A 115,343-nucleotide genomic window follows, 5' to 3' on the forward strand; every position below is an offset into this window, starting at 1 on the left:
ACTTCCTTTGCCTTTTTGTGCATGGTCGGGTAATCCAGCAGAGTACCCTTTTTAATCCACTTGTTGATGAAAATGTTGTCAGTAATGCTCAGCAGCTTCTCAATGTTAAGCTCCTGATATACGCACGCGATGCCAGCCGCTGCCGAATCGTTCGGGTCCTTAAAATGCTGCTCAACGCCGTCTACATAAATCTGACCCTCGTCTGCCTGATGTACACCAGTCAGCACCTTGATCAGCGTAGATTTGCCTGCGCCGTTCTCACCGATCAGGCCGAGGATCTCGCCCGGCTTGACGGAAAGCTGCATGTTTTTCAGAGCCACTACGCCCGGAAAACGCTTGGTCGCGTTTTTCAGTTCTACTACGTATTCACTCATTTGCATATCACCTTTTCTTCTCCGAGATGAAGTGCGGGACAAAGTAAACTGTTCTCGGTTCAGTTCCCTAAGGAAAAGCCTGCCCAGTGCAAGCTCTTTACCATTTCTTGTCCGCGGGAGCATGTTTGAAAAGAGAACCCCTGCAGAGATTAAAATCGAGCAGGGGTTTCTTCTCGTTCACTTAAATGCTGGAACTAATGGAAAACCACAAGCGTGTGGGATGGGATTGCTTAGCCGATGTAGCCCTTCAGGGTATCCAGGCGCTCCTGAGCGTTATCCTTGTTGACAACGGAGCAACCGGAGTCGATGAACTTCTCCAGCTTCTCACCGTTAACAGCCTTTACAGCAGCCTCAACTGCCTTGTAGCCCATGTCGTATGCTTCCTGAGCAACGGACATGGTCTCCTCGCCAGACAGGATAGCGTTGCAAGCGGACTGGATGCCGTCGAAGCCAACGAAGATGGTCTTCTCGTAAGCAGCGTTGCCCTTTGCAGCACGAGCAGCAGCCATAGCCATATCGTCGTTGTTGCAGACGATGATAGCGACGCCTTTCGGATGGTTCTGCATGATTGCTTCCATCGAGGTAGCAGCCTTATCAGCAACAGCGTCAGCGTACTGGATCTCGTCCTTCAGGAACTCGCCGCCAGCCTCGGTAACGCCCTTCTCATAACCGGTCAGACGAGCGGTAGCAGTGCCGTCGCCCTGTACACCGGAAATTGCGATTGCCTGAACCTTATCCCAGCCAGCAGCCTTAGCAGCCTCAACAGCAGCCTTGCCGCCCATTGCAGCAGCATCCTCGTTGCCGGTGCCTACGAAGGACAGAACCTCAGGTGCGTCGATGTTGGTATCAACAGCAACGATCGGTGCGGTCTGGCCAGCGATCAGGGTCTTAACGAGGTCAGCCTGCAGCGGAGCGATAACGAATGCATCGTATGCACCGGAGTTCAGGTCGGTCTCGATCATATTCTGCTGCTCGTCGTAAGCGGTCTCGGAGGTAGCGCCCTTAACCTCAACCTTTACGTCCGGGTTGTCCTTGGAGTAAGCCTCAGCGCCAGCCTTAACGTAGCTCCAGTACTCGGAAGCAGTCGTCTTCAGGATAACGTCAACAGAGCAGCCGGAAGTGCTGCCAGCCTTATCGCCGCCATCCTTCTGGGTGTCGTTAGCCGGGGTAGAAGAACCGCCGCCGCAAGCTGCAAGGCTTGCAACCATAGCGCCAGTCATCAGCATAGCAAGTAATCTCTTCTTCATGATAAAAACCTCTCTCCTTTTTCATACGGAGCAAACAGTCTCTCAGATTGTCTGCTCTGCGGTCGGTTCCCACTGCTGTGGGACTTAGGAACGCTCCAACGTTCTGGTAATATTTTAATGCAATCTTACTGGTTTGACAAGCCTTTCTTGTCATTTTTGTTGGAAGTGGTTAGTTCGACACTATCTTCCTTGTGCAGATTGACAGCTTTCCGCTTTGCCGTTCGAAAAACCCGTTATGTGCATTGTGCATTTTTGCAGTTTTTACGGCAATTTTCCCATAAATTCACGGTAAAATGCAGGCGGATTTGGGCATATTTTGGATAGATGTCTTGCACGAAAAGGTTACAATGTGGTAAAATTACAGTACACCGAATAAAAAGTCACCGCACCATACAAGAGAGAAGGAATGTGAAAATGAAGCTTGCTATCAAAACCTGCACGCTGGATATACCCTATGAGCAGATGCTCGACTTCTGCGTGGAGCAGAAAATTGCCGCTATTGAAATCGGCACCGGCAACTGGTCGGGTGCGCCGCACTGTGACCTCGACCTTCTGGTAAGCGACAAGACCGCCCGCGAAAAATGGTATGACGCCATGCGTAAAAAGGGACTGGAGCTGTGCGCGCTCAACTGCTCGGGCAACCCGCTCGCGTATGAAAAGGACATGGATGTAACCAAGAAAACCTTCGAGCTGGCGCATCAGCTCGGAGTAAAGAAGATCGTTATGATGAGCGGTCTGCCGGTCGGCTGCGAGGGTGATAAAACGCCGGTGTGGATCACGACCTCGTGGCCGCCCGAGACGCAGGACATTCTGGATTACCAGTGGAATCAGGTTGCGATTCCCGCATGGAAAAACCTTGTTAAGCTGGCGGAGGATTGCGGAATCGAGCGAATTGCGCTCGAAAACCACGGTATGCAGCTGGTTTACAACCCGGAAACGCTGCTCCGTCTGCGTGAGGCTGTCGGTCCGATGATCGGCATGAACCTCGATCCGTCCCACCTGTTCTGGATGGGCGGCGATCCGATCGAAGCGGCCCGCGTGCTCGGTGAGCACGGCGCGATTTACCATATTCACGGCAAGGATTCGCGGCCGGAGCGCCGCTACTGGCAGCCGAACGGCATGCTGGATACCAAGCCGATCGACGCATTTGCCCGCCGCTCGTGGAACTATGTTGCCGTCGGCGCGGGACACGATGCCAAGTGGTGGAAGGAGTTTTTCTCGGTTGTCCGCATGTCTGGCTACAACGATGAGATTTCCCTTGAAATGGAAGATTTGACGCTCTCCATGCTCGACGGTCATCTCGCCAGCCTGCAGGTGCTGCGCGAAGCGCTCAATATTGGTTAAGGCAACACCGCACCATTAAAGCCGCGGTGCTTTGCGAAAATTTTGTGTCCTGACTTTGGCTTCGGTTCCTTGCGAGAGTTCCGTCCGCGCTGCCGAAGTTTCACGGTAATACATCAAGTATTACCGCAAAACTGTGCCTCGTCAGTACGCAAAATTCACTCGCAAATCACTCTTGTTCAATTATGCGGTATTGCCTCAAATCTTATATCTATAATAACAGGTGCTGTAATTTACGCTTACAGCACCTGCTTTCTTTATTATATTAAGTCTTAGCGTTCCTTAAGAGAAATATAAGGCTCCGCAGGCTGCACGCAGCGGTACGCCGGACGGATGATCTTATCCGTGTTGATCAGCTCCTCCAGGCGATGCGCGCTCCAGCCGACGATACGCGCCATCGCGAACACCGGCGTGTACAATTCCGGCGGCAAACCCAGCATGGAATACACAAAACCTGAGTAAAAATCAACATTTGCGGACACACCCTTATAGATGTGGCGTTCCTGCGCGATAACCCGAGGCGCCACCTCCTCGACCATGGTGTACAGCGCGAAATCCGCATCTCTGCCCTTCTCGTGCGCCAGCTGACCGACGAAGGATTGGAATACCTGCGCACGCGGGTCCGAGATCGAGTACACAGCGTGGCCCATGCCGTAGATGAGTCCCTTCTGGTCAAATGCCTCACGGCGCAGCAGCTTGACAAGATAGTCCGCGACTGCCTGCTCATCCGTGGTGTCCGACACGTTTTTCTTCATATCCTCGAACATCTGCACGACCTTGTAGTTCGCTCCGCCGTGCTTCGGGCCTTTCAGTGAACCGAGCGCCGCAGAAATAGCCGAATAGGTATCCGTGCCGGAGGACGTGACAACGTGTGTTGTGAACGACGAGTTGTTGCCGCCGCCGTGCTCCATGTGCAGCACAAGCGCCAGATCGAGCACGCTGGCCTCGAGCGGCGTGTACTGCATATCCGGGCGCAGCATGCGCAGGAAGTTGGACGCAGTAGACAGACTGTCCGACGGGTAGTGAATGTACATGCTGCCGCCGCACTCGTAGTGATTGTAGGCGTGATAGGAATACACAGCCAGCATCGGAAAGACCGAAATCAGCATCAGGCACTGCCGCAGCACGTTCGGCAGGCTGATATCATCCGCGTTGCTGTCGTAGGATGCCAGCGTGAGCACACTGCGCGACAGGCTGTTCATCATATCATGCGTCGGCGCCTTCATGATAACATCGCGCGTGAAATTGGTCGGCAGCGTGCGTCCCTGTGCCAGCAGAGCCTTGAAATCGCCCAGACTCTTGGCATCCGGCAGCTCACCGAACAGCAGCAGATAGGCAACCTCCTCATAACCCTTGCGGCCGTCACGGATGAAGCCCTGCACCAGATCCTGAATGCGAATGCCGCGATAGTACAGCTCGCCCTCACAGGGCACGATTTCGCCGCCTGCCTCCTTGCGGGAGATAATGTCCGAAATGTTGGTCAGACCGGCCAGTACGCCCTGTCCATTGACGTCGCGCAGACCGCGCTTGACATCGTACTTGAGGTACAGTTCCGGATCAATGCGGCTGTTCGAGCGGCAGAGCGCCGCCAGCGCTTCCACACGCGGCGTGACCTGTAAAATATCGTGTTCCGGTGTCATGATGATTCCTCCCTTTTACTGCATTGTGTGATATATTTATTATATCAGAATCCACTCGCGTTTACATGACATTTTTTGCACAGTTCCGTTAATAATTCGTAAATTTTTTCGCATATCTCAGCAGTTACACAGGATATGCCCACCAATTTGATAAATTTATGCACAAAAAGGCACAATGAGTTTCTCATTGTGCCTCAGCTTGTCGAAAAAGCAATATTCGATTTTTATGCTTCGTGCGGCAGCACGCATTCAATCGAATTTGCTTTGCAAATTCATAAATTCCGGGAGCATGTATCTCGGAATTTATACAAGGGAAGAAAAAATGTGTCCGTAGGACGCGGTTTTTCTTCGAGATTCGCTCGAAAGCGTGGTTTCGAGCGAGAGGCTGTTCGGAAAACGAAGTTTTTCGACAGCCTCAGGCACAATGAGTTTCTCATTGTGCCTTTTCGGCCTCTGCAATTTTTGTTTAGCGGATAACCATACGGATCAGCGGATAAAGTTCATCATCGTGCGCGGACGGCTTTCCGGCGGCTCGATGCCGGCCTTGTCGATCACCTTGAGCATCCATGCGATATTGCGGCCCAGCTTCTCGATGACTTCAACGCCCTCGATATCCTGCACAGCCTCGCCCTTGTCTGCGCCGTGTACGGCGTTCCAGTAGTCCGAGGTGACGAGAACCATTTCCATGGTGTTGATCGTACCGAGCAGCTGCTGGTAGGTTTCCATGCCGCCCGAACGGCGCAGCGTACACAGTGCCGCACCGACCTTGTGCTTCAGCTGATTATCGCCGCAGCCGGCCGCCAGAATCAGGCGGTCGAGCACACACTTCATGCCGCCCGCAATGCCGCCGTGGTACACCGGAGATGCGAGCACGATGCCGTCCGCCTCAATGCACTTGGCGATGATTTCATTTACACCGTCGTCGTCCTGCACGCAGCGCAGCGTGCCGTTGTCCAGGCAGTGATAGCACGCCATGCACGGATGCACCTTCGCCCCCGGCTGACATACCTCAAACTCGATGCCCTCCTGCTCGAGCACCTTGCCGAGCACCTCGAGCATCTGCGCACAGTTGCCGCCCTTGCGCGGCGAGCCGTTGATTGCTACAACTTTCATATCCTTTTCCTCCGTGTTTTCTCTATTTTCAGTGCGCGTCCGCACCTTTTTGACTTACAAATGCTTCTGATTTTCCAATCGATACAGGCGCATGACCACCAGCGTATGATTCAGCTGCGGCCCCATCAGCAGGATCATGCTGACGATATACAGCCACAGCATCAGTACGATAATCGCCGCCAGAGAGCCGTACAGCACAGAATACCGCGCCATATTGTCCACATAAAACGAAAATCCAAGCGAGACCAGAATCCACGCTACCAGCGAGAACAGCGCCCCCGGCCACACCTCGCGGAACCTAAGGTGCAGATTGGGCACGACCTTATTGAACAGCATGAGGAACACGAAAATAAACGCGATCATCACCCAGAAGCTGGCATCGTGCAGTCCGTCCATCACAGCCGGCGGCACCGACAGATATTTCGGTACAACGCGGATGATGGTTCGTCCGGCGACGACAAGCACAAAGCTGCACACAACCGAAACAAGAAAGCCCGCCGTAATACCGAACGAAATGAGCACGTCCTTGACCATGCCGCGCGAGATTTCAACGTGGTAAATATCGTTGACCGTGCGCATCATTGAGCGCACCGCACGGGACAGGAAATACAGCGTCAGACCCAGACCGACGATCATCGGGCTGAACGACGGCGTGCTGGTCAGCTGCTGAATATAGCCGCCTATGAGCTGCTGCAGACTTTTCGGCAGCATTTCCAGCACCGGCTGCATCCCCTCGATTGACAGGTCAAGCTGTGCGAGCATGGAGTTGACGAACATCAGCAGCGGGAACATGGAAAACAGCAGAAAATACGAAAGCTCTGCCGCAGACTGCGGAATGCCGTCATCAAAAAAGCGGTAAACCATGCGCTTGATCAGATATAGCCATCGGTTTTGACCGTTCATTGCGTCCCTCCCCTGTGTCGGTAGATTTTGCTGTACTTATCATATCAGCTTTTTATCAAATTTACAACTTGCGTTTTGGCTTCATCTATTGTATACTGATAAAAATAGAACATTTGTTCTGATCGGAGGGTGTGTCATGGCGGATCTGCGTCCGGTGACCTGCTGCTTTTCCGGCTACCGAATTGAAAAAATGCCGTTCCGGAACGAGGACTGTCCCGCTGCGCGCGAGTTGTTCGCCGCACTCGATGCTGCGGTCGCAGAGGCCGCCGCTGACGGCTATACACGGTTTCTCTCCGGCATGTCCACCGGCTTTGATCTGTGGGCCGCCGAAGCTGTTCTGCGCGCGCGCGCCGCACTCCCGGTGCAGCTGCTGTGTGCTGTGCCGTTCGACGGACAGGCCGATCGGTTTCCGCTCGAGTGGAAGCGCCGGTTCAACCGCTGCCTGCTCGCCGCAGATAAGGTATACGCGCTCTCGCGGAGCTATCACGCCGGGTGCTTTGCCGCGCGCAACCGGTTTATGGTGGATGCATCGTCAAGGCTCATCTGTTACTATGATGGACGGTCAGGCGGTACCGCGCAGACCGTGCATATGGCTGAGCAGAGCGGACTGAAAATTGTAAATCTCGCAGATGGACAGCTGTCGCTGCTGTAAAAAGGACTGACCGAGACGGGCAGTCCTTTTGTTTTGCATTTGTTTGCGTATGTGTTCTCTGTAGAACGGCGGGATGGGGTCATCCCGCCGTTTCTCTCTAAATTGCACCGATTTTACTCAGCTATACACAGCATCGTAGGGGCGCACCAATGTGTGCGCCCTAAGCGAACCGCCACCTATGAAAAAGGGCGGACACATTGGTCTGCCCCTACGGTAATCTGTTCAGGTAGATTGCATCACAGCGTTGTTGTTACGAATTGCAAATTTCATCCAGCTGAGTAAGAATCTCACTGCCGTTTTTCAAATCATGCACCCAGCCGTTGCCGTTGTACACAAAATTAAGTTCACCGATATTAAGGAAGGTCGGCGTATCATTATACACCGCGATGATTTCGTAGCTGACCTTATCCATCGAGAAGCTATGCTGCGAACGCGGAACACGTTTGGCCTGCACCTGTGTCAGCGCTTCGCGCAGAGCCGTTTGATTGACCTGCTCGGTCAGTTCGGTCATATCCGCGCCATTGACGCGCCAGATACGCACGTTCCAGAAGCCGTCCATGTCCGGCATAGGCGTGTACGGCACAAGCCAAACCGCTGCTCCGACGCACACCAGTATGCCCACCAATACAAATGCGATTCGTTTTTTCATGTCGGTTCCTCCCTTTTATTGTTTATCAAGCAGCGCAAGAAGCTTCTCGCTGCCGGACAGCTTATGCACCCACGGTGACATACTTTCTGTGACCTCATACGCATAACTCGGTTCACCGAGGCTGAAACATACTGTTTTACCGCCGTATACCACCTGAATCTGATAGCAGTCTTCGCTGATGCCACGATGATAACTCGGCAGACGGCGCGCTCTGATTTGCGGCAGCAGTTCGCATACGGCGTTCGTATCGACCTGCCCGGTGATGTCCTCAGCCGTATCTCCCGCATGAACATGGAGTACCAGCACGTCCACAATCTCTGCTGTATCCGGCATAGGCGTGTACGGTACAAGCCAAACCGCTGCTCCCACACAAATCAGCACACTTATCAATGCAAATACTATCCTTCGTTTCATCGCTATCCCTCCCCTTTGTTGTAGTAGCTGTCCGCCAGCAACGTGAGCAGTTCCTCACCGCCGGACACCTTGTGCATCCACAGCGTATGACGCAATATACCGTCATACACATAATCCGGTCCACCCGGTTCGCCGAGATTGATACACATAGTTTTATCCCAGTATTTCACCTCAACGACAAAACTGCCTTCCTGTATCCCCTCAAGCCGCAGACTCGGTATACGGCGTGCCCGAATATGCGTAAGCAGTTCGCGTACGGTATCTGTATCAACCCGCTCGGTGAAATCATCAGCGTATTCTCCCCTGTCAAGCTGATACACCCGCATTTCCGTGATATTCACCGTATCCGGTATCGGCGAATACGGCACAAGCCAATATGCCCATCCAAAAATCAGAATACCTGCAATAACAGCTATAATCTTCCGTTTCATACGCTTTCCCTCCCCACTGAAAAAGCAAAATCCGCCGACATGATTGAATTTTCACGTCGGCGGATTCCTTACTTATGCAATTATGTGTGTGCTGAAATTACTTCAGGCCAGCGGTGATGATCGCCATCTGGTAAACCTCGTCAGCGTTGCAGCCGCGGGACAGATCGTTGATCGGCGCATTCAGACCCTGCAGAATCGGGCCGTAAGCAGCGTAGCCGCCCAGGCGCTGAGCGATCTTGTAGCCGATGTTGCCAGCCTCGATGGACGGGAAGATGAAGGTGTTAGCCTGGCCTGCAACCGGAGAGCCCTTGCACTTGGTAGCAGCAACAACCGGGGATACAGCAGCGTCAAACTGCAGCTCGCCGTCGATCGCCAGCTCCGGGTTCATCTCCTTAGCGTACTCGGTAGCCTCGCGGGACAGAGCAACCGTGCCGCCCTTGCCGGAGCCCTTGGTGGAGAAGGACAGAACAGCAACCTTCGGGTCGATGCCGAAAGCCTTAGCGGTGTTAGCGGTCTCGATTGCAACCTCAGCCAGCTTCTGGCTGCCCTTCAGGGTTACGTTGCCTTCCTTATCAACAGAATCCGGATAGTCGATGTTGATCGCGCAGTCGCCCATAGCCAGCTTCTCTTCTACGCCGTCCTTCTCGCGGACCAGAATAAAGCAGGAGCTTACGAGGTGTGCGCCCGGCTTGGTCTTGATCAGCTGCAGAGCCGGACGAACGGTGTCAGCGGTGGAGTAGGTAGCGCCGCCGAGCAGAGCGTCAGCCTTGCCCATCTTAACGAGCATGGTGCCGAAGTAGTTGCCCTTGGACAGTGCAGCGCGGCAGTCCTCCTCGCTCATCTTGCCCTTGCGAAGCTCTACCATCTTAGCTACCATAGCGTCCATCTCCGGGTAGGTAGCCGGATCGATGATCTCCATGCCCTCGATATCGAAGCCGCCCTTTGCAGCAGCAGCCTTTACTTCGTCAACATTGCCGACCAGGATGGAATCCATCAGGCCGTCCTTCTTCAGGCGTGCAGCCGCTTCGAGGATACGAGCGTCCGGGCCTTCGGTGAATACGATCTTGCGCTTGTCAGCCTTGAGTGCTGCAATCAGATTTTCAAACATATTGCATTCTCCTTCGTTTTCAATCGCCTGTGTGCAGTGTGACGCCACAAACAGGCATTCTCTTGAATTTATTATACACCCTTTCCCCCTATTCCCACAAGAGGGAATTTCTGATGGACGCAAAACGCTTTCTCGGTTCCATATCACAAGGCGAACGTGAAATTTGTCGAATCTCCGGCCCATGCAAAATATTTCGTCGGTATATTTGAACGGGACCGCGGGGAAAATCCAGATAGTATCCTCATAGTGACGACCAACAGGAGGGAATTTTATGCAGACAAAAGTTGAGATCTGCGGTGTGAATACATCGGGACTGCCGGTGCTCTCCGCAAAAAAGACGGACGAGCTTTTGAAAAAATCCGCTGCCGGAAACAAGCAGGCACGCGATGAACTGATCCGCGGCAATCTGCGGCTGGTGCTCAGCGTTGTTCAGCGGTTTCAGGGCCGCGGTGAATCGCCGGACGACCTGTTTCAGGTCGGATGCATCGGCCTGATGAAAGCCATCGACAATTTTAATACCGAACTCGGCGTACGCTTCTCCACCTACGCCGTACCGATGATCATCGGCGAAATCCGCCGCTACCTGCGCGACAACAGTGCCATGCGAGTCTCGCGCAGCCTGCGCGACACGGCGTACCGCGCTCTGCAGGCCAAGGAGGCGTTCATCCGCGAGCACCAGCGTGAGCCGGACATCGTGGAACTGGCCAAGCTGATGGACGTGCCGAAAGAGGAGGTCGTGTTCGCGCTCGACGCGATACTCGACCCGGTGTCGCTGTTCGAGCCGGTGTTCCACGACGGCACGGACACGGTCTGCGTGATGGATCAGGTCGGTGACACCAAAAACACGGATGACAACTGGCTGGCCGGTATTGCTCTGCGGGACGCTATGCGCAGCCTGAACGACCGCGAGCGCCGCATCATCCGGCTGCGGTTTTTCGAGGGACGCACCCAGATGGAGGTGGCACGCGAAATACACCTTTCGCCAAACAAAAGGAAGGAAGATTCCGGTCCTTTTCTTACTATATAATAAGAGCGGCAGAAAACACGAGGATAGCATATCAAAATGGTATGAGGATTTTCCTTTTACCTATACTGCATACGCTGAATGCACTCAATTGATTGTGCCAGCTGACGGAATCGCTCTGAGAAGAATTTTTTGTATGCCGTACAGTAAATATTCTGCCCGATTACGCCGTTCGGCAGGATATCTCGGTCACGGCGGCAGCCGTTGCGGCATAAACCGAACCACTGACAGGTCTTGCACTCCTCCGGTACGGCAAGCGACTGCCGAACGAATCTTTTTGCAGTCTCGCTGTTCTGCATATCAGCCAGACCAGTTTCTCCGATGTTTCCCAGCCGCCATTCATCCAACACATAAAAATCACAAGGATACACACCGCCGTCGCCCTCCACAACGAACTGCACCGAGCAGCAGCCTGCCATATTACAGGCTTCCGGCCGCTCCCCCAGAAGGATGGACAACCAGTTGTCTAGATGGCGGATGCTGATATACTCGCCGTGCCGAAGATCGTCGAACCACAGGTCGAACAGCCGCACAAGGAAATCACCATAACCGTCTGCGGTCAGCGTATAGCATGGCTCACCATCTGCCCGGTCAAACGGATCGATGCACGGAATAAACTGCAGCCATCTGAAATTCTGTTTACGGTAAAACCGATACAGCTTTTCGACCGAACGTGCATTCTGTCCGGTTACGACACACAGAATATTAAACTCAACATTGTGTTTTTTCAGCAGCCGCACGGATTGCATAACTCGATTGAACGTATCCTTTCCCTGCACATCTGTGCGATTGCGGTTATGCAGCTCTGCCGGTCCGTCCAGCGATAATCCCACCAGAAAATGGTTTTCTTTGAAGAACGCGGCCCATTCCTCATCAATCGTGTAGCCGTTGGTCTGTATGGCATTACGAATTTCCACACCCGGTTTGGCATACTGCTTTTGCAGTACCACCACCTGACGGTAAAAATCCAGGCCTGAAAGCGTTGGCTCACCGCCTTGGAACGCAAAGGAGCAGATATGCTCGGCATATTCCATGCCCGCCTGTATCACCTTTTCGATTGATTCGATTGAAAGCATTCCCTCGAACTCCTGCTCCCGGTGTGCCGCAACGTCCTTGTAAAAGCAATACTGGCACGCCATGTTGCATGCAGACGATGCAGGCTTGATCAGAATATTGATCGGCGGCATAATCACCCCTCCTCCGCTTTTATTTTAACAGAAAACGATAAATATTGCACGCGCTGAGCACCATCACCAGCAGCATGGAGCCTTCAAACAGCAGGGTTGCCTGCCGGTCGCTCAGACGTTTATTGATGCGTCCTCCGGCTTCACTGCCCAGTACGCCGCACAGCACCATACCGCACAGCAGAATAATAGATAATGTCGGAATACTGCCTGTCACCGCCGTGGTAATGATGCCAACGCTCTGGCTGATCAGAATGATGTACAGGCTGTTCTGTGCCGCCACCTTGGTCGGCATAGAGAAAAAGAAGAACAACACCGCCATATTAAACGGTCCGCCGCCAATACCGAGAAAGGTTCCCAGCATGCCCAATCCCAGTCCAATCAACACGCAGACCGCCGGATTACGCACTTGAAGCATGGTTAATCGGTCCTTGCGGATGGTATAGAGCAGCGTGGCAAACGTCGCGGTACACAACAGCGCCGCCTGTATACCGCCTGCGGTATCCGCATTTGCAAACAGACCGGCCACAGCAGAAAACAGCTGTTTTCCTGCCATACCGCCAACAGCCGCACCGATTGCCAACGGTGTTGAAATCGACAGATCAATCTGCGACTCGTGCTGCACCATCGATTTACCAACCGACCAGCACGTCATACCAAGAACCGTACACCCAGACAGAAAATTGATTTCTGTCACCTGCATAATACCGAGCGCATCCAGTGCAGGCTTGATGATCACGCCTCCGCCCATACCGCATATTTTACCGATGATACAAGCGCCGAACGCTACCAGAAAACAAATACTCTGCACCTGATCACACCCTTAGTCCTTCGCCGTCTGACGATTTGCCGCACAGGCAGTTGTCCACGTTTTCTGCGCCGGCGGATAATGATCCACCATGTACGACAGCCTACGGCGCGCCTGTTCGATCTGCTCTCGATAGGTTTCATCTGCAATGCGGTTTTCACGCTCCTGCGGATCGCGTTTCAGGTCGTAGAATTCCTCATACGGCATCTCATCCAGCTTATAGCCGAGATATTTGATGTACTTGCTGTTCTCCGTGATGATAGTCTGCCACGCATTGCTTCGACAGCCGTCTGCGCCGCGCCAATATGGTGTTGAAGTGATGGAAACGCCGTCGATACGCTCCTCGGTAAAGTCGCTTTCGCTAAAGCAAAAATCACGGACGCGCTCTTGTTCCCCACGCAGCACCGGCAGCAGTGAACGGCTCGGAATAATATCGTTATACGCCGGCCAGCTTCTGCTGAGCACCCGCTGTGCATTCAATCCTGCATAATCGAGTACAGTTGCTGCAATATCGGAAATTTCAACCGGTGCGGTGTTTTCACCAACAGGCGCTGCACCCGGCAGACGCACCGCCAGCGGAATACCAACCGACTGCTTCCACGGCACACCTTTCTGAATCATGAAGTGATCGCCCAGCATATCACCATGATCCGAGGTAAATACGATCAGCGTATCGTCCAGCATGCCTCGCTCTCGCAGCACATCCAGCGTTTCACCTATCTGATCGTCGATCAACCGAATCATCGCCTTTGCAGAACGGCGCTGACGATACAGACTCTCCTTGTCCTCATCCGAAATAATCTGTCCTTCCGGCAGGATAAAATCATCCTCCCGCTCAAGTGGAAACATATCCAGATACCGCTGCGGTGCGTCATACGGCTTGTGCGGTCCGCTGAAGGACACCATCATGTAGAACGGCAGCTCCGCCGGATGCGCGCGAAGCTGCTCGCGTGCCACACGGCCGGTAACCACGTCAATATAATCCTCCTCATCGAACGGCCACGGCAGCGCCTTATCATAGTTGTGGTTCGCTACATCGCCGTTTTTGCCGCCGCTCTGCGAGAAAAAGTCTCGTACCTGCTCGAGCATGCCCTTCTTCGCCAGATAATCACCGTAGAAGCAGTAGTTGGAAACCACCTGCTGCTTGCCTGCGGTCTCCCAGATGAAATCATAACCGTAGGACTTCTCGTCCTGTTCTCCTGCCACCGGATCCATGCCGCAGCCTCTCGGCGTAGACCACGGATAGGTCTGATTATAATGGAACTTGCCGATGCCGTAGGTCTTGTAGCCTGCACCCTGCAGGGCCTGCATAAATGTCGGTATCTGCGGGAACAGATCACCTGCCATGGTCAGCGTGCCAATCTGGCGCGGATATCGTCCCGTGATAAGCGAGGTACGCGCCGGAGAACAGATAGGATTGGTTGTATTGCAGCAAGTAAAATGGGCATGCTGTGCAATCCAGTCGATATTCGGCGTGGAAACGCAGCTGTCCGCGGCATAGCCCACATAATCTGTGCGCTGCTGATCAGTCATAAACAACAGAATATTACGCGGCATATTTTACACTCCTTTTCAGAAATATCCCCTCATACTGTTTTCCCCTTGATACCAAAACGATATCAAGGGGAAAGAAGAGAGATTGAGTGAATCGGTTTTTATTATAACATTACCACCATTTGATCAAGTCGGTGACCTTGTTGCGAAGCTCGACAAATTCCGGTGAAACGACGTCACGCGGAAGCGGCAGCGGATTGTCCAGCACGGTTTTCACCGAGGTTGGCTTGTTGGTCAGCACCATAATCTTCTGGCTGAGGTATACAGCTTCCTCAATGTTGTGAGTGATAAACAGTACGGTCGTACCCGTCTTTTTCCACAGCTTGATCAGCTCGTCCTCCAGCTTGAAGCGCAGGTCTATATCCAACTGACCATACGGCTCATCCATCAGAAGCAGCTCCGGTTTGGTTGCAAATGCACGCGCGATAGCAACGCGCTGCAGCATACTGATGGAAAGCTGACTGGGATAGTAATTTCGGAATTTGGTCAAACCGACAATATTCAGCATTTCCTCTACATTGGCATCCGCCTCCGCCTTGGGCGTTTTCTTGATTTCCAGACCGAAGCGGATATTCTGCTCCACAGTCAGCCACGGGAAGGAGGAATACTCCTGAAAAATATAGGATATATTTTGCTTTTTCGGATCGACCGGAATACCGTTTACCAGAATGTCGCCTGCCGTCGGCTCATACAGGCGAGTCAGACTGTTCAGAAAAGTAGTTTTGCCGCAGCCGGTCGGACCAACGATGCACAGGAACTCGCCTTCCTCTACTTCAAAGTTCAAATTATCCAGCACCAGAAGGTCACCGAACCTTTTGGTCAGGTTCTGCACTTTTACCTTAGGCTCTTTGTTTGCCATTGTCCGGCACCTCCTTTACAGCGTATGATCTACTACCGAATCGATCTCGCGGCGCAGCCGCAGAAATTCCGGATCGGTGTAATTACGGGGACGCGGCAGGTTGATCTCATACTCTGCCTTAACACCGGTTGGGCAGTTGCGCAGCACCAGAATGCGGTCTGCGAGGTACACTGCCTCCTCGATGTTGTTGGTTACAAAAATAACGGTGCGCTTTTCCGCCTGCCAGATGCGGGTCAGCTCATCCTGCATCAGATAACGTGTCTGTGCATCCAGATGTCCGAACGGCTCATCGAGCAGCATCACGAGCGGCTCATTGCAGTACGCACGGGCAATGCCGACACGCTGCTGCATGCCGCCTGACAGCTTGACCGGGAATGAATTTTCAAATCCCTGCAGACCGACCAGATTAATGTAATGCTGTGCCCTCTGGCGGCGTTCTTCCTTCTTGATACCGCGTACCTTAGGACCGTATTCCACGTTTCCCATAACGGTAAGCCACGGAAACAATGCCGTATTCTGAAAGACCATGCCGCGATCCGGACCGGGCCCGGTGATATCCTTGCCCATGCAGAGAACGTGCCCCGACGAGGGCATCTCAAAGCCTGCAATCAGGTTCAGGATGGTACTCTTACCGCACTGTCCGGGGCCGAACAGCACAAGGAACTCATTTTCGCGCACCTTAATATTCAAATCTCCAACGACCTGATAGCGGCCTTCCTCCGGTTTGTCGAAAAACTTATCCACACCACGGAACTCGATCAACGGCTCGTCAGCAGCCGTTACTTTCCTCTCACTGTCCATGCGCATAGCTTGGATTCAACTCCTCTCATGATGGTAGTGATGAGCAGACCGGTCAGGGCAATCGCCAGAATGCCTACCATGATCTGCGTCATATTGCCTACGTCCTGACCGCTTACGATCAGCCAGCCGACGCCTTCGGACGAGCGAATCATCTCTGCCGCTACAATGGTGGCCCATGCAGAGCCGAGTGCTACCTGCAGACCGGAGAAAATGTACGGAACCGTCGTTGGCAGTACAATGGAAGTGAACAGCTGGTTATCTTTCGCACCCAGCATACGCGCCGCACGAACCAGTGTTTCATCGACCGAGTGCACGCCGTTGTAGGTAGTCAGTGCAATGGTAAAGAAGCATGCCAGAAAAATCAAGAAATACTTGGAACCTTCACCGAAGCCGAACCATACGATAGAAAGCGGAATCCATGCAATCGGCGGAATCGGGCGGAACATCTGAATGTACGGCATCAGAATAGAATCAGCAATCTTGTACCAACCCATCACGACACCGACCAGCACACCGAGCACGCCGCCGAACGCATACGGAATCAGCATGCGGCGCAGACTAATGAGGATGTGCATAATCATAGAATGCGTACCGATCGGTACAACAAATGCCTTGCAAAAGCCTGCAATAACCGTCACCGGATCGGGCATAACCTTGCCGAGTGAGGTAAACTTAGTCGCTGCGTACCAGATACACAGAAAAACGAAAATACCGAGCACGCCATAGGCGATGCGCTTGTTGCGTTCTTTCATCCACGTCTACCTCCCTTGATGAGTTTTCTGCCGATAAACTGAATAATCGAGGACAGCACCGCACCGGTAATCGCAATGACGATCATACCGACGATGATGATATCCAGTCGAAAAATACCGCGTGCCTGCTGAATCATAAAGCCGAGACCCTTAGTAGAAGCCAGCAGCTCTGCTGCAACCAGCGTGGTCCATGCGGAGCCGAGAGCAACGTCCAGACCGGTGAAGATCATCGGCAGTGCAGACGGAATCGCTACTTTGGTCAGCAGCTCCCAGTTGCTTGCACCGAAGGTCTGACCGACCCACAGGTGCACGGTTTTTGTCTGCTTAATACCGGAATAACTGTTGATAACCATAGCGACCATCGCGGAAATAAAGATAACCAGCGCTTTGGACAGAAAACCGATGCCGACCAGCGTTACCATAACCGAAGTCCATGCAATGCCGGGAATGGTACGAACCAGATCGAATACCGGACGAACTAGTATATCCACCTTGTCGTTCCACGCCATGAAGATACCGAGCGGGATGCCGATGATCGCACCAATTAAATAGCCGCCGAGTGCAACCTGAAGGCTGGCACCAAGATGCTGCAGCAGCGTTGCGCCGTCCGGCTTGGTCTCAAACCATTTTTTCACAAACGTAGAGGCAACCTTTACCGGAGAAGGCAGTGCATTCGATCGGAAAATACCCAGTCCGTCCGTTACCAGCCACCATACAAAAATGCCTGCGCAGATCGACGCAATACTGATGAACAGGTACTTATTGATCTGCAGTTTTTTCTTTTCTTGCATATGCTCCTCTCCTTTGACCGCCTTATTTTTCCTTATTCTGTAATTTTCGCCCATTTCAGGGTACAGAAAAGGAAGCCCATGGAGCATGGGCTCCCTTATCTTCCAGTATGTTATTTCAGGGTTGCTGCCTTTACGGTGATGCCGAGTGCATCCTGCAGCGGATTGACATTGATTGCTTCCTCAATATTGGCAACCTGATCCTCTTCAATCGTGCCGATGGAGGCGAAGAAATCACCTACCTGCAGCAGACCGGAACCGAGATAATAATCCGAAGCCTCATAATCGGACGGAACAACGAACGGACGAATTTCGGTCTCGGTCTTAACGTCGTTTTCGTCAGCCGGCTTGCCGTTCTCCGAATAGAACTTGAGTGCAAACTCGTTGCGCAGATCCGGATCAGCCTGCAGTTCCTCAGCTGCCTTGCACATGCCCTGCAGGAACAGCACCACATCATCGTAACGGTCTGCCAAAATGTCCTTGCGGGCCAGGAAACCGTTCTTGAACTCGGTGTCCGTTGCTTCCATGCAGTCTGCAACCTCTACCATGTTGTTCGATTCCATCATGTTGCAGTAGTCAACATCGGTGGCAACAAATACGTCGCCTTCACCGGTCAGAATCGCCTGTGCAGCTGCTGCGCGATCCATGTTCAGATATTCGTAATCCGAACCCGCCGTTAGGCCAAACTGTGCAAAGTACGAGTTTGCAATCCACTGCTCCATCGTGGAGGTAGGACCGAGAACGGTCAGGCCCTTCAGTGTATCTGCACTGCCGTACATATCCGGCTTGCCGGAAATCTCGCCCTTGTGATCGAGCACCGGACTGTCCTTGCGGACATAAACCTTTGCAGTGATCGAGCCGCTGTCCGACTCTGCGATCCAGTCGCACAGGCCGGAAGCCGTCGAGTAAACCGATGCCAGGCCATTGGAAGCCACATCAAGCTGTTCTGCTGCCAAGCCCTCATTCTCCGGAGAACCGTTCGGGAACATGATCAGGTTGACATCCAAACCCAGATCATCGAAATAACCCTTCTCCTCTGCATAAACTGTGGGAATAGAAATGATGTTGGACTGAACACCAACATTCAGGGTTTTGCCGGAAGCGGTAAACGTGCCATCACCCGAGCCGCCGGGAGCGGAACCCGAGCCTCCGCCGGAGGAGGAACCGCCGCCGCACGCGGTCAGACCGGTCATTACAGTTGCTGCCAGAAGCATTGCGATCGCTCTTTTGTATCCGTGTTTCATTTTTTCAACCTCCCTTGATTTGAGTATAGTTTACCGTAAACCCTGCACAAAGTCTTTTTAATATTTGACTCGGTTTTTCACATTTATGACATTATCCGCTCTGCTTGTTCTTGCGCACATCATTCGGCTTGCAGCCGAACACCTTGTGGAAAACCGTCGAGAAGTAGCTCATGTTCGTGATACCGACACGAAGAGCCACCTCTGAAATGCGCAGACTGCTGTTTTCCAGCAAGCAGCGCGCCTGCTTCATGCGCACGCTCATCAAATACTCCGAAAAGTTAACGCCGACCTCCTTCTTGAACTGCCGCGACAGGTAATCCCGGTTGAGGAATACCACATCCGCAACCGTATTAAGTGAAAGATCCTCCGCATAATGCGCATTGATGTGATCGAGTGCCTTTCGTATTGCAGCAGAATATCCTACGCCGTGCTTGCGCTGCAGTACGGCAATGCCTTCACAAACCGCTTCACACAACGCCGCAAATGTGCAGCAGGAGGCAACTGCATCCGCTGTATGCTGCAGCTCCGGCTCCAGCTTGACAGCCAGACCGGAAAACAGCTGCTGCACGGTTTCGCGCAAAAAGCTGCTGCGTACTTTATAGTTCTCTGCGCACTGCAGCAGACGCTCCAAATCGGCACAGCCGCCCTGAATATCTCCATCGGTCAGCTTAATCGTTGCACGCATGATACAGTTTTCCACTTCACTGACATGAATCTCATGCGGCAATTTCTGTGCTGACACCTGATAAAACCGCGCATCAAAGTCCCGCACGGCCTCTGCAAATGACTTTGGCAGATTGGTAAAATGATGATGTACGCCGCTGCATCCGATTCCGCCGTTCAGCCTCTCTGCACATTGATAGAAATATGCCGCCGCATCCTGCTCCTCCGCAAAGGCATTCCGCCTAATGTTGACAAGCAGGTACACCTCCTGCTCACTGTACGCATAAAACAGCGGATTTTCAAAATGCTCCTGCATGTTTTTCTGCATAATCTCCGCATTTTGACCTTGATTGAGAAAAAACACCGTCAGAAATGCGCGCTCGTTCAAATAAATACTGTTTTCCTGCAAATCAACGGCACTGACCGGCGTCATGTCCTCGCTCTGCTCCACCATACTGCGCAGAAAGCGGCTGCGCCCGATCTGCTGTACCGCACTCTCAGAGATATGCTGCTGCCGGCTGCTCTGCAGCTTATCCAGAACCGCACGAATCTTATCCGCACTGACCTCGGTTTTTAGAACATAATCCTTAGCACCGTTCTGCATGGCCGCACGAGCATATTCAAAATCATCGTGGCAGGTCAGCATGACGACCGCCGTGCCCGGATACTGCCGCCGAAGCTCCTGCAGCAGTTCAATACCATCCATTTTGGGCATGGTGATATCTGCAAATACCACATCGGCAGGGTTTGCCTTCATCTCCTGCAGCACCTTTGCACCTGAAGTCACCGCTGCGGTGATTTCATTTTCGCCGCCTGCATCGCGCACACACTGCACGATATACTGCTTGACCAGCGGTTCGTCGTCAACTACTATGATCTTCATTTATCTCGCCTCCCTGTTCCCGCTTCGGAATAGAACGGTAGTGATCCATCGTAATCGTTACTGTGGTGTATTTGCCGAACTCACTACGAACCGTCACATCCGACCGACCGCCATAGATAATCTGCAGACGCTTGCGCACATTGCGCAGACCGATGCCATGATGTAACCGCCCAGAGCGGTAATTTCCTGACTGCACCTGTTCTAACCGCTTCGGAGCAATACCTTCACCGTTGTCCGTTACCTCAATATACAGTGCATTACCGCGCAGACCTGCCCTCAAGCGAATTTCACAACCTTCCTCCATCTCAGCAAAGCCGTGAAAAAAGGCATTACCGATGATCGGCTGCACGATCATGCGCGGCACATAAATGCCGTACATCTTCTCCGGCACCTCGCAGATGAGAACCGTGTCCTTTTCCGTGCGGCAATTCATGATGGACATATAGCTGCGCATCAAATGCAGCTCCTCCTCCAGCGGCACGAACTGTATCTCCGGCGTTGCCGGAATATGCAGCAGCTCGACCAGTTCATTCATCATTCGGTAGGCGCGTTCCTGCTGGTGCATGGCGATCAGGCTCTTGACCGACAGCAGCGTGTTGTTAAGGAAATGCGGATTGATCTGCGCCTGTAGAAAATCGTACTCCGTGCGCTGTTTTTCCTGCTCTCGGATACGGATATCATCAATCAATTCTTCAATTCGATGTATCATGCCGTTGAAGGTGGTACTGAGCACATAGGTTTCTTCGTATTCGTCCTTGACCGGCAGTTCACTCAGCTTTTCAACCGACATATCTCCGATCTCATCCGTAAAGTCGGACAGCACCTGCGTAATGCGTCTGCCGCGCCAGTACGCAATGCTTGCTGCAACAATACAGCCGAGCAATACAATCGTCAGACAATTTCGCACGGTTTTCAGTCCGTCCCTCAGCAGCTCGTCCATATTCTGTTCTTCGACAAACGTCCAACCGCTGGACGCATCATGGTAATTGGCAATCAGTATCTTTTGTTTGGAGCGTTGGATAATCTTATAGGTATTTCTGCCGTATTCCTCCTGAAATGTCTTCATATCGAATGCCCAGTTGCCAACGCGGTTGGGATTGGTGTGCGAAATAATGATGCCGTTCCGGTCAAGAATGTACACCTTCACACCGTCGCTGACCAGCTTTTGAAACGTGCGAAACAGTGCTTCATACCGCGAGGTAAGTACAATCATTCCGACAACCTTGCCATCCTGAGCATATACGGTCTTGCCGTACGCCAGACCATAAGTAGAAATATCATCCACATCCCAGAAGCGCAGATTCCAGCTGGTATCAGTCTCACCGCTGTAATGCTTGATGTACCAGTAGGTGTTTTTCAGGCTTTTCAGATTGTTTTCATCCGGGTCAGTCGAAAACATACGGCGGTCGTTCATCAGAATATCGATCGTCATATCCATGCCGATCCGTTTGAACTGACGGTCGGTCTGCTCCAGCAGCATTTGGATGGCACAGCTGCTCTTTTCACTTTTCGGCGCCGTCAGATCATCGTAAAAATCCTCATACAGTGCATCCATCGCCTTCACCATGTTGGTGCGGTTGACCGAGTTGCTGTCGCTGATCTGCTGCAGTACATCTACGCGGGCCTTGCCTTTTTCGCCTACTACAAGCTGAAAGGTAAAATATCCGATCGCGCAGACCGCAATCGCTACCGAAATCAGCACGCACAGCAGACTGGTCGCTATCATGCTCTGCGACATTTTGCGGCGTTTGCTTCCGCAAAGCAGCATACGCCATACCCCATTTCTCTTTTCTCTCTGCAATGTGCTCGCTCCTCTGCCATATTCCTGCGCTGTCAAATTCCGTCGATTGCACCGCTTCTTTTATGATACAGGAAATATGGCAAAAATGCACACCCTTATCCTTCCAGCAAGAATGTGCATTTCAACCAGTTTTATCAGATACCCAAACGTTCGTACTGCTCCGGCAGTGCGTCGTGTGCCGCCATACAGCGTTTCATCTGCTCGATGCAGTGCCGCTCCAGTGCTTCATCGTGCAGCGGATGCTCCTGTGCATAATCCGATTCGATATCGAACAGCAGTGTTTCCTCGTTATACGGCGAACGACCGACAAACTGCTGCGAATCATTGCCCCAGTGAATAATATCCGCCGGGAAACGGTATACCGGATAGTCCGTCCAAGGCAGGAAGCGACCCATCTCAATCCGCTTGTAATCCTCGGTGTTTACAGCATCGTTGCCGCCGTAGAACTGACGCAGAACGGTCGGCATAGCTGTGTAAACGTACAGCGGCTGGTTTTTCTCGTCCTTTGCGGCACGGAAATAGGTGTATTTGCCGTCCGTCCACGCCATCTGCTTGCCGAAATAGCCGAAGATCGCACCGTCACGAACCTTGTCGATCTCACCGCGCAGCAGCGGCAACAGGCTCTTGCCGTGGATTGGATACTGCAGCACCTCCTGCGAAATCTCGTAATACTCCATCACGGTCGGCAGAACATCAATGTTCTGCGTTACTGCACTGCATCGTCCTGGCTGTACACCGGGTGCCGAAATCATCAGCGGGATGTGGAAAACCTCGTTGTACGGCGCCATATAGTTTTTCGCCATATAGCCGTGCTCGCCGAGATGATAGCCGTGGTCCGTGGTAAACACCAGCATAGTGTCCTCCCACATGTTGTACTTATCCATCACATCAAGAATTTCACCGAGATGACGGTCAGTCATGGTCATGACAGCCTTGCAGCGTCTGCGCAGATGCTCGGTCTCCGCCTCATTAAACTCGTTTGGCGCATAGGACGGATGCGTGAAGTCCGGTCCGTCATAGTCGCCTTCCTTCTCGTACAAATCGAGATAATACTTCGGGCAGTCATACGGCTCATGCGGGTCAAACGCCTCTACCCACAGAAAATAGTTATCCGCGTCATGATTGTCCTCCAGCCATTCCGCTGCATGCCACATGGTCTTTACGCTCGGATAATCATACTCTGTGTGAAAGTGCGAACGGTTTTCATGTTCAGCTTCGGTCCACGAGCCTTTAAACCACTTCGGCGGCGTATCCGGACGAATACCGTCCTTACACGGACGCGTCCACACCGGATCACATTCCTGACCTCGGTTGACCTCCCATGCGGTAAACCCCTTGACATAATTTTCACCGCCGCAGATGATATAGTGCGCATGATCGGCAAACATCTGCGTATGCACATTCTTTTCACCAGAAAGAATGCTCTGCAGGCTCTGATCAAACGGCTCCATTGCTCCCCACGGTTTTTCAAGAAAGTTCAGCCGTCCGGTCATGATGTCGCGGCGTGCGGGCATGCACGGCGCAGAGCCGCACCAGTGGCTGTCAAACACGACAGATCGCCGCGCCAGCCGGTCAATATTCGGTGTGATGGCCGCGTCCTCGCCCGCACCATACGCGGACAGCATGCGTCGATTGAGTGTATCGCACAGAATGAAGATGGTTTTCATGTTGTTCCTCCCTGTTATTCTTACGGCTGCTGCAAGCCGATTCTCGCATATTGCTCTGCCGGCGCATCGTTTTCCTGCATCAAACGACGCATTAAATCAATCATGTGCTGCTCCTGTATCAGATCCTTTATCGGGTGTTCTTGCTTAGGATCGGTCTGCAGATCGAACAGTGCATCTCGGTTTTCCTCCGGCGCAGTGGACATGCATGGATAAAAATCCTTTGGCATGGCAATTTTCAGCGTTCTGCACCCTTTGGTAAAGGAAAACGGCTCGTGCAGCGTCAGTTTCTGCAGTTCTTCCGGTGCATACATGGCTCGCTGATGCAGCGGCAGCAGCGTATAATCATAGAGCGCTGTGCCCGGTCGATCAGCCCGCATATATACCCATCGACCATCTGTCACGCAGACATGCGCGCCGAACATACCAAACAGCGCAGCATCACGAACTGGTATATCCTGCTGCAGAACGGTTTGCAGGTCGTGACCCTGCATATCCGGTGGAACAGGTACGCCAAAGTACGACAGTAGCGTCGGCGCAAGGTCGATAGTCTGCACCAGAGCTTTCCGGCGTTCTCCTGCTGCTCCGGTTCGCGGATCCCAAATGAACAGCGGTGTGTGCGACAGCTCCTCGTAAAACAGCGGACGATTTTTCGCCCACCATCCATGCTCTCCCAGCAAAAAGCCGTGGTCGGTCGCCACGATAAGCATGGTATCCTGCCACATCCGGTGTACATCCATGTAATCGAGCAGTTTGCCCAAATATGCATCACACATGGTCAACAGTGCACCGTACTGATTGCGGCAGTGCACCTGTGCAGCCAGAGGTTCCGTCACATGGTCATAAGGCGGCCAATCAAACCGCGTCCCATTATAGTCATCCGAATAGCGATTCTGATACTCTTCCGGCGCAAAAAACGGCTCATGCGGATCAAAGGGTTCGATATGCAGCAGCCAGTTATCCGCATCACGGTTTTCATTCAGGAATTCATGCGCCAGACCGAACACCTTCTCCAGCGGCTGCTTTCCCAGTCCGCGGATATAGGCACGGTTAACTTCATCCTGTTTATTTGCCTGCCCCAAATGCGGCGGCAGTTCCACTGCACCGACATGAGCCTTCCACGGATCACCTTCCTGTCCTCGCACGCACTCCCATGAGTTGTAGCGCGTGTGATAGGTAGCACCGCCATCCTCCCAGTAGTGCTGATGATCCGAGATCAGATGCGTGTATACGCCGCTTTTCTTGAGCAGCTCCGGCATTGAGTCATCAAACGGCTCGATTGGTCCCCAGCTTCGGTGCAGAAAATTATACCGTCCGGTGTGCAGCTCCCGCCGAGCAGGCATGCACGGCAGTGAGCCGGCATAACAGCGGTCAAACATGACCGAATGCTTTGCCAGACGGCTGAAATTCGGCGTTTGCGTCCAGCCGCAGCCATACGGCTCCAGACAGTGCCGGTTCAGTGAATCAAAAAGCAGTAAAATTGCTCTCACCGGTGCACTCTCCTTTCGTCCGAATACGACTTTCCCAGTGTATTGTTCTGTACGACTTGATTATAGCGTCCGGAGACAAAATCCGTCTTTCGATTATTTGAGGGATTTTTTCACTTTTTTGTGTTTCGATGAGTAAACAGATAAACGACTCTGTAAACACAAAAAGACAGCTTTCGCTGTCTTCAGTCTGTCGAAAAAGTCAATCTATCGTTTTTACTTTTCGTGCGGCAGCACGCATAAAATAGAATTTGCACAGCAAATTCATAATTCCCGGGGGCGTGTACCTCGGGAATTATACAAGGGACGAAAAATTGTGCCCGTAGGGCGCGGCTTTTCGTCAAGATTCGATTGAAATCGTGGTTTCAATCGAGAGGCTGTCGAAAAACGGAGTTTTTCGACAGCCTCAAGACAGCTTTCGCTGTCTTTTTGTTATTTCAGCATATCCCGCTTGATTTTCCCAATCCGCATATAATACCATACCAGATTGAGCGCCGCCGCGCACACCCATGCTGCGCCTTCCGCAAAGAATACACCGCTCTTTCCAATGAAAACCGGCAGCACGAGTGCCGCGCCCATGCGCATAAGCATTTCTGCAAAGCCAGAGAGCGTCGGCACAGTCATTTCACCCAGACCCTGCAGAGAGGAGCGATACGCCTGCAGCACGAACAGTGCAAACAAAAACGTCATCAGCACCATGAGATACCGATAGGCCACCGCCAGCGCATCTGCTGCGCCCGCCTCCTCGGTCGAAAGAAACAGTCCCAGCAGCGGTTTGCCCGCAACAAGCATAGCCGTCACGATGGCGGCTGTAAATTCGGCGGACAGCACCAGTACCGCCCGAATGCCTGCATCAATGCGTGCCGCGTTTCGTGCACCGCGGTTCTGCCCCATGTAGGCTGTCATGGCATAGCCAAACGCCACTGATGCACTTTCGAGTATGCCGTACAGCTTGTTGGCCGCCGTATAGCCCGCCACGAACACCACGCCGAAGCCGTTCAGCACTGACTGCAGCACCATGCCTCCCAGTGTGATCATGCTCATCTGCAGACCGGTCGGAATGCCGAGGCGGCACAGGTGCAGCAGAATGGCAGGGTCGGTTTTCCAGTCAGCCTTTGTCATCTGCACGAACGGCAGCCGCCGCAGAGACCGCAGACACAGCAGAAACGCAATCAACTGCGCCAGCACGGTTGCGAACGAGGCTCCGAAAATGCCCCAGCCAAAGCCCATCACGAACAGCAGGTCGAGCGCAATATTAGCAAAGCTCGCCGCGATAATCGCAAACAGCGGTGTTCTGCTGTCGCCCAGACAGCGCAGCACGGCCGCCGCCATGTTGTACGCAATGATGATGAGCGAGCCGCCGAACTGCACATATAAGTACGTCTGTGCTCCGCCGAACACCGCAGGATCAGTGTGCAGCAGTGTGAGCAGCGGCCTTACCAGCAACAGGCTGATGATCGTCACCGCAATACCGAACCAGCACGACAGCTTAACGATCATAGCCAGTACACGACGCAGCCGGTCGTATGCGCCCGCGCCGAACTCCTGTGCCGTGAGAATCGCAAAGCCCTGCGTAAAGCCCTGCAGTCCCCATAAAACCAGCCAGTTGATCCAATCCGCCGCACCGATGGATGCCAATGCCTGCATGCCGACACCGCGTCCGATGATGATCGTATCCACGATGGTATACAGCTGCTGAAACACGCTGCCCAGCATCAGCGGCAGCGAAAACAGCAGAATCAGCCGTATCGGACGGTCGTGTGTCATATCGGTAACGCGCACCATATCGCACCTCCCTTGCGAAAAATCATAAAACCCAAAGCGCAGAAGGAGACAGAACTGCACTTCGGGTTTCAAAACGACGGTACCGCAGAATGCTGTTGATTTACCGCACGGTAAGATAAAACACGGTACCGCCGCCGTTATGATCAGGAATCAGAGAAAATCGCCGCACAGGCTGAGAGCTGCCTCATCTGCGATAACGATCGCGTCGTTGTGCAGCTGCAGAATCGAACCGGGCACCTTGGGCGTTACCGGACCGAAGCAGGATTCACGGATAGCCCACGCCTTGTCCTCGCCGCTGGCAACGACCAGCACCTTTTTTGCGGTCATGATGGTGTGAATGCCCATCGAGTAGGCACGGCGCGGCACCTCGTCCTCGCTGACGAAAAAGCGCTTGTTTGCCTCGATGGTGGACTCGGTCAGCTCCACGCAGTGCGTGCCCTTGGCAAAGCAGTCGTCCGGCTCGTTGAATCCGATATGGCCATTGCGGCCGATGCCGAGCAGCTGGATATCCACATCGCCCACACTGCGGAGCACCGCGTCATAGCGGGCGCACTCCTTTTTCTCGTCCGGCTCCATGCCGTTCGGCAGATTGATACGCGACGGGTCAATGTTCACATGGTCAAAAAAGTGGTCGTGCATGAAATAATGATAGCTCTGATCGTTTTCCGGCTTCATGCCATAGTATTCATCCAGATTGACTGTAGTCACATCCGCAAAATCCAGATCGTCCTTTTCGTACCACTTGACCAGCTGCTCATATGTGCCGATCGGCGACGAGCCGGTGGCAAGGCCGAGCACGGAATCCGGCTTGAGGATGACCTGCGCGGAAATGATATTTGCCGCCTTGCGGCTCATATCCTTGTAATCCTTTGCACGAATGATTCTCATAACAAAAAAGCCTCCAAACGCTTATAAATCCTTATACTTTTCACGCAGTGCGAGCAGCTCGCTCTCCTGCACATACTCGGTCAGGCAGCCCACACCGGTGACACTCTTGCCGCCTGTGATGTTGCCGAACCGCACACAATCCGCGAACGGATAGCCATGGTACAGACCGTACATCAGTCCTGCAAGGAACGCATCGCCCGCACCGGTGGAATCCTTACAGGTGAATTCCGGAATATTGCGCAGCAGACGCGGCCTGCCATCCTCGAGGATGAGACAGCCGTCCTTATCCAGCTTGACCAGCGGGTGCTCAAAATACTCCGCCAGCACGCGGAGCGCCTCCTCCGGCGTGTCCCTGCCGGTAATCTTGAGCGCTTCCTTGGTATTCGGCGTATAGTAATCCGCCAGACGCAGATAATCACCGTACTTCTCAAAGCTCAGCTCATCATCCCAGCCCATGTCGAAAATCAGAATGGCTCCTTCCTTGTGCAGCTTGCGATATACCGGCAAAAAGCCCTCCTGCATCTGCACCAACTTAGCGCCCTTAGACATGGTATATACCCGCTCGAGCAGCTCGTCCGTGATGGCGGTCGGCTTGCAGTAGGTCGCAAATGTACGGTCGCCGGGCGTGAGCATGGCACTAGTGACATTCACCGGAATACCGGTCTCGCCCTCCGCCGCCAGATTGTACGGAGAAACGCCGTTCTGCTCAAACTGCGCGCGGGCAAAGCCGGAAAACAGATCGCTGCCGAGATAGGTCGCCAGACGGGTCGGAATGCCCAGCCGGGCGGCGTTTACTGCCGTACCCGGTGCACCGCCGCCGAGCAGCACGCGGAAATCCTGCGAAAAGATCTCCTCGCCCTCCTGCGGCACGCGCGGCATGCCGACATACATCAAATCCACATTGGTCACACCGACCGAAGCGAGAAACGACATGCGTCAGTCCCTCCAGTCCCCGATATACGGCGCGTTGAGCTTGATATACTCGTCGGTCAGCTTGCTTGCCAGCGAGTAAGAGCCGACCAGCGGGTGCATGGTCAGGCACTCGGTAATATCCTTTCTGGATCGGTTGACGATACCGCGTGCCGCCAGACGTTCGTAATATTTTACGCGGCGGATCATTTCGAGGTTGCTCTCCGGAATGTTCTCGATATGGTGCGGCTTGCAGCCCTCGCGGGAGATATCGCAGGTAACCTCGATAATATCGGTCGGCTCGAGGCCCTCGATGGCATTGCCGTTCGGTGCGCACAGGATCATCGTGCCCATGCCGCCGGAGGCTGCAATCTCGATGAACTTGAGCGCAACGCCTGCGTAGCCGCCCGCGTCCTTGGAATACACATCAAACGTCCACGGCTTGTCGCGGTGAATACCGGTCTCGTTGGCCATATAGTTGTTCTCGCGGATGCCGTACCACTTCTCAAAGCACTTGAGACCTGCCTCGAAGTCGTTCTCGATGTCGATCTTAGACAGCTCCTCGGTCATGTGGCGGTTGATGTCGCAGATCATCTCGCCGCGCGTCTGCTTGGCATTCAGAATGTTGGCAACCGCCTTTTCACGGTAGTAGAAGTAGTAGAGGTACTCATTGAGCACACAGCCGCGGTCCTCGAGCAGACGCTTCTCGAAAAAGCGCATATCGGTCTTGGCGTAAGCCTCGTCATTGGCGATCAGCTCGGTCATGATCTCCTTTCCGTCCACCTTGATGCTCTGGAAGTAGGACAGATGATTCAAACCGTAGCACTCGCCGTAAATGCGGGACGCATCCACGCCGTACAGGTCGGCAAACTGGTGCAGCATGCCGCTCGGTGCGTCGCAGATACCGTAGGTGAAATCATATCCCATATCGCGCAGCGCCTGCGAAACCACGCCTGCCGGATTGGTGAAGTTGAATACCTTGACGCCCGGCTTTGCCAGCTTTTTGATCAGCTCGCAGTATTCAGCCAGCGCAGGGATCGAGCGCATGGCGAACGAAACGCCGGCAGCGCCGGTCGTTTCCTGACCGAGAATACCCAGATCAAGCGCCAGTCGTTCATCGCGCACGCGAGTCGCATCGCCGCCGACACGGATGGTCGTGATGACGTAATCCGCATCGGTTACCGCCTCCTCCGCACTGGAGGTCAGCGTGAACTTCATGGTCGGGCACAGCATACGCGCAACGTGTGCCGCCAGACCGCCGTAGATGCGGAGCTTTTCCGGATCGTTATCCATAAATACCAGCTCGTCGATGTGCAGCTCCTCCGCACGCTGCGCAATGCTCTTTGCGAGGAACATGGAGCGTACACCGCCGCCGCCGATTACCGTTAATTTCATAAAAAGATACCTCCTGTTATCGAATCAGATACCGTTTGCAGCTGGACCAGCCGATCATGCCCGAGGTAAATCCGGACAGACCGCACGGGAACAGCAGCACATACGGCAGAGAAAGCGGGAAAAACAGCACTGCCGGAATCAGCAGCAGCGCATTTACGCCCAGCCCCAGCACAGTCATGCCGGGACGGAGCAGACACAGCAACCACGCATTTTTCGCCGCCGCCGCAAACGGGATGTCCACCGCCGCCTGTACTGCCCAGAAATTCTGGAAAAACGCAGCCGTGACGCAGAGCAGCAGCATGCCCAGCAGCGCCGGGAAAAATCCGTCCGCCGTTACCAGCATCACGCCCATCCACAGCAGCGCAAGCTCGGCCAGTCCGCACAGAAGATTGCGCACCGTATCCTGCCGCAGCGCCGCACGGAAATCGGTCCACACGTCGTTCGGCACATCACGCGCCATATTGACCGTGCAGCGCGCCATGGCGGCTCGAGCCGCACCGAAGGTCACGACCGGCAGACAGCACAGCAGAAACAGAACATTCAGCTTGACGAGCTGCCAGAACTCCCGCGCAAGGGTCTCTCCGACCCATGCAGCGCCGGTTTTTTCCGGTGCATCCTTGGCAACGCCCGGACCTTCTTTCAAATAGGATGGACGAAACACAGATTTTCCTCCTGTCAGAACGCGATCGCGCGTTCGGTCTGCTTATCGAACAAATGGATGCGGCTCATATCCACAGCCGCGGTGATGGTGTCGCCCGCATGAATCGGCTCGCCGGACGGCGTACGCACGGTAACGGACGTACCGTCACAGGTGCAGTGCGCGTAAATCTCCGCGCCCATCAGCTCGGCAATATCCACATGCATGGTGAGCGTATGCGCCGCATTCTGCGTAAACTTTTCACCCGAGGTGTGCAGATTCTCCGGACGGATGCCGAACACGACCGTCTTTCCGACGTACTCACTCAGCGCATCGCTGCCCGCAAAGTGCAGGCTCTGGTCCGCGAAGGTCAGCTTGTAGCCGTCCGCATCGCGTCCCAGCTCGGCGTCCATGAAGTTCATCTGCGGCGAACCAATGAAGCCCGCAACGAACAGATTGCACGGATGGTCATACAGCGTCTGCGGTGTGTCCGCCTGCTGAATCTCGCCGCCCTTCATAACAACAATACGGTCGCCCATGGTCATGGCCTCGGTCTGGTCATGCGTAACGTAAACAAAGGTCGTATCCAGCTTCTGATGCAGCTTGATGATCTCGGTGCGCATCTGGGTGCGCAGCTTGGCATCCAGATTGGACAGCGGCTCATCGAGCAGGAATACCGCCGGGTCGCGCACCATCGCACGTCCGAGCGCGACACGCTGCCGCTGGCCGCCGGAAAGCTGCTTGGGCTTGCGGTTGAGCAGATGCTCGATATCCAGCACCTTAGCCGCCTCGTGCACCTTGCGATCGATTTCGTCCTTAGGTGTTTTTCGCAGCTTGAGCGCGAATGCCATGTTCTTGTAAACCGTCATATGCGGATAGAGCGCGTAGTTCTGGAAAACCATCGCGATATCACGGTCCTTCGGCGCTACATCGTTCACCTTGCGGTCACCGATGTACATTTCGCCGTCCGAAATCTCCTCCAGACCCGCGATCATGCGCAGTGTGGTCGATTTGCCGCAGCCGGACGGTCCGACCAGTACGACGAACTCCTTATCCTTGATCTGCAGGTTCAGGTCGGAGATAACCTCGATATCACCGGGGTACACCTTCTTGATGTGATTCAAACTAATGCTTGCCATGTAATTTCACCTCGTTTATTCTTTGACCGAACCCGCGGTCAGGCTGGAAACGACCTGCTCCTGGAAGATCGCAAACACGATGATCGAAGGAATGACCGCAATGGTAACTGCGGCAAACAGCGCCGTGTAGTTAAAGCTGAACTGGCTGGTAAAGTAGCTGAGCGACAGCGGCAGCGTGCGGGCACTCTCGCTGCTGGTCAGGATCAGGGAGAACGTAAATTCGTTCCATGTATTGAGGAAGCACAGCACAGCTGCGCTCGTCAGACCGCCCTTGGCGCACGGCATCATGATCTGGAAGAACGTGCGCAGGAAGCCCGCACCGTCGATGTAGGCGGCCTCTTCGATCGCCTTGGGAATGGACTGGAATGCGCCGCGCAGGATGAGCAGGCTCATCGGCATATTCAGTGCGGTGTTGACCAGAATCAGACCCGCCTTGGTATCGTACAGGCCCAGATTGTTGACCACGCTGTACACCGGCTGCAGCAGTGCCGTCATCGGAATGACGAGCGACAGGCTGAGCAGCATGTACAGCAGCTTATCGCACGGAAAGCGGAAGCGCGCAAACGCGTAGCCTGCCATAGCGAAGACGAGCACATTGAGTACAGTCGCACAGCAGGTGACGATCACGCTGTTGCCGAAGAACTTGAAGATCGGCGCCATATCCAGTGCGGACTGATAGCCGTCAAACCCGAAGTGCGTCGGCAGCGAAATGCCGTTCGACAGGATCTCCGCATTCGTCTTGAACGAGGACAGGATGACCCAGATGATCGGGAACAGCGCAACAACCACGCACAGCGCCATAAACAGATATTTGAGCACAAAGCACAGGCGTTCTCTGCCGGTCATTGCACCGAAGCTGGTTTTCATTTGTCGAACGCCTCCTTAGTAGTCTTCTTCGTTGACGCGCATCGCCTTGTTGATGAGCGTCATGCAAACGACACCCGCGATGACGATGCAAACGCCGATCGCATTCGAGTAGCCGTAGTTGTTTTCGTTCTTGTACACGCTGTACAGCATGAGCGGCAGGTTCATGGTAGTTGAGCCGGGGCCGCCCTTGGTGGTGATGTAGATCAGGTCGAACATCTGCAGCATATAGGTTGCCGCCATGACCATGGTCGTGCCGATGATCTTGCGCAGCAGCGGCAGCACAACGAACATATCGGTCTGGAACGAGGTCGCACCGTCCACTCGGGCCGCTTCGAGCACCGAATCGTCAATGGTCAGCGCCTCGGCGAGCACGAGCGTCGTGGTGTAGCCCGCAAACAGCAGCCACGTCATGGTGACGGACGGGAACGCTGTTGTGGTATCCATCAGCCAGTTATGCGTCAGGTTTTCCAGACCAACAGCCTTGAGGATGGAATTGACCACGCCGTACTGCGGGTTGAAAATATTGAGGAAGATCATGCCCATTGCGGCGTTGGAGATGATATTCGGGATCATGTATGCCGTACGGACAAATTTCCAGCCGCGCGGCTTTTTGTACAGCACAAGCGCCAGGATAACGCCGATGGAGACATGAATAATACAGTGAATCAGAATCCAGACGACCGTGTGGCCGCACGCCTGCCGGAAGGTCGCATCGCTGAACAGCTGTGTATAGTTCTGCAGACCGATGAATGTCATCGAATCGCCCGTCAGCCGGTAATCAAACAGTGAGGAAACAAACACGATCACCAGCGGAACAGCATAGATCAGCAGGAACAATGCGACAGCCGGAAGCAGGAACACCGGCAGCCAGCCCTTTTTACGTTTCATAAAGCGGTTTCCTTTCTTGTTGAGGAGAAAAACAGGGACCCGTTTTTGACGGGTCCCTGCGGTAAACAGTTTACTGGTTCTTCGCTGCAGCATCCGTCAGCGTCTGGCAGAAGCCCTTTGCGTCCAGCTCACCCGAAGCGAGCAGCGGGAGCTGCTGGCTCATAACGTCGAGCAGGTTGGAGTACATCGTAGCCTGCAGAGTATCCGAGCGCTTTTCACCCTCAGTGGTTGCAAGGTCAAGGAACTCAGCAAGCAGCGGGTACTTGTCCTTTGCGGTGTCGGTCAGCTCTACCGTGTTGGAGGCCGGAACCATGCCCTGCATCTCCATTGCGGTCTGCTGTGCCTCAGCCGAGGTAAAGAACTTGACCATCTCAATGGCAGCCTCTTCTACCTTCGGGTCGTCCTGCTTGGTAACGATGTAGCCCTGAATCGGTGCATCGTATACGAAGTTGCCCGGGAACAGTGCTACGCCGACCTTATCAGCGAAGCCTTCCTCTGTCATGGAGGTATCGGAGAAATCACCGATCATCCACGGGCCGTTCGCCAGCATTGCAGTCTGGCCGGACAGGAAGTTGTTTGCAGCATTCTCATACTTGCCGCCGATTGCATCCTGCGTGGTGTAGTTCTGGTACATCTTCTGGATTTTCTCGGCTGCTGCGATCATTTCCGGCTTGTTGTAGTCGGTCGGGTTCATGGTATTCATGAACTCCAGGCCTGCGTCGGACTCGGTGCCAACCATAGCGCCCATCCACAGCTGGGTTACCCACGCAGAATCTGCGGTATCCATGGACAGCGGGGTGATGCCGGCTGCCTTCAGCTTGTCGCACTGCTGGAAGAACTCGTCCCAGGTCTTAGCCGGCTCGGTGATGCCTGCCTGCTTGAACAGCTCCTTGTTGTAGAAGTAACCGATAACCTGACCTTCCATCGAGGAAGCGTAGATCTTGCCGTCGCGGCTGTTGGTAGCCAGTGCGGTATCGGAATACAGTGCCTTCCAGTCTGCATCGGAATTTACCGCATCGGTCAGGTCAACTGCCAGATCCTTGGCAACGACCATATCCAGCAGATTGTAGCCGCCGCCGTAAATAACCGGCGGGAGATCGCCCGTGCCAAGCTGTACCTTGATCTTGTCGATGTAGTTCTGGTCGCCCGGAACGTCTTCCTTCTTGATCTCGTACTTGCCTGCGTACTTCTCATTGAATTCCTTAATCAGTTCATCGCATACCGGAGCGGACGTATTCGTGCCGCACTGGAACGTCGGATAGTTGATGGTGATCACACCGGAGCTGTCACCGCTCTGTGCAGAATCATCCTTCTTGCCGCCGCAGCCGGTCAGTGCGCCGGTCAGCAGCGCGCCTGCCATCAGCAGGGAGAGGATACGCTTTGTTTTCATGTGGGGTTCCTCCTCTTTCTCTCCTTACGGCATTTGTCTCATTCAAATACCGCTCTGTGTTTTGTTGTATTTATTATACCCGAGGAACAGTCTGCCCTCAATGCAGTAAACCGGTCAAAACATATGACGATTTTGCTTTTCGTTCACACGCTCTGCACTCCTCTTTGAAAACATAGGATTATTTTGCGCCAAAACAGGATATTTTTTTCTAATGTCGCTTCTCCCCCTCCGGATGGTACACAAAGCGGTCGAATTGTGGTATATTTAGGGTAACTCCGCAGCTCCATTGTATGGTGCTGCCCTTGTATGATTCGCAGAATCTCCCGTGAGGTGTATTGTATGGCAAAACGCAAGATCTCTCTTATCGGGCTGGTCGTTGTGATGATATGTGTTCTGGTATTCGCACCTGTTGTCACCGCCGGCATCTATTTTATCCATACCGTATCCGGTCAGCTGCAGCATACCGCCAGTGAGACGGTTTCCATGTATCTGAACGAATTCACCGACCGCACCGACCGCATGATGGAGACCCTGCGGGATGGTGTGTACTACCTGACCTCGGACAGCGCCGCCCAGCAGATGATGAGCAGCAGCGAGCCGCTCACCCAGATCCAGATTCTCCGGCTGGAGCAGAATTTCAGCCGCGCATTCTCGCTCGGCGATTCGCTCAACCCCGATGTGGTCAGCGCCATCTACCTGATCAAAAACGACCAATATGTGCCGGTCTACGGCGGCAACTACTATTTGAATACCTCGTGGCGCGTCCGGCAGATGTACCAGACGCACGAGGACTGCAACTCCGCACGCACGCTGTACACGCACTATACCATCGTTGGATACGCATATATGATCGTCGATTTTGTTGACCTCAACACCATGCAGCCGCTTGGCAAAATCATCGTGGAGCTGAACATCAACAAGCTGCTCTCCACGCTGTCGCTGAACCAGCTTTACCCTTCCACTGTCGTCATTTTCAGCGGTGATCAGGGCCAACGCATCAGCTCTCTGCAGACCGACCTGTTCCGCGAGAACGAGGATATGAATAAGTGGTATCATGCGTCCAGCTCACTCCGCAAAAGCCGTGAGCGCGTGGATATCTATATTCCAAACGCCGAAATCCTCGCCGGTGTGCGCCAGAGTACGCGTGTGTATTTTCTCGTCTGTGCTGCCATCCTGATCCTGGCTCTGCTGCTGGCTGCCACCTGTCTCATCCTGCTGCTGCGTCCTCTGCGGCAAATGCTGCACACCATCGGCAGTATCGGCAGCGGTGATTTTTCCGTGCGCATGGATGAAACGCCCTACACCGAAACGACCGCTATCTCGCATGCCTTCAACGACATGGCCGACCGGCTGGACACCCTGTTTCAGGAGGTCTATCAGCGCGGTCTGCTGCTGCGCGACGCAGAGATTCATCAGCTGGAGAGCCAGATTCAGCCGCACTTCATCTTTAATATTCTCGAGCTGATCAATGTCCGCTGCATGGTAGCCGGTCAGCCGGCCATCTGCACCACGGTGCAGAATCTGGCGCAGCTGCTGCGGGCAAGCGTTGTCAACCACGGCAAGCAGATTATCACCCTGCAGGAGGAACTGGATTCTGTAAAATACTATCTCGCCCTGCAAAAGGAACGCTTTGAGGAAAAGCTGCAGTACACCGTCGATGTGGAGGACGACAAGCTGCTCGGCTGCTACCTGCCTAAGCTGACCATTCAGCCTCTGGTAGAAAACAGTATCGTACACGGACTCGAGCCTAAGCGTCACGGCGGCTGGGTGCGCGTCAGCATCTGGGAGGAGGAGGACGCCGTGTACATCCGCGTGCACGATGACGGCGTAGGCTTTGACCCGTCCGCCATCCCCCAGCCCGGCAGCGACGACAAGCACCACACACATGTTGCGCTGCACAACATCGAGCGCCGTTTTCAGCTGCTGTACGGCGAGCCCTACGGCATGTCGATCAAATCCGAACCCGGACACGGCACGAGCATCGTGCTGACGCTCCCCATCATCACCGCACCGCCCGAAAAGGAGAAAGACCTATGCTGAAAGTTATGATCGTTGACAATGAATCCGCCATCCGCAAGGGTCTGGTACACTGCATCCACTGGGGCGACCTCGGCTGTGAGATTGCCGCACAGGCAGATGACGGCATGATGGCGCTCGAGCGGATTCCGGTCATTCAGCCGAATATCGTTATCAGCGATATCCGTATGCCCGGAATGGACGGTCTTGAGCTTGCCGAGATCATCGCCCGCGACCATCCCGGCATCAAAGTCATCATTTTGACCGGCTATCCGGATTTTGCCTACGCGCAGCGTGCCATCCAGTATCATGTGGTGGATTTTGTACTCAAGCCGATGACGGTAGAAAACCTGACCAATGCCATCGAAAAAGCCAAGGCCGCCATAGCGGAAGACCGCAGCAGTCAGGACCTGCAGGAGAAGCTCTCCACGACCTCGGCGCGCAACATGGAGCTGCAGCAGAGCATGCTGCTGCATGACCTCGTCCACCGTGTTGCATGCTCGCAGCTGTATGTGCTCAACCGCCTGGCTCAGCTGAAAATGGACCTGCACAGCTATTTTGTACTCAAGCTGTATATTACCTCGCTGTCCGAGGAAACGCTGACCGATGAAGAATACAGCGAGTATCTCAACCAGTCGCAGGAGATTCTGTCTGACTGTCTATCCTCCTACCCGCATTACTACATCGCCCGCGGCACGCAGGACTGCTTTGTGGTCATCTGTGCCGCCGGTGAAGCGCCCATTACCGCATTATGCAGGGAAGCGGTGAATATTGTCGGCAGTCTGGCACATTTTCTGCTGTTTATCGGCATTTCCAACTGCAATGACAATCCCATCAATCTTGCCGATGCCGCCGATGAAGCCGCGCAGGCGGTGCGCTTCACCGTCTTCACGCCCGACCATCCGGTGACGCACTTCGCTGAGCTCAGCTCGTTCCCGCAGCAGCTGACTGACGAAATCTTTGAAATGCTCTCTGCCCTAAAATCTGCGATGGAGCTGCGTAATCCCGCCGACACAGAGCAGCTGCTCGACTGCATTTTTGCCTATGCGGACAGCAGCAAGCTGCCGCCGGATACCGTGCGCAATATCTGCGTATATATTCACCAGTTCGGCATGGAGCTGCAGTTTCCCGGAATGGCCGGACATTCGCTCGAGGGCGGCAGCATTTCCTCGCTCAAGCGCATTATGGAGACCAACTCCATCGCTGAGATGGAATCCTGCACCCGCGCCCTCGTGCAGCAAACGCAGGACATGGCGCAGAGCAGCGCCGCCAGCGCAGACCATATCGTTTCCTCGGTACAGACCTACATCAGCGCACACTATGGCGAGCAGCTTTCGCTCGACCAGCTCGCCCAGCAGTTCTATCTCAGCTCAAGCTATCTCTCGCGCCTGTTTAAGCGCGAGACCGGCACAACGCTGACGACTTATCTACAGAACGTGCGCATCGAAGCCGCAAAAAATCTGCTGCGCACTACGGCGCTCAAAAGCTATGAAGTTGCCGAGCGGGTCGGCATTAACGATCCTGTGTATTTCTCACGCATATTTAAGAAGATCACCGGTCTCAAACCGAAGGATTACCGCCACAGCGTCCAGAACGAATCATCTGTATAAACGAAAAGAAGCGAAAAACGCTCCAGCACGCATCCCATCGGAACTTTTCCGCAATTCTCAAAATTGTCTGCACAAGCAAATCGGTTGCATTTTCCGCACCTTTACTATATAATATAGTTAAATATTTTTAATTATCAGCAAAATTCATGGCAATACCGCATGATCGAACAAGTGCGGTCTGCGAGCAAATTCTGCATCCGTATCTGTCGCGGTACTGCCCTATATAAAGGTAATCCGGAAAATGAATACAATCTGGGAAACACACAAATTTGAGCACTACATATTCAGCCTTTTGCTGGCGGTGGAAGTCATTATGTCCTTTACATTTTTAGGATATATGCACATTCCGCCGATTTCTATTACCACAGCGTATATCCCTATCGTCATTATCGCCTGCCTGTTTGGCCCGGCCGAGTCTTCCCTCGCGGGACTGCTGTTCGGTCTTGGCAGTCTGTATAAGGCTTCCGCGACCTATGTCATGCCTGCAGACGCGGTCTTTTCTCCGTTCCGGAGTGATTTTCCCATCGGAAGCATACTGCTGAGTGTCGGCACGCGCGTGTTGTTTGGTTTTCTGCTCGGCTGTCTGTTTCAGCTGGCACGTAAAAGCAAACGAAAGAATCTGTGCAAGCTGCTCATTACGATCGCGGCGCCTAAGCTGCACGCGCTTCTGGTCTATACTGCGATGGGGTTGCTCTTCCCCTCTCTCGGTTTTAATATTTCATCAATATTTATACTTAAAAAAAGCGACCTTATCATCCTGTCGTTCTGTGCTGCAGTCGTTCTGGCGATTGACAAGCTATATCACAGTCCCTTTATCCAGACCTATAAAAACGCGGTCAATGAATACGAAAACACCCCGTACTGGTCTCCAAAGATTGGTTTCGTGCTGGGGGGCGTAAGTACGTTTATCTTCTGTATGGCGGTTCTCTCGACCGTCTACTTCTCCAGCCGTATGTACTACATGCTCGGGCAGCACGGCGTAGATGTCACACAGCACATCCATCGGGATATTCTCCACCTGCAGGTGCAGTTTTTGACTGCCATGCTGGCGCTCAACTTCATTCTGCTCATCCTCATCCTGATGGTCTACCGCTACATGAAATTTCGTGAGTACACCGGCGAGCTGGACTTTCTGACCGGCATTATGGGCCGCAAGCTGTTCCTGCACACCTGTCTCCGCAGCCAGAAGTCCCACGCCGGAGCAGCCGGCTGGTTTCTGGTCTGCGATCTGGATTATTTCAAGCACATCAACGATAAATACGGCCATTCTGTCGGTGATGAGGTCCTCAAGCAGTTTGCCGAGCATTTACAGAACACCTTTCGTTTCTGCGGCTCTGTCGGCCGTATCGGCGGTGACGAGTTTGCCGTAATGCTCGATATAGATCTGTCGCAGGACCAACTGGAACATCTGTTGACGCAGTTCCTGCGCGATATTTCCGGTATTCTCGAGCAGGTCACGGTCAGTTGCAGCATCGGCGCGTACCGCTTTGTTTTCCCGCAGGAGATCAAGCACCTGCTCACCGAAACCGACCGCGTGCTCTATCAGGCCAAGGAGAACGGCCGAGCGTGCTTCGTGATGGAGGATTCGACTGAAAAGTAAATTGCAAAAGCCCGCACAGCGTAAAGCAACTGTGCGGGCTTTTGTGTCTGTCGAAACACTAACGTTTTCCGAGCAGCCTTTCGATCGAATTTCGAAGAAAAGCCGCGCCTTGCAGGCACATTTTTCTTCCCTTGTGTATCTCGGAATTTATGAATTTGCTCCGCAAATTCTATTTTATGCGTGCTGCCGCACGAAGTACAAGAGTCGAAATGCTGCTTTTTGACAGACTGAAACGGAGTGCAAACGCACTCCGTTTTACTTTCGATTTTAGAAAGGCTGTGTATAACTCCAGGTACCGATGCCGAGCGGCGAGAACGCAAGGTAAACCACTGCAACACAAATGAGAATCAGTGCAGTAGCAACCCATCTATATTTCCACGGAGTAAGATCGACAGCGCCGATGTCCTTCTGTACCCATGCCTCCGGATGCTTTGTCTTGTTTCGCTGATTGAAAATGAACATAATCAGCAGCTCAACCGGCAGCAGAACGAATACAGCATACAGATAATGGAACTTGCTGTTGAGGAACAGCAGGAACGAGCCGTAGCAGACCACATGCAGCACCAGAATGACCTTTGCACTGTATTTCGGCAGGTGCTTGAAGAAGAAGCCGCCGAATACGGCCGTCAGAACCGGCAGTGCAATCAGCATAACGAGGGAATCCAGGAAGGTCTTGAGACCTGCCGGGAAGAAGTAGATCAGCGGACCAACGATGGTGGTCAGCACCGCGAAGATGATGCCGACATTCTTGCCGACCTTGACGAGCTTGTCCTCGGAAGCGTCCTTGTCGATGAATTCCTTGTAGATATCCATGGTGAACATGGTATCTACCGAGTTCAGCACCGAGTTGAACGAGGACAGGATCGCACCGAGCATTACGGCTGCGAAGAAGCCCATCAGCGGAGCCGGAACAACCTGCGAAACCAGCTGCGGGTACGCTTCGTCCATCATGGATACCTGATCACCCTGCAGCTCAAACAGCGCATACGCGATAACGCCCGGCAGCGCAAGGTACATAAAACCAATAATTTTCAGAAACGCGCAGTAGAGTGCGCCCTTCTGTGCTTCCTTGAGGTTTTTTGCAGCAAGTACACGCTGAATAAACGACTGGTGCGTACACCATGACTGCAGACCGAGGAAGAACAGACCGGTAAATACGGTCGGCCACGGAACCGCAGGCGGCAGAGAATCCGCCGGAGCGATAGAGTTGAGCATATCCGAATGGTTTTCGATCAGGAAACGCATACCATCGATAACCGACAGACCGTCACCGCCTGCCGTTTTGCCGAGCACGCTCAGTGCGAAGAACGGGATCATGAAGCCGCCGATCAGCAGTCCGATGCCGTTTACGGTATCCGATACGGCAACGGCTTTCAGTCCGCCGAAGATGGCGTAAATCGAGCCGATGACACTGATGATGATACACAGAATGATAACGGCCTGGAACTTGGTTACGCCCAGAATACCGGATACGTTGAAGATATTTTCAAATACCAGCGAACCGGAGTACAGGATAACCGGAATCTGTACGACAATGTACAGCAGGATGTACGCGATGGAGAACCACAGCTTTGTGCTGCGGTCATAGCGCAGACCGATCAGCTCCGGAATGGTGGTAATGCCGCTTTTCAGATAACGCGGCGCCGCAAACAGCGCCAGCACGATACAGCACGGAGCCGCTACGATCTCGAACGCCATCGGGCTCATGCCCACACTCCATGTCTGGCCATTTGTGCCGACCAGCTGCTCTGCCGACAGGTTGGTCAGCAGCAGCGAACCTGCGATAACAAAGCCCGGCAGTCCGCGTCCGGCCAGAAAATAGCCGTCTGCGGTGCTCTGGTCATCGCCCTTTGTTTTTACATACGAAATGACTGCAACAAGTATCGTAAAACCGATAAACGTCGCCATAGTCCAAACCATTGGAATCCCCTCTTTCACGCGGTCCCTCAACCGCTTCAATTTCCCATATTTGTAATTTAATTCTCAAAAATGCGTATAGTTAGGGCGGACGCATGTGTCGAACTCTGCGTCCGCCCTGTCTATAAACTGTTTATGCTGTCAAATGTGTGTTTGAATTACTCCCACAGACCCTTGGACTTCATGTCGGAGACGTACTCATCGATATTGGAGGAGTCGATAACCTTGGAGCCGGAGTCGATGAAGGATTCAACCGAGCCGCCCTCAAGTACGGTAACTGCTGCTTCAACAGCCTTGTAGCCCATGTCGTAGCCCATCTGAGCGATGTCGATGGTCAGAGAGCCGTCCATAACAGCCTCAATGGCAGACTGGTTGCCGTCAAAACCGCACAGAACGGTATCTGCGTAATTGGTGTTGCCGGAATCCTTGATAACCTTTGCAGCTGCAAGCGCCATGTCATCCGCGATGGACAGAACTGCGTCTACGCCGTTCGGGTACTTCTGGATAACCGCCTCCATAGCGGCGGCTGCCTTGTCCGGCATGGTGTCGGTGTACTGCACTTCGAGCACCTGACCGCCTGCGGCTTCGATCGCATCGCGGTAGCCGCGCAGACGTGCTTCATGGGTCTCGTCGCCCTGTACGCCTGCGATGATAACCGCCGTCGGCTTGTCCTTGCCGAGTGCCTTGCAGGCCTCAGCAACCGCCTTGCCGCCGTTCAGCGCTGCGTCCTCGTTGCCGGTGCCAACGAAGCATGCCTTCTTGTCCGAGGTGAAGTCGGTATCGAGTGCTACGACCGGCTTGGTCGCGGTATCTACCAGCGTTGCGGTAGAGGTGGACTGCTGCGGAGCGATAACAACGGCGTCAATGCCTGGGTTGCCGAGTGCCGTCTCAATCATGTTGACCTGCTCATCATACGAGGTAGCCGAGGTCGGAGACTGGATTTCGACGTTTACATTGTCGTGCTCGCTGCCGTAAGCGCGCGCACCGGCAATAACCTTGTTGAAGTGACCGTCCGTATGCTTTACGATAACGGTTACGTTGTAGGCATCACCGGAAGCGTTGGAGCCGCTGTCGCCCGTACTGCCAGTCGATGCGGACGAACCGCCGCCGCAGCCTGCCAGCATGCCGGCACACAGAGCACTTACTAACGTCATTGCTAAAAGCTTCTTTTTCATAGTTCAAACACTGCCCTTTCTCTTCTTCTCATATTGATTTTCTTTCTTCTCTATGGGGGTGGTGCTGGAATTGCGAAAATGCTGTGGACTTAATGAAAAATCTTTTTCTTTTACGGTATCACCGGAACAATTCGACAAGAGCAATTTGCGAACAAATTTTGCGTCCTGATTAGGCGCGGCTTTGCAGCGATACTTTGTGTATTGCAAAAAGTCGGAACGACATCAGGGCACAAAATTTTCGCAAAGTGCCGCAGACGCAATTGTTCGGTGATGCCGCACCAATTACTGGCTGATGGTCTGGCGCAGCGCGTCGATCGAGGTGTTGACACCTGCATCAACAGTCATGGTCAGGTCCTCCATCTCGAGGGAAACGTCTCCGTCGTAGCCCATCATGTGGCAAACGGAGAAGAATTCCTTCCACCACTGGAGGTCCTTGCCGCAGCCGACTGCAACGTAGTTCCATACGCGGTCAGCGGACTCGGTAACAGGGCGAGGCTCGAGCAGACCGTCGGTGTCAGCCAGACCACGCTCGATACGGGCATCCTTGCCGTGAACGTGGAAGATGCAGCCCTTCAGAGCACGTGCAGCTGCGATCGGGTCAGCACCCAGAACCATCATGTGGGACGGGTCGAGGTTGATGCCGAGCATCGGGTCGGTAGCCTCACGCAGCTTGAGCAGAGTCGAAGCAGACCAAACCATGGTGCCCGGGAATTCCTCGATAGCGATGTGCTCAATGCCGCACTTCTTGCAGTGTGCGATGAATTCGTTCCAGAACTCGATCGTTACCTTCCACTGGTACTCATACGCCGGAGCCATGAAATCCGGCCAAGAAACGGTAGAGGTGATCCAGTTCGGGGTGGTGTCGGTTTCGTTGCCGGCCGGCAGACCAGCCATCGCAACGATCTTCTTGACGCCCAGCAGACCTGCCAGCGTAGCGCAGTCGTACATGGACTTCTTGTATTCCTCGCCGGTCTTGCTCGGCCAAAGCGGGTTGCAGGACGTGTTCAGTGCAGAGATGCGCATGCCGCGCTTCTCGAGTTCGCCCATGAATTCCTTGCGCTTGCCTTCGTCCGCGAGCAGCTCCGCGGTGTTGCAGTGCTTGCGGGCACCCCAGCCGCCTGCGGTCATCTCGACCGCGTCGATACCGAGGGACTTTACCTTGTCAAGCATGTCCGTGTAGGACAGATCAGCGAATACGTCAGTGCAAATTGCGAGTTTCATATAAAAAACCTCACTTTTCTTCTTTTTTGTTGTAGTAGAAATCGTTGGAGCGATTTTTAGAGAGAGAATTTCAAGAGTATGTTATATAGGAGGGAATTTTTAAGCACCTTAAAAGGTTGCCGCTGCCCGCCTTACGGAAGGCAGCGGTACAGAGAAAAGAAATGAGAGAGTATCTTAGGCAACACCGCACAATTAAAGCAGCGGCGCTTTGCGGAAATTTTGTATTCTGATTTTGTTGCGATTTCTTGCAATACGGCAAGTATTGCTGCGAAACCGCGCCTCATCAGTACGCAAAATTTATTCGCAAATCGCTCTTGTTCAATTATGCGGTATTGCCTTAGTTTAGATGGAAATTGGGAGAATTACTTGAAATCCACCCATACGCCGCCCTTGTCAGCGGACTCTACGCACTTGGTTACCCAGCGGATGCCGTCGATGCCGTGCTCCAGATCCGGGTAAACCAGATTCTTGAGGGTCTCCTCGTCGCCGCGGTTCTTTGCATCCATTGCGATAGCAAAACGGGTGTACAGGTTGCTCCAGGACTCGATCAGGCCGGTGTAGTGCAGAGCACCCAGGCGCTCGTACTCGAGAGCTTCCGGATTCAGGTAATCCATTGCACGAACCAGAGTCTGACGCGGCTGACCCTGTACTTCGTAGTACAGCTCATCCGGATGCATGTCGTTCCACTCGAGGGAAGCCTTGGTGCCGACAATGCGGATGTGCTGGCTGCTCATGTCACCTGCGTTAACTGCGGATGCCCACATACGGCCAACTGCGCCGTTCTCATAACGCATCAGGACGTAAGCATTGTCCTCCAGCGGTGCGCGGGACTTGATGAAGCTCTGGCGGTCGCACAGCAGCTGCTTCAGCTTCAGCTGCGGGCAGATCAGCTCGGACATGTAGAAGGTGTGGGTGGACAGGTCGCCAAGTACGAAGGACGGGCCGGACTTTGCCGGATCAACACGCCACTTCTGACCCTCAGCCTGCTTATCGCCGGTCGGATCGCAAGCGAAGCCATGTGCGTAGCGGAGGTCTACCATAGTAACCTCACCGATGTCACCGTTCAGGACCATGGAACGCATCTGGCTCAGCAGGTCGAAACCGGAGAAGCCGTAGGTTACGCAAACGATCTTGCCCTTTTCCTCAGCCAGCTTCTTGATCTCCTCGCCTTCCTCAACCTTGAAGAACAGCGGCTTCTCACAGATTACATGCAGGCCGGCTTCCAGAGCTGCCTTGCAGACCTCAAAGTGCTGGAAGTTCGGGGTTGCGATATCAACAGCCTCGATGCCGTCCTCGCGCTTTGCTTCCTCAGCGAACATGGTCTTGTAATCCGGATAGAGGCGTTCCTCATCCATGTTCAGGTTCTTGCCGAAGTCTACGCAGCGGGCGAAGTCCAGGTCGAACGCTGCAGCCTTGAGTACGAACGAGGTGTTGTCTCGCATAGCACCCAGACGATGCTTGTAGCCAACGCCGGAAGTGCGGCCGCCGCCTACGATACCCCAACGGAACGGACGAGCAATTTTCTTTTCACCGATAAACATAATGTTTTCCTTCTTTCTTTGATTTGCAAAAAAGTGTTTGATTCTGTTTTTGTACTGCTAATTTTGATGTTTTGTGAAATACATACAACAAATTCGATTTATCTTTGTTTATTGTATCCATTTCCTAACTTCTGGCCTAAGTATAAAATATTTTATGGATATATTCAATAAGCGTTTCTGCTGCAAAGTTCATCAATCCTGCTTTCTGTGAAAAAACACAGAAAACCAGTTCATCAATCCTGCTATTTCGTTCATGGATTCTATGAGTGCAAAATAAGGAAGGAGAAGAGTCTATGCAAAGTGTTGATCCCGGCATCCGAAGTGAGTCGGTTTGTTTTCCGTTTACGCCGTCGCAGACCGCGAGAGAACTGCTGTTTTACCCGACATGGTGCGGTCACTACTACTGCACCGCCAACTATTTTATGAAGCGCGACAGTTATCCGCCGCTTCTCATCGCCTACATCCGCAAGGGACGCTTCCGCGTGGAGTACCGCGGTGAGTTCAATGTCGCCGAGGCCGGTGACATACTGCTGCTCGACTGCATTGAGCCGCACTACTACCACGCCGAGGACGGACTGGAGTTCGTGTACATGCACTTTGAAGGCTCGAACGCGCGTGAGCTGTGCCGCCGCATCACCGACCGGCACGGCTGGCTCATCCGCCGCGATAACAACACGCTGATCGGCAATCTGCTGTACGACATGGTGCGCTTTTACGATGAGAACGGTGTAGAGACTGACATGCAGCGCTCGGCACGCATCTACCGCATGTTTGACCTGCTGCTCTCACCGAGTGCCGCCGAGCAGTCAGCGGATACGCCGGTCGAGCAGGCAATCCAGTACATCCGCTCGCATATCGGTCAGCCGATTTCCGTGGAGGATCTGGCGTCCACCGTGTGCCTGAGTGCGTCCTATTTCGCGCATATGTTCAAGCGCCGCACCGGCTTCTCCCCTGCCGATTATGTCATCAACTCGCGCATTGAGCGTGCGAAGGTTCTGCTCGTGCGCACGCAGAAGCCGATTGCGGAAATCGCCGAGGAGGTCGGCTACTCGACCAGCGGCAGTCTGATCAACCTGTTCGTTAAGAAGGTCGGTACGTCACCGCGGCAGTACCGTATCCAGCATATGTCCAAAGCGATTGATGCGGTATGCAAAACCGATGTACCGTTCATAGATACAGATGTGCCGGAGCTGTAACCGTGCAAATACGCAAAAAGACGCACATCGCAAGATGTGCGTCTCAGTCTGTCAAAATGTCATATTCCTTCAATTTATACAATTCGCGCGCCAGTGCGCGTTAAAAGGTTTACGGTCTGTTAAGACAACACCGCATAATGAGAACCACAGCTTCTTGCGCAGACTCCGGTCGCGCTGCTGCGACGCTTTGCTGAAATTCTGCGCCCTGACTTTGCTGCGCTTTCATGGTAATACCTCAAGTATTACCACAGAACCAAGCCTCGTCAGCACGCAAAACCTGCTCGCAAGTCGCCTTTTGTCTCATTATGCGGTGTTGCCTGAAAGGATGAAATGCAATAGATTTGTTCTGTTTTACAGTTCCTCGACCGACACGATGCCTTTACGCTCGCCGACCAGTGTCATCAGACGGTTTACCGTGCAGCTGCGCGGCAGGCGCAGCGTGAAGATGGCACAGGCATTGTGCTCACCGTTTTCCGCCGCACGGGTGATCTGGATATTCAGCACTTTGACATCACATCTGCGGTACAGCTGCAGCACATCGTCCAGACACGTTTTATCCTCATATTCCATATACACATTGATCTCGGGAACGTGCTCCAGCACACGGTACTCCAGCCGCGAGAACACCTGCTCTGCCAGCATGATAAAGCCGGTGGCCAGAATGCCGCCCTCATAAAAGCCGCCGCCGAACGCCAGACCGATGATAGCCGAGGTCCACAGTCCGGCCGCCGTTGTCAGTCCCTTCACATTCTGCCGCTTGGTGACGATGATCGTACCGGCACCGATGAAGCCGATTCCGGCAACAACCTGCGCGCCCAGACGCGCCATATCAGTGAAATAATGCATATTCAGATACAGATACTGACTGGTCAGCGTGGTGATCGCTGCACCGATGCAGATGAGGATATGCGTGCGGAAGCCTGCCGGACGGCGCTTGTACGAGCGCTCGATGCCGATGATGCCGCCGCAGATAAATGCACAGGCGAGACGCACAAATACGGAGAGCGTGGTAACGCTGCGCAGACCGTCAAAAACAGATAACATATTGCTTCCCTCCCGTTACAGCTCTTCGATTACACACAGACAATCCAGACCGGCCAGTTCGGACAGCAGCTGCGTATGCGGTATTTTTTCATTCAGACGAATCGAAAAGATCGAGCTTGGATGCAGCTGCTCACCGCTCCGGTTGCGCTCGATGTCAATGTCATAGATCTGCACATTCTGCGCCTTCAGCTGATTGATGATCGTGCTGACATCATCCATTGAGTTAAACTCCAGATACAGATTGATATCGCGTGCGTTTTCCTGAATGTATGCATCCACGATCGGGAACAGGCGGATGCTCAGAAAGATCATAGCAAACGCGATCAGTACGCACTCGTAAAATCCCGCGCCGACCGCAAGGCCGGTACACGCCGAAGCCCACAAGCCGGCGGCGGTAGTCAGTCCCTTGACCTGCTGACGGCCGGTGACCAGAATCGTGCCTGCGCCGAGAAAGCCGATGCCATTGATGACCTGTGCGCCGAAACGGGAAACGTCGGTTTTTATGCCGATCTCTGCGCAAATATCCGACCACGGCCCTGTCACCATGGTAAATTCGTACAGGCTGAGCAGCACGGTCAGCGTTGCACCCAGACACACCAGCATATATGTACGGAAGCCCGCCGGACGGCGTTTTCGTTCTCGCTCCAGACCGATGCAGCCGCCGAGCAGCATAGCCAGAGCGAGCCGCAGCACGACCGATGCAAAGTGAAATTCGCGAAGATATGCAATCGTTTCTGTCATGTTCTGCTCCTCCTCATTTCCTGCGGAAACCGTTTACGCACACGTTTGCGCTGATGGTCGTTTTGCACCCTGCGCTCCTTGGTATATATACAGTATAACACCGAATCAGGCAAAGTTTCATCCCTCACATTGTAAGAAGTATTTTGTTTATTTTTGTGTAATTTGTACATTCGCAAACGTTTGTGTATTTAGTTATCTCCATATTATTATATATTAAGTTCTAAATATCCGTATTTATGAAAATTTTTATTTCGATGCACCCTCTCCGAACTGTTTTTTCCCTTCCGCAGAGCGTAAATACCCCCATTCTGCACAGATTGTGCAGAACGGGGGTATTCGTTCTGTATCGCACGAACTGCGCCTGCACGCAGCACAAGGCACTTCCGCCTTACATGGTCCCTTCCTCCTCCATTGCGCTGAGCAACGGCGTTACCATCTGCTTTTTGCGGCTGACTACACCCGGCAGCACGACCGAATGCTCTCCACATTCCTTGCGGAACGCGGTATGCACCAGATTCTTTGCACCCCTGCCGACATAAAGCAGTTCGGTCTTTTCCTCGATGATATTGGTCAGCATGACAAACTGCATGGACAGTCCGCTCGTCTTGAGATAGTCCTCCATATAGCCCAGCATTTTATCCCGGATGCCGTTCAGCTCATTCTCGCTGACACTCGTGATCTGCGAAATGGCGATTTTTTTATTCTGTACCTGAAAATACTTGAAATCCATGTGGAACAGTTCATCCATTGAACGGTCGCGCAGGCGCGAGCTGGAGCGGAACATCTCCGTTGCATACTCTCTGATGTCCAGACCTGCGATTTGCGCCAGCTCCTCTGCAGCGGCGCGGTCGAGCGGCGTACAGGTCGGAGAACGGAACATCAGTGTATCCGACAGAATCGCAGAGCACAGCAGACCCGCGATTTTCGGTTCGATCGGCACATTATGCTCATGATACATTCCTGTGATAATAGTCGCGGTACAGCCGAGCGGCTGATTTCGGAAATAGATCGGCCCGCTCGTTTCAACCGAATCAATGCGGTGATGATCGATGATCTCAATGATATTGGTCGAACGAATACCATCTGCCGCCTGATCCCGCTCGTTGTGATCGACCAGAATGACCGACGGACGCTCCAGATCCAGCAGATTGCGCTGAGAAAACATTCCGATATACCGTCCCTGCTCATCCAGCAGCGGATAGTAGCGCATACGCTTTTTGGATACTGCGCGCTTTACATCCTCTACCACGTCATCGGGTTCAAAGGTGATCAGTCCCCTGCGGCGCATGACATGGCGCACCGGCACAGCCTGACTGACCACCTTGGCGCAGCTGTATGTCGTCAGCGGCGTTGCGATGATGGATACCTGATTTTCACTTGCCAGCTTGCGGATGGTACGCGAGACTTTCGCGCCGAGCCCGATAATAATGCAGCCCGCGTTCATCTCAATGGCGCAGAGCTGACTCTCATAGCGATTGCCGAGAATGACCATGTCTCGCGGCCCGATATAATCCTCCAGAACATCCGGATTGGCTGCCGCAACCACCACGCTGCCCTGCTCAAACCGCTTTTCGCTATCACCGACAATCAGCGTACCATCCAGTACATCCACCAGGTTGCGATAGCTTGTGCCGGCCTCCGCCAATGCGTTCGCGTCCTTATCCTCCATATAGAAGCGCGCGATATCACTCAGCGTCAGCAGTCCTTTAAGATGACGCTCCTCATCGACAACGGCCAGCGTCTGAATATCATTTTCGTTCATGTAATTCCATGCACGGTGCAGCGACATCTCCTCATCAATACCGGGGATCCTGCGGTACTGCACATCGCTCAGACACGGCTCAAACGACTTGATATAACGCGGCGCTTTTACGCCGAAGCGCTCAAGGACAAATTTGGTCTCTGTATTGACATGGCCTGCCCGGCAGGGGATATATGGTTCTCCGGTCAGCCTGTGCTTAAGCTCTGCATAACAGATCGCAGAGCAGATCGAATCTGTATCCGGATTACGATGTCCGATAACAAAAACCGGGTTCATACTGTACCGACTCCTTTGTCTGAGAAATGACCGCGGGAACTGCTGTGGTTTTCCCGACGGTGTATGATTGCGGGTAAAAGGAAACAGCAGCACCGACCATGCCACTGATTCGGGTGCTGCTGTTCCCCTCGGGAAGAAATAGGACAATACCGCATAATACTGCAAGCAAATTTTTCTGCACGGACGAGGCGTGATCTTACAGCAATACCTGATGTATTAACATAAAAGCACAGCAAGGTCAGGGCACAAAATTTCCGCCAAGCGCCGCGGCAGCGCGACCGGAGCCTGCGAAAAAAGCCGCTGCTCTAATTATGCGGTGTTGCCTTAGATATGGTCATTATGATTTTCCATGCGGATCATGCCGGAAACACCTGCCAGCTCCTGGCGGAATGCATTCTGCGCGGACTCATATCCGTTCGGTGGAAAGCTTGCACGGAAGCTGATGATATAGGTGTTATGCGGAGTTCTGCTGAAGGACAGATCAAGCAGCTTCGCGAAATGCCGTTCTGCCAGATGCGACAGTTCCACCATGATGTCGCCCATATGGTCACATTCGATCTGCAGATCCAGTTCCGAGCGGCTTCTGGCGCGGATTTTTTCCTGAATCCCGTCAAACGCCACCAGTGTTACAAAGGCAATCACCGTACCGACCGCCGTGAGCACATAGTATCCCATGCCGACCGACAGACCGAGACAGGCAACGACCCAGACACTGGCCGCCGTTGTCAGTCCGCGAACGGTAAATCCCTCACGCAGGATCGCACCGGCACCCAGAAAACCGATGCCGTTGATGACCTGTGCGCCCAGTCGCGCCGGGTCAGAGGGCGTTGTCCCAAATACTGCGATCGTCTGCTCATACAGGATGCAGCTTGTCACCATGACCACACACGAGCCGAGTGCTACCAGAATATGTGTGCGGATTCCCGCCGGATGCGAGGTCCGTGCGCGCTGCGCGCCGACGGCAAACCCGACGATCACTGCACCCAGCAGCCGCAGCACGATATCCACCACTGTAATTTTCCCCATTTTCGTTTCCCTCCTGTCTAAAATATTTGACCGCACCCTGCAATGGCAGGGTACGGTCAGAAAAAGAGAGAGAGATTGTTACGGTTACGTTCTTTTTCTTATTGCATCGTCAAGCGCTCTGCTCGATTTCGCTCCTCCAGATAATCCACCAGCTCCGGCAATTCCCGAATGATATGATCCGGCTGGTAAGCAGCATCTACACCGGCATCCTTCTGCGCCGACAGGAACGACTGGATCTGGATCGCGGCACCGAAATGCATTCGCTTTGCACCGATGATATCACGCGAGATCGTATCGCCCACATAGGCACATTCCTCCGGCTTCGCCTGCATCTGGCGCAGCGAGATCTGGAAAATAGACGGATGCGGTTTCCGGTATCCGGTCACGCTGGACAAGGTAACATCTTCAAAATAATCGCGGATTCCGTACTGCTCCAGCACATCGAACACCGAATAAAGCGATGCCGTGTTGGAGATGACGCCCAGATGATACCCGCGTTTTTTCAGTTCCTCCAGAGTCTCCTTGACCTTCGGACGAAGCTCGCGGTGATAATAGGTCACTTCCCACATGCCGGCCAGCCGTTCCGCTACCTCCTGCAGTTTTTCACGGTCCAGATTGAAGTCCGCCATATAATACTCCGGCCAGATTTCCTCCGGTTTTTTCTCCAGTTCGTTGGATTCGCTCCATTGTTTGTAGGTACGGATACCGCTGTTCAGCTTGTTCCAGAAGGTAATGTCATTACAGCCTGTACCCAAATCATGTTCATTGAGGAACGTCCGCAACTCTCCGGTAACCGAGTGAATCGTCTGATCATTATACCAGATATCCTCGAGCGTTCCTCCCATATCAAATAATATAGTGTTAATCACGTTTACTCCTCCTTCTGCGGCAGTGCAAGGGAGGCACGAACCACATTGTGATCGCTCAGCTCCGGCTGTGTATACCGGGCCAGCGCACTGTCCTGCGCAGCAAAGCCGCAGTCTGCCGTCAGTGTAGAAATCACACTGCTGCAGTGCACGGTAAAGCCGCGCGGCAGCAACCAATCCAGCTTCATATGCAGGCAGCCGCCCTCCGGCAGCGGTTTGCGCCGTGTGCAGTCCGCACCGCCCGAAGCCGCCCGCCATGCATAGCCTGCTGCGGTGCAGTCCTGCAGAAGCGGTTCATACAGGTCGATCATTTCGATCGCCGCAGCCAGTTCCTCCGGCTCGTCACACAGATGACGAATCACCGCCTTATCGCGTCCGTCAAAGGTATTGGTATTGAGATCGCCGCCCAGCACAACGGGAATCCCCGGAAATACACGCTCAACCTCCTGCAGTACAGCTTTCATCTGCTGCAGGCGGCCCGCGCCGCTCGTCCGGTTTTCCAGATGGATGGATACCGCGCCGACCTCCTGTCCCTGCACATCAAGCTTTGCAAAAACCGCATTGCGGCCGCCGATGCGCTTCTGTCGGTCATGATACCAGTTATACTGCTCCGGCAGACGGAGCACCTCTGCCCACAGGATCGGCCAGCGCGAAAAGATTGCATTGCCGTGAAACCCGTGTGCAGCGTCCTTCAGCTCGACAAACTCCAGCCCGAACACATACTGCATTCCCAGCGCACGGGCGATCTCTGCGGCAGTATCCCGCTCGCCCGACCGGGCACAGCCGCTATCCAGCTCATTGGCCAGGATCAGGTCATATGGCCGCAGCGCCGGGCATTCCCGGAGAAAATCTACTGTTTCGGCAAGACATATGCCCCGCTCCATGTTGAACACCAGCGGATTCAGTTCTTTCTTCTGCGGCACCGCACCCGCAAACCGGGTCACGATCTCCGCCTCAAAAAACTGAGGAATATCCCGCATCACCGCATCCTGCGATTCCTGCTCCAACCGTGCCGCAGATTGCAGCACGCACTCTTTTGTCAGTTTTTCCATACTGCTCCCCTTTACAGGCGGCGCGGCATCGGTTTTTTGTACAGCTTGAAATACAGCGTCCACGATACCGCGTTGCCGACAAGGATCGGCATCAAGGTATACAGGAAGGTCACATACAGCATCATATTCCGGGCAGCAGGCTCCAGCTGGAACGCTGCGACCACGCACATGATCGTGATAACCGGCAGGCTCGCAAAGCTGTAAGGCACGATCCGCTTATCCGGCAGCAGAAACAGGATGCAGCAGACCGCAGTACCCACCACAGAGATCAGACCGCAGTGGATCCAGTTCTCTGCCATGCCTCCGCCGAGAGGCAGATTGTCATGCAGTACGCCGGTCAGCAGTGCATACATACCGCCGAATACCAGACAGAACAGCAGATCCACGAAAAAGCAGGTAACTGCCATCGGACTCTTGCGCTTGCCTTCCTTGGTTACGAATAAAGCCATTCTGTATGCTCCTTCCGCTTTTACTATCCGCGGCAGGCTTTTCAGCCTGCCGCGTCCGTATCGTTTTCTCTTTTGATTACGTCTTAGCCAAGCAGCGTCCAGAAATCACGAACCGGGTTGATGTTCTCATAGATATCGGTAACGTTGAAATCAGAAACGTGCAGATCGCTGTACGGGGTGGAACCCTCAGCCGGTTCGATATCATCGCGTACCGGCCAGCCGCCCAGCGTATTGAAGTACTTGTAGCCGGATACATCGCCGTCTGCGCCGCCCATCATGAAGCGGACCAGCAGCTTGGCAGCATTCGGATGCTCGCACTCGCCGACAACGTACAGGGTGTTGATCTGCGGGATACCAGTGGTCGGCTCGAGGTTTACCGGAGCGAGGCACCAGTTGTTATCCTCGTTCTTACGCAGCTTGGAGGAAGCGCAGAAGCCAATCGGCGGATTGGTCTGACCCTTGGTACCTACAGCTTCCGCGATCTCGTCAGAAGAAGAGGTGAAGATGGGTTCGTTGTCATGCAGACGCTTGAGGAACTCATAGCCTGCGTTCTCGCAGCCGTCGGACAGCGTCAGCTCTTTACCGTACAGCTCCTTGTAGGAAGCAGCCAGCTCATCCGGAACATCGCCTACGCAGAAACCGGTGATCCAGGAGCCCCATGCCAGATTATCCAGCGGGTTCTGCATCATGACACGGCCCTTCCAGTCCGGCTCGGTCAGCTGCCAGATATTCGTCACCGGAGAACCGTCCGGATAGGCTTCACTGTTGTAGAACAGCTGCGTCAGCTCGACATACATCGGGGTCTGCGTCTTGGTGTACTTTTCATCAATGTGCGACAGGATATCTGCCGGCTTGTAGTTATAGAACTTGCGCGGCAGAATATACTCGTTGTACAGCGTACCGTCCTGATCCTTGATATGCACCACATCGGCAACGTGCTGACCGGCATCATACTCACGGGTAACCTTTTCCAGCAGCTCGTTGGTGGAAATATCGAACGGCTCTACTTCAACGCCGGGATACTTCTCCATAAAGGCATTGGCGACCTTGGTGATACGGGAGGAAATCGAATAGATGGTTACCTTGCCCTCTTCCTTCGCCTTCTCGTACAGTTCCTCATCGGTCTCATCCGTGTTGAAGATACCGGAGGACTCTTCCCACTCGCTCAGCTGGAGCGTGCCCGCTGCCGCTGCCTCATTCGGATCCTGCGCGGCATCGCTGCCCGGATCCGTCGTCGCTCCGCCTCCGCCGCACGCGGTCAGCGAGAACATCATCGTTGCTGCCAGAATACCTGCTAAAGTGCGCTTGTGCTGTAACATTTGTTTTTCCTCCTTCAGTTTCCTCTCTTCGTTTCTTGTGAAAGTGTGAATTGCTGGTATGGTGCTTATTCAACCGAATACTTGATGAGGTTTTCGGTTTTCTTATCAAATACGTTGATCTTGGTGGTGTCGATCGACAGATAAACCACCTGATCCGGGCTGTAATGCGTAATGCCGAGTGCCTTGATGACCATGCTCACGCCGCCGACCTTGACGGTGACCAGAGTCTCGGAGCCGGCAGGCATCGAGGTGTAGATATGCGCTTCGATGTCGGACGGGGACTGACGCGAGGTGTTGATGGCAATCTGCTCCGGACGAATGCCGAGCACTGCATCGAACGATGCTTCCCGCGGCATATTCTCGTCCTTGAGATGATCGGCCGGGAATGTCATCCGGCCCAGCACGCTGTTTACTGTCAGACCGGAAGCGGAAACCTCTGCCTTGCCGTCAACAAAGTTGATGCGCGGGTTGCCGATAAAGTCTGCCACATACAGATTGGCGGGGTTGTTGTACAGCTCCAGCGGATGTGCCACCTGAATGATGATGCCTTCGCGGAAAATCGCGATCTTGGTGGACATGGTCAGCGCCTCGACCTGATCGTGGGTAACGTAGATCATCGTCGTGCCGGTTTCGGTGTGCAGACGCTTGAGCTCGCTGCGCATATCCACGCGGAGCTTTGCATCCAGGTTGGACAGCGGCTCATCCATCAGCAGCAGATGCGGCTCGGAAGCGATAGCGCGGGCGATTGCAACGCGCTGCTGCTGGCCGCCGGACAGCTCGGACGGGTAACGGTCTACATACTGGCCGATCTGCATTCGCCCAAGGGCATCCTTGATGCGGCGATCTACCTCATCCTTGGGCAGCTTCTGGATATTCAGACCGAACGCGATGTTCTCGCGCACCGTCATATGCGGCCACAATGCGTAGGACTGGAATACCAGGTTGAGGTCACGTTCGCTCGGAGGCGCGAAATGAGCCTCCGCAGCGTTGACGATTTCCTTGCCGTCCATGTGAATGGTGCCGTTCTGCGGCTTCTCCAAGCCGGATACTACACGCAGCGTGGTGGTTTTGCCGCAGCCGGACGGGCCGAGCAGCGTCATAAAGTCACCGTCTTCAATCGTGAGGTTTACATCCTTCAGAATGTGGTTCTTACCGTAGAATTTATCAATATGCTTCAGTTCAATTTTGCTCATTTTCCAAACTCCTTTTTTCCGGTTATACCATGCGGATCAACCGCCCATGCTCTTCGCCAGATCTGCGTCGCCAAAGATATTCGCCAGTGCGTATACCAGGAATACGATGGAGAACATGACGATTGCCACGCAGTCAGAAGCCTGCGGAGAGTTACTGTTCTGATACTGGAATGCCAAATACGGCAGCGTGGAGGTTTTCGGGGTCATCAGCAGGATGATCAGATCGAGTTCCTTCATAATAGAAACGAAGATCAGCATGAAGCCCGAAATGAAGCCGCCCTTGGAAAGCGGGAATACAATGCGGATAAAGCGCTTGAAGAAGCCTGCGCCTGCAATCTCGGCTGCTTCCTCCAGCTCGCCGCCAATCTGCAGCATATTGGAGGTGCCGGCGCGGGAAGCGAACGGCAGATGCTTTACTACAGAGGTGATGGTCAGCAGTGCGAACGTGCCGTACAGGGACGGAACCAGCGTTACGCCGAACAGCTGCTGCGGAGCGGAGAACATCGACAGGAAGATACCGCCGAATGCGATGGACGGGATCAGGTACGGGATGAATACCAGCTGCTCAACAACCTTGCCGTGCAGCTTGCCGCGGCCCTTGGCGCAGATATAACCGATGATCTGACCGAAGATGGTGCCGAATACACCGTTTACAAACGTCAGCTTGAGGGAATTGATCAGCGAATTGATAAAGTTAGCATTCTTGAAGATACCCGGCTGACCTTCCATTACCGTTGCGATCGGATTGCCGATCCAGTAGTGCAGCGTCAGGTTGGACAGCGAGTAGTCACCCTCACGGAGCATAAAGGACTCGAGGATCAGCAGTGCGATCGGCATGATGATGCCGAAAACGAAGAACAGGAACAGCACGGCCGTGATCAGCAGCTTATGCTTGCCCAGACGGATCGGGGTGGAACGGCCGCCCTTGCCGCCGATGGTGGCGTAGGACTTGCGCGAGCCGATCAGCTTCTGGTTGACAAATACCGAGATCGAAGCGATGCAGATCATGATGAGTGCCATGGCAAACGCGGTCTGGGTATTCTGGGACTTGCTGTTCATGTACAGCTGGCTGGACAGGGTCACGAAATTGACCTTGGAGCCCAAGTAGTTGATAACGCCGAAGGTGCCGATCGCCTTGGAGAAGGTCAGGATAACGGCGGAAAGCATAGCCGGCAGTACCAGCGGGAAGGTGATCTTGCGGAGAATGGTTGCCTTGCCGGCGCCCTGGATCTCGCCCATCTCCTCCAGCTCGGAGTTGATGGAGTTCAGTGCTGCGGAAACCAGCAGATACGCATATGCGTAATAATGAAGCGAAAGCACGGTGATGATCGCGACCGGGCCGTATGCCAGCCAGTCGGGAATATTGATGCCAAGACTCATCAGGAAGCCTGGCGCACCGCCGATGCGTTCGGTCTTGAACATGGTCAGCCAAGCCTGCGACTTACACCAGCTCGGGATCATATAAGGAATGATAACTGCCAGCGAGAAGAACGGCTTGAAGGGAAGATCCGTGCGGACCATCAGCCATGCAAGAACCGATCCGATCAGGATAGCGAAGAACGATACGCAGACACCGATCAGCAGCGAATTGAGCAGCGGCTGGAGCAGCATCTGCTTGGTCAGTGCACTGCCGAGCAGGCGCTGCCAGTAATACAGTGTGAACGATCCCGCTGTGCCGCCCGCCAGTCGTGCATCCTTCTGTGCCAGCGTAAACGAGGTCGAAATCATATCCAGCAGAGGAAAAACGATCAAGTAGGTCAGCAGCACGATCGCAATCAGCACGATCAGGTTATACGGGTTGGTGACAACCGCCTTGATCTGGTTCTTTAACCTTCTGGATTTGGAGTAGTTCTGATCTTTTGGTTTCATTTCAGTTTTGCCCCTCCTTCAAATTCCGATTGTATTGTTCCACCGCGGTCACCACTTCGGGCAGCGAGCCGATCTTGACATCCGGCTCATACCCCATGCCGCGGTACTTTTCGTCCTTGTGATAAATGCGAGGGTTATCGATCTGAATCATCAGCGGCCATCCGGCGTTCCGCACACCGCGCACATCGCGGGAGATGGTATCTCCGACGTAGGCCGCCTGTTCTTTCCCGATTCTCATTTCGTTCAGCGCGATCTCGAAAATCTCCGGCCGCGGTTTGCGGATGCCGCAGACGCTGCTCATCGTAATCGTTTCAAAATACTGCGCTATGCCGTGTTCCTCCAGAATGCGCGGTACGAAGGTCGTGCTCATAATGTTGGAGATTACACCCAGCCGATACCCGCGCTGCCTGAGAGCCTCCAGCGTTTCCTTCAGCCCCTCGCGTTTGACGATGTGCTTGCGGTATCGGTCGAACATGTAGCAGAGCTCCTCGCCCAGTCCCGCAAGTTTTTCTGCCGGAATGTCAAAGTCCTTCAGGAAGAACTTCTGCCAGATCACATCCGGCGGCAGCTCGATCAGTTCCTGTTCGGTATAGGCCTTGTATGCTTTGGCGCCTGCATTGATGTGCTCCAGAAGCTGCTCCGGCGTTTCTGCTGTGTAAATATGATTCATATGAAGGAAGCACCACAGTCGGCGGATATAATCGCGGTCACTCTCCGGGGTAGCGTCCTGTGTATGTACGGTTCCTCCAATATCGAAGAAAACAGCTTGTATCATAACAACTCCTCTCTCTTCCCTTTTTTCTTTACTCCTGCATTTTCATTTGCATCACGTTTTACGCAAACGTTTTCATTTCCTGATTCAACCGTACCACTATCTCCCGGCTATGTCAATAAAAAATCACATTCTCCTATCAAAGTTTTATGATATTCACAATTTACATCCAGGTGTTTTCGTTAATTATGCACAGTTGCTTTTCTCTCCATATTCCCGTATACTGTAATCAACGCAAACGTTTCCGTAGAAATGAGAAAGAAGGATTCGTATGAAATATGATCTTATGCTGATCGGACCCGCCACGCGGGACATCAATATCGACTATACCGGTCAGGAAGTCCGCGAAATCGGCGGCGCTGTATTCTTCTGTGCATACGCTGCCGCAGCCGCTTCCGCAAACCTTTTCGCTTCAGTCAAGATCCATCCGGACGATACCGATGTACTGGATGCATTTCATCTGGACAGCGACCATATCGCCGTGCTGCCCGCCCAATGCACCACCCTGATGCAGAACACCTACTTCACCGCCGACCGTGAACGCCGCAAGGCCGAATGCCTGGCACAGTCGGATGCAATCACTCCCGATCAGATCCCCGATGTGGACTGCGGCCTGTATCATCTGGCCGGTCTGCTGTACGGCGATTTCCCCAACGAGCTGATCCCCGCGCTTTCCAAAAAAGGCAAGGTATCCGCAGATATTCAGGGATTTCTCCGGCACAACGAAAACGGCCTGATGAATTTCCACGACTGGAAAGACAAGCTGACCTATCTCCCCTATTTTGATTTTCTCAAAACCGATGCGGCAGAAGCCGAGATCCTCACCGGTCTGACCGACCGCCGCGCTGCCGCCAAGCAGCTTTATGAATGGGGCGCAAAGGAGATCCTGATCTCGCACAACAGCGAAATGCTGGTCTATGACGGCAAGGACTATTATACCTGCCCGGTCAAGGCACGCAATCTGTCCGGCCGTACCGGACGCGGCGATACCACCTTCGGTGCTTATCTTGCCAAGCGCATGATGGGCGTTTCCATCCCGGACGCGCTGCTGTTCGCTACCGCAGCCGTTTCGCTCAAAATGGAAACCCCCGGTCCGCTGCAGGGTCCCGAACAGGCTGTCCTCGACTATATCAAGGAATTTTACGCCTGAGTCCATCCGGAACCGCTTCGGCACCCGGAACATATCTGATATTTTTCCCGCCTTCTGCCGTTATCCTTGTCTTTCCCCGGCAAATACGGTATTATATTCTTATTAAAACTACTATGGGAAGGAAGCGGCATCTATGCGACAGCACATTACCATCAAAGATATCGCCCGCATTGCCGGTGTTTCGACTTCTACCGTCTCCCGCGCACTCAGCAATTCGCCTGAACTGAGCGAGCAAACCCGCCAGCGGATCCTGGAAATCTGCCGACGGGAGGGCTACCGTGTCAATGCACTCGCACGCAGTCTGATCTGCAACAAAACCAACGTCATCGGCCTGATCGTTCCCGAGATGACCAATCCGTTCTATGCCGAACTCTCTCTCGGCATCGAAACGCACGCACGCAGCCTCGGCTACAACGTGATCCTGTGCAATGGGCAGAATGATGCCAAAGTGACCGAAGAGCTGTTCGGTTTCCTGATCAGTCATCAGGTGGACGGCATCATCCTTGCCAGCTCACAGCAGGATGCAGGAACCATGATCCAGAAACTCGCTCCCCGACTGCCCGCCGTTCTGCTCGGAACGCCGGCACTCGTCAGCGGCGATGAGGTCAACTCGGTCTGCATTGATAATCTGGCAGGCGGCCGTCTGGCAGCAGAGCATCTGCTGGAGCTCGGCCACCGTGACATTGTCTATCTGGGCAACCGCCCCAACAGCCTGACGCACCAGCTTCGTCTGCGCGGCTTTACCGAAATGATGGAAAAAGCAGGTATCACCCCGCAGGTCATCGACAATCCGCATGGTTGCTCCTCGATCGACATCGGCTGTGCACTCAGCCGGAAGCTGTTCGCAAACGGCTGTTCCGCCACTGCGATCTTCGCCTCGACCGATTCCATGGCGCTCGGCGTATTGCAGGCAGCAGACGAATACGGCATCTCTATCCCCGAGGATATTTCCCTGCTCGGCTTTGACAACATCATTTATTCCGCACTGCCAAAGATCGAGCTTTCCACCGTCGATCAGCGCAAGCAGCTTCTTGCAGAAGCCACCGTTGATCTGCTCACGCGCATCATTGATTCGGATGAGCAGGACGAGTTCACGCACCGCATGATCCGTCCGACACTGGTTTCGCGCAGCTCATGCCGCGCATCAAAAAAATAAATCCACAGCACTGCGCACCGACCGCTTTTCTCTCTTAGCCCTTTTATCACACACAATACACCAACAGGTCAACCGCAGCGCTGCTGATCGAGAATGCCGCAGAATCCTGCGGCATTCTCATACACAAAAAGGAGGAGCTTATGTACCGCATTGAAACCCATCTGCATACCACCTATATCTCTCGCTGCGGCTGGCTTGGCGCGGAGGCCATTATGAAGTATTATACCGCGTGCGGCTATGACGCGATCTGCGTCACCGACCACTACAACCGCGAATGCTTCGACTATGCCGAGATTGACCTGACCACCCCCGGCAGTAAAACACAGGCCTTCCTGCAGGGCTATCACCGGCTGAAAAAAGTGTCCGAAAAATACAATATCCGCGTGTATGCGGGTGCTGAACTGCGTTTTGACGAATCGGACAATGATTATCTGCTGTACGGCTTTCACGATGCCCTGTTGGCAGATCCGGATCGCGTCATGCGCGAGGGTCTGGCGGCCTTTGCCCCGCAATACCGCGCAGACGGCGCACTGCTCGTGCAGGCACACCCGTTCCGCAAAAAATGCACCCCCGCTCCGGCGGAATATCTGGACGGCGTCGAGGTGCTCAACCTCAACCCCCGCCATGACAGCCATAACGATCTTGCGCTGGCTTATGCCAAGGAGCATCATCTCATCATGACGGCCGGCTCGGACTGCCACCGTCCCGGCGATCAGGGTACGACCGGTATTCTGTCCGACACCCTCCCCGAAGACAGCTTCGGTCTTGCAGATCTGCTGCGTTCGGGCAACTATACCATCATCCGTCCCGAATGCACCGAGGATTGAGACAAAACGATACCATGTAAAAGCTGCTGTTGCTTCAACGCAACAGCAGCTTTTTTGTCGTACATCACGCTTTATTTCCGATGCACCGCAAACGTTTTCTGTTTGTATTTCACCTTTTATTCTTCTTGTTTCATGCAGTTTGCCTTTTCGATTGTTCATTCTGCATAAAAGTATTTTTATTTCATTGTATATTCCGTATACGTTTGCGCTTGTTTTGCACAAAATAATCTGGTAGAATATCATCAGTTAAAAAAACAAGACTGAATTGAGGTAATTGTAATGCGTAAGAATTTTTCCAAGTTTCTGATGAACACCGCTATGTTTGAGCTGTCCTGCGATCCCTGCACCGCTAAGCTGTTCACTGCAAACCGCACCAACCGCAAGTAAGCTGCTCCTCAGAAAACGCAAACTCCGCAAGCGAAAACGCTTGCGGAGTTTTTTCTGTTCCGGGCAGCGGCAGCCGTCGGCTGCGCCCCCGTTTATGGTTTATCTTTCAAAGGATCATGCTGCAATGCGCTGCATGATGGTCGCCATCTCCGCGCGGGTGATGGTAGACTTCGGCGCAAATACCTTGCCCGGCTTGCCCTGTACCAGACCGGTCTTTGCACAGTAGGCTACGCCTGCTGCTGCCCAGTCGGAGATGGTGCTGCCGTCGGTGAAGTCCTTAACGATGGCGCTGTCCGCTGTGGTATCCTCGCCGCTCAGCTTGCGCTGACGGGTCAGCAGCGTTGCGGCCTCCTGACGGGTGACACTGCGGTCCGGCGAGAACTTGCCGCCGCCGACGCCCTCCATGATGCCGGTCTTTTCCGCCCACGCGATAGCCGTGCGGGCCTGATGCGTTACCGGAACATCGCTGAAGCTGTCAGTCAGCTCGGTCTTAGGCTGGCCTGCCAGATTGTACAGTGCCTGTGCGACCTGTGCGCGGGTCAGTGCCTTGCTCGCGCCGAACGTATACGCCTTATCGCCGGAGAGCAGACCGTTCTTGGTGACGTAATCCGCCGCCTTGTAGTACCATGCGTTCGCCGGAACGTCGGTATAATCGGTAACGGATTTGCCTTCGCGCAGGGTGTTGCGGATCTCGTAGCTGTCCACTGCCTTGAAGCTGTTCCAGTTGTCCGCATCCTGCTTCTGGTAAGCGGTGCCCTTGATGGAATCCTCGCTGAACTCGATGATGGAGAATACCTGCTTATCCTCTTCATCGGTGTAGAAATCGGTGGAGTAGTCCGAACGAGCCGGAATGTACTCGTAGAACTTATTGCCTACCGTACCGCCGGTCAGATAGGTCGTGCCGTCGCCGGTGTTGACCTTGATGTCGTTCTTCACGGTAGAACGAATATAGATATGGTCATGGCCGTTTAGGAACAGGTCAACGCCCATTGCATCGAGCGAATACTCGCTGTCGTTGATGTAATAGTCGCGCACATCCAGCGGATCGTGGTTGGAGGTGTACGGGCCTGCGTGCGTCATAACGATGCGCCATTTCTTGTCGGAAGCATCCAGCACGCTCTTGCACCACTGCAGCTCTTTCTTCATGATCTCTGCCTTCTTGTCGGCCGGCGTAACCTCGCCGTTCAGGATTACGAAGATCGCGTCGCCGTACTCAAAGTAGCCCATTGTGCGGTCAAACTGCGGATAGCCGGTGTTCGCGCCCGACATATTGAAGCGCTGTGCGAACGATACGAAATTCCAGTCGCCCTTCATCTCGTGGTTGCCCGCAACGGTAGCGGTCGGATACTTGGCGTAGTAATCGCCCATAACGTCAAAGCATGCCTCCCATTCGGTGGACTTATAGCCGTTCTGGGTGGTGTCGCCTGCGGAGATCATCAGATCCGGGTTCGGGCAGATCTTGAGTGCCTGATCGATAGAATCCTTGAAGCTCATGTAGTTCTCTACGGACTCAGACTGCGGGTCCGAGTAGAAGATAACGCTGAAATTCTTATCCGAAGCGGACTTCGGTGCGGTGAACGACTTTTCCTCGCTCATGAAGCTGCCGCCGTCGCCTACGCGGTATACATACTCGGCAGACGGTTTCAGACCGGTGATTTCCACACGATGTGCGGCTTTTTCCTTATAGCCTGCGGTTACGGATTCTACATAAGAGGTGCCGGACTTGCTCTCCCACTTGGAAGTGCCCTTGACCTTGTACTGAATAACGCTCTTGGTGACAGCGGGGTCAGTCAGCCAGCTGAAGCGCAGGCCGCCCTGCTTGGTATCCGGCGTAATGGTGATCTGATCGGGTTCGCCCTTTACCTTGCCGTCATCAATATTCAGCACGATCGGCTCGGACTTGGTGTACGGCTTGGTTACGGTTTCCTTGTTGGTCTTAACCTCGATGTAGTAGAACATATCGCCGGTCTTGTCGGTCGGCAGAGAAGCGGTGTAGGTGCCATTCGATTCCTTCATGGCAACAGCAGTATCGACCTTGGAAGAATCATAGCCGTAGTACAGGGTCGCGCTCTGTACCTTGTCGCTCGTGATGATGCGGGCAGAGACCTCGGCCTTGCCTTTATGCGGTGCGGTGTTCAGCGCGCGGGAGATAATGCGCGTGCCGCTGACGGTGTAATCCACTGCCGGGAAGATGGAGGCATCATAGCCGCGCAGAACAGGCTGCTTGCCGGAGGCACTCCAGTCCCAAACCTTGCTCATATCCCAGCCGAGTGCTTCATAGGTGGACTTATCCTGCATTTTTGCGGCGGAAACATCCTCCCACTTAATCGGCTGCTCGGTCGGCTCGTTGCCGGACAGCAGCGTGCCCTCCCATGCAATATTGCCGGTGATGTTGGTAGCTGCCTCGTCGTCGAGCTGACCGACGATCTTATCCACGTCCGCAACGCCGTTGATAACGGTCTGTGCAGAAACGCTGTCCTTGAGCGTTTCACCGGCGTTGAACGAGCCTGCAATACCGCCCGCATGACCTACCGTGCCGCTCTTTGCGATGGTATCGACCGTACCGGCTGCAAAGCAGCGTGCCAGATAGCCGCCGCCGTCCTGAATGCCGGCAACGCCGCCCGCATCATACGGAGCGGAAACGTCTGCGTTGACATAGCAGTCCTCAACATGACCGACGATCGGGCCTTCGCCCTCCTTCAGCTTGCCGCAGATACCGCCTGCGGTGTGCGAGTTGGACAGATCCAGGCACTTTACCTCACCGGTGACAACACAGCCGGTAATCGTACCGTAGTTTACGCCTGCCAGAGCGCCGACATTCTGCTGACCGGTCACATAGCAGTCGAGCAGGGCAACATCCTTGATATATGCCTGATCGTCCTGATTGCCGACATAGCCGAACAGGCCGGCATATTTCTTTTCATATTCTACGCGCAGTCCCTTGATCGCATGGAACTGACCGTCAAATGTGCCGGTAAAGCCCTGATCCTTTTTGGAAGCAATCGGCTTAAATCCTTTGACGCCGGTCATATCAATATCGGCAGTCAAAACATAATGTCCATCGCGGGGAGCGCCGTCCCTCCAGCTGCCGGACAGATAGAGCAGCTGGTCCGGGGTAGAGATTTCATAGCAGCCTGTTGCCTTATTATATACCGGCGGCTTTCCCTTGTCGCTGGCAGCAAAGGCTCCCGTCGGGAGCATCGTCAAAGCCATTGCAGCAGACAGCGCCAAACTGAGTATGCGTTTTTTCATGTATCTCGGACCCTCTTTCTTAAAATTCTGTTTCTTTCCCGATTCTGCAGCGAAATCTCATTCCTCCTCCCCGTGCAACAGATTCGTGTGGTTATGCATTCCGTTTTCTTTCTCGCAAACGTTTGCGTAACTTGTACTTATAATTCTATCCCTGTTCCGTCAGAAAAGCAATCTCACTTCTCACCAATCTTTTCAAGCAAAAATTATGCATTTCTTCCTTAACGCGTGTCCGCTGCTGCGCGCAGAAAAGCTCCCGCCGGAACCGATCAACCGTTCCAACGGGAGCTTTTCTGTAATTATCCCTGCTTGCGGGCAATGGCGCGCAGAGCTGCTGCCGCAATATCCTCTGCAGTGAGGTTATACTGCTGCATAAGGAAATCCTGCGGGCCTACCTGACCGAAGCGGTTCTGGATGCCGATACGCTCCACCGGAACCGGATTCTTTGCGCTCGTCAGGTTGGTGATGGCAGAGCCGAGGCCGGTGCCGACCTGATGGTTCTCTGCGGTGACGATGCAGCCGGTCTCTGCAGCCGCACGGAGCACCAGCTCCTCGTCAAGCGGCTTCCAGGTATGCATGTCGATCACGCGGGCGGAAATGCCCTTTGCTGCCAGCTGCTCCTCTGCCTTGAGTGCCTCGTCTACCAGAATGCCGGAGGCAATAATGGTTACGTCCTTGCCGTCGCGCAGCGTAACACCCTTGCCGATCTCAAAATCAGAGCCGTCCGCATACACGGTGGTGAAGCCCTTGCGGATCAGGCGCATGTAGGACGGACTGCCGCAGGCAGCCAGCTTCCTGGTCAGTGCCTTGGTCTGTGCAAAGTCGCACGAGTCGATAACGACCGCGTTCGGAATGTTCATGTACAGCGCACAGTCCTCAAACGGCATGTGAGTTGCGCCGTTGAACGCTGCGCAGACACCCGGGTCGGAACCGATCACATGCACCGGCAGCTCAGAGTAGCCTGCTGCCAGAAATGCCTGATCGAACATGCGGCGGGCAGCAAAGCAGCCGAACGAGTGCGCGAATACGGTCAGGCCGGTGGCGGCCATGCCGGAGGCAACGCCCATGGCGTTCTGCTCCGCGATGCCTGCGTTAAAGGTCTGGGCCGGGAACGCCTTCAGCAGCTTTCCGGTGTTGATGCAGCCCATCAGGTCGCAGTCAACGTGCATCAGCTTGGGATTTTCCGCCATCATTTCGAGCATGGCTTCTACATAGCCGTCGCGATTGGCGCGGCTGTCCTTTTCATGCTTGCCGATCAAAGTAAAACTCATTGCGTTCCCCTCCCTTACTTTTCGTTTTTCACTGCAGCCAGAGCGGCTTCGGATGCGGCGATCGCTTCATCCCACTGCTCCTTGGTCGGCTGCGAAGAATGTGCGCCGGACGGCTCGGCAAAGGTTGCGCCCTTGCCCTTTACGGTGTTCAAAATCAGGCAGGTCGGCTTGCCCTTGCACGCCTTCGCCTGCTCGAGCGCGTTATAGATCTGTTCAACATCGTTGCCGTCGGCTACGTCAATAACATTCCAGCCGAATGCGTCAAACTTGGCGCCGATACCCTTGCCGTGGCTCATAACGTCGGCAATCGCGCCGTCCAGCTGGCGGCCGTTGTTGTCCACGAGACAAACGAGGTTATCCAGCTTGTAGTGTGCGGCAAACTGCGCACCTTCCCAGATCTGACCCTCGTCACACTCGCCGTCGCCTACGGCAACGTAAACACGGCTCGGACGATTCTGCGCACGATTGCCGAGCGCCGCGCCGATGGCTTCGCTCATGCCCTGACCGAGCGAGCCGGTTGTCAGGTCAACGCCGATGGTCTTGCTGCGGTCGGTATGCGACGGGAAATTCGTGTTCGGCTGGTTGAGCGTGTACGCGCTCTCTATCGGGTAGTATCCCTTGAGACCGAGCGTCGCATACATGACCGGGCCGCCGTGTCCCTTGGACAGAACGAACCAGTCGCGGTCCTCCCAGCGGGGATTCTTCGGGTCGATATGCATAACCTCGCCATACAGCACCGCCATAGCATCCGCCATCGACATCGAGCCGCCCACATGGCCGAAGCCGCGCGACGCGATCACCTTGAGCGTTTCCAGACGGATTTCCGCCGCAAACACACGCAGCTCGTGCAGTTTTTGCTTATCCATTGCTTTCCTCCTTGAAATTACGGTTTGCAGAACAAAACCCGCCCTTCCGCAATAAAAAGGACGGGTCTTGTTAGTTTTTATCGGTGATATTGCCGCTTTCGTATCGGTCTGCCGGTTAGACATACTCCATTTTGACATGGAACCGTCAGACCTTCCTTATACAGCAGTTCTCACAGAATTTACTTTATGTTTTAGCCAATGCGCGCGATCTTCTTCGCCAGTTCCTTCTTCATTTCCATGTTGGACTGACGAGCGATCATAATGCGCTGTGCCTGCGGCGAGCCTGCGCCATGCATGGACTCGGGCAGATAGCCGACAGCAGCGGTGCCCATGGTCATGTTTTCGATGAGGCGCAGCAGACGCATACGGTCCTCGGTCGGAACGGAAGCCACACCCTTGAGGTACTTCTCGATGTAATCGTGGGTTGCCGGGTTGCGGTAATCTGCCTCGGACGGCTGAGTAACCATGATGCCGCCGGCCAGATCCTGTGCCAGACGAGCGATCTCATACGGGAAGCGGGTGACATTCTGCTTGCAGACGTTTGCCAGCAGCAGATCAATGAGGTAGTTGCCGCTCTTGGTCTTGGTGCCCTGAGAGGAGCACGCAATACCGCAGCAGTACAGGGTCTCGTTCAGGTGCGTCATCTCGATCAGCTTGTCCTTGACGTGGGACGCCTTCGCAGAGCCTGCCATTTCACCGGCAAGTGCGGTCGCGCCGATGAGCACATCACCGACGCCGACCTTGCAGCCGCCATAGGACTGACGGTGATAGCCTGCAAAGCGCTCTACCATCATGCCTGCGAACTGGGTCTCGCCGTTGAGGAAAATCATGTCATTCGGGATAAATACACGGTCGAAAATAACCAGAACCTCGTGACCGCCGTAAACCTTGTTGCCGACATCAATGTCGTTGTATTCCTCGGTCTTGCGAGTGTCGCAGGACTGACGGCCCAGAATCAGGGTGATGCCTTCCGCATCGGTCGGGCATGCGAAGGAAATCGCGTAATCTTCGTCGCCTTCACGCATGGAAATGGTCGGCATAACCAGAACGTAATGGCTGTTCAGATAGCCGGTCTGGTGTGCCTTTGCGCCGGTAACGTAAACGCCGTCAGCGGTGCGCTCGACAACGTGCAGGAACAGATCCGGATCCGCCTGCTTGGACGGAGACAGACCGCGGTCGCCCTTAACGTCGGTCATCGCGCCGTCAACGCCCCAGTCGTTGTTCTGTACATCGGTCCAGAACTTGACAAAATTCTCGTGGTACTTGGTGCCGCATGCTTCATCGGTCTCGAACGTAGTCGAATAAACCGCATTTGCTGCATCCATGCCGACACAGCGCTGGAAGCACGCTGCGGTCTTCTGACCGAGCAGACGCTGCATCTTTACCTTCTTAATGAGATCGTCCGTAGACTGGTGCAGATGGGTAAAACGGTTTACCTTTTTGCCGGTCAGATTGGACGTTGCCGTCATCAGATCTTCGTACTGCGGGTCCTCTGCCAACTCGTACGTTGCTGCAAACGAGTTAAGCGACGGACGAACGATCGGGTTGTCCACGACGTTCTCGACCTTCTTGCCGAAGCTGTACAGATTGAGGTGCAGCTTTCGCAGGGATTCGATGTACTGGTCTTTTGTCATCATGATATCATCTTCCTTGTCCTTTTTCTTTCTTTTCAATAGGAAAAAGCGCCGATTCACCGATTTTGATAACATATTTGAGGAGACATGAAGGGAATAGTCTTTGTAATGGAAAAGTTCGGTTTCTCGGCGCATATCCACAGAATTTATACGTCCATGAGCAGATGTGTGAGATAAACACAGCAGCCGGAGAGCACGATCAGCAGCAGCAAAATCACATGAATATAGATGATTTGAAAACGAGAGAATGTCTTTTTCATCGTTATGACCTCCTGCTGTATGTTGAATTATAATTGGTTACACCTTGAGTTTTTCACCGAAGCGCTTCTCGAATTCCTCGGCAAGTTCTTCGCGGAATTTTGGATGCGCAATGGCAATCAGACGCTTTGCGCGCTCGCGGAGTGTTTGACCGCGAAGCTGCGCCACGCCGTACTCGGTGACAATGTAATTGACATCGCAGCGGCTGGTGGTAACCGGGCCGCCGGTGGTGATGGTTGTAACAATCTTAGACGCAGACTCGTCCTTGGTGGTTGAGTGCAGCGCAATGATGGAGCGACCGCCCTTGGACAAGTTTGCGCCGCGCACAAAGTCCATCTGGCCGCCAATACCGGAAATCTGGCGCAGACCGATTGCCTCGGCGCAGACCTGACCCTGCAGATCCACCTCAACGCACGAGTTAATGGAAACCACGTTGTCGTTCTCCGCGATAACCGCCGGATTGTTGCAAACATCCACCGGAAGCATGTTGATAATTGGGTTGTTATCCACAAAATCATACAACTTGCGCGTGCCCATCAGGAAGGTTACGCTCACCTTTCCGACGTCGCGCTGCTTGCGCTTGCCGTTGATGTTTCCATTTTCAAGCAGCGGCAGCACGCCGTCCGAAATCATCTCGGTATGCAGACCAAGGTCGTGCTTGTCGCCGAGGAACGAGCAGACCGCATCCGGCACCGCACCGATGCCCAGCTGCAGGCAGTCACCATCACGCACGAGTTCAGCGATATATTTGCCGATTGCACGGTCTTCCTCGCCGATTTTCGGCGGCGCGGACTCCGGCAGCGGCTCCCACGAGCACAGGAAGCCGTCAATCTCGGATACATGAACGAAGCTCTCGCCATAGGTGCGCGGCATGTTCGGGTTGACCTCGGCAATGACCGTTTTCGCGGATTTGACCGCCTGTGCGCCGTAGTCGCAGGACAGACCGAGCGACACATAGCCGCGCTCGTCCGGAGGCGAGCAGGTAAACGCAAAAACATCAACCGGCAGCGTGTTGTCGCGGAACATGCGCGGCACGTCCGAGAAAAACGCCGGGGTGTAGTCTGCACGGTTTTCCGCGATCGGCTTGCGGGCCGGACCGCCGACAAACAACGCGTTGTGGCGGAAATGACTTTCCATGCCCGGCTGCAGATACTCGCCCGAGCCAAGGTATACCATGTGTGCAACTTCCACGTTATGGAACTGCTCTGCCATTCGCGCCATTGTGCGCTGGAATACAATGGGTTCGCCAACCGCGTGACCGAACACAACGCGGTCGCCGTCATGGATCACACCAACCGCCTGCTCAGGCGTCATCGTGTGCTCTTTATAGTATGCTCTCCAATCCATTTCTCGTCCCTCCCGCGCTCAAAATGCCTTGCGGTAGATGTCGAGCAGGTCGTCTTCTGACAGCTCCACATAGTTGTTGCCGAGCAGGCGCTGCTGGGTTTCGATGACATTCTTTGCAAAGACCGGCAGTTCATCAGCGGTTACCCCGTGTTCGTGCAGGGGATCCTTTTTCAGTACCTCGTCCATCAGTTCGTACAGATTTTCGAGTGCAAATACCGGTTCAACATCCAGTTCTGCGCTCAGAAGTTCTTCCAGCTGATTCAACTTGCCGATGGGCTTCTTTTCCTGATACTTGCGCATTACGTCCGCGAACATCAGCTGATTTGCCTGACCGTGCGGAATGTGGTGCACGCCGCCGAGCGGATACGCCATCGCGTGAACAGCCGCACAGCCCGCGTGACCAAACGCGATGCCTGCATAGTTGGAGGCGCGCAGGAACTCAAGTGCATGCTTCTTCCACGCATCCTTGCCGCCGCTTGCTACCGCGTCCTTCCAGCAGGACAGGATCAGGTGCAGCGCCTTTTCGGAGAACAGCTCGCTCAGTGCGCAGGCGTTCGGAGAAAGGTAGCTTTCGACCGCGTGGACCATAGCGTCAATGGAAGAAGTTGCAAAAACCGGATACGGCAGGCTGAGCAGCATGCCCGGCACGAGCGCCGCTTCGTCCGCAAACATCGCCGGAGACACCAAACCAACCTTGACGCCCTTAGTCGTACGGTTGATGATGGAAATGTTGGTAACCTCAGAGCCGGTGCCACAGGTAGTCGGCACGATGATCAGCTCATGCTCCTTCTCGATGTTTGCCATGCGGTCGTACAGATCGTCCACACGGTCGGTGGACTTGGCAACGGTCAGCACCTTTGCGATATCGATTACTGTGCCACCGCCGACCGCGATAATGCGGTCAAACTCCTTGCCGCGCAGGTCGTCGAGGATGGCGTCAACCATGACGTCGGTCGGCTCACCGCCGCCGAACTTTTCCTGAAAACAGGTGTGGCAGCCGAGATTCAGCGCCGCGATTGTCGGATTGTAAATATATTCATTTGTCAGAATCAGGTCTTTCGCGCCGAGGCTTAATTCCTTCGCCAGCGTGCGAAAATCGACGCATTCCGCAATAGAAGGTACGATTTTGAAGGCTTTCATGTTATTTCACCGCCTTAAATATCCGGGAAATACTTCGCGTCGGCCTTAGTTACCCACTCATACTCGGGCACAACGGTCGTCACGATGTTCTTGTCGTCCTGCAGGCGGATGCACCACAGGTAATACTCCGCGTAGCCGGGAGCCGCAGCCTGAGAATGGGTCACGTTTTCCGGCATGCCGGTCAGGTCGTTGTTCTTTACCTTAAAGGCATCGTCGCCATATTCTGCCAGACCGTAGCCGTTTTCCGGCAGGAACTTGTAGTAGTACAGCTCCGGCTCAACGTGCTGATGCGGCGGATAAGAGGACCACTTGCCGGGGAAATGCACCACTTCACCGATAAAGAAGTTGGTTTCCGGGCAGTTGGAGCGGTCGAAGAAGGTGCGTACCAGACGGGTCGAGCACTCGTTCATCTGACCGGCGCCGCGCTCCTCGTTTGCACACAGGCAGTCCTCCGGGCGCAGCAGACGAGCTGCGAAATCACGCTTGTTTTCCGTGCGGGAAACGGCGATTTCCACGTCGCTTACGGCAGAAATTGTCACTTGGGTGTTCTGCGGAACGTGCAGCAGGATTGCACCCTCGTGGAACACGTCACGGCGGGTAACGGTCTCGGACTTGCCGTTCCACTCGAAGGTCACGCTGCCGCTCATCAGGTCGTAAACGACCTCCTGCGCGTAGTCAAAGTGCATCACGTCGCCCTCTGCCATCTTGACAACACCGAACTCCATGCCCATCATTTCCGGGTTCTCGACTGCGGAGACCATGCCGTTGTAGCCCTTATCGAAGGGGGCCTTGTGCGTATATTTCATAATTCTTGCTCCTCTTTTCTTTGCTCGATACCTTATTATATAAGATTATATAAGCGAAGCCGCCCGTCCGAAAACGGGCGGCTCATATTGAATCTGCGTTTAATTAGTACATGCGTGCTTCTGCAAGGTGATCATCGATGCGCTTGCGTGCAGCCTTTACCTCGTCAGACTTGGAGGTGGACGCTACGCCGATGTGCCACCAGGACTCGTAGCCCTCAGCCATGGTCTTGGGCAGAACCTTTGCGTCGATGATGCAGGAAACACTTTCCTTCTTAGCATCCTGAACGGCCTTGCGGAATTCGTCCGGGGTCTTGGCGTAGAATGCCTTCATGCCGAAGCCTTCGCCGATCTTGCCGAAGTCGGTGTAGCAGTAATCGCCGTCCAGCTTGCCGGTGGTCTCGTTGCGGTGACGCATTTCGGTCGCCAGAGAGCCAACGCCGTTGCCCATCTGCAGATTGTTGATGCAGCCGAACGCGCAGTTATCGAATACAACAACGGTGATCTTCGCGTTCTCCTGCATTGCGGTCGGGATCTCGGAGTTGAGCATCATGAACGAGCCGTCACCGACCAGTGCATAAACTTCCTTATCCGGCTCAGCCAGCTTGGCGCCGAATGCACCTGCGATCTCGTAGCCCATGCAGGATGCGCCGTATTCCATGTTGTAGGAGTTCGGTGCGTCGGTGACCCACAGACGCTCGAGGTCTGCCGGCAGCGAGCCTGCTGCTGCAACCACGATTGCGTCGTCGTCTGCCTCCTCGCGGAGAATGCCGACCGCATTGGACTCAGTGATGGTGCCGCCGATCTGGTCAACAAAATCGTTCATGATCTTCTCGGTCCAGCTGGGAACGCACGGCACGAACTTGCCCTCGCCGAAGCCTTCGCCCTTGTACTGAACGCCCAGAACACGCAGACGCTCCTCTTCCCAAACCTTGCGGATATCCTGAATTTCGGTGGTGTAGCCGGACTTATAGCCGTCTGCCTTGAGTTTTTCCATGATAGCCTCGAGCGTTACCTTTGCGTCACCGATGCAGCGGGTTGCGTCCAGCTTTTCCGCGTGGAACTCAGAGGTGTTGATAGCGAGAACCTTAATATCCGGGTTGCGGAACAGCACCCACTTGGAGCCGGTTACGAAGTCGTTGAAACGAGTGCCGACACCGATAACGAGGTCGCAGTCCTTGCACAGTGCGTTCGCCGCCAGGCCGCCGGTTACGCCGATGCCGCCAACCGCCAGTTCAAACGAATCCGGCAGGCAGGAGTGGCCGGCCTGTGTCTGAGAAACCGGAATGTTGAACGCCTTGCAGAAGTCCATTGCGGTCTGACCGGCCTCGGAGTAACGAACGCCGCCGCCTGCAATGAACATCGGCTTCTTGGAAGCCTTGATCATCTCAACTGCCTTCTCGATATCGTAGTCATCCGCTACGCGGCGTGCAACGTGATGTACGCGCTTCTGGAAGAAGTAATCCGGGAAGTCGAAGCTCTCACCCTGTACATCCTGCGGAAGCGAGATAACAGCGGTGCCGCAGTTTGCGGTATCGGTCAGGACGCGCATTGCGTTGACCATTGCACTCATCAGCTGCTCCGGACGCGAAATGCGGTCCCAGTACTTGGCAACCGGCTTGAAGCAGTCCGAAGCGGACATGGACAGGTCGTTCGGAACCTCGAGCTGCTGGAGAACCGGATCCGGCTGACGGGTTGCGAAGTAATCGGACGGGAACAACAGCAGCGGGATGTTATTGATGGTAGCGGTCAGTGCTGCGGTTACCATGTTTGCTGCGCCAACGCCGATGGACGAGGTGCAGGCGATGATCTTGCGGCGGTTGTGCTGCTTTGCGTAGCTGATGGCGGCGTGTGCCATGCCCTGCTCGTTGCGGCCCTGGTAAACTCTCAGGTGGCCCGGATCCTCCTCCAGTGCCTGACCGAGACCGACTACCATGCCGTGACCGAAGATCGTGAACATGCCGTCTACGAAGGGTTCCTCTTTGCCGTCCATCTCGATGTACTGCTGATTCAGGAACTTTACGATTGCCTGACCGACTGTCATTCTGGTTTTGCTCATTGTGTTTTCCTCCTCAAATGCTTTACTCTTTTTCCCTGCCGAGGCTCTTTCTTTTCGCTCCCGGCGGTGTTCTCTTTTGATGATTTAAGTTTAGCATTTGAGCGTTTGCTTTTCTTCTAACATCTTGAGAAATCGCCTTTTTTCTTATATTTTTACGTTACATACGAATATTTTCACATTTTATTATAGAATTCAGAACTTTTCTCTCCCTTACCGCATTGTTTTCTGTGTCTGCCGCTCCCGCCTGCGGCCTGCGCTTTGCACCTGTTTTTTTAATATCTCGCTATCGTGCGGAAAACGCGGCATACTGTCATTACAGAATTTCGCATTTTCCGTCCTAAACAACAAGCAAAAAAGCATATATCTCAATATTTTATAAAAATACGCAATCTTTCTCCCGCCTTTATTTTTCACTCACAGGCTGCATTTTCACCACTTTTTATAGGTTGTTGCTGCCGTTTTCCGTGTATGCTGACCGTCTGTGCCGGTCAAATTATAGATTCTTGCTCAACTCTATGAAATACAAGAAGTTAGAAGAAAAACCGCGTCCAAGGGACTACAATAGAATCATCAAAGGAAAGCCGAACGCAAACGGCGAAAGAACGGATAACGGAGGAATAAATATGTTATTCACCATTTTTCTGTAGTAGTTATCCTTGCAAACATGGTCTTTACGCAGACCGTGCTGTATCAATAAGATAATTATGCTCCGGCAAACGATCATCACACACTCTCTAATTTCACACACATCCCCATTTCACCGGCGCAGCTGCTCTCTCTCGGCTGCGCCATTCTTCTATTTGTAAGTAGATAGAAAAACACCGTGCCAAGCGTTACTACTCTGCACGGTGTTTTCCGTTTTACGATTCCTCTTCTTCACTTTTTACTTTTTCGCTGTGCGTGATGCTCTGCTTGAACGACTGCCGGAACTTACCGGGCGGTGTGCCGGTGTACTTCTTAAACATGGTGTTGAAGTGACAGATACTGCTGAAGCCGAGTGTGTCCGCAATCTCGGCGATCGGGATGCCGGTATTCATCAGAAATCCCTGCGCCTCACCAATCCGGCGCTTCATCACATACTGCATAGGCGGCACGCCGAACTCCTGCTTAAACACATGCGCCAGATAATACTCGCTCACGCGCAGTCGCTCCGCCACCATACGAAGCGTGATCGGCTCACAGTGGTGTGCATCCAGATAGCGTCGCACGCGGTGCGCCAGCACAGACGGCATTTCACGCTGCTGCTCCTGCTGGTGGATACGACTGCGGAGCAGGGAATCGGTCAGATTCAGCATTGCCTCTGCCAGACTGCAGCACACGGCATGCAGGTTTCCCGCATCGGCGCTGAGCAGATACAGCAGGTGCATGGTCTCGCCTACCTGCCTGGCAAGCTGTCCGCACGAGACGACCGGACACTCCCCTTCTGCGATCAGGCAGTTGGGCGGCAGACCTTCTACATTGACATCGGTAATTGCGACGCTGTACGACCGGATCTGCCGCACCTGATCGGGTTCCTCGCCGTGCAGCACACCCTGATTGCAGATAACAATGTCGCCCTCTGCAATCGGATAATACCGGTTATCCACCATGTACTGTCCTTGTCCGCTGCACACATAGAACAGCTCCAGACGGTTGTCGTGCATATGCGGAAGTATAGACTGCTGGTTGTTGTAATTGCGATCGATCGAAATGCAGTTGAAGAATGTTCCGCTCAGTTTACAAGGCTTGTTTCCCATGTATGCTCCCTCCCAAGAATCGCAAGATTACGAAAGCCTTCCCTCGATTTTCTTTCTTCCCCTCGGAAAATCCTGCTGTTTTTTCCACAAGAACACGATAACGCTCTCACGGACTTTGTTTGTATAATAATCACAAGAAAAGCGCAAATGATTCAAAAACAGCAGTTTATATCGTTATTATATTCGATATTTCAACGTTGTTCTTCTCTGTGTGCAATTATTATATCATAGAAGCACAGAAAAAAACTTCTAACATACTGCTTTTTGAGCAAACGCGTCAATTCAGGTTTCAGAGTAAAAAAGGAGTGCAAGAAAAAATGGCAAACAAGGTAAGAATCGGTCTGCTGGGTGCAGGCAGAATCGGCAAGCTGCACGGCGAAAATCTGGCACATGCAGTGCCGAACGCAGACCTCTACGCAGTGGCTGATCCGTTCATGAACGATGCGACCCGTGCATGGGCAGCGGACATGGGTATCGAGAAGTGCTACGATGATCCCGAGATGATCTTTGGCGATCCGACCATCGAGGCCGTGTTCATCTGCTCCTCCACCGCAACGCATGCAGACTTCATCATGCGCGCTGCGCAGACCGGCAAGCACATCTTCTGCGAGAAGCCGATCGACACCAAGCTGGCAAAGATCGAGGAAGCACTCGCTGCGGTGAAGAAGGCAGGCGTTAAGCTGCAGGTCGGCTTCGTGCGCCGCTTTGACCACAACCACAAGGCCGTCCGCGATACGGTCGCTTCCGGCAAGCTGGGCAAGCCCAATCTCATCAAGGTCACCTCCCGTGATCCCGATCACCAGCCGATGAGCTATATCAAGGTTTCCGGCGGCATCTTCATGGATATGACCATTCACGATTTCGACATGGTCCGCTATCTGGCAGGCAGCGAGGTTACCGAGGTTACCGCTTACGGTGCAGCGCTCTCCGGTGCAGGCTACGAGGAGTACGGCGATGTGGACACCGCCATTGTAATGATGAAGTTCGAGAACGGCGCACTCGGCGTGATCGACAACTCCCGTGCCGCTCACTACGGCTACGACCAGCGCACCGAGGTTCACTGCGACCAGGGCTGCGTGCAGGTTGCAAACGATCTGAACAACACCGCCATGATCTCCTCTGCCGCAGGCGTCGAGGTTGCAAAGCCGACCTGGTTCTTCCTCGAGCGCTACAACAACGCATTCATCGCAGAGGCAAAGGCGTTCACCGATGCCGTTCTGAACGACACCGACACGCTGGTTACCGGCTTTGACGGTCTGCAGCCGGTCAAGATCGCAATGGCAGCAAACCTGTCCATGAAGGAAGGCCGTCCGGTCAAGCTGAGCGAAATCGAGTAATTTATCCCCCGCATATCACAGGAAAAGAGAAGGAAAAGAGTTATTCGGCAAGCCGCCGCACTCGGCGGCGGCTTCCGTTTTTTGAGAAAAGAAAGAGGGGTTGCTCCTTATGAGTGAAAAGAACAACACTGCCTCCCTTGGCTGGGGAACCCGTATCTCCTATGGTTTAGGCGATACCGCCTGCAACATTGTGTTCGGTATGATCACCGCGCTGCTCACCCTGTTCTATACGGATTACTGCGGTATTCCGGTCGTTACCGTCGGTCTGGTCATGCTGATCTCGCGTATTTTTGATGGCTCGTCCGACGTTATCATGGGCATCATCGTAAGCAAGACCAAATCCAAATGGGGCAAGGCCCGTCCGTGGATCTTGTGGATGAGCGTACCGTATGTTCTGTGCGCGGTTGCGATGTTCTGTGTGCCGCACAGCAGCAGCACGACCGTTCAATTCTGGTACATTTTTGTTACTTATAACCTGTGCACCACCGTATGCTACACCGCAATCAACGTGCCCTACGGCACCCTGTCCACCATGATGACCCGCTCCTCGCACGAGCGCGACCTGCTGTCCGTTGTGCGTATGTCACTGTCTCCGATTGGCAAGATCATTGCCGTAACCTTCACCATGCCGGTCATCAAGCTGTTCGGCAACGATCAGGCCGCCTGGATCAAGACCATGAGCATCTGGTGCGCCATCGCACTTGTTCTGCTTGTCATCTGCTTTGTCCGCTGCAAGGAAACCGTCAATTTCGAGGCCGCGCAGCAGGAGCAGCCCAAGGTTCCCGCTTCCCGTGCGCTGAAAGCCCTGCTGGGCAACCCGTATTTCTGGGCAACGCTCGTTCTGTGGACCGTCACCTGCGTACATACCACCATCATCGGCACCGATCTGCCGTATTACTGCAAATATGTTCTCGGCAACGATGAATGGTATTACAGCGTCATTTACACCTCCGAGATCGTCGCACTGATCGTTGGCGCGCTGCTGTGTCCAATGCTGCTGCAGAAATTCAACAAGCGCAACCTGTCGCTCGCCGGCTGTATCGTAGTTGTTATCGCCCATGCACTCATTATGGTAAACCCGATGAGCTTCCGGTGGATTCTGGTAATGACCATCATCCGCTCGCTCGGTCAGGCTCCGCTGACCTCTCTGGTATTCGGCATGATGGGCGACGTTGTAGAGTACGGTCAGTGGAAGAGCCATCTGCGTCAGGAAAGCCTGATCTTCGGCGGCGGTTCGCTCGGCTTTAAGATCGGTACCGGTATCACCAGTGCGGTTATGACTGCCATGCTCGAGGGCGCAGGCTTCCTCAGCTCGGTTACCGGCGGTGCTATGCAGCCGGCTTCCGCCCAGCAACTGATTTCCTCTATCTTTAAGTTCGGTCCGATTCTGGTCTGGATCGTTGCCATTATCGTCCTGCTGTTCTACAAGCTGGATAAGATTTACCCCACTATTATGAAGGAACTCACCGAGCGTGAAGCACGCGGTGAAATGTAAAGGAGACTGTCTTATGCTGAAACTCGGATATAACGAAGCAACCTGCAAGGAAAATTCCACAGTTGAAAACGACCTGCTGCTGTGTGAAAAGTACGGCTATGACTATATCGAGCTGCGTCTCGATATGCTGCAGGAGTATCTCAAGACCCACACCACAGACGATCTCAAGGCTTTTTTTGCAAAGAGCCATATCAAGCCGTTTGCATTCAACTCCATTGAAAACATCAACTTCTGCACGCCGGAGGAGTGGGAAAAGCTTGTAGCGCTGTTCACCTTCGGCTGCAAGGTGGCTCAGCAGATCGGCAATCCGTACATTATTGTTGTGCCGACTGTTACCAACGAGATCTGCACCAAGAACGAGAAGGAGATCTTCGACGACTCGGTGAAGGTGCTGAACGAACTCGCCGACATTGCTGAGCCGTACGGCGTCAAGCTGTCCTTTGAGCCGATCGGTGACAAGAAATGGTGCGTCAATAGCGTTCGTCAGGCGCTCGAGATCGTAAACGCCGTCAACCGCGACAGTGTTGGTCTGACCGTGGACTGCATCAATGTTTACCTGCACGACAAGTGCGCGGACGTTGATTTCATCCGCAAAATTCCCAAGGAGAAGCTGTTCGTGTTCCACATCAACGACTGCGAGGATCTGCCGCTCGGCATCCTCGACCACTGCCACCGTCTGATGCCCGGTCTGGGTGCCATTCCGGTGCAGGAGGTTGCTGATGCGGTACAGGCAGTCGGCTACGACGGCCCTGCGTGCCTCGAACTGTTCCGTCCGGAATACTGGAGAATGCCTGCTGAGGATGTGATCCGCATGGGTGCGGAAACCACCCGTCCGTTCCTCGGCTAATTTTCCCGAATCGCAGATCAAATTCCACATTCAATTTATTCTCTCTTATTTATATTCAAGTCTCCAAACAGAATACAAATATAATTTTCTCCTCAAAAGGACGGAAGGTACTTGGACCCCTCCGTCCTTTTGCTTTCCATCACATCAGACAATCCTGCAAAACCCCAAAGGGCGCTCCTTCGAGCGCCCTTTGGGGTTATGGAAAGACCTGACTTTCGCCAGACCGATCGCACTTGTCTTTACCGCAGCGTGAGCACCACCAGCACAACTGCCGACACGCTCAGCACAAGGCCGATAATGCGCGTTAGCCGCGTTACGCCGCGGATGCTCATCGCGTGAAAGCTCTCAAACGAGGTGACCGGATACGGAAACGCGATAAATGCCAGTCCTGCAACAAGCTGACCGGCATACGCACCGATCATGCGCAGCGGACTGTCACCGCCGAAAAATGCACTGATAACAAATCCGATGCCGCCCAGAAAGACCAGAAGATACAGCGCGGTCTTGAATCGCTTATCCAGCTTGATATACTGTTCGGTCTTTGCCGCACAATCCGCGCAGCACACCTCAAACGAGCGTGTGCGCACCTTTACCTTAGTCGGCTTTTTCGGCAGATCACCGCCGCAGTATACGCATTTTTCCTCCATAATGGTCCCCTCCTGCAAAATTTATTTCTGTCGGTAGGTCTGGAATGCCTCCAGCACCGAGCTGATCTGCTCGTCATTCAACAGCTTCGGCTCCTGACCGGCTGCCTTACAATTATAATAGAGCTGTGCGCAGAATTCGATCTGCTCGGACACATCCAGCGTGTAGCTGATATTGCCGCCGACGCACAGCAGACCGTGATTTCCGAGAATGCAGGCGTAATTATCGCCCATGCCGTCCAGCGCCGCCTGTGCCAGTTCATAAGTGCCGAACGGCACATATGGAATGCACGGCACCTCTCTGCCCGAATACGCCACCAGATAGTGCAGCGGCGGAATGCTCCAGCCGAGACACGCCAGTGTAGTAGCGTAGCGCGGATGCGTGTGCACGACCGACTTGATGCCCGGGCGCTTCTGGTAGAAAATACGGTGCATATCCACCTCGGAAGATGGCTTGCGGTCGCCGTCCGCCTTTTCGCCGTCGAGCGTCATAACGACCACATCGCTTGCGTCGGTCTTAAAATAGTCCATGCCGCTCGGACTGATGGCAAACAGGTTCTCCTTCTCGTTGTAAATGCTCAGGTTGCCGAAGGTGCCTGCGGTCAGACCGCGCTTGAGCATTTCCTGTCCGTATACAACGATTTTCTCTCTTTCTTCCTGCAAAAGCATTGCGCTTCCTCCTTACTCCAGTGTGATGGACACATGATTTACCACCCGATCGGTCACTCCGTCAGCCAGAAACCGATCGACCTCACGCATGAGCAAAAACGGCGCCCGCGGGATCGCGTCTACCGTGGTGCCCGCAATGTGCGGCGTTAGCAGCACGTTGTCCATCTGCAGCAGCGGATCGTCCACGGCGAGCGGCTCGCTGTCGTACACATCCAGCGCCGCGCCTGCCATGTAGCCCTGCTGCAGCGCCTCGACCAGTGCCGGCTGATCGACCAGACCGCCGCGCGCGGTGTTGATAAAGTACGCCGTTTTTTTCATGCGGGAAAAATACTGCATACCGATCATATGCTCGGTATCTGGTGTCAGCCGCAGGTGCAGCGATACAATATCGCCCTGTTCAAACAGGGTTTCAAGTGAATCGACTAGCTTGATTGCGCCGAGACCGGCCTTTTCCAGCTTTTCCGGACTGGTGTATGCGTCATACGCGATCACCGGCACGCCGAGTGCCAGCAGACGGCGCGCCAGCGCGCTGCCGACGTTGCCGATACCGGCCAGCGCCACCGTGTGGCTGGAAAGCGTCATCAAATGGTCCGAGTTGTAAAAGCTCTTCATCCATACACCTTCGCGCATTTTGCGGTGCGATAGCGCGATATCGCGCGTCAGATCGAGCATCATGCCGAGGGCAAAGTCCGCGACCGGCTCTGCATTGCGGATAACGTTGAGCACCGGAATATTGCGCTCACTTGCAGCTGCAAGGTCAATGTGCTCCATGCCGCCGCGGCAGGTCAGGATGACCTTGAGGTTAGGCGCTTTCTCAATCAGCGCACGCGGCACCGGATTGAAATGCACGAGCAGAACCTCTGCTTCGCCGATCACCTCGTCCAGACCATCCGCATACGGTACGGCTTCCGGACCGTTCCGCTCGAGTTTAAGCTGCCGCGAGGTGAATTCCTGCTTGTCGGAGCCGCCCCACATCAGCTTAGTGATCCTGCCGCAGCAGAGTGTGCTTTGCTGCACCGCCTGCTCCATCGTGTCCGGCGAAACAAAAGCATCGCCGACCAGTACGATATTCTGCGGCTTTTGTGTCAGTTCCTTCATCTTTTCCTCCTCTTCGGAATAAAACAACAGCCGGCTGCGCTGCATTTGTTTGCAGCAGCAGCCGGCTGTTTTCAGTTTAGAAGCAATCGCTTAGTATGCCGAGTAAGCAGCAGCAGCGTTCTCCAGATAGCCAACGAAACGCTCCTTGTTCTTCTTGAACAGGAAGTACAGTACGAAGTATGCAATGACAACCGCACCGATGATGATCGGATTCTGAGACCAGAATGCATAGAACAGACCGGCGATCAGCGGGTGGCACATAATACCGAAGCTGATGATGAATACGCCTTCCTGTGCCAGCTGGAAGCCGGCGTCAACAGCGACCTGCGTAAAGGTCGGCGCGAGAACGGACGCAACAACCAGGCCCAGAGAGAACCAGATCGCACCGGAAACAACGCTCTTTGCGATATTGCCGTTGGATACGCAAACAAATACCTCAACCATGTACGGCAGAGCGCACAGGTCAGCCATCGGCAGGATGGTGTTGCCCGGAAGAACAAATGCTACAACCAGCATGATCGGGATCAGCAGGATGCCGGTAACCAGTGTATTCGGCTCGCCGTAACCGCATGCATCGTTAACAGAGAGATACCATTCACGGCCTTCGCCGGACTTGGCAGCCTTGGACTTGTACGCATCAGTCAGAGTGGTAAATGCGCTTGCGAAGATACCGGCTACCTTCGGGAATACTGCCATGATCGCTGCGGTGGAAACGGCTGCAGAGGATACCGTACCCCAGGCCGTCAGCGCACCCTCGCCGACCAGAGCGTTAAAGTTGCCGATGATGCCGATCAGAGCGCCGACAACCAGGCCGATGAACATAGGCTCACCGAGGATGCCGAGCTTCTTCTGCAGGGTCTGTGCATTCAGCTTGATCTTGTCAAAGCCGATCTTGCCGAGGAACCAGTTCATGAATACCGCAAACGGCAGGCTCTCCAGATGATGAGGAGCGGTCATGCAGCAGTTATCGTAATCATAATAGGTAGACCAGCGCTTTGCGCAAGCCTCAGAGAACAGCAGGATGTAAAGCAGCTGAACGACCATCAGAGCCATGGAGAGCATCATGTTGTCGGTCAGAGCATACAGCATGGAGCCCCATACCATGAAGGAGTAGTTGTTCCACAGATCGGATGCCATAAATACGTTCGTCCACTTGGTGAAGAACAGCACAAGCTGCAGAATGATTGCAACGCCGATGAAGATCAGGCCGACCTTGGTCGAATACGCGATAACCGACGTGGACTGCCAGCCGGTATCGAGCGTCGGCAGGTTTACGCCTGCGTTCGTAACCATCTGGTTGACAACCGGTGCGATAATCGCGGAATAGCTGTTGATAACGAGGTTAAAACCCGTCAAGCCGACAGCACACAGCAGTGCCGTGTTAAAAGCCTTCTTGCCGGTAACACCCATGCACTTTGCGATGATAAACAGAATAACCGGTACGAATACTGCAGCACCGAATGCACTGAACACATCACTTAATGTTTGAAAGAAACTTGCCATGCTTGGAACCACCTTTCTTTTTACCCTTTTGCCTTTTGCCTTTACTCTTTGCTATGGATGACTATGAGAAAATGCGCCTTGCCCTTTACGCATTTGCCTCCAGGATCTTCAGGCAGTCATCGACTACCTTGTCCTCGGACAGACCGGTCAGCATGCCGACTGCCTTTACCTTCGGGATGCCGAAGTCCTCGTAAACCGGGCTTACACATGCAATCAGATCAAACTTCTTGCCGGTGATCTCGGTCGAAATGCTGTTCGGGCTTGCTTCCACCATGGCAGCGTCCCAGCCCTTTTCCTTCAGGCGCTCCTTGAGCTTGCCTGCTACCATTGCGGAACTTACGGTACCCGAACCGCATACACACAGAATGTTACAAGTTTTCATCATTTGACCCTCCAATAAATTAGATTTAACCGTGTTTTGAACAGAACCGCAGTCCTGTAATCAACCAATGTACTTCTGAGCCGCCTCGAACAGCTCGTCTTCATTTTTTGCTGCGCGGAATGCAGCAACGACCTCCGGCTGCTGGAATACGCCGAGCACCTTCTGCAGCAGCTCGACCTGCTCATCCGGATTCTTGATGGCCATCATGAACAGCATTTCCGCCTGCACCTTGGTATCCGGATCGCCCATATGTTCAAACTCGACCGGGTGCTTAAGCTGTGCGATGCACACGCCCGGGCGGTTAACATGCTGCGGATCGGTGTGCGGCATAGCTACCGCGATATCCGCCAGCTGCAGACCGGTCGCGTAATTCTTCTCACGCGCAACAACTGCATCAATATAGGTGTCCTTTACGAAGCCTTCATCGTAAAAACGCTGACCGACCTTGCGGATTGCCTCCTCGGCGTTTGCCGCTTCCACATCCCGCAAAATCAGATTGCGAAAGGTTGCCTGCTCCATCTTCATTTCTCCTTTTCTTCTCAGTCGGTCAAGCCTTCCAGGAATTCCATGATCTTTGCACCGGATTCCTGCTCGCTGGCGCCTTCTACCTCGATTTTGATTGCTGAACCTTTTTTCAGGCCTGCGGTCAAAATTCCAATTACATTTTTGGGGTTAATCGTGCCTTTTTCGCAGATCAGACGAATATCATCCGGAATATCCTTGCACAGCTTGGCCAGCTGGCTGGCCGGACGCGCGTGCAGACCGGTTGGATTTTTTACAACAAATTCACTGGTGAACATGGATGTTCCTCCTATTTCCTACTATTCCTATGGAGTATTACTACAATTCCTACGGGCAATATCATATTGGATTTTTCACTTTTTGTCAATACGTTTATTGACATTCTATACGAAAAACGCTATACTTTGTGTTGCGAACAAATGTTCATCTAACTTTTCAAATTTTTAAGGAGGCCTATTATGAGCAGCCGTACCGATTTGCTCGTACGAATCTCCGAGCTTTATTATCAGCAGAATCTCAGCCAGCAGGATATCAGCAAAATCACCGGCATTTCCCGTCCCACCATCTCCCGCCTTCTCGATGAAGCGAAGGAGACCGGCGTGGTTGAAATCATCGTTCATAGTCCGATCAACAAAAATCCGCAGCTTTCGCACCTTGTTCGTACAACCTTCGGTTTACGCGATGCGGTCATCGTTGCCGGAGATTATGAATTCGACCAGTCCCTGACACGCTGTGCACACTGTGCAGTAGATTTTCTTTCGACCGTACTGGAAAACAACATGTCTATCGGCATTTCGTGGGGCCGTGCACTGGAAGCACTGTGCGATGTCCTCGAACCGACCGATTATTCCGACTACTATAATGTAACTGTTGTGCAGATGGTCGGCTGCCTCGGCACCGGCAATCCGCGTGTGGACGGCCTCGAGCTTGCGCTCCGGCTTTCCAAAAAGGTGCACGGCACCTATTCCAACATCTATGCACCGGTCTATGTGGACAGCGAGCTGGTTTACTCCTATCTCACCGCCGAGCCGCAGATTGAAGCAACACTCAAGAAGGCAGGTTCGGTAGATATCATCCTCACCGGCATCGGTTCGCTGAATGACGCTAACGGCTCACTTTATAAATCCGGCTGCTACAACGCCGAGGAGCGCAAGGAGCTGATGCGCCGCGGTGCGGTTTCCAGTCTGCTCGGCCGCATGTTTGACATCAACGGCAACGAGGTTCAGCTGGACAGCCGCTACGTCATCTCCGCTCCGTTGGAGGCAATGCGCACTCCGGCGTGGTCGATCGGCATCAACGCCAGCGCCGAAAAGGCAGAGTGCACGCTTGCCGCCGTGCGCGGAAAGTACATCAACGTACTGGTCGCGGACGAGGCACTCGCCCGCCGCATGCTGGAAATGGAAGGCGTTGCCGTACCCGAATAAGCATCCCTTTTAAGAATCAACCAATACCGTACAAGCGGTATTGGTTTTTTCTTTTCTCTCATTTCTTTATCATAATCAGTTCATTCTTTATCCGTCGTGGAATTGCTTATTGCAGACTGTCATCCAGCACGATAACACCCTTGGCGCCTTCGCCTCGGATCATCTTGTCAAAGCCGTCGCGCCATTTCTCCAGCGGATCGATTGAGGTGACGATCTTTTCCGGTACAACTGTGCCTGCCGCCAAAAGCTCCAGAGCCTTGACCCACGAGGACGGCTTCTGGCTGCGGGAGCCAACATAGTTGATCTCGTGATGCAGGATCAGGTCGGTCCAGATACTCTCATGCGATTGCGGGAACACGCCCATCTGTACAACTGTGCCCTTGCGGCGTACCAGCTCAAGCGCCTTGTTGGCTGCCGGAACCGCACCCGAGCACTCAAAGCACTTGTCCGCACCGACACCGTTCGTCATCTCCATCACGATATCCTTGATGTTCTCGGTCTGCTGATCAACACAGCGGTCCGCGCCTGCACTCTTTGCAATCTCAAAGCGTTCCGCATCGTGGCTCAGTCCGGCAACGATAACGGTCGCGCCCTGACTCTTTGCCACCTGCATAACCATCTGGCCGATTGCGCCGACACCGAATACCACGCAGATATCGCCAGGCTGTACATTGCCCTTCTCGATAGCAGCATGTACGCCGCACGCAAGCGGTTCAGTGAGCGCGGCACTCAGCAGCGATACGTTATCCGGCAGGACGTGAACGCTTTCCTCTCTGCTGACCAGATACTCAGCCATCGAGCCGTTAATCTGGGTGCCAATGCCCTGCCGGTTGCCGCACAGATTGTAATCCTTGGATTTGCACATCGGGCATACGCCGCAGGTCTTGAAGGTGGTCTCGCTGGTAACGCGATCTCCCACCTTAACATCCTTTACGTCCGGACCGATCTCGGTGACTACACCGGAGAACTCATGGCCGAGTACAACCGGCGGCTTAGTGCTCGCGTAGGTGCCCTTGAACGCATGAAGATCAGTGCCGCAGATACCGGAGTACGCGATCTTGATCTTTACCAGATCTCCGGTCGCTTGGGGTTCCGGAATATCTGTATACTGCATATGATCAAAACCGGTCTCCGTTTTCACAACAGCTTTCATAATTCATCTTCCTTTCATGGAACTCGCGGGAATGTTTGAAATTTTGTTCATTGTTGTGAACCGTTTTCTAAATTCCTTTTATCTCATTATAGGCAACATAAACAGTCTCGTCAAGCCATTTCCGCGCTTCAATCGTCGTTTTTCACTATTTGACTAATTTCATCAACTCGTTTTTGGCACAAATGACAAGTTTTCTATCGTTGACATTTGTGCTTACATATGAAATAATGTTTTTAAGGGATCGACACCACAACCCACAGCACCGACTGTTCGTATAGGTATTGGATTCAGAAAGGAGTCATGCTCTTATGAGTGAAAAAAATTATTCCACCGCCGATATTCAGGCGGTCGCTAACGGAATCCGCAAGCAGATTCTCGGCGTTGCACTGAAAACCGGCGGCTGCTATCTGGCACAGGCGTGCTCGTCGGCAGAAATCATTGCCTCCCTGTACACCCGTGTGATGAACCTCGGTCCGTCCGTCGGCAGCTGGGAGCCGATTCCGTTCCCCGGCGTTCCGGGGCCGGATAATATGGATTATCAGCGAGGCTCCTCTTACAACGGCGCTCCTGCACCGGATAAGGACCGTTTCTTTGTATCCTGCTGCCACTATGCTTCGGTTATCTACGCCGCACTGGCAGAGACCGGCCGCATCAGCCCGGACTGCATGGACAAATTCAATGTAGACGGCTGGAACATGGAAATGATCGGTGCGGAGCACTCCCCCGGATTTGAGAATACCGCAGGCTCGCTCGGCCAGACCATCTCGATCGCAGGCGGCACGGCTCATGCCCGCAAGCGCCGCGGCGACACCGGCAAGTGCTATGTTCTGCTCGGTGACGGTGAGCTGCAGGAAGGTCAGACCTGGGAGTGCATTCAGGCAGCCGGTTACTACAAGCTGGATAATTTCATCGTTGTAATCGATGCAAACGACCAGCAGGTTGAGGGCAAGATTGAGGATCAGATGACCGAGGAGCCGCTGATCGACCGCTTCACCTCGTTCGGCGCGGTCTGCGTTGAGGCAAACGGCCATGACATTGAGGACTTCTGCAAAGCATGTGAGACCCCGCATGAGGGCAAGCCGCTCGTTGTTATCGCACGCACGCACGGCTGGACCGGCGTTAAGCCGCTCGAAAAGCCGCGTTCGATGCATTTTATCCGCATCGGCGCTGACGAGCGTGATGAATTCCAGAAGATCTATGACGAGATGTGAGAAGGAAGGAGTTCAAAATGAAGATCGAAGTTAATACACATGAAAAAAATATGATTCGCTTCGCAGCCGAGCATCCGGAGGTTCTGGTTATGTCGGCCGACCTCGGCTCCTCCTGCGAAGTAAAAAAGTTCCGCCAGACCTACCCGGACCGCTATCTGACCATGGGTATCGCTGAGCAGAACATGTGCTCCTGGGCAGCCGGCATGTGCCGTGAAGGCTACCGTCCATTCCTGCACACCTTTGCGGTATTCCTGTATCGCCGCATCCTCGATCAGCTGGAAATGAGTGTTGCTTATCCGAATCTGCCGGTTGTATTCGTCGGCTTTGTGCCGGGCATTACCACGCCGGGCGGTGTTACCCACCAGTCCATCAACGACATCGGCGTACTGCGCACGGTGCCGAACATGGCCATCTTCGACATCGGTGATGCAACCGAAATCGAAGGCGTGCTCGATCTGGCATACAACTACAACGGTCCGGTTTACATCCGCATGCTTCGCAAGGAAGTTCCGCGCCTGTTCCCGGCAAACGAGCCGATGCAATTCAACCGTGCCCGCGTACTGAGCGAAGGCGATGACATCGTTCTGCTGTCCTCCTCCATCTGCACCGAGGAAGCAATGCGCGCTACCGCAGTTCTGAAGGAAAAGGGCGTTTCCGTACAGCATATGCACGTTTCCACCCTCAAGCCGTTCACCGACCCGACCATCGTTGAGGCCATCAATAAGAGCAAGTACGGCGTTGTTACCATCGAAAACCATCTGGATATCGGCGGTCTCGGCTCCGCTGTTGCTGATGTTATCGCAGAGAACGGACTGGGCAAGCGTCTGGTCAAGATCGGCCTGCCGGGCTATCCGCACGGTGCGTCCAAGATGTATCTGATGAAGAAGTACGGCATTGATGCCATGCACCTCGTATCCGCTGTCGAGGACCTGACCGGCAAGAAGCTCGGCGTTGCAGAGTCCGATCTGGAAGCCGTTCGCTTTGTAGACTTCCTGGAGGTATAAATGGGCTTTCGCGCCTGCGTCTGGGATTTGGACGGCACGCTGCTCTATACCCTGCCGACCATTCACCATTACTGTAACCAGTCCCTTCGTCATTTCGGCTTTCACGACATTACACTCGACGAATGCCGTGACCTGTGCCGCCTTTCTATCGCGGAGTTTTACCATAAGCTGCTGAAGCTCGGCGGCTGCCCGCCTGATCGGGTTGCCGCACTTCAGCCCGCGATACGCGATTACGACTGCGCCGCGTACCTCAGCGATTTCACCTATCTCACCCAGCCGTATGCAGGGGTGTGTGAAACGCTTGCGGAGCTGAACCGCCGCGGCATCAAGAACGCCGTTCTGACGAATAAACCCAACGCCGTTGCCTGTGCGCTCATCGACCGATTTTTCGGAGATGCGATGGAGCTGTGCGTCGGACAGACGCCAGAGACCATCTCCAAACCCGATCCGCACTCGATGGACCCTGTGCTTGATCAGCTGGGCATACCACGTGAGCAGATACTCTATGTCGGTGACACCGATGTGGACATGCAGACCGCACGCAACACGCAAACGGCAGCCGCTGCTGCCGCATGGGGCTATCAGCCGCTCGAAATGCTGCTGCCCTACCATCCGGAATTCATCGTCCGCAAACCGGAACAGCTGCTCACGATTTTTTAGGAGGAATTCACCATGTTTTCGGAAATGAAAAAAGAAATCATCGAAGCCGGTATCCTGCTCGACCGTTATGAGCTGGTATCGCTGACCTGCGGCAACCTGAGCGTACGCATGCCGACCGGCGAGATTCTCGTTACGCCGTCCGGCATGATGTATGAGAAGATGGTCGAGGATGATATGATCGTCATGGATATCGACGGCAATGTCATCGAAGGCACCCGCAAGCCCTCGTCCGACACACCGGCTATCCTGCATATCTTCCGCGAGCGTCCGGATATCAACGCCGTTATCCACACCCACCAGCCGTATGCGACTGCGGTTTCGCTCATTCCGGGCCTGACCGAGTTCCGCGTATGCATCACCGCACTGGCCAATGCCGCCGGCGGCAATGTGCCGATCACGCCGTATTCGGCTGCCGGCTCGATCGATATGGGCATCGATACCGTCAAGTACGTCGGCAACGGTCATGCCGTTATCCTGTCTCAGCACGGCGTTATGACGGTCGGCAAGGACCTCAATCAGGCGCTGTACGCTGCGGTCTACCTCGAAGAAGCCGCAAAATGCTATCTGGCTGCCCGCGCAGCCTGCGTCAACGGCGAGATCAAGCAGATGAGCGACGCGCAGATTCAGCAGATGGTTGACGTATTCCAGTATTACGGTCAGGGCACTGCTAAGATTCCGGAGGATCTGGTAAAGCGAATCGACTAAACTCACACAGTCTACCTATTCACTCAGATAGAAATTTCCAAACCAAACCTTAAGGCAACACCCCTCTAATAAAATCAGGACGGAAGGTCTCTCGAGCCTTCCGTCCTGATTTTTTAACGAGCATCGTCCGCACCATTAAAATTCCTGTAGAATATTTAAAACCTCGCCAGAGAATCCGCTGCATTCTTTGACGAGGTTCTTTTACTGCAGTCTGCTGCCCTGCATATTCTCCAGATACTTCCTGCGATACCGAATCGGCGGCAGACCGACCAGCTTCGCAAAAATGGCGTTGAAGTGGTTTACGTTGGTGTAGCCGACGATGGCGGCAATCTGCGTTGCGCTGTAATCGGTGGAAATGAGCAGGTTCTGCGCCTCACCGACACGGCAGCGAATCATATAATGGATGGGCGACATACCCGTGATCTCCTTAAATATATGCGCCAGATGATACGGCGACATGGACAGCGCCTCTCCAATATCCTCGAGTGTCAGCTGCTCGGTGAAATGCGTGCCGATGTACTGCCGGATACGGTTCGCCAGCACCAGATTATGCGGCTGATCGGCGGCGCGCGCATCCGGCGGCAGATTGGCCGACAGCAGCACCAGCGCAGGCAGCAGCTGTGCGACGATTTCATCCGAGTAGGACGTTCTCCGTTCCGCGTGCTCGTAAATCAGTTCGCTGAGCGACTGCATGTGGTCAATCTCGTCCATCGCCGGACGCACAAATCCGTTTTCTGCCTTGGTGAAATGCCCTTCCGGCAGTCCGCACAGCTGCAGACCGGAAATGCCAAAGCAGAGCGTACCGATCTCGTGTTGCAGGGACGAGGTGACTTCATGCAGATCGCCTTGATTATATAGTAAGATATCACCCGTGCGGATCGGATAGCTGTAGCCGCCTGCGATGTACTGTCCGGCCCCCTGATAAACATACAGCATTTCCGTGAACCGCTCGTGCCGATGAATGGCGCGCGTGATAGCCGATGCCGCTACGATCTGCTTGGTGGCGTACAGCAGACTCGGCATCTGACCGGATACAAAACGTATTTCTTCCGCCATGCTCTTTCCCCCTGTGTAAATATGGGTATAGTATAGCGTATTTTTGCACAGACCGCAAGAATCCGTATAAACCAAATTGCTACCCCTGCTTTTTGTGCAATATTTCAATATTTTCCGCAAAACAAAACGCAAGAAGAAAGAAACACCATATTCGCCGAAATAGTATAATGAAATCATCAAAAAGAACAAAAACTTCAGTTAAGCCTCGAAAGGAGTTTTCAATTATGAGCATTCAAATCTGCGGTGCACCCTGCTGCTGGGGTGTAGACGACCCCAAGAATCCGTATTTACCTCCCTGGACGCGCGTACTGGAGGAAGCCGGTAAAGCCGGTTACAGCGCCATCGAGCTTGGCCCCTACGGCTACCTGCCCATCGATGCCGAGCTGGTCGCAAATGAGCTGAAAAAGAACGGTCTCGCCATCGTAGCAGGCACCATTTTCCACGATCTGCTCGATGCGGACAATCAGGAGAGCGTGCTGCACGCGGTTGACGACATCTGCCGCCTGATCACCGACCCCAAGCTGCCGGTGCTCAAGACCCACGACGGCCAGAAGTTCCCCACGCCGTACATGACCGTTATGGATTGGGGACACGACGAGCGCGACTACGCCGCAGGCCATCCGGACACCGCGCCGCGTCTGTCGGACGAGGAATGGGCGCGCTTCATGGGCAACGTCCGCGCTGTATGCGAGCGCGCAAACAAATGGGGCGTTCGTCCGGTTATCCATCCGCATGCAGGCGGCTACATCGAGTTTGCAGACGAGATTGCAAAGGTTGTCCGCGATATTCCGTACGAGGTTGCCGGTCTGTGTCTGGACACCGGTCACCTGTACTATTCGCACATGGACCCGGTGGAGTACCTCAAAAAGTACGCTGACAAGCTGGATTACGTCCACTTCAAGGACGTAAACGAAACCGTTTACCGTCAAGTACTCGGTGAGCGCATCCGCTTCTTCGACGGCTGCGGCAAGGGCGCGATGTGCCCCATCGGCACGGGTTCGCTCGACTATCCGGCCATCAAGAAGGCGCTTGCAGATATCGGTTATTCCGGTTACATCACCATTGAGCAGGAGCGCGACCCGCGCAACTCGGACACCAGCCTGCGCGATGTAAAGGCCAGCGTGGACTATCTGAAGTCGGTCGGCTACGAAATCTGATCACATCCGAGCGAGGAGCACGGCTCTTCTCTCCCGTGCTCCCACTCCACTCTCTCAATAGTTCAAACACAATAATTTAATATTCATGTAGTTTTTAAGGAGGATTTCTTTATGTATTACGGTGAAAAACGAGTAGAAAATCCCATTCGCTGGGGCATGGTCGGCGGCGGCCGCGGCAGTCAGATCGGCTACATCCATCGCTCAGCGGCACTGCGCGACTTCAACTTTGATCTGGTTGCCGGTGCGTTCGACATTGATCCCGAGCGCGGCAAGGACTTCGGCAAGCAGCTGCATGTTGATCCGGACCGCTGCTATCCGGATTACAAGACCATGTTCGCTGAGGAGGCCAAGCGTCCGGACGGCGTGCAGGCGGTTTCCATCGCAACGCCGAACGGTATGCACTACGAGGTCTGCAAGGCTGCTCTCGAAGCCGGTCTGCACGTTGTCTGCGAGAAGCCGCTGTGCTTCACTTCTGAACAGGCAGACGAACTGGTCAAGCTGGCAGAAGAAAAGCACCGCGTTGTCGGCGTGACTTACGGCTACTCCGGTCACCAGCTGATCCAGCAGGCGCGCCAAATGATCAAAAACGGCGATCTCGGTGAAATCCGCGTTATCAACATGAGTTTCGCATTTGGCGGCTACAACTTCAAGATCGAGGACAAGGTTCCGTCCGCAAAGTGGCGCTTTGACCCGTCCAAGGCAGGTCCGTCGTTCGCACTCGGTGATGTCGGCACGCATCCGCTGTTCATCATCGAGGCCATGATCCCGGACATGAAGATCGACAACCTGATGTGCACCAAGCGTTCCTTCGTTGAGGGCCGCGAGCTGGAGGACAATGCCTTCGTTATCATGAACCTCAAGGGCAGCGAAAACGTACAGGCAGGCGCTCAGGTATACTGCTGGGCAAGCTCAATCAACAGCGGCGCACGCCACTATCACAAGATCCGCGTGGTCGGCTCCAAGGCATCCCTCGAGTGGGATGACGAGCGCCCGAACCAGATGCTGTACGAGATCGAGGGTGAGCCGTCCCGCGTGCTCGAGCGCGGCGCAGGCTACCTGACCGACGAGGCGCGTGTCGAGGACCGCATCGGCGGCGGCCATGCCGAGGGTCTGTTCGAGGCGTGGAGCAACCTGTATGCCCGCTTTGCAGTCGCTATGGCTGATGCGGACAAGGGCGCTTACGGCGACTTCTGGTATCCGGATGTCAAGGCCGGCGCACAGGGCATCAAGTGGATCGAAAAGTGCGTGGAATCCGCAGACAAGGGTTCCGCGTGGGTGGATTACGAATAATTCCATCAACAGCATATCCCCAAGAATCTTCTGATAGCATTTCTTTTCTATTTTAATATCTGTTATTACCTGATTTCGGAGGAACGATTATGAAAAAGAGATTACTCGCTGCATTGGTATCCGGCGCGTTGATGATGAGCGCTCTCGCAGGCTGCGGCGGCAGCACCGCACAGACAAATAACGGCGGTGACACTGCCGACCAGACCACACAGCAGGATTACCATATCAAAGTCATCCTGAAAACACTGGCTTCCGAGTACTGGCAGTACGTCGGCAACGGCTGCAAGCAGGCCGGCAAGGATTTGGGCGTAACCGTTGATGTTCTGGGCGCGAGCTCGGAAACCGCATATGACGAGCAGCTTTCCATGATCGAAACCACGCTCAGCGCGAACGACTGTGATGCAATGGTGGTTGCGCCGCTTCAGGCGGAAACCGTTGCAACACAGATTGCAAATACCGACCTGCCGATCGTGGCGATTGATACCGCCATCGACTCGGACAAGGTGCTCAGCTTTGTCGGTTTCAACAACGAGGAGCTGGCCGCAATGGGCGGCAAGGCCGCTGTTGAGGCGGCAAAGGATAAGGGCTGGGATAAGATTACCGCCATCGGCATCATGGGTGTGCAGGGCGACTCCACCTCGGAGGCACGCATTGCAGGCTTTAAGCAGGGCATTGCCGAGGCTGGCGGCGAGTATCTCTCTGCCGAGACGCAGTACGCAGACAGCGTAGCGGACAAGGCTGTTACCTGCATGGAAGCCATCATTCAGGCACATCCGGAGGGCGTATCCATCATCGTAGCGAACAACGATGATATGGCAGCCGGTGCCGCCCGTGCCGCAGCCGCATTCCCGGCGTACAAGAACACCATCTTTGTCGGCATCGGCGGCAATCTGGCCGGTATCGATGCGATCCTCGCCGGTCAGGAAACCATGACAGTCGCGGTAGACGGCTACGATGTTGGCTACCTCGGCGTGCAGGCCGCAGTCGATGCGCTGAACGGCAAAAAGCTGGACGAGTTCATTGCGACCGATGCTACCGTTGTAACGGCTGACAACGCCGCAGAACGCCGCGCTGAGGTAGAAAAGCGCCTGGGAACCTCTTAATCAAACTCGCACCAACGAAATACCGCGGAAAACCGCCTCTTCAAAAGGGGGAGGCGGTTTTCCGCGCCCAAAAATCAGCCCACACAGTAAAAAAAAACAAGGGGGAAAACAACAAAATGGCATTTACTGTCGCAACCTTTATCGCGTTCACCGTGCTTGTCGCGGTGCTCTCGTGGTGGAAAACACGCGATGACGACCTGTCCACCAAGGAAGGCTACTTCCTCGCAGGACGCGGACTGCCCGGCATCGTTATCGCCGGTTCTCTGATGATGACCAACCTTTCCGCAGAACAGCTTGTCGGCACGAACGGACAGGCGTTTGCGGGCAACATGAGTACGATGGCATGGGAGGCCACCTCGGCGTTCGCGCTGATCGTGCTGGCGTTCGTGTTCCTGCCCAAGCTGCTGCGCGGCGGCATCGCAACCATCCCGGAGTTCTTCGAGATGCGCTACGATACCTTCACCATGCGCCTGTTCTCGCTGCTGTTCCTGATCGCGTATGTCGTTACTATGCTGCCGACCATCCTGTATTCGGGTGCGGTCGCACTGGTTAAGATTTTCGACCTCGAGAGTATGTTCGGCATCAGCTATTTCAGCGCCATCACCATCATCTGCATCGGCACCGGCATCATCGGTATGTGTTATGCGGTATTCGGCGGCCTGAAAGCCGTTGCCTACTCGGATACCATCAATGGCGTCGGTTTGATCATCGGCGGCTTCGCTATCCCGATCCTCGGCATTCTTGCCCTCGGCAAGCTGGACGGCGGCGGCTTCATGGCCGGTCTGGATCACCTCATCTCCGCAACGCCGGAAAAGATGAACGCATGGTCCGCGCCGAATGCACTTCCGCCGGAAGTACCGTGGCCGCTGCTGCTGACCGGTATGTTCGTCAACAACCTGTTCTACTGGGCGACCAACCAGTCCATCATCCAGCGTTCGCTCGGCGGCAAAAACCTCGCTGAGAGCCAGAAGGGCGCGATCTGGGCCGGCTTCTTCAAGTGCCTTGACGTATTTGTCATCGTTCTGCCGGGCATCATCGCGTTCCAGCTGCTGGCTGCAAACGGCCAGATGGACACCTCGGTCGGCATGGCGGCTGACCAGGCGTACCCGCTTCTCGTTATGAAAGTGCTGCCCAAGCCGCTGATGGGCTTCTTTGCAGCCGTTATGTTCGGCGCGATCCTGTCCTCGTTCAACTCGGTGCTGAACTCCGCATCCACTATCTTCACGCTGAACGTTTGGCAGCCCATCTGGGGCAAGCAGGCCTCCAACAACAAGGTCGTTAAGGTCGGCCAGATCTTCGGTACGGTTGTCGGCGTGGTTTCCATCGCCATTGCACCGTTCGTCATGTTCTTCGGCACCGGCATTATGAACTTCATCAATGAGTGCTGGGGCTTCTTCTCCATGCCGCTGCTGACCGCTGTTCTGTTCGGTCTGCTGAGCAAAAAGGCGCCTGCCATCGCCCCAAAGATTGTTATTCCGGTCCACATCGTGCTGTACGGTCTGACCAAGGTCATCCCGTTCTTCAGCCGGTTCCACTATCTGTACGTTGTATTCGCGCTGTTCGTCCTCGAGTGCATCATCTATGCAATCTGCATCAAGGTAAGTCCGCGTCAGCTGGCGTGGGAGATGCCGGATGCCAAGGTCATGGATATGACCCCCTGGAAGAGCGGCAAGGTCTGGGCGATTGCCGGTGCGGCAGTTGTTGCGATCATGTACCTTATCTTTTCGCCTCTCGGCATTGGTGCATAACGTCCGACTCCCCGTGCACTGCTGCCGTTAGACAGCGCCGCTGTGTCCCTCCGCAGTGGTGCAAAAGGCTCCTGTGTCTTGTGACACAGGAGCCTTTTGTTATTGCTCACACCAGCTGATCAAACCGCTCAAAGAACCGGAACAGCGTATCGCCGCTCATGGCCAGCGCACGGACACATATGCCCTGCACCGCGCGGCTTGCACCGGACATGCCGCCCGAATAGTCCGAACGGTATTTCTTGTCCAGTTCGTCTACTGCGGTGTAATCCTCGCCTGCCAGAACGTTCGCCTTGCTGCCGTTCATGCAGATGAAGTGTCCGGTGCCGCCGTTTGCATAACGGTCGCCCGCGAAAGAAGCGCCGTCCGAGCCGCCGGTATTGCGTACCGAAACGCGCATCGCGGTTGCCGGACCGTAGTCCACGATGTTCTGTGCGGCGGTGATCAGCGTATCCAGATGACCGAGCAGATCGTGAATCTCGTAGTCATCATGGCCGCTCCAGACGACCAGCTTGTCGAGGTCGATCTCGCCCGCTTCCGCCAGTGCAGTTACCTTATCGCGGAAGATGCGCAGGCTTGAAAGCAGTACGCGAACGTCATTATTTATCAGAGTCAGCGAATCTGCAACGCTGCGGCGGTTACAGCCCAGCTGATCGGACGAATAAAGAATGTTGTGTGCCTTGTCGAGCAGCATCATGCAGCCCGGCGTATGTCCCGGAATGTCGTAGTTATCCAGCACAACGCCGCCGAGGTCAAACTGATAGCCTTCGCTGATGCAGGTAAAGTCGCCTGCCGTTACGGTCTTGTCGTTCACATACTGCAGCGCCATCGGGATATCCTTTTCGTTGATGTAGACCTTGCGGCCTGCCTGAACGAAATCGCCCAGCTGCGTGATATGATCCGGATGACCATGCGAAATGTAAACATCAATATTATCCGTACCTGCCAACTGCTTACAGTATTCATACAGGTTGTTTGCGCCTGCCGGTGCCATGCCTGCGTCGATCAGCAGTGCGCCCTTAGAGCCTTTGATCAGATACATTTTATCGCTGTCGTAATCAATGACGCTCCAAACCTTCATGCTGTCCATATCGTACATCAGACGGCTCTTGTGCTCCATCTTGGACATGCGGTCGATCGTGTAAGTAAAGGTTACGACTTCACTGTCCTCCATGCCTGCCTTGGAGGCATAGGCTTTTAGTTCCACCTTGGTCTGCTTTGCACTGCCGTCCCAGTTGTCCGTATCTGCGCCGATGGTGATGAGTTCCTTCACTTCTGCACCGCCGACGTCGGAAGCCGCCTTGAACTTGGTCTGGTCGAACACCTTTGCCGTAGTCGAAGTCTTGGGGTCAGAACCATCCACCGTATACTTGATCTCAGCACCCTCGGTATCCGAGAACAGCGCTATGTACTGCGTTACCGTGAAGGTACCCGGCGTATCCGGATAGTACGGGTCGGTATAGCTGTCATAATCCGTATAGGTGTACGGTGCTGCAACCTGATTGCTGTTCTTCTTGCTGACGTTCAGCGTATAGGTCTTGCTGTCCGAACCGTTCTTTGCCGTTACCTTGATCACGAAGCGCGTAGTACCGCCGGTGAGCGCGCCCTGATACGCCTTGCCCGATTCTACCGTCTTGCCATTCACCGTAATTTTCGCGCCGGAGGACGCCGCGGTCGGAACAATCTCGATCGAGGTCGCGTCAGCATCCGCCTCAGCGGTAAAGCTGGTCGTGGTCTTGCGGGTCGGCTTGGTGCCGTCCGTCGGGTACTGCCAGTTTACATTGATGCCGAAATTCGGGTCGTTCCACAGCAGATTGCCCTTCTCGCCCTGCTTGTGTACGGACAGATTGGACAGATCTGCAATCTTATCTTCGTTGCCGTTGCGGTAGCCGTCGGACAGATAATTCTGCAGGTTGACGTTGATGCCGACCCAGTTGATATCCTTCAGACGGTCACCGACTACAACAGTCTTGGTGTTTTCGAGGTATCCATTAAAGCTGTCAAGCGTGCGCAGCGTCGGCGTCATAGCATCCTCGCCCTCGTCAACGACCTTCTGCACCGCTGTCTGCAGGTTATCCAGATAGCTTGCTGTGCCGTCCAGCACTACGTCGTTATGGCCGGTGAGAATGCGTTTTACTGTGCCGAGGCTGTCTACGCGCTCCAGCGCGATCTGCAGAGAGGACAGATACACGTCCATCGAGTCCGCGAAGAACGTCGAAGACAGGTTTGCGAACTGCATCCAGAACGAATCCGTGATGTGTGCACGGTTGTTGCCGACCTGATCGGTCGTGAACAGATTGCCGGTCGCGGTATCAAACAGCATAATGCCTGCTACCTGATGGCCCGGCAGCTCGATTACGTTGAACTTGGTGCCGCCCATGTCGTAAACGTCGCCGTTTTTCAGCGTTTTCAGCTGTGCAGCGTAGGCCGCGTCTGCTGCGTCCTTATCCGCGAACATGCCGGAGGCTACGCCGAACTGCTCCACGTACTCGCGCAGCACGTCGATACCGCGCTCGTTGACATAAACCTTAGCGCCCAGATTCTTGTTTTCTTCGCACAGGAACTGGTGCGTCATCTGCACATGATCGGGGTGCGGGTGGCCGATGATAAGGTCGATCGGCTTGCCTTCGCCGACGATCTCTCGTGCGGTCTCGTACAGATTGGCCGCGTCGTCTGCGTCAAAGTAGCCGGCATCCAGAACCATTGCGCGCTTGGCACCCTGCACCAGATACATCTTGTCGCTATCGTAATCTTGAATGAGCGTTACATCCGGAACATCATTGCCGTTCCAGTCCTTGGGTGCGCCTACCTTCAGCTCGTGGTGCGGAATGCTGGTAACATCGTAGTTCCAGTTTGCAACACTGCTGGTTCTGCCGTTCTTCACCGCGATCGCCTTGACGTTATAGGTCTTGGTGACCGGACCATCCGCACTTGCGGTCGGCTGGGTGATCTCGATCTAACGATACTGGTAGGTTTCAAACTTTTTGCTTGCCGTGGTCGGAACGGCTGCCTTGTCCGCGCCTTCCGCGATCTCGTAGTAAATGTCTGCACCGTCCTGTGCGGTCAGCGTGACAAAATAGGTCATGTCATAGTTGAATACGCCCAGACTCTTGGAGGTCTCCTGCCCCTTGGTGCGCGGGTACGCGCTCGGTGCTGCCGGTGCAGACGAGCCACCGCCCGAGGAACCGCCGGTCGAGCCGCCCGTGCTCGTGCTGCCGCTGGTTACCAGCGTGGAGTTGTGAATCTTAACAACCTTGCCGGTAATCTCGCAGTCGGTCGCCTTCACTTCGCCGGCCTTGCCGCCGAGAACAACCGTACCGCTCAGCTTAGTCTTGTTCAGTGTAACGCCAGACGTCTTGACGATGACAATATCGGTGCCCTTGGGTGTTACCGTGCCAGATTCGGTGATATAATCCGAAATCATGTTATCTAACAGCTTGACGACCTCTGCGCGGGTGATATTCGCCTTCGGCTCAAAGCGGTTTCCACTGCGGCCTGCGATGTAGCCATTCTCCGCAAACGCTGCCACGTTTGACATTGCCCACGAGGAAATGCGGCTGTTATCCGCAAAATTCGTCGAGCTGCCGCCCACTGTTACCGACAGTGCACGTGCCAGCATGCTGACCGCCTCTTCACGGGTGATCTTGTCCTTCGGGCGGACATTTTTGCCGTCACCCTGCATAATGCCCGCCTGCGCTACACGCAGGATCGGGTCGGTGTAGTACGCCGTACCCAGATCAGCGAAGTTGTTCTCCGCCTTAGTCTGGTAGTCCATTACGCGGTCTATTATAACCGCATATCTGCTCTTGTTATCGGGCTGTTCGGCTCAAAATCGCCGTCGTGGCCCTGAATGACACCGCGGTCGCTCCAGCGGTTGATCTCGTCTTTCGCCCAGTGTCCGCGGGTGTCCGCAAATGATACGGCAAAAGCTGACGGCAGCATCGTCAGCAGCATTGCCACAGTGATAAACCATGCACATATCCGTTTGCGTTTCATTTTCATTCTCCCTTCTTTACTCGTGTCGGCTGAATTTCATCGTTTTCCCTACTGGCATTATTGTACCGTGTTCGTACCAAAGCGAAAATGAAGAAAAGCCAGAATTGTTGCACGATACGCAGGAGTTTCGCCTGCCTGCGTTCTGTGTTGTACGATTCCTATGGGATTCGTTGTCCGATTGTTAGATCCCCCGGTTATTCGGCAAAGCCGAACACGCTCTGCAGACTCGGCAGCGCCTTCCGTTTCCATGCACGACCGATCGTCACCGGGTTGATCCCGCTCGTGCGCTGATAGACCATCAGTGCGGCATACTGCGAGCCGGAAAGTTCCGCGCAAAGCGCACGGCGTGCCTTGCAGGCGCTGCTCATGCGTGAGGTCTGCGCAATCCATGTGCCCAGCCGCTCCCTCTGCACGGATTTTCCCGCTTGGGCAAGCTGCTCCTGCACCGCCGCAAGCGAGTAATATGTTCCCGCCGGAAAGCAGTCCTGCATAGCTTTGCACAGGATACACGATGATTCCTGCAGGAACCGGTACAGCAATTCCGGTGAATACGACAGATCGGTTATGCCGAAGTGCTTTTGCAGCATGGCGGCGCCGTATTTCGCCTCCAGCCGGAGTATACCCTGTGCCTGCTGATAGTCGGTCAGCTGTGCGCTGTAATCGTCCCGCAGCTGATCCGCTTTGGAGTACAGCGAGATGGCATACTCCTCTATGCTGTACGTTAAATCGTAGGAATACGCGTATCGAATGAGTCTATTCCGCTTTTTGTTGTCAAACCGCGGATAGGTCTGTTTAAAGCCGTTCGGCACACCGCCCTTGTGCGCCAACGCAATATACGCAAGCGGGTCCGGTGTTTTTGCGTTCACGCTGAAGTCTACCCGTGCAAATGTGAAGGTCTCCGGTGTGCCGAGCTGTGCATCACGCAGGATATCGCGCAGATTGCAGTCCAGTGTTCTCATATAATCTCGGCACGGGCTGAATAATGCTACTCTCTGTATCTCCATATAGAGCAGCGAATTGAGATTGATTGTTAATTTGATAAAACCGCAGTTTCGCGCGGCCCGCAGGCTTATCATCACGCCCTGCGGTGCGTACATGTAAAAATAGTATTCATTTTCTGATTTTCGATAGCTGCCTGTTCCATATCTGTCAGACAAGCCATACAGCAGACTGCGATAGCTGCTTACTTCCTCAAGCGGAATCTTCCGCTGTAACGTGATTGTATGTATAGAATGATAAATGTCCATCTCATATACCTTCTTCTTTTATAATTTTATCAGACTGTTGTGCACAGATAAAAAGTTATATCGTCCGAACAATACAGTAATAAACAGTAATCATTCAAGAACGATATTTGTTATACAAGATAGAAATATATAGCAATTACTATCCTGTCAGTTTATACTATAACTGAGAATTGAAAATATCCTATGGATAGATCATTTATATCCTATAGGATTGGAATAAATGTACTTTATATATAGAGGTGATACTCTTATGATTACATTTAAAGAAACTCCTCAATTTCTATCCCCTTCCGAATCGTTTAAACTCCGAAAAAATATTCAAGAGGTCGAAGATGATCTGCGGTTTTTCTTTGCTTGGAAACCATCTAAATCTAACGCTAAGACTCTGCCAAATTGGCTTGATAAAAAACTAAAAAAATTTCCGTATCTGCAGAAACATACATAAAATTTCCTATCTTTTCTGCACACACAAACCTCAACTTTTAACGGAACACAACAATCCTTATACGACATTTTGATCAGCTGTGTCATCACAGACTGGATCATGGCTGCGCTTCAAAAATATGAAAAGCAGTACCGTATAAAAGAATTTCGCACTGTCCTGCACCCGCAAACTACTGAAAAGGATCCCCCCGAATAACCATATTCTGGAATCCAAAGCCTATTTTGATTGGCTGTTCCCCAACCTATCCGACAGCATCAAAATGTCAAATCTCCGGCGCAAACCGCTGCACAGCTATTATAACGACACAGACGACAATTCGTTCCTGCCGCGAACGCTGGACATGGAATTTCTCCAAGCAATAACCGTTCTGTATAACAACTATCTGCGTAAAGGCGATCTGCGCTATATGTTATCACCTGCCTGTTTCCTGCCTCTGATGAAACAGCACCCCTATTTCGTCTATTCACTTGAAAAATATTTTGGTTATTACCAGGCACATTGCAAGCGAAATGATTTCTCTCTTTCTACATGTGACGAACTTATTCGTTCTCTGTATGATGATTATGATCATTCTCCACATATTTACAATTACTTGCAAGCCTTCTATAGGTCTGTCTGCGTTTCATATACGGATCTTCTATCTTACTATGAGGATTTCTCCATTGTATGTAAAAAAAATCAGCTACGCTATGATGACTTTGATTTATACGATAATCTTCAGACTGCTCATCAAGACTTCTCTACTTCTTATGAAAATCTTCTGGCCTATTATAACGATTTTCCGGTCGTATGCGAGGATTTGCTAACCTCTTATGACGATATCACAGATTTATATGAAGCCCTTCAAACAGAAACTTCATACGATCTCAAAGATGCAACCCGTGATTACTATTATTCGCTTTTCCAACTTGTTCAGCTGCTGCGAGAATGGCTCCGACTATTTTCCAATCGGTATTACAGTTTCGCATTTCAAGATGAAGGCAACAGCAATTCACTTCTCCGCTTTCAAAACGCCGATGATGCTGTCGCAATCGATCCATTGATATACAACTGCTTTACTACAAAAGAACGACTTAAGCATTACCGCTTTGCCGTTAATCTTCTCAAAAAGCGTGGTCATTCACTCTCTCCCGACTTGGACAAGCAACTCTATTATTCTTTTTTCTGTACAAGCTATGATGAGGATCGATACAAGATTCTTTGCAGCTTAAAAAAGCAACTACATAAAAACGATATTCCTACCAATATCAGCAAACTATTTTACCTTTGCTTTTCCACTCTTGAATTCGTAGAAAATCCTCAATTCTCCGCATTACGCCAATTCCGTGAACTGGTTTGTTCCCCAGAGATCACGCGACGATTGGCCTATACTTTAAATGAAGCCAGCTTAAAAAAAGTATCCTCGGATTCCAATAAAGATACCGATACCAATCTGCATGTTTATTTGCAAAAACTGCAGACCGCATTGGAATCTGCAAAACGCAGCCATCAGTATGATGATATCTTCTGTACGCTAAGTGCATTGTTCTCGGATTCGAAATCATTTAAAATACCGCCAATTCCATCAAAACTGATGGATAACAAAACATTGAACAAAGAAATCAGCAAATACCGCAAACAGGCACAGGCAGCCAGAAAAGAGCTTCCCTCCTCTGTTGCCTCTTTTGTTGCAGCACTAAATGATTTTATCGCTGACGCACTCGAGCTGTCTCTGGAGCACAAGAAACAACGTCACTCGTATGGATATACCCACCCCTTCTGGTTTCAATGTGAGCCACATGCCCTCGATATGCTTGAAGGGGATCCTCCATCTGTTCCGATACTGTTTGAACCGAATGACTATGTGACCGGACCCTGTACCAAGATGTTTTTTACCCGTCTTCATCGTATCATTTGGCCAAAGGCATCTTCTGATCCAAACACATCTTACTCCACCGCGGACTATTTCATCGGTGCTTTTGTAACAGCGCATCTTCTGGAACAGCAGATGGTCTCTGCTCCATCACCTGCACTTGATGAAGTTTACTTTCCGGGGGATTCTTTTCTGGACGAAGATGAAGAATCTGAAGTTACAAATCTCTGGCTGTGGGCACAGAACTTTTTGAAAACCGCGCAATCTTATCCCCAGTATGTGGATAACTATGAAGGACATGCAGCACAAGTACCTCACAAACTGCCGCTGAAGATGTCCGGTACCGATTTTCCATTACTGACCCATACAATCCAATGGTTCTATCCAGAAGATACTCTAACTAACCTGATGTACGATATATTGCTTTCCACAGAAGACAAACTGCTTGATTCATGTTGGTTCTTGTTGCCGTCTGATCAGCTTATCTCACGCACTGAAGACTATCTTTCAAAAGGTGCTGATTACTGGAACTCCATTCGCCAGAATCAAGATCCTTTTGCGAATGATTAAACATTCCCATTTCCTATTTTTCACTGCGACCGTCTGCCTCGTGCAGACGGTCGTTTTTTTCATAACATAAATTTCCCCTGCTGTGAGCACACATCTTCTTTTCTCCCTGCTCATATCATTACACATTACATTTCCCGAACAATATTTCTATTTAAAATCGTATTATATCTATTTTTACTTTTTTTCAAAACTAGCTGTTACATTTCCCCTGCTGTGAGCACGTTAACTCGATTGGAGTTCTTTCATTATGTATAATAAAATCACAAACAGCGAAAAACGTTTTTCAAATCATCAACCCCACAAAAAGGAGCAAAATTATGAACAAAAAACAGATTATCCGCACTCTTGCCGCGCATGCGGCTGACGCTGTCGTCCTGCTTGAAAAAATCTGGCCCGACGACGACGCATTTCCTGCAAAGCTCTGCGATCGTGTCGACGCGAGCGATTACTTCATCACGAACCGCGGTGCTGTGATCGCCAGCGACCTGCGCGTACCGTTTCTCGCTGAGCAGGTCGGTGCGGTCGGCATTTCGTCCGCCGATGTGCATACCCGTTGGAAAATCGTAGTAATTTACCAGACGGACTTTCGCCTCACCTATGCCGTCCGCACGACCGCTTGGGACAAACACCCGCGCTTTCCCGGCCTTGACCTCAGCGACCGCGAGGTTGACCTGGTGTACGAAATGTGCGACACCTTATCCCGCAATCGTGCGTACATTGAGAAAGATTTTTCGACGGAAAAGACGCTTTTTGCCGATATTCTCAGCAACACGCACGCTGCCAAGTCGCTCGGTACTTTCGACGAATCCCGATTCATCGAGCTGCTGCAGAATGACCCGCTTGCCCTGCCGGTTCTCGAGGCTGTACTGCTCGCAGGTGTGTGGAGCGAATCGACACTGGAAAGCGTCCCGAATTTCCTCATGGTTTTCACGCTGCCGAACGCGCAGGCACTTTCGGTTCGCGAAAACCTCGAGGAACACTTCCATACGGTTGACCTGCTCCGCTCTCCATCTGCGCCGTTCGAGCGCCCACTTACGCTGCGCCTCGAAAACAGCCAGCCGCCGGTGTACAGCCCCGCCGCAAGCGGGCGGCTCGTGCTACTCGAGCCGATCGGAGACGCACCGCGCAAGCTGCTGATCGACACGATCGAACAGCATTCACGGATTCAACTGCTCACCAGCAACGCCGAGGCACGCCCGTTTGCCGCGTTCCCCATCGTCATCTCCACGCGCACCTTCCCGGCAGCGTATGCATACACCGTCACTGTGCCCAAACAGGTACACGCTCTGCGCGAGTCAGACGCAGACTGTCTTCGCCTTGCAGCCGCCAAGCTGCTGTGCTGCATTTCTGGAGCAGCAGGCACGCTCACCGAGGCCATTGATGATCTTGCCGGCAATCCACATGCCTACCGGCTGAATCTTCCGGAGCGCTGGATTACCATTGCACGGCAGTTTATCCGCCACGCTCTGCTGACCAATGAAAACAGCCGTGCTGCATTCGACCGCATCTCCGGCGAAGCTGAGCGCGTCGCAAAAGAGGCACAGCTTTCCCGCGCGGAAACGATTGATAAAGGCGTCACCTTCCTGCTTGAGCCGGAGTGTTACAAGGACGCGATCCATCCGCGGCCGCAGTCACTCGAGGAACTTGCTGAGACAACGGCGTTCGAATACACGTATCAGAACGAGCCGCTGCTGGTCTACCATCCCGACCGCTTCGCTGGTCTGCTGCAGCGTGCCGGCGTCGGCCCCGAGCTTGTCGAAGATGTTGTACAGGCATTGAAGGACCGTTCACTCTGCACGTCTGAAAAGGTCAAGATTAACACTGAGGGGGCTGGCAGACGCTATCTTGCAATCCCAACGAAAAAGTTCACGAATTCCCGCATTCCAGCCGTTCCGGCGGGTAACTAGGAGGACAATAATGTATAACAATGATATATATCCTGCACTGCAGACGTTCGGTATCGAACGTCTGCGCAAGGAACAGGAACGCGCACTGTCACCGATTCTTGCCGGACGTGATGTCCTCGTTCGGCTGCGAACCGGCGGCGGAAAGTCATTACTGTACCAGCTGCCTACACTGCTCGATGAGCCGGGTTCGCTCACGCTTGTTTTCTCGCCCTTGCGCGCGCTGCAGCGCGATCAAGTACAGGCACTCGAGCGCAGAGGCGTGCACGCCGCCCTGCTGAACTCCGACCTCAGCACGTCCATGCACGCTGATATTCTGCGAGACTTTGCCGTAAACGGCGGCCTTCTCTACCTTGCGCCGGAGCAGCTCCGCCGTGAGGACGTGCGCACCGCACTTGCCGCCGCGCATGTGCGCCGCGTGGTCGTTGACGAGGCGCATATCCTGCCGCAGGTCGAGCACGGCTTTCGCAAGGACTACCGCCGTATCGGGCCGTTCATCGAATCGCTGCCCGAACACCCGCAGGTGCTGGCGTTCACCGCGACCGCTACGCGCTCCGACCTCAGCTACATCGCCGAGCGGCTGTGCATGCGCGACCCGAAACGCTTGCTGTTTCCGATCGCAAGGAAGAATATTAAACTTTATATCAAGAAAATTACCGTCCAAGGCAAGACCAGAAAGACCCGCAAGCTGCAGAACGCACGGCTCAGACTGCTGGACGATGTACTGCGCAAGTACCGCAAGCACGGAGCGACTATCATCTACTGTCCATGCGTCAAGGATGTCAAGCGCACGACCAAATGGCTGCGCTCCCGTGACTATCCGGTGAAGGCTTATCACGGCAAAATGAAACGACGCAAGCGTGCCCGCGTGCAGGACTACTTTCTGACGGAAAAGAAACCGATCATCGTGGCTACGAACGCCTTCGGTCTGGGCATTGATCGTCCCGACGTGCGGCTGGTCGTGCACGCCGGACTGCCCATCGGCATCGATGCGTACACGCAGGAAATCGGCCGCGCCGGACGTGACGGAAAGAAGGCCCGCGCCGTACTGCTCTATTCGCCGTCGGACGAATACGTGGTGAAAAACCTGATCCGCAGCAACAAGGACCCCGAAACCGTTTCCCGCGGCAAAAAGCGTCTGAAGGCGCTAAAAAAGGTTCTGCGCGAGCCGAACAAGGTGTGGAAGGGTATCACGAAGTACTTTCGATAAGCGTATCAACCACGCCTGTCATTGATATAATATTTATATGTATGAATGATTAAACCGCCCGCATCACGGCAATCCTAACTACCAGAAGGAGGAATTTTCATGACCAACAATTTCCTGTGTGCGCAGATCTACCAGATTCTCGCACTCAACGACGAAATGCTGAAGAGCGGCTGCATCACCCGCGACGAGCACGATTTTGTCCGCCATGTGCAGACGGACAAGCTGACCCGGCTGCACAGCACGCCGTAAGGAGGCCGCCCAATGGACGTCCGCAGACTGGACGAAATGCAGGCACAGGGCCGCAGTATTTTCGATACCGAGCTTGCTGTGGCGTACTACGCCCGCGTTTCGACCGACAAAGACGAGCAGATCAACAGTCTCGGCAACCAGAAACGCTATTTTGAGGACTATATCGCCGCAAATCCGCACTGGACATTCGCCGGAGGCTATGTGGATGAGGGCATCAGCGGCACGTCTGTCGAGGGACGTGAGCAGTTTCTCAAGATGATCGAGGACGCGAAACGCGGCCGCTTTGACCTCATCGTCACCAAGGAAATCAGCCGTTTCGCCAGAAATACACTCGACAGCCTGCGCTACACGCGTGAGCTGCTGCGCTGCGGCGTAGGCGTGTACTTTCAGAACGACAACATCAACACCTTTGACAAGGATGCCGAACTGCGGCTCACCATCATGTCCTCCATCGCGCAGGACGAGGTGCGCAAGCTGTCCGAGCGCACGCGCTTCGGCTTTAAGCGGGCGCAGGAGAACAGCGTGCTGCTCGGACAGAACAATCTGTTCGGGTACAACAAGGTTGACGGGCGATTGGAGATTGTCGAGCCGGAAGCCGCCGTCGTCCGTGAGGTGTTCGAGCGCTATGCCGCCGGGGACCTCGGTCTTCGCGCCATTGCCAACAACCTGGACAGCCGCGGTATACGCGGACGGCAGGGCAAGCCGCTTACCTACTCCACGCTGTACGGCATGATACGCAACCCGAAATACAAGGGCTGCTATGCCGGTCGGCGGTACGCCTCACGCGACTACCGCGACAAGCGCAGCTACCGCCTGAGTGCAGACAAATGGCTCGTGCATGAGGACGACCGTGTGCCTGCCATCGTGCCCGAAGCACTGTGGGAGCAGGCTAACCGTCTGCTTGCCTCACGCGGCAAGACCATGAAGCAGCACGCGCAGGCATCCCAGAATCGCTACGCCTACAGCGGCAAGCTGATCTGTGCCAGGCACGGCACAACTTTCCACAGGCATGTGTATAAAAGCAAAATCCGCGGCGAAATGGAGTGCTGGAACTGCAGGCTGTACCGCGAAAAGGGCAAAACCGGCGGCTGCAATTCCCCGACGGTTTACAGTCACGAGCTGGACCGCATTTTGGAGCGCGTGTTCGAGCAGGTGACGGACGAGCGCTCAGCCGCCGTGCAGGAGTACATCGACAATCTCCGCGCCTTTGCCGCACAGCAGGACAACGCGCCTGCGCTTGCTCAAGTCGAGCAGGAAATCGAAACCGTCACCAACCGCAAGGACAAGCTGCTCGATCTGGTGCTTGCGGGTGCGCTCTCCAACGACGAGTTCAAGCAGCGCAACGAGACCTGCAACGAACAGCTTGCCGCCCTCGAGCAGCAGCGAACAGAACTACAGAACGCAGACAAGACACTGGAGGAACGTATCCGGCGGGTGGAAAACCTACGCCGCACCATCGAGGAACGGTGGCAGATGAGCTGCGGGTTCTCGCGCGAGATGTCCAAGGCGCTCGTTGACCATATCATCGTTGACTCGGACGAGAGCAAAACCCGTATCTCGCTCGATATTTTCCTCACCACCGGTGCAGAGCCGATCGTATCTGAGACGCAAACCTCTAACGCGCAGCTGCAAATGCGCTTTCAGCGAGCACGTTCCGGTTATCAGGGTGAGTACACGGTGACGTATCTCGTGCGCTGGCATTTGGAATAAAAAGCAGTGATACCTTTCCAATTGGGAAGCATATCACTGCTTTTATCCTTTTTTACAATTCCAGCGGAGCCAGTGTTGTCGTATCAATCGAGCGAATCGCCGACCGCAGCGGCAGCACCGCCGACGGCGAAACCGAAAGCTCGTCGATACCCATCGACAGGAAGGTTTCGGTCAGTTCCGCGTCTGCGCCGAGTTCGCCGCAAATGCCGATCCAGATTCCGGCCTTGTGCGCGTTCTCGGCTGCCATGCGGATCATGCGGAGCACCGCCGGATGATGGGCATCAAAAAACCGGTCGAGACCCACACCCTGTCGGTCAACCGCCAGCGTGTACTGCGTCAGATCGTTCGTACCGACCGAGAAAAAGTCTACCTCATGTGCCAGCTCTGCGCTCATCATGACGGCGGCCGGCGTCTCGATCATAATGCCGAGTTCCACCTTGTCCGCCATCGGCACACCTTCCTCCGCGAGTTCCGCACGAATGTTGCGGCAGATGCGCTTGATCTCCTGTACCTCCCAGACCGAGGTGATCATCGGGAACATGATAGCAATTTTGCCGTACGCCGATGCGCGGTACAGCGCCCGCAGCTGTGTGCGGAACACCTCCGGACGGGTCAGGCAGATGCGGATGGCGCGCAGACCCATCGCCGGGTTTTCCTCTTTGTCGAGGTGGAAATAGTCCGCCTGCTTGTCCGCGCCGATGTCCAGCGTTCGAATGATAACGCGCCTGCCGCCCATGCGCTCCGCGACCGTCTTATAAGCCTTGAACTGCTCGTCCTCGGTCGGATAGTCGCTGCCCTGCAGGTACAGAAATTCCGAGCGGAACAGGCCGATGCCGCCGCCGTCATTCTGCAGAACCGCATCAATATCTGCCGGAGAGCCGATATTGCAGTAGACCATCACATTCCGGCCGTCCTTGGTCACATTCGGCTTGCCCTTGAGTTGATCGAGCAGTTCTTTCAGTGCCTTCTCCTTGGCCTGCTTTTTGAGCAGGCGCTCACGCTCGGCGTCATCCGGCTCCACGACCGCCTCGCCGGTCTGACCGTCAATGATGGCGTACTTGCCCTCCATTTCCAGCTGCAGCGCATCTCCTGCACCGATAATGGCCGGAATGCCCATCGTGCGGGCCAGAATCGCCGTGTGTGAGTTCGCCGAGCCACCTGCCGTGATGAATCCCAGAATAAGCGCCTTATCCAGCTGCACGGTCTCGCTCGGCGCAAGATCATCTGCCGCCACGATACACGGCACATCGGACGCGATGCCGCTTTCGCCTTCGCCGGTCAGAATACCGATCACCCGCGCGGAAATATCGCGGATATCCGCCGCACGCGCCTGCATGTAGCTGTCGTCCATCGCAGCAAACATTTCCGCGAACTGTGCACCGGTGTCGCTGACGGCGGCCTCGACGTTTACACGGTCGTTCTCAATCATACCCTCGATGCTCTCCACGAAATCCAGATCGTCCAGCATCATCTGGTGCGCCTCGAACAGCATTGCCGCGTCCTCACCGGCCTCAGCGAGCGCTTTGTCGTACAGCTTTGCGAGCTGCTCCTTCGCCGTCTCCCGCGCTGTGCGGAATCGCTCCAGCTCTGCCACGGTGTCGCTCACCTCATGGCGCGGAATGACGCCGCTTGCTCTGCAGTAAAAGCTGATCGGGCCTGCCGCTACGCCTTTGGATACGCCTTTGCCGAAAATCTGCTCCATCTCGCTCACTCCTTACAGGTTCGCCTTGAAAAATGCCTCGATCTGCGCTGCCGCTTCCGCTTCGTCCTCACCTTCCACTTCCACGCGAACGGTGTTGCCGTGCTTGATGCCCATGCCCATGATGGCGATCAGGCGGCGTGCATCCGCTTTTTTATCGCCGAAATGCAGGAAAACCTTGCTCTTGAACTTCGCGGCCTCCTTCGCCAGCATGCCTGCCGGACGTGCATGAATGCCAATGGAATCCGTAATGGTGTACTCAAATGCTGTCATGATGAAAACTCCTTTTTTCTTCATTCAAATGGTGGATTGCGGCGAGAAATACCGCTGCAACCTGCGGTTCGTGTCCATAAAAGTCCACTGCGCCCGGTCGATACGGCGGCTTGTCCTCGCTGAGAAATCCGCTGCCGCCGGTGACGATCAAACCGTGTCTGCGTGCCAGTGTGTGATACCGCGCGGTATCTGCTTGGCTGTGACTGCCGTATGCTGCAATGCCGTCGAATGCCGCCACCGGAAAGGTGTCGTCCATCTCATTCGGCGGCACGAGCACGGCCAGTCCGCCTGCTTCGTGAATCGTGTGAATCGCCTGCTCGGCTGCAAACGACTGCACCGAATCGTTCCGCGTCCGCTCAATCTCGAGCAGCGCCGGACAGGTGATGTCAATGCCGATGCCGAGCGTAAGGAAATCCTGTTCCCGCCAGCGGCAGTCGAGTTCAATGCCGGGCACAATGCGCACACCGAGCTGTGCGCCGCGCCAGATACATTCCGGCACACCGCTGACTGCCCGCCGGTCGGTCAAAGCCGCCAGCGTCAGCCGTCCCTCACAGCAGCGTTCAGCTAGTGCACGCGGCGAAAGCTCACCGCCTGCAGTCAGGCTGCTGTGGATTTGCAGATCGGTTTGTGCCATGGAAAGACCTCCGACAAGGTTCAGGATACGGGAAGGATTTCGGAAGGACAGGCCGCGTCCTCCGGGATAAACCAGCGCTGATGCACGCGTATCGCGCCGAGAATCGCATGGTTTTCGCAAAGCTGCCGCAGTTCGGCGGCGGAAATGTGCCATAAAACCGCAGCTTCCGGAATGGTCATAAACGGCATGTCTCTTCCTCCTCTTGTGTTATTGGAATAGGTGATAGACCGCCTGTGCTACGCCGTCATGGTCGCAGTCTGCGGTGATGTATTTTGCCAGATCCTTGAGCGCTGCATCCGCGTTGCCCATCGCCACCGGCATCCCGACTGCACGGAGCATTTCCGCATCGTTGTCGCTGTCACCGATGGCGACCATTTCGTCCGGCGTGATGCCGAGCATCTCGCCTAGGCGGGTGAGCGCGCGTCCCTTGTCCGCACCGGCAGGCAGAATCTCAAAGTTGTCCGAGCCTGAGCTTGTGATCGTTAGACCCGGCAGCGGCCGAATCTCCACAAGCGCCTGTTCGAGCACCTCGCGTTCACCTAGTGCGTACACCTTGGTGACGTTCAGATGGTTTTTCCGAATCTCACCGGCGATGTCCTCCACGACGATTTTATTCGCATGAAAGCCCTCTACGCGGTAATTTGCGACAAAATCGCGGTTGGAATATTCGTTGATATAGATTTTGCTGCCGACGTAGATCATCACGCGCACCGGCCGGCTCTGCACCGCCTCAACCACC

Annotated in this window: 100 protein-coding genes (1 of these 100 running past the window's edge); 28 read left to right on the forward strand and 72 right to left on the reverse strand. The window is 54.0% G+C overall.

Going from position 1 to position 115,343, the window contains the following annotated elements; all coding sequences use genetic code 11:
* Both IEY11_RS04755 and IEY11_RS04760 read right to left on the reverse strand, forming a co-directional pair.
* Window positions 1-374, reverse strand: a 374-nt coding sequence (locus IEY11_RS04755) for an ATP-binding cassette domain-containing protein (protein ID WP_188885953.1), incomplete at its 3' end; no start/stop codon positions are given.
* A gap of 230 nt (window positions 375-604) precedes the next feature.
* Complete coding sequence (locus IEY11_RS04760) at window positions 605-1,621, reverse strand: sugar ABC transporter substrate-binding protein (RefSeq protein ID WP_188885954.1); 1,017 nt, start codon at window positions 1,619-1,621, stop codon at window positions 605-607.
* A gap of 414 nt (window positions 1,622-2,035) precedes the next feature.
* Between IEY11_RS04760 and IEY11_RS04765 the strand changes: the two genes are divergently transcribed.
* Window positions 2,036-2,965 (forward strand): sugar phosphate isomerase/epimerase family protein, encoded by a 930-nt coding sequence (locus IEY11_RS04765; protein ID WP_188885955.1) that lies wholly within the window; start codon window positions 2,036-2,038, stop codon window positions 2,963-2,965.
* Window positions 2,966-3,234: 269 nt separating this feature from the next.
* Here the strand turns inward: IEY11_RS04765 and IEY11_RS04770 are convergent, their stop codons facing one another.
* The 3 genes from IEY11_RS04770 to IEY11_RS04780 form a co-directional block, all read right to left on the reverse strand.
* Window positions 3,235-4,602 (reverse strand): citrate/2-methylcitrate synthase, encoded by a 1,368-nt coding sequence (locus IEY11_RS04770; RefSeq protein ID WP_188885956.1) that lies wholly within the window; start codon window positions 4,600-4,602, stop codon window positions 3,235-3,237.
* Window positions 4,603-5,088: 486 nt separating this feature from the next.
* Window positions 5,089-5,715, reverse strand: a complete 627-nt coding sequence (locus IEY11_RS04775) for a flavodoxin family protein (RefSeq protein WP_118284858.1) — start codon at window positions 5,713-5,715, stop codon at window positions 5,089-5,091.
* Window positions 5,716-5,769: 54 nt separating this feature from the next.
* Window positions 5,770-6,618, reverse strand: coding sequence for a YihY/virulence factor BrkB family protein (locus IEY11_RS04780; protein ID WP_117489614.1), 849 nt, complete (start codon window positions 6,616-6,618; stop codon window positions 5,770-5,772).
* A 136-nt stretch (window positions 6,619-6,754) separates the two neighbouring features.
* Between IEY11_RS04780 and IEY11_RS04785 the strand changes: the two genes are divergently transcribed.
* Window positions 6,755-7,270: an SLOG family protein gene (locus IEY11_RS04785; protein WP_117489612.1), complete on the forward strand. Its 516-nt coding sequence runs from the start codon at window positions 6,755-6,757 to the stop codon at window positions 7,268-7,270.
* A 250-nt stretch (window positions 7,271-7,520) separates the two neighbouring features.
* Here IEY11_RS04785 and IEY11_RS04790 read toward each other — a convergent pair whose 3' ends face one another.
* The 4 genes from IEY11_RS04790 to pta form a co-directional block, all read right to left on the reverse strand.
* Complete coding sequence (locus IEY11_RS04790; RefSeq protein ID WP_117489610.1) at window positions 7,521-7,919, reverse strand: hypothetical protein; 399 nt, start codon at window positions 7,917-7,919, stop codon at window positions 7,521-7,523.
* A gap of 15 nt (window positions 7,920-7,934) precedes the next feature.
* Window positions 7,935-8,333, reverse strand: coding sequence for a hypothetical protein (locus IEY11_RS04795; RefSeq protein ID WP_147323780.1), 399 nt, complete (start codon window positions 8,331-8,333; stop codon window positions 7,935-7,937).
* A gap of 2 nt (window positions 8,334-8,335) precedes the next feature.
* Complete coding sequence (locus IEY11_RS04800; RefSeq protein ID WP_117489606.1) at window positions 8,336-8,764, reverse strand: hypothetical protein; 429 nt, start codon at window positions 8,762-8,764, stop codon at window positions 8,336-8,338.
* 97 nt (window positions 8,765-8,861) lie between these two features.
* The gene (pta, locus tag IEY11_RS04805) at window positions 8,862-9,872 is read right to left on the reverse strand and encodes a phosphate acetyltransferase (RefSeq protein WP_110436271.1); all 1,011 of its coding nucleotides are present in this window, start codon (window positions 9,870-9,872) and stop codon (window positions 8,862-8,864) included.
* A gap of 271 nt (window positions 9,873-10,143) precedes the next feature.
* Here pta and sigG point away from each other — a divergent pair, with 271 nt between their 5' ends.
* Window positions 10,144-10,899, forward strand: coding sequence for an RNA polymerase sporulation sigma factor SigG (gene sigG, locus IEY11_RS04810; protein WP_188885957.1), 756 nt, complete (start codon window positions 10,144-10,146; stop codon window positions 10,897-10,899).
* Window positions 10,900-10,955: 56 nt separating this feature from the next.
* Here sigG and IEY11_RS04815 read toward each other — a convergent pair whose 3' ends face one another.
* From IEY11_RS04815 to IEY11_RS04915, 21 genes are all read right to left on the reverse strand, one after another.
* Window positions 10,956-12,083 (reverse strand): anaerobic sulfatase maturase, encoded by a 1,128-nt coding sequence (locus tag IEY11_RS04815; RefSeq protein WP_188885958.1) that lies wholly within the window; start codon window positions 12,081-12,083, stop codon window positions 10,956-10,958.
* A 19-nt stretch (window positions 12,084-12,102) separates the two neighbouring features.
* Entirely contained in the window at window positions 12,103-12,891 is a 789-nt protein-coding gene (locus IEY11_RS04820; RefSeq protein ID WP_118479096.1) for a sulfite exporter TauE/SafE family protein, read from the reverse strand.
* A gap of 12 nt (window positions 12,892-12,903) precedes the next feature.
* Window positions 12,904-14,445: a sulfatase family protein gene (locus IEY11_RS04825; protein ID WP_188885959.1), complete on the reverse strand. Its 1,542-nt coding sequence runs from the start codon at window positions 14,443-14,445 to the stop codon at window positions 12,904-12,906.
* A gap of 109 nt (window positions 14,446-14,554) precedes the next feature.
* The gene (locus IEY11_RS04830) at window positions 14,555-15,301 is read right to left on the reverse strand and encodes an ABC transporter ATP-binding protein (protein ID WP_188885960.1); all 747 of its coding nucleotides are present in this window, start codon (window positions 15,299-15,301) and stop codon (window positions 14,555-14,557) included.
* A gap of 15 nt (window positions 15,302-15,316) precedes the next feature.
* Window positions 15,317-16,108 (reverse strand): ABC transporter ATP-binding protein, encoded by a 792-nt coding sequence (locus tag IEY11_RS04835; protein ID WP_407926642.1) that lies wholly within the window; start codon window positions 16,106-16,108, stop codon window positions 15,317-15,319.
* On the reverse strand, window positions 16,081-16,854 hold the full coding sequence (locus tag IEY11_RS04840) for an ABC transporter permease (RefSeq protein ID WP_118360276.1): 774 nt from the start codon (window positions 16,852-16,854) through the stop codon (window positions 16,081-16,083). The genes IEY11_RS04835 and IEY11_RS04840 overlap by 28 nt, the downstream gene beginning before the upstream one ends.
* Window positions 16,851-17,645 carry an ABC transporter permease gene (locus IEY11_RS04845; RefSeq protein WP_201309124.1) on the reverse strand — a complete coding sequence of 265 codons (795 nt, stop codon included), beginning with the start codon at window positions 17,643-17,645 and terminating at the stop codon, window positions 16,851-16,853. The genes IEY11_RS04840 and IEY11_RS04845 overlap by 4 nt, the downstream gene beginning before the upstream one ends.
* A gap of 110 nt (window positions 17,646-17,755) precedes the next feature.
* Window positions 17,756-18,886: an ABC transporter substrate-binding protein gene (locus tag IEY11_RS04850; protein ID WP_188885962.1), complete on the reverse strand. Its 1,131-nt coding sequence runs from the start codon at window positions 18,884-18,886 to the stop codon at window positions 17,756-17,758.
* 91 nt (window positions 18,887-18,977) lie between these two features.
* Window positions 18,978-20,432 carry a response regulator gene (locus IEY11_RS04855; RefSeq protein ID WP_188885963.1) on the reverse strand — a complete coding sequence of 485 codons (1,455 nt, stop codon included), beginning with the start codon at window positions 20,430-20,432 and terminating at the stop codon, window positions 18,978-18,980.
* Window positions 20,413-22,200, reverse strand: a complete 1,788-nt coding sequence (locus IEY11_RS04860; RefSeq protein WP_188885964.1) for a sensor histidine kinase — start codon at window positions 22,198-22,200, stop codon at window positions 20,413-20,415. Before IEY11_RS04860 ends, IEY11_RS04855 begins: the two co-directional genes overlap by 20 nt.
* A gap of 167 nt (window positions 22,201-22,367) precedes the next feature.
* Window positions 22,368-23,900, reverse strand: a complete 1,533-nt coding sequence (locus IEY11_RS04865) for a sulfatase (RefSeq protein WP_118729028.1) — start codon at window positions 23,898-23,900, stop codon at window positions 22,368-22,370.
* Window positions 23,901-23,920: 20 nt separating this feature from the next.
* Window positions 23,921-25,387, reverse strand: a complete 1,467-nt coding sequence (locus tag IEY11_RS04870) for a sulfatase (RefSeq protein ID WP_118729029.1) — start codon at window positions 25,385-25,387, stop codon at window positions 23,921-23,923.
* Window positions 25,388-25,816: 429 nt separating this feature from the next.
* Window positions 25,817-27,169: an MATE family efflux transporter gene (locus tag IEY11_RS04875; protein WP_188885965.1), complete on the reverse strand. Its 1,353-nt coding sequence runs from the start codon at window positions 27,167-27,169 to the stop codon at window positions 25,817-25,819.
* 150 nt (window positions 27,170-27,319) lie between these two features.
* A complete protein-coding gene (gene nagB, locus IEY11_RS04880) occupies window positions 27,320-28,057 on the reverse strand; it encodes a glucosamine-6-phosphate deaminase (protein WP_188885966.1) in 738 nt (245 codons plus the stop codon).
* A 21-nt stretch (window positions 28,058-28,078) separates the two neighbouring features.
* On the reverse strand, window positions 28,079-28,990 hold the full coding sequence (locus tag IEY11_RS04885) for a carbohydrate kinase family protein (protein ID WP_188885967.1): 912 nt from the start codon (window positions 28,988-28,990) through the stop codon (window positions 28,079-28,081).
* A gap of 3 nt (window positions 28,991-28,993) precedes the next feature.
* The gene (locus tag IEY11_RS04890) at window positions 28,994-30,361 is read right to left on the reverse strand and encodes a family 4 glycosyl hydrolase (protein WP_188885968.1); all 1,368 of its coding nucleotides are present in this window, start codon (window positions 30,359-30,361) and stop codon (window positions 28,994-28,996) included.
* A 16-nt stretch (window positions 30,362-30,377) separates the two neighbouring features.
* Complete coding sequence (locus IEY11_RS04895; protein WP_188885969.1) at window positions 30,378-31,022, reverse strand: DUF624 domain-containing protein; 645 nt, start codon at window positions 31,020-31,022, stop codon at window positions 30,378-30,380.
* A 14-nt stretch (window positions 31,023-31,036) separates the two neighbouring features.
* Window positions 31,037-32,137 carry an ABC transporter ATP-binding protein gene (locus IEY11_RS04900; RefSeq protein ID WP_118360265.1) on the reverse strand — a complete coding sequence of 367 codons (1,101 nt, stop codon included), beginning with the start codon at window positions 32,135-32,137 and terminating at the stop codon, window positions 31,037-31,039.
* 15 nt (window positions 32,138-32,152) lie between these two features.
* Complete coding sequence (locus tag IEY11_RS04905; protein WP_117751200.1) at window positions 32,153-33,004, reverse strand: carbohydrate ABC transporter permease; 852 nt, start codon at window positions 33,002-33,004, stop codon at window positions 32,153-32,155.
* Between the two features lie 15 nt (window positions 33,005-33,019).
* Window positions 33,020-33,892, reverse strand: coding sequence for a carbohydrate ABC transporter permease (locus IEY11_RS04910; protein ID WP_188885970.1), 873 nt, complete (start codon window positions 33,890-33,892; stop codon window positions 33,020-33,022).
* Window positions 33,893-33,962: 70 nt separating this feature from the next.
* Complete coding sequence (locus tag IEY11_RS04915; protein ID WP_188885971.1) at window positions 33,963-35,282, reverse strand: ABC transporter substrate-binding protein; 1,320 nt, start codon at window positions 35,280-35,282, stop codon at window positions 33,963-33,965.
* A gap of 339 nt (window positions 35,283-35,621) precedes the next feature.
* On the opposite strand from IEY11_RS04915, the gene IEY11_RS04920 reads away from it, so the two are divergent.
* The 3 genes from IEY11_RS04920 to IEY11_RS04930 all read left to right on the forward strand — a co-directional run bounded on the left by IEY11_RS04920 (window position 35,622) and on the right by IEY11_RS04930 (window position 40,508).
* Complete coding sequence (locus IEY11_RS04920; protein ID WP_188885972.1) at window positions 35,622-37,322, forward strand: sensor histidine kinase; 1,701 nt, start codon at window positions 35,622-35,624, stop codon at window positions 37,320-37,322.
* Window positions 37,316-38,908, forward strand: a complete 1,593-nt coding sequence (locus IEY11_RS04925) for a response regulator (RefSeq protein WP_188885973.1) — start codon at window positions 37,316-37,318, stop codon at window positions 38,906-38,908. Before IEY11_RS04920 ends, IEY11_RS04925 begins: the two co-directional genes overlap by 7 nt.
* A gap of 241 nt (window positions 38,909-39,149) precedes the next feature.
* On the forward strand, window positions 39,150-40,508 hold the full coding sequence (locus IEY11_RS04930) for an ECF transporter S component (RefSeq protein ID WP_188885974.1): 1,359 nt from the start codon (window positions 39,150-39,152) through the stop codon (window positions 40,506-40,508).
* 267 nt (window positions 40,509-40,775) lie between these two features.
* On the opposite strand, the gene IEY11_RS04935 is transcribed toward IEY11_RS04930, so the two are convergent.
* From IEY11_RS04935 to IEY11_RS04950, 4 genes are all read right to left on the reverse strand, one after another.
* A complete protein-coding gene (locus tag IEY11_RS04935) occupies window positions 40,776-42,428 on the reverse strand; it encodes a solute:sodium symporter family transporter (RefSeq protein WP_188885975.1) in 1,653 nt (550 codons plus the stop codon).
* A gap of 155 nt (window positions 42,429-42,583) precedes the next feature.
* On the reverse strand, window positions 42,584-43,579 hold the full coding sequence (locus tag IEY11_RS04940; protein ID WP_158578267.1) for a sugar ABC transporter substrate-binding protein: 996 nt from the start codon (window positions 43,577-43,579) through the stop codon (window positions 42,584-42,586).
* Window positions 43,580-43,882: 303 nt separating this feature from the next.
* Window positions 43,883-44,821 (reverse strand): sugar phosphate isomerase/epimerase family protein, encoded by a 939-nt coding sequence (locus IEY11_RS04945; protein ID WP_118284888.1) that lies wholly within the window; start codon window positions 44,819-44,821, stop codon window positions 43,883-43,885.
* A 362-nt stretch (window positions 44,822-45,183) separates the two neighbouring features.
* A complete protein-coding gene (locus IEY11_RS04950) occupies window positions 45,184-46,362 on the reverse strand; it encodes a Gfo/Idh/MocA family protein (RefSeq protein ID WP_117751205.1) in 1,179 nt (392 codons plus the stop codon).
* A gap of 293 nt (window positions 46,363-46,655) precedes the next feature.
* Here IEY11_RS04950 and IEY11_RS04955 point away from each other — a divergent pair, with 293 nt between their 5' ends.
* Window positions 46,656-47,558: an AraC family transcriptional regulator gene (locus tag IEY11_RS04955; RefSeq protein ID WP_117489571.1), complete on the forward strand. Its 903-nt coding sequence runs from the start codon at window positions 46,656-46,658 to the stop codon at window positions 47,556-47,558.
* 351 nt (window positions 47,559-47,909) lie between these two features.
* Here IEY11_RS04955 and IEY11_RS04960 read toward each other — a convergent pair whose 3' ends face one another.
* The 11 genes from IEY11_RS04960 to IEY11_RS05010 form a co-directional block, all read right to left on the reverse strand.
* A complete protein-coding gene (locus tag IEY11_RS04960) occupies window positions 47,910-48,602 on the reverse strand; it encodes an MgtC/SapB family protein (protein ID WP_117489569.1) in 693 nt (230 codons plus the stop codon).
* Window positions 48,603-48,617: 15 nt separating this feature from the next.
* Window positions 48,618-49,343, reverse strand: coding sequence for an MgtC/SapB family protein (locus IEY11_RS04965; protein WP_117554962.1), 726 nt, complete (start codon window positions 49,341-49,343; stop codon window positions 48,618-48,620).
* Window positions 49,344-49,731: 388 nt separating this feature from the next.
* Window positions 49,732-51,381: a putative manganese-dependent inorganic diphosphatase gene (locus IEY11_RS04970; RefSeq protein ID WP_188885976.1), complete on the reverse strand. Its 1,650-nt coding sequence runs from the start codon at window positions 51,379-51,381 to the stop codon at window positions 49,732-49,734.
* 324 nt (window positions 51,382-51,705) lie between these two features.
* Complete coding sequence (locus IEY11_RS04975; RefSeq protein ID WP_118479050.1) at window positions 51,706-52,407, reverse strand: MgtC/SapB family protein; 702 nt, start codon at window positions 52,405-52,407, stop codon at window positions 51,706-51,708.
* Between the two features lie 98 nt (window positions 52,408-52,505).
* Window positions 52,506-53,276, reverse strand: coding sequence for an HAD family hydrolase (locus IEY11_RS04980; RefSeq protein WP_158557264.1), 771 nt, complete (start codon window positions 53,274-53,276; stop codon window positions 52,506-52,508).
* A 2-nt stretch (window positions 53,277-53,278) separates the two neighbouring features.
* Window positions 53,279-54,325 carry an endonuclease/exonuclease/phosphatase family protein gene (locus IEY11_RS04985; protein ID WP_188885977.1) on the reverse strand — a complete coding sequence of 349 codons (1,047 nt, stop codon included), beginning with the start codon at window positions 54,323-54,325 and terminating at the stop codon, window positions 53,279-53,281.
* 11 nt (window positions 54,326-54,336) lie between these two features.
* Entirely contained in the window at window positions 54,337-54,774 is a 438-nt protein-coding gene (locus tag IEY11_RS04990; RefSeq protein ID WP_118360253.1) for a hypothetical protein, read from the reverse strand.
* Between the two features lie 83 nt (window positions 54,775-54,857).
* Complete coding sequence (locus IEY11_RS04995) at window positions 54,858-56,093, reverse strand: ABC transporter substrate-binding protein (protein ID WP_188885978.1); 1,236 nt, start codon at window positions 56,091-56,093, stop codon at window positions 54,858-54,860.
* Window positions 56,094-56,158: 65 nt separating this feature from the next.
* Window positions 56,159-57,286 (reverse strand): ABC transporter ATP-binding protein, encoded by a 1,128-nt coding sequence (locus IEY11_RS05000; protein WP_188885979.1) that lies wholly within the window; start codon window positions 57,284-57,286, stop codon window positions 56,159-56,161.
* 36 nt (window positions 57,287-57,322) lie between these two features.
* Window positions 57,323-59,155 carry an ABC transporter permease gene (locus IEY11_RS05005; RefSeq protein WP_188885980.1) on the reverse strand — a complete coding sequence of 611 codons (1,833 nt, stop codon included), beginning with the start codon at window positions 59,153-59,155 and terminating at the stop codon, window positions 57,323-57,325.
* Window position 59,156: 1 nt separating this feature from the next.
* The gene (locus IEY11_RS05010) at window positions 59,157-59,930 is read right to left on the reverse strand and encodes an HAD family hydrolase (protein WP_118284896.1); all 774 of its coding nucleotides are present in this window, start codon (window positions 59,928-59,930) and stop codon (window positions 59,157-59,159) included.
* A 268-nt stretch (window positions 59,931-60,198) separates the two neighbouring features.
* On the opposite strand from IEY11_RS05010, the gene IEY11_RS05015 reads away from it, so the two are divergent.
* The 3 genes from IEY11_RS05015 to IEY11_RS05025 all read left to right on the forward strand — a co-directional run bounded on the left by IEY11_RS05015 (window position 60,199) and on the right by IEY11_RS05025 (window position 63,060).
* Window positions 60,199-61,077: a PfkB family carbohydrate kinase gene (locus IEY11_RS05015; protein WP_192924436.1), complete on the forward strand. Its 879-nt coding sequence runs from the start codon at window positions 60,199-60,201 to the stop codon at window positions 61,075-61,077.
* 133 nt (window positions 61,078-61,210) lie between these two features.
* Window positions 61,211-62,233, forward strand: a complete 1,023-nt coding sequence (locus IEY11_RS05020; RefSeq protein ID WP_188885981.1) for a LacI family DNA-binding transcriptional regulator — start codon at window positions 61,211-61,213, stop codon at window positions 62,231-62,233.
* A 140-nt stretch (window positions 62,234-62,373) separates the two neighbouring features.
* Window positions 62,374-63,060, forward strand: a complete 687-nt coding sequence (locus IEY11_RS05025) for a PHP domain-containing protein (RefSeq protein ID WP_117751218.1) — start codon at window positions 62,374-62,376, stop codon at window positions 63,058-63,060.
* 501 nt (window positions 63,061-63,561) lie between these two features.
* Here IEY11_RS05025 and IEY11_RS05030 read toward each other — a convergent pair.
* From IEY11_RS05030 to IEY11_RS05070, 9 genes are all read right to left on the reverse strand, one after another.
* Window positions 63,562-66,699: an S-layer homology domain-containing protein gene (locus IEY11_RS05030; RefSeq protein ID WP_188885982.1), complete on the reverse strand. Its 3,138-nt coding sequence runs from the start codon at window positions 66,697-66,699 to the stop codon at window positions 63,562-63,564.
* A gap of 296 nt (window positions 66,700-66,995) precedes the next feature.
* Window positions 66,996-67,967 carry a transketolase family protein gene (locus tag IEY11_RS05035; RefSeq protein ID WP_118360247.1) on the reverse strand — a complete coding sequence of 324 codons (972 nt, stop codon included), beginning with the start codon at window positions 67,965-67,967 and terminating at the stop codon, window positions 66,996-66,998.
* A 14-nt stretch (window positions 67,968-67,981) separates the two neighbouring features.
* The gene (locus IEY11_RS05040) at window positions 67,982-68,833 is read right to left on the reverse strand and encodes a transketolase (RefSeq protein WP_188885983.1); all 852 of its coding nucleotides are present in this window, start codon (window positions 68,831-68,833) and stop codon (window positions 67,982-67,984) included.
* A gap of 191 nt (window positions 68,834-69,024) precedes the next feature.
* Complete coding sequence (locus IEY11_RS05045) at window positions 69,025-70,470, reverse strand: 4-hydroxyphenylacetate 3-hydroxylase family protein (RefSeq protein ID WP_118479034.1); 1,446 nt, start codon at window positions 70,468-70,470, stop codon at window positions 69,025-69,027.
* Window positions 70,471-70,764: 294 nt separating this feature from the next.
* Entirely contained in the window at window positions 70,765-72,072 is a 1,308-nt protein-coding gene (locus tag IEY11_RS05050) for an acetyl-CoA hydrolase/transferase family protein (RefSeq protein ID WP_118360749.1), read from the reverse strand.
* Window positions 72,073-72,090: 18 nt separating this feature from the next.
* Window positions 72,091-73,212: an iron-containing alcohol dehydrogenase gene (locus IEY11_RS05055; protein WP_188885984.1), complete on the reverse strand. Its 1,122-nt coding sequence runs from the start codon at window positions 73,210-73,212 to the stop codon at window positions 72,091-72,093.
* 14 nt (window positions 73,213-73,226) lie between these two features.
* Entirely contained in the window at window positions 73,227-74,018 is a 792-nt protein-coding gene (locus IEY11_RS05060) for a 5-deoxy-glucuronate isomerase (protein ID WP_188885985.1), read from the reverse strand.
* A gap of 103 nt (window positions 74,019-74,121) precedes the next feature.
* Window positions 74,122-76,074, reverse strand: a complete 1,953-nt coding sequence (gene iolD, locus IEY11_RS05065; RefSeq protein WP_118729047.1) for a 3D-(3,5/4)-trihydroxycyclohexane-1,2-dione acylhydrolase (decyclizing) — start codon at window positions 76,072-76,074, stop codon at window positions 74,122-74,124.
* An 860-nt stretch (window positions 76,075-76,934) separates the two neighbouring features.
* Complete coding sequence (locus IEY11_RS05070) at window positions 76,935-77,810, reverse strand: AraC family transcriptional regulator (protein WP_188885986.1); 876 nt, start codon at window positions 77,808-77,810, stop codon at window positions 76,935-76,937.
* A 317-nt stretch (window positions 77,811-78,127) separates the two neighbouring features.
* Here IEY11_RS05070 and iolG point away from each other — a divergent pair, with 317 nt between their 5' ends.
* The 3 genes from iolG to IEY11_RS05085 all read left to right on the forward strand — a co-directional run bounded on the left by iolG (window position 78,128) and on the right by IEY11_RS05085 (window position 81,489).
* On the forward strand, window positions 78,128-79,147 hold the full coding sequence (gene iolG, locus IEY11_RS05075; RefSeq protein WP_118729049.1) for an inositol 2-dehydrogenase: 1,020 nt from the start codon (window positions 78,128-78,130) through the stop codon (window positions 79,145-79,147).
* A gap of 109 nt (window positions 79,148-79,256) precedes the next feature.
* Window positions 79,257-80,642, forward strand: a complete 1,386-nt coding sequence (locus tag IEY11_RS05080; protein WP_188885987.1) for an MFS transporter — start codon at window positions 79,257-79,259, stop codon at window positions 80,640-80,642.
* A 13-nt stretch (window positions 80,643-80,655) separates the two neighbouring features.
* A complete protein-coding gene (locus IEY11_RS05085; protein ID WP_243183958.1) occupies window positions 80,656-81,489 on the forward strand; it encodes a sugar phosphate isomerase/epimerase family protein in 834 nt (277 codons plus the stop codon).
* Between the two features lie 239 nt (window positions 81,490-81,728).
* On the opposite strand, the gene IEY11_RS05090 is transcribed toward IEY11_RS05085, so the two are convergent.
* The 7 genes from IEY11_RS05090 to IEY11_RS05120 form a co-directional block, all read right to left on the reverse strand.
* A complete protein-coding gene (locus IEY11_RS05090) occupies window positions 81,729-82,136 on the reverse strand; it encodes a TRASH domain-containing protein (protein WP_188885988.1) in 408 nt (135 codons plus the stop codon).
* A gap of 21 nt (window positions 82,137-82,157) precedes the next feature.
* Window positions 82,158-82,802 carry an L-fuculose-phosphate aldolase gene (locus IEY11_RS05095; protein WP_118479018.1) on the reverse strand — a complete coding sequence of 215 codons (645 nt, stop codon included), beginning with the start codon at window positions 82,800-82,802 and terminating at the stop codon, window positions 82,158-82,160.
* A gap of 12 nt (window positions 82,803-82,814) precedes the next feature.
* Window positions 82,815-83,900, reverse strand: a complete 1,086-nt coding sequence (locus tag IEY11_RS05100) for a 2-hydroxyacid dehydrogenase (protein WP_188885989.1) — start codon at window positions 83,898-83,900, stop codon at window positions 82,815-82,817.
* A 90-nt stretch (window positions 83,901-83,990) separates the two neighbouring features.
* Complete coding sequence (locus tag IEY11_RS05105) at window positions 83,991-85,403, reverse strand: PTS galactitol transporter subunit IIC (protein WP_118729053.1); 1,413 nt, start codon at window positions 85,401-85,403, stop codon at window positions 83,991-83,993.
* A gap of 85 nt (window positions 85,404-85,488) precedes the next feature.
* Window positions 85,489-85,788, reverse strand: coding sequence for a PTS sugar transporter subunit IIB (locus IEY11_RS05110; RefSeq protein WP_199667385.1), 300 nt, complete (start codon window positions 85,786-85,788; stop codon window positions 85,489-85,491).
* 57 nt (window positions 85,789-85,845) lie between these two features.
* The gene (locus IEY11_RS05115) at window positions 85,846-86,304 is read right to left on the reverse strand and encodes a PTS sugar transporter subunit IIA (protein WP_118479014.1); all 459 of its coding nucleotides are present in this window, start codon (window positions 86,302-86,304) and stop codon (window positions 85,846-85,848) included.
* 20 nt (window positions 86,305-86,324) lie between these two features.
* Window positions 86,325-86,585 (reverse strand): HPr family phosphocarrier protein, encoded by a 261-nt coding sequence (locus tag IEY11_RS05120; protein ID WP_118479012.1) that lies wholly within the window; start codon window positions 86,583-86,585, stop codon window positions 86,325-86,327.
* 180 nt (window positions 86,586-86,765) lie between these two features.
* Between IEY11_RS05120 and IEY11_RS05125 the strand changes: the two genes are divergently transcribed.
* Window positions 86,766-87,731 (forward strand): sugar-binding transcriptional regulator, encoded by a 966-nt coding sequence (locus IEY11_RS05125; protein WP_118479010.1) that lies wholly within the window; start codon window positions 86,766-86,768, stop codon window positions 87,729-87,731.
* A gap of 106 nt (window positions 87,732-87,837) precedes the next feature.
* On the opposite strand, the gene IEY11_RS05130 is transcribed toward IEY11_RS05125, so the two are convergent.
* Window positions 87,838-88,884, reverse strand: coding sequence for a zinc-binding dehydrogenase (locus tag IEY11_RS05130; RefSeq protein WP_188885990.1), 1,047 nt, complete (start codon window positions 88,882-88,884; stop codon window positions 87,838-87,840).
* Window positions 88,885-89,192: 308 nt separating this feature from the next.
* On the opposite strand from IEY11_RS05130, the gene IEY11_RS05135 reads away from it, so the two are divergent.
* The 4 genes from IEY11_RS05135 to IEY11_RS05150 are packed head-to-tail and all read left to right on the forward strand — an operon-like array spanning window position 89,193 to window position 92,464.
* Window positions 89,193-90,095: a 1-deoxy-D-xylulose-5-phosphate synthase N-terminal domain-containing protein gene (locus IEY11_RS05135; protein WP_118479006.1), complete on the forward strand. Its 903-nt coding sequence runs from the start codon at window positions 89,193-89,195 to the stop codon at window positions 90,093-90,095.
* Between the two features lie 17 nt (window positions 90,096-90,112).
* A complete protein-coding gene (locus IEY11_RS05140) occupies window positions 90,113-91,099 on the forward strand; it encodes a transketolase family protein (RefSeq protein WP_118479004.1) in 987 nt (328 codons plus the stop codon).
* Entirely contained in the window at window positions 91,100-91,759 is a 660-nt protein-coding gene (locus IEY11_RS05145) for an HAD family hydrolase (RefSeq protein WP_118729056.1), read from the forward strand. It begins immediately after the preceding gene.
* A 12-nt stretch (window positions 91,760-91,771) separates the two neighbouring features.
* Window positions 91,772-92,464 (forward strand): class II aldolase/adducin family protein, encoded by a 693-nt coding sequence (locus tag IEY11_RS05150; protein WP_110436230.1) that lies wholly within the window; start codon window positions 91,772-91,774, stop codon window positions 92,462-92,464.
* A 201-nt stretch (window positions 92,465-92,665) separates the two neighbouring features.
* On the opposite strand, the gene IEY11_RS05155 is transcribed toward IEY11_RS05150, so the two are convergent.
* Window positions 92,666-93,520: a helix-turn-helix domain-containing protein gene (locus IEY11_RS05155; RefSeq protein WP_188885991.1), complete on the reverse strand. Its 855-nt coding sequence runs from the start codon at window positions 93,518-93,520 to the stop codon at window positions 92,666-92,668.
* Window positions 93,521-93,744: 224 nt separating this feature from the next.
* Here IEY11_RS05155 and IEY11_RS05160 point away from each other — a divergent pair, with 224 nt between their 5' ends.
* The 4 genes from IEY11_RS05160 (at window position 93,745) to IEY11_RS05175 (ending at window position 98,818) form a co-directional block, all read left to right on the forward strand.
* A complete protein-coding gene (locus IEY11_RS05160; protein ID WP_188885992.1) occupies window positions 93,745-94,677 on the forward strand; it encodes a sugar phosphate isomerase/epimerase family protein in 933 nt (310 codons plus the stop codon).
* Between the two features lie 111 nt (window positions 94,678-94,788).
* Window positions 94,789-95,967 carry a Gfo/Idh/MocA family protein gene (locus IEY11_RS05165; RefSeq protein ID WP_188885993.1) on the forward strand — a complete coding sequence of 393 codons (1,179 nt, stop codon included), beginning with the start codon at window positions 94,789-94,791 and terminating at the stop codon, window positions 95,965-95,967.
* Window positions 95,968-96,056: 89 nt separating this feature from the next.
* A complete protein-coding gene (locus IEY11_RS05170; RefSeq protein ID WP_188885994.1) occupies window positions 96,057-97,070 on the forward strand; it encodes a sugar ABC transporter substrate-binding protein in 1,014 nt (337 codons plus the stop codon).
* Window positions 97,071-97,186: 116 nt separating this feature from the next.
* Complete coding sequence (locus tag IEY11_RS05175; protein WP_117751237.1) at window positions 97,187-98,818, forward strand: solute:sodium symporter family transporter; 1,632 nt, start codon at window positions 97,187-97,189, stop codon at window positions 98,816-98,818.
* Window positions 98,819-98,924: 106 nt separating this feature from the next.
* Here the strand turns inward: IEY11_RS05175 and IEY11_RS05180 are convergent, their stop codons facing one another.
* The 4 genes from IEY11_RS05180 to IEY11_RS05195 form a co-directional block, all read right to left on the reverse strand.
* The gene (locus IEY11_RS05180) at window positions 98,925-101,699 is read right to left on the reverse strand and encodes an MBL fold metallo-hydrolase (protein WP_118729061.1); all 2,775 of its coding nucleotides are present in this window, start codon (window positions 101,697-101,699) and stop codon (window positions 98,925-98,927) included.
* A 72-nt stretch (window positions 101,700-101,771) separates the two neighbouring features.
* Entirely contained in the window at window positions 101,772-102,590 is an 819-nt protein-coding gene (locus IEY11_RS05185; RefSeq protein WP_118729062.1) for an S-layer homology domain-containing protein, read from the reverse strand.
* A gap of 11 nt (window positions 102,591-102,601) precedes the next feature.
* On the reverse strand, window positions 102,602-102,811 hold the full coding sequence (locus IEY11_RS05190; RefSeq protein WP_158578270.1) for an S-layer homology domain-containing protein: 210 nt from the start codon (window positions 102,809-102,811) through the stop codon (window positions 102,602-102,604).
* 194 nt (window positions 102,812-103,005) lie between these two features.
* A complete protein-coding gene (locus IEY11_RS05195; RefSeq protein WP_118729064.1) occupies window positions 103,006-104,058 on the reverse strand; it encodes a hypothetical protein in 1,053 nt (350 codons plus the stop codon).
* Between the two features lie 250 nt (window positions 104,059-104,308).
* Here IEY11_RS05195 and IEY11_RS05200 point away from each other — a divergent pair, with 250 nt between their 5' ends.
* The 6 genes from IEY11_RS05200 (at window position 104,309) to IEY11_RS05225 (ending at window position 111,998) form a co-directional block, all read left to right on the forward strand.
* The gene (locus IEY11_RS05200) at window positions 104,309-104,503 is read left to right on the forward strand and encodes a hypothetical protein (RefSeq protein ID WP_118729065.1); all 195 of its coding nucleotides are present in this window, start codon (window positions 104,309-104,311) and stop codon (window positions 104,501-104,503) included.
* 340 nt (window positions 104,504-104,843) lie between these two features.
* Window positions 104,844-106,925, forward strand: coding sequence for a hypothetical protein (locus IEY11_RS05205; protein ID WP_188885996.1), 2,082 nt, complete (start codon window positions 104,844-104,846; stop codon window positions 106,923-106,925).
* Between the two features lie 317 nt (window positions 106,926-107,242).
* Complete coding sequence (locus IEY11_RS05210; RefSeq protein WP_188885997.1) at window positions 107,243-108,832, forward strand: hypothetical protein; 1,590 nt, start codon at window positions 107,243-107,245, stop codon at window positions 108,830-108,832.
* Window positions 108,833-108,842: 10 nt separating this feature from the next.
* Window positions 108,843-110,039: a RecQ family ATP-dependent DNA helicase gene (locus tag IEY11_RS05215; protein ID WP_188885998.1), complete on the forward strand. Its 1,197-nt coding sequence runs from the start codon at window positions 108,843-108,845 to the stop codon at window positions 110,037-110,039.
* Between the two features lie 99 nt (window positions 110,040-110,138).
* Window positions 110,139-110,288 (forward strand): hypothetical protein, encoded by a 150-nt coding sequence (locus IEY11_RS05220; RefSeq protein WP_158578271.1) that lies wholly within the window; start codon window positions 110,139-110,141, stop codon window positions 110,286-110,288.
* A 12-nt stretch (window positions 110,289-110,300) separates the two neighbouring features.
* Window positions 110,301-111,998 (forward strand): recombinase family protein, encoded by a 1,698-nt coding sequence (locus IEY11_RS05225; RefSeq protein ID WP_188885999.1) that lies wholly within the window; start codon window positions 110,301-110,303, stop codon window positions 111,996-111,998.
* Between the two features lie 52 nt (window positions 111,999-112,050).
* Here IEY11_RS05225 and ptsP read toward each other — a convergent pair whose 3' ends face one another.
* The 5 genes in view from ptsP to IEY11_RS05250 are tightly spaced (at most 20 nt apart) and all read right to left on the reverse strand, a layout consistent with a single transcriptional unit that may run on beyond the window.
* Entirely contained in the window at window positions 112,051-113,700 is a 1,650-nt protein-coding gene (gene ptsP, locus IEY11_RS05230; protein WP_188886000.1) for a phosphoenolpyruvate--protein phosphotransferase, read from the reverse strand.
* A 12-nt stretch (window positions 113,701-113,712) separates the two neighbouring features.
* A complete protein-coding gene (locus IEY11_RS05235; RefSeq protein ID WP_117489539.1) occupies window positions 113,713-113,970 on the reverse strand; it encodes an HPr family phosphocarrier protein in 258 nt (85 codons plus the stop codon).
* Window positions 113,957-114,604, reverse strand: coding sequence for a PHP domain-containing protein (locus IEY11_RS05240; RefSeq protein WP_188886001.1), 648 nt, complete (start codon window positions 114,602-114,604; stop codon window positions 113,957-113,959). The genes IEY11_RS05235 and IEY11_RS05240 overlap by 14 nt, the downstream gene beginning before the upstream one ends.
* A 20-nt stretch (window positions 114,605-114,624) precedes the next feature.
* Window positions 114,625-114,792, reverse strand: a complete 168-nt coding sequence (locus IEY11_RS05245; RefSeq protein WP_118729074.1) for a MerR family transcriptional regulator — start codon at window positions 114,790-114,792, stop codon at window positions 114,625-114,627.
* 19 nt (window positions 114,793-114,811) lie between these two features.
* On the reverse strand, window positions 114,812-115,343 hold the 3' end of the coding sequence (locus IEY11_RS05250) for a Cof-type HAD-IIB family hydrolase (protein ID WP_188886002.1). The gene runs 1,088 nt beyond the window's last position; only the last 532 of its 1,620 coding nucleotides appear in the window; the start codon falls outside the window, past its right edge; its stop codon occupies window positions 114,812-114,814.

The sequence above is a fragment of the Butyricicoccus faecihominis genome (assembly GCF_014648015.1).
Classification (GTDB): domain Bacteria; phylum Bacillota; class Clostridia; order Oscillospirales; family Butyricicoccaceae; genus Agathobaculum; species Agathobaculum butyriciproducens.

Excerpts from the sequence above, each read along its gene's own strand:
- IEY11_RS04955 (WP_117489571.1), top strand. The coding sequence starts at position 46,656 with ATGCAAAGTGTTGATCCCGGCATCCGAAGTGAGTCGGTTTGTTTTCCG.
- IEY11_RS05045 (WP_118479034.1), bottom strand. The coding sequence starts at position 70,470 with ATGATGACAAAAGACCAGTACATCGAATCCCTGCGAAAGCTGCACCTC.
- IEY11_RS04950 (WP_117751205.1), bottom strand. The coding sequence starts at position 46,362 with ATGTTTATCGGTGAAAAGAAAATTGCTCGTCCGTTCCGTTGGGGTATC.
- iolD (WP_118729047.1), bottom strand. The coding sequence starts at position 76,074 with ATGAGCAAAACCAGAATGACAGTCGGTCAGGCAATCGTAAAGTTCCTG.
- IEY11_RS04795 (WP_147323780.1), bottom strand. The coding sequence starts at position 8,333 with ATGAAACGAAGGATAGTATTTGCATTGATAAGTGTGCTGATTTGTGTG.
- IEY11_RS05080 (WP_188885987.1), top strand. The coding sequence starts at position 79,257 with ATGAGTGAAAAGAACAACACTGCCTCCCTTGGCTGGGGAACCCGTATC.
- IEY11_RS05035 (WP_118360247.1), bottom strand. The coding sequence starts at position 67,967 with ATGAGTTTTACTTTGATCGGCAAGCATGAAAAGGACAGCCGCGCCAAT.
- IEY11_RS05030 (WP_188885982.1), bottom strand. The coding sequence starts at position 66,699 with ATGAAAAAACGCATACTCAGTTTGGCGCTGTCTGCTGCAATGGCTTTG.
- IEY11_RS05130 (WP_188885990.1), bottom strand. The coding sequence starts at position 88,884 with ATGAAAGCTGTTGTGAAAACGGAGACCGGTTTTGATCATATGCAGTAT.
- IEY11_RS05025 (WP_117751218.1), top strand. The coding sequence starts at position 62,374 with ATGTACCGCATTGAAACCCATCTGCATACCACCTATATCTCTCGCTGC.
- IEY11_RS04995 (WP_188885978.1), bottom strand. The coding sequence starts at position 56,093 with ATGTTACAGCACAAGCGCACTTTAGCAGGTATTCTGGCAGCAACGATG.
- IEY11_RS05155 (WP_188885991.1), bottom strand. The coding sequence starts at position 93,520 with ATGGCGGAAGAAATACGTTTTGTATCCGGTCAGATGCCGAGTCTGCTG.
- IEY11_RS05085 (WP_243183958.1), top strand. The coding sequence starts at position 80,656 with ATGCTGAAACTCGGATATAACGAAGCAACCTGCAAGGAAAATTCCACA.
- IEY11_RS05070 (WP_188885986.1), bottom strand. The coding sequence starts at position 77,810 with ATGGGAAACAAGCCTTGTAAACTGAGCGGAACATTCTTCAACTGCATT.
- IEY11_RS04830 (WP_188885960.1), bottom strand. The coding sequence starts at position 15,301 with ATGGCAAACAAAGAGCCTAAGGTAAAAGTGCAGAACCTGACCAAAAGG.
- IEY11_RS04780 (WP_117489614.1), bottom strand. The coding sequence starts at position 6,618 with ATGAACGGTCAAAACCGATGGCTATATCTGATCAAGCGCATGGTTTAC.
- IEY11_RS05120 (WP_118479012.1), bottom strand. The coding sequence starts at position 86,585 with ATGTTCACCAGTGAATTTGTTGTAAAAAATCCAACCGGTCTGCACGCG.
- IEY11_RS04935 (WP_188885975.1), bottom strand. The coding sequence starts at position 42,428 with ATGGTTTGGACTATGGCGACGTTTATCGGTTTTACGATACTTGTTGCA.
- IEY11_RS05235 (WP_117489539.1), bottom strand. The coding sequence starts at position 113,970 with ATGACAGCATTTGAGTACACCATTACGGATTCCATTGGCATTCATGCA.
- IEY11_RS04970 (WP_188885976.1), bottom strand. The coding sequence starts at position 51,381 with ATGAACCCGGTTTTTGTTATCGGACATCGTAATCCGGATACAGATTCG.
- IEY11_RS04890 (WP_188885968.1), bottom strand. The coding sequence starts at position 30,361 with ATGAAATTAACGGTAATCGGCGGCGGCGGTGTACGCTCCATGTTCCTC.
- IEY11_RS05245 (WP_118729074.1), bottom strand. The coding sequence starts at position 114,792 with ATGCCGTTTATGACCATTCCGGAAGCTGCGGTTTTATGGCACATTTCC.
- IEY11_RS04825 (WP_188885959.1), bottom strand. The coding sequence starts at position 14,445 with ATGCCGCGTAATATTCTGTTGTTTATGACTGATCAGCAGCGCACAGAT.
- IEY11_RS04900 (WP_118360265.1), bottom strand. The coding sequence starts at position 32,137 with ATGGCAAGCATTAGTTTGAATCACATCAAGAAGGTGTACCCCGGTGAT.
- IEY11_RS05210 (WP_188885997.1), top strand. The coding sequence starts at position 107,243 with ATGAACAAAAAACAGATTATCCGCACTCTTGCCGCGCATGCGGCTGAC.
- IEY11_RS04965 (WP_117554962.1), bottom strand. The coding sequence starts at position 49,343 with ATGACAGAAACGATTGCATATCTTCGCGAATTTCACTTTGCATCGGTC.
- IEY11_RS04835 (WP_407926642.1), bottom strand. The coding sequence starts at position 16,108 with ATGCGCATGGACAGTGAGAGGAAAGTAACGGCTGCTGACGAGCCGTTG.
- IEY11_RS04855 (WP_188885963.1), bottom strand. The coding sequence starts at position 20,432 with ATGAAGATCATAGTAGTTGACGACGAACCGCTGGTCAAGCAGTATATC.
- IEY11_RS05040 (WP_188885983.1), bottom strand. The coding sequence starts at position 68,833 with ATGGATAAGCAAAAACTGCACGAGCTGCGTGTGTTTGCGGCGGAAATC.
- IEY11_RS05020 (WP_188885981.1), top strand. The coding sequence starts at position 61,211 with ATGCGACAGCACATTACCATCAAAGATATCGCCCGCATTGCCGGTGTT.
- IEY11_RS04840 (WP_118360276.1), bottom strand. The coding sequence starts at position 16,854 with ATGAAAGAACGCAACAAGCGCATCGCCTATGGCGTGCTCGGTATTTTC.
- IEY11_RS04920 (WP_188885972.1), top strand. The coding sequence starts at position 35,622 with ATGGCAAAACGCAAGATCTCTCTTATCGGGCTGGTCGTTGTGATGATA.
- IEY11_RS05060 (WP_188885985.1), bottom strand. The coding sequence starts at position 74,018 with ATGAAATATACGCACAAGGCCCCCTTCGATAAGGGCTACAACGGCATG.
- IEY11_RS04865 (WP_118729028.1), bottom strand. The coding sequence starts at position 23,900 with ATGAAAACCATCTTCATTCTGTGCGATACACTCAATCGACGCATGCTG.
- IEY11_RS05200 (WP_118729065.1), top strand. The coding sequence starts at position 104,309 with ATGATTACATTTAAAGAAACTCCTCAATTTCTATCCCCTTCCGAATCG.
- IEY11_RS04850 (WP_188885962.1), bottom strand. The coding sequence starts at position 18,886 with ATGAAACACGGATACAAAAGAGCGATCGCAATGCTTCTGGCAGCAACT.
- IEY11_RS05115 (WP_118479014.1), bottom strand. The coding sequence starts at position 86,304 with ATGGAGCAGGCAACCTTTCGCAATCTGATTTTGCGGGATGTGGAAGCG.
- IEY11_RS04790 (WP_117489610.1), bottom strand. The coding sequence starts at position 7,919 with ATGAAAAAACGAATCGCATTTGTATTGGTGGGCATACTGGTGTGCGTC.
- IEY11_RS05160 (WP_188885992.1), top strand. The coding sequence starts at position 93,745 with ATGAGCATTCAAATCTGCGGTGCACCCTGCTGCTGGGGTGTAGACGAC.
- IEY11_RS04785 (WP_117489612.1), top strand. The coding sequence starts at position 6,755 with ATGGCGGATCTGCGTCCGGTGACCTGCTGCTTTTCCGGCTACCGAATT.
- IEY11_RS05100 (WP_188885989.1), bottom strand. The coding sequence starts at position 83,900 with ATGAAGGAACTGACACAAAAGCCGCAGAATATCGTACTGGTCGGCGAT.
- IEY11_RS05055 (WP_188885984.1), bottom strand. The coding sequence starts at position 73,212 with ATGAAAGCCTTCAAAATCGTACCTTCTATTGCGGAATGCGTCGATTTT.
- IEY11_RS05005 (WP_188885980.1), bottom strand. The coding sequence starts at position 59,155 with ATGAAACCAAAAGATCAGAACTACTCCAAATCCAGAAGGTTAAAGAAC.
- IEY11_RS05165 (WP_188885993.1), top strand. The coding sequence starts at position 94,789 with ATGTATTACGGTGAAAAACGAGTAGAAAATCCCATTCGCTGGGGCATG.
- IEY11_RS05000 (WP_188885979.1), bottom strand. The coding sequence starts at position 57,286 with ATGAGCAAAATTGAACTGAAGCATATTGATAAATTCTACGGTAAGAAC.
- IEY11_RS05170 (WP_188885994.1), top strand. The coding sequence starts at position 96,057 with ATGAAAAAGAGATTACTCGCTGCATTGGTATCCGGCGCGTTGATGATG.
- IEY11_RS04945 (WP_118284888.1), bottom strand. The coding sequence starts at position 44,821 with ATGAAACTCGCAATTTGCACTGACGTATTCGCTGATCTGTCCTACACG.
- IEY11_RS04860 (WP_188885964.1), bottom strand. The coding sequence starts at position 22,200 with ATGCTGCTTTGCGGAAGCAAACGCCGCAAAATGTCGCAGAGCATGATA.
- IEY11_RS04910 (WP_188885970.1), bottom strand. The coding sequence starts at position 33,892 with ATGAAACGTAAAAAGGGCTGGCTGCCGGTGTTCCTGCTTCCGGCTGTC.
- IEY11_RS05095 (WP_118479018.1), bottom strand. The coding sequence starts at position 82,802 with ATGCTTTTGCAGGAAGAAAGAGAGAAAATCGTTGTATACGGACAGGAA.
- IEY11_RS04775 (WP_118284858.1), bottom strand. The coding sequence starts at position 5,715 with ATGAAAGTTGTAGCAATCAACGGCTCGCCGCGCAAGGGCGGCAACTGT.
- IEY11_RS04815 (WP_188885958.1), bottom strand. The coding sequence starts at position 12,083 with ATGCCGCCGATCAATATTCTGATCAAGCCTGCATCGTCTGCATGCAAC.
- IEY11_RS04975 (WP_118479050.1), bottom strand. The coding sequence starts at position 52,407 with ATGGGGAAAATTACAGTGGTGGATATCGTGCTGCGGCTGCTGGGTGCA.
- IEY11_RS05150 (WP_110436230.1), top strand. The coding sequence starts at position 91,772 with ATGTTTTCGGAAATGAAAAAAGAAATCATCGAAGCCGGTATCCTGCTC.
- IEY11_RS05050 (WP_118360749.1), bottom strand. The coding sequence starts at position 72,072 with ATGGATTGGAGAGCATACTATAAAGAGCACACGATGACGCCTGAGCAG.
- IEY11_RS05205 (WP_188885996.1), top strand. The coding sequence starts at position 104,844 with ATGGAATTTCTCCAAGCAATAACCGTTCTGTATAACAACTATCTGCGT.
- IEY11_RS04885 (WP_188885967.1), bottom strand. The coding sequence starts at position 28,990 with ATGTCGTTTCTCGCTTCGGTCGGTGTGACCAATGTGGATTTGATGTAT.
- IEY11_RS05090 (WP_188885988.1), bottom strand. The coding sequence starts at position 82,136 with ATGGAGGAAAAATGCGTATACTGCGGCGGTGATCTGCCGAAAAAGCCG.
- IEY11_RS05105 (WP_118729053.1), bottom strand. The coding sequence starts at position 85,403 with ATGGCAAGTTTCTTTCAAACATTAAGTGATGTGTTCAGTGCATTCGGT.
- IEY11_RS04905 (WP_117751200.1), bottom strand. The coding sequence starts at position 33,004 with ATGAAAACCAGCTTCGGTGCAATGACCGGCAGAGAACGCCTGTGCTTT.
- IEY11_RS05175 (WP_117751237.1), top strand. The coding sequence starts at position 97,187 with ATGGCATTTACTGTCGCAACCTTTATCGCGTTCACCGTGCTTGTCGCG.
- IEY11_RS04760 (WP_188885954.1), bottom strand. The coding sequence starts at position 1,621 with ATGAAGAAGAGATTACTTGCTATGCTGATGACTGGCGCTATGGTTGCA.
- IEY11_RS04930 (WP_188885974.1), top strand. The coding sequence starts at position 39,150 with ATGAATACAATCTGGGAAACACACAAATTTGAGCACTACATATTCAGC.
- IEY11_RS05185 (WP_118729062.1), bottom strand. The coding sequence starts at position 102,590 with ATGGACTACCAGACTAAGGCGGAGAACAACTTCGCTGATCTGGGTACG.
- IEY11_RS05125 (WP_118479010.1), top strand. The coding sequence starts at position 86,766 with ATGAGCAGCCGTACCGATTTGCTCGTACGAATCTCCGAGCTTTATTAT.
- IEY11_RS05215 (WP_188885998.1), top strand. The coding sequence starts at position 108,843 with ATGTATAACAATGATATATATCCTGCACTGCAGACGTTCGGTATCGAA.
- IEY11_RS05145 (WP_118729056.1), top strand. The coding sequence starts at position 91,100 with ATGGGCTTTCGCGCCTGCGTCTGGGATTTGGACGGCACGCTGCTCTAT.
- IEY11_RS04915 (WP_188885971.1), bottom strand. The coding sequence starts at position 35,282 with ATGAAAACAAAGCGTATCCTCTCCCTGCTGATGGCAGGCGCGCTGCTG.
- IEY11_RS05135 (WP_118479006.1), top strand. The coding sequence starts at position 89,193 with ATGAGTGAAAAAAATTATTCCACCGCCGATATTCAGGCGGTCGCTAAC.
- IEY11_RS05195 (WP_118729064.1), bottom strand. The coding sequence starts at position 104,058 with ATGGACATTTATCATTCTATACATACAATCACGTTACAGCGGAAGATT.
- IEY11_RS04845 (WP_201309124.1), bottom strand. The coding sequence starts at position 17,645 with ATGCAAGAAAAGAAAAAACTGCAGATCAATAAGTACCTGTTCATCAGT.
- sigG (WP_188885957.1), top strand. The coding sequence starts at position 10,144 with ATGCAGACAAAAGTTGAGATCTGCGGTGTGAATACATCGGGACTGCCG.
- IEY11_RS05190 (WP_158578270.1), bottom strand. The coding sequence starts at position 102,811 with ATGAAACGCAAACGGATATGTGCATGGTTTATCACTGTGGCAATGCTG.
- IEY11_RS04770 (WP_188885956.1), bottom strand. The coding sequence starts at position 4,602 with ATGACACCGGAACACGATATTTTACAGGTCACGCCGCGTGTGGAAGCG.
- IEY11_RS04960 (WP_117489569.1), bottom strand. The coding sequence starts at position 48,602 with ATGTTATCTGTTTTTGACGGTCTGCGCAGCGTTACCACGCTCTCCGTA.
- nagB (WP_188885966.1), bottom strand. The coding sequence starts at position 28,057 with ATGAGAATCATTCGTGCAAAGGATTACAAGGATATGAGCCGCAAGGCG.
- IEY11_RS05220 (WP_158578271.1), top strand. The coding sequence starts at position 110,139 with ATGACCAACAATTTCCTGTGTGCGCAGATCTACCAGATTCTCGCACTC.
- IEY11_RS04940 (WP_158578267.1), bottom strand. The coding sequence starts at position 43,579 with ATGACGTTAGTAAGTGCTCTGTGTGCCGGCATGCTGGCAGGCTGCGGC.
- IEY11_RS05015 (WP_192924436.1), top strand. The coding sequence starts at position 60,199 with ATGAAATATGATCTTATGCTGATCGGACCCGCCACGCGGGACATCAAT.
- IEY11_RS05110 (WP_199667385.1), bottom strand. The coding sequence starts at position 85,788 with ATGATGAAAACTTGTAACATTCTGTGTGTATGCGGTTCGGGTACCGTA.
- IEY11_RS04990 (WP_118360253.1), bottom strand. The coding sequence starts at position 54,774 with ATGGCTTTATTCGTAACCAAGGAAGGCAAGCGCAAGAGTCCGATGGCA.
- IEY11_RS04985 (WP_188885977.1), bottom strand. The coding sequence starts at position 54,325 with ATGGAAAAACTGACAAAAGAGTGCGTGCTGCAATCTGCGGCACGGTTG.
- ptsP (WP_188886000.1), bottom strand. The coding sequence starts at position 113,700 with ATGGAGCAGATTTTCGGCAAAGGCGTATCCAAAGGCGTAGCGGCAGGC.
- iolG (WP_118729049.1), top strand. The coding sequence starts at position 78,128 with ATGGCAAACAAGGTAAGAATCGGTCTGCTGGGTGCAGGCAGAATCGGC.
- IEY11_RS04875 (WP_188885965.1), bottom strand. The coding sequence starts at position 27,169 with ATGGTGCGCGTTACCGATATGACACACGACCGTCCGATACGGCTGATT.
- IEY11_RS04925 (WP_188885973.1), top strand. The coding sequence starts at position 37,316 with ATGCTGAAAGTTATGATCGTTGACAATGAATCCGCCATCCGCAAGGGT.
- IEY11_RS04800 (WP_117489606.1), bottom strand. The coding sequence starts at position 8,764 with ATGAAACGGAAGATTATAGCTGTTATTGCAGGTATTCTGATTTTTGGA.
- pta (WP_110436271.1), bottom strand. The coding sequence starts at position 9,872 with ATGTTTGAAAATCTGATTGCAGCACTCAAGGCTGACAAGCGCAAGATC.
- IEY11_RS04765 (WP_188885955.1), top strand. The coding sequence starts at position 2,036 with ATGAAGCTTGCTATCAAAACCTGCACGCTGGATATACCCTATGAGCAG.
- IEY11_RS05010 (WP_118284896.1), bottom strand. The coding sequence starts at position 59,930 with ATGATACAAGCTGTTTTCTTCGATATTGGAGGAACCGTACATACACAG.
- IEY11_RS05240 (WP_188886001.1), bottom strand. The coding sequence starts at position 114,604 with ATGGCACAAACCGATCTGCAAATCCACAGCAGCCTGACTGCAGGCGGT.
- IEY11_RS05140 (WP_118479004.1), top strand. The coding sequence starts at position 90,113 with ATGAAGATCGAAGTTAATACACATGAAAAAAATATGATTCGCTTCGCA.
- IEY11_RS05225 (WP_188885999.1), top strand. The coding sequence starts at position 110,301 with ATGGACGTCCGCAGACTGGACGAAATGCAGGCACAGGGCCGCAGTATT.